The following is a 115,343-nucleotide window of genomic DNA, read 5'->3' as shown; positions in this document are numbered from 1 at the left end:
CGCCGGCGACGCCAGGTACTGTGCAGTGGGGTAGTGATGCGGCGCAAAATTTTGCTACGGACGAAACGGGAGATAGTCTCACGTTACGTGTGGGAGGCATTACGGAAACCTTAACCATCGGTAGCAACGTAACGAACAATGCAGACCTGGTAACTGAACTAACAACCGGTTCAAACGCAGCTCTGTTAGCGAACCTTGGCATTGCTGTGGACAACTCCGTTGTTCCACCACAATTTTCGGTGGCAAGTGGGTTAAATATTGAAGTCGATCCTGTGGGTGGTAGTAGCCCTAATATATTGGCGGCGTTGGGTATTAACTCGGGAAGTGTCTCAACCAACGGCGTTCCTGGTACGCCGGGTGATACTGCGTTTATTGAATCGTCGAATACGCAAGGTTTGTTGACCACAATTGCTCGTTTCAGTGATGCATTAAAGCAAGTTAATGATGACGACAACGCAAGCAAAGACTTAGTGGCTGATGTCGTATCCGCAACCTTGGAAAGTCTCGACCTTTCAGAAATTAATATTAATTCTATTCAGAGTGAGATTGGTGCCCGCCTCAATACATTGGAGAGTACGAGAGATTTGCAGCTAGATTCTGAGCTTCTTAATCGTGAAGTGTTAGCAGACCTAGAAGACTTGGATTACGCCGAAGCGGCAACCAGGCTCTCACTGCAGTCATTCATTTTGCAGGCGACCCAACAAAGTTTTGTGAGGGTTAGTGGTTTGAGTTTATTTAGTATTTTATAGCGATAGGAAACACATTCGTTGAATGAATATACTTGATGATTTAATCAAGATGACGCTAGCTATTCGCGAGCATCTCGAGAAAGATGAGATTGATTTAGCCGCCCAGGCGGTTGCAAATCGCGATCATTTTGCGAAGCGTTACCTGGTGGATGAGTTTGTTGAGTCTATGTCGGCGTCAGATGTAGAAAAATACCAATATTTATTAGGGTTAGACACTGATAATTTGGAATTTTCTGTGTTAAAGAGAGATGAAAAAGAAAACAATTTGTCAAAATATAATAAAAATAAAAAGATGGAAAAAATTTACAAAAATATTTGAAAAAAGGTGAAATAAAATTAAAGGGAAACGATGTGTTGTCGATAAAAGAAACAGAAGTCCAGTTGGGTCGAACATAATGTTTGAAATGTATTCGGACGGAAAGACGTTCATCGAATTGAACAACGTTTATCAAGGAGAGTCTCATGGCTTTAGTAATTAACACCAACATCTCTGCGTTGAACTCGCAGCGTCAGTTGTTGAAATCGGGTAACGATCTTAATCAAGCGACTGAACGTTTAGCTTCCGGACGACGCATTAATTCAGCAAAAGATGACGCAGCAGGTTTGGCCATTTCAAACCGCCAGACGTCACAGATTCGCGGTCTAAATCAAGCGGTACGAAATGCTAACGATGGCATTTCGTTAATTCAAACGGCTGAGGGTGCATTGGAAGAAACAACAAATATTCTTCAGCGTATGCGCGAACTCGCCATTCAGTCAGCTAACGGAATTTATACTGATACTGATCGCGCGACCTTGGATGCGGAAGTTCAACAATTAGTTGATGAGCTAGATCGGATTGCGGTAACTACGACCTTTAACGGTCAAACATTGCTAGATGGCAGTTTGAACCGTGTGGATTTGCAAGTCGGCTCACAAGCGAATCAAACTATCACTCTATCTGTTCAAGCGATGGACACGAAGACACTTGGCATGGGATCAACCAGTGTTGATCTGTTAGGTGCTGAGGCTAACTTTCAAGCAACCGCATTCGCAGCGTCATTGGGAACTGATATTAAGGAAGGTGATGTCTTAATCAATGGACAGTCCATCGGTACATTTGATTCAGGCGCATCCGGTGATGCGAACACGGTAGGCGATTTAGTTGAATCCATTAATGAAAACGTAAATGGAGTAACCGCTTCAGCGATTACTGAACTCGAAGCATCGCAAGTCGGTAGCGGCGTTGTTGATAGCGACGCAGGCGAAGGGTTGAATATCACCGTATCGGAACTTAATGGAGCGACTCAAACTTATCAAGTCCGCCAAAATACCACGAGCCTCGATGAATTAGTGGACGCGGTGAACCAGGTGACTGGTGGAGAGGTTAGTGCAACGGTTACCGACGACGGTGAGTTAGTTCTGAGTAACAATAGTGGTGCAACCATTACCGTAGCGGCAGCTGGTGGTTTAGATTTACAGTCTAGTCTTGGTATGGCCGCGACAGTTGGCGATGGTTTGAGTCAGCGTGGTCAGATTGTTCTCAATTCTGACAATGGTGATCCCATCACCGTTGAGCGAGGTGCAACAGGTACGTTAAATGATCTAAACGATCTCGGCTTCCGAGAAAGCGCGGATCAGGGCGTAATTCAAGGTGCGGGTATTTCTACGGCCTTCGCTGATGTCGCATGGGGTGTCGGTGATGTTACCTTAAATGGTGTGCAAATCGACAACAAAAACACCGATAGTTTGGCTGGGAAAGTTGCTGCAATCAATGCCTCTACCAACGAGACCGGCGTTACAGCGAATGCGTTTTCTTCTGTGCGTATTGACCTCAGTGGTGTTTCCATCGCCACCTCATTTGCAGGAACGGCATCGTCCATCTTGGTAAATGGTGTCACCATCGACTTTGGAACCGCTACGACGATTCAAGATGTCGCCGATGTGTTTAATGGTGCTACCAATATCACCGGTGTTAGTGCGGGCGTGCTAGGGAATAGTGTTGTCCTAGAGTCAGATCAAGGCGCCATCGTCTTCGGTGATGCGACGGTTGATACAGCGATAACAACCGGTGCGGGTACTGAAGGGTTTGCCGGTGCGACATTTGTTGAGTTTATGGCCAGCGGATCTGAAGTCAGCACCGCTGGATCGTTAGCCACGATCAATATTGAAGCGGGTATTAAACTGACCAGTACTAATGGGGCACCCATTGGTGTAGGGCTTGGGCCTAACGCGACGGCTGATGAGATTGGGTTCTTGGAAGCGAATAACACCGCAAGCGGTTCATTTGGCTCTGCGATCACGAGTATCAGTGTTGATACTGCGCGCAATGCCCAGAAAGCGATTGGTGTCATTGATAATGCATTAGAGACGATCAACGCAACTCGCGCAGATCTTGGTGCGGTTAACAACCGGCTGGACTTTGCAATATCTAACCTTTCAAACGTGTCAGAGAAAACATCGGCTGCGAGATCACGGATTGTAGATGCTGACTTCGCGATGGAAACATCGCAGTTGAGTCGAGCGCAAGTATTGCAGCAAGCCTCAACGGCCATGCTGGCTCAATCGAATCAGCGACCACAAGAAGTATTACAGCTATTACAGTAATCGAAGTCGCGATTTATTAAGGCTCTCGCCCCTAAAACGTTAGTTAGGGGCGAGAATTAATTTTCATAAGAGACTTAATTTACAGATAACAATAGTATGGAGCAGATTGATTGATAGAGTTCAACGTTAGATTCTAAGTGATATTTATAACCAGACTATTGCTTTTAGACTAAAAATACTGCATTTCATTCTCTTAACAATAAAGAGTTATGAAACGCGGTTTATATGTTACTAAAGCATTCTCTTTTTACGTCGATAAACAATTTAGACGTCCAATGAGGCCTTAATGGCTGTAAAGGGACCGACAGACGTTCATCTAAATGAACCAGTTTATTTCGTAGGAGAGTCCTCATGGCTTTAGTTATTAATACCAACGTATCATCCTTGAATTCACAACGTCAGTTGTTGAAATCAGGTAATGATCTCAACCAGGCCACCGAGCGCTTAGCATCGGGTCGTCGAATCAACTCGGCGAAAGACGATGCGGCAGGTTTGGCTATTTCTAACCGACAAACTTCGCAAATTCGCGGCTTGGATCAAGCTGTACGGAATGCGAACGACGGTATTTCATTAATTCAAACGGCTGAAGGTGCGTTAGAAGAAACCACTAACATCTTACAGCGTATGCGTGAGCTAGCAATTCAGTCTTCGAACGGTATCTACACCGATACTGACCGCGCGACTCTAGATGCTGAGGTTCAACAGCTGGTAGAAGAGCTTGACCGTATTGCTGAACAAACCACCTTTAACGGACAAAACCTACTCGATGGTTCACTCAATAACATCGACCTACAAGTAGGCTCGCAAGCGAATCAAACCATTTCTCTTTCTGTTCAAGCGATGGATGCTAAGACCCTGGGTATGGGTTCCACTAGCGTTGACTTGCTGGGTGCAGAAGCAAATTTCCAAGCATCAGCATTTGCCGCTTCACTGGACGCTGATATTCGCGATGGTGATGTGCTAATCAACGGTCAATCTATTGGTACTTTTGATTCAGGCGCCTCTGGTGACGCCAATACTATCAACGACCTCGTTACTTCAATTAACGAAAACGTTAATGGCGTTACTGCATCGGCAATTACTGAGCTTGAGGCTTCTCAAGTTGGTAGCGGTGTGATCGACAATGATGCGGGTGAAGGACTCAACGTTACCGTCTCTGGCATGAACGGCGCGACGCAAACTTATCAAATTCGTGAGAACACCACGAGCATCGAAGAGCTAGCCGACGCCATTAATGCGACAACTGGCGGCGAAGTCAATGCATCGGTTGGTGATGATGGCGCTTTGGTATTGAGCAACAACAACGGGTCGACAATTACTGTTGCAGCCAGTGGTGGTTTAGATCTACAAGCTAGCCTTGGTATGGCGGCAACTGTAGGCGATGGCTTAAGCCAGCGTGGTCAGATTGTACTTAACTCTGATAACGGCGACCCCATCACGATCGAGCGTGGCGCGACCGGTACTCTAAACGATTTGAACAACTTAGGTTTCCGCGAAAGTGGTGCTCAAGGTGTTATTGAAGGTGCTGGTATTTCAACAGCGAATGCCGACGCATCCTGGGGTGTTGGTGACGTCACCATCAACGGTGTACAAATCGACAACCAAGATACCGATAGCTTAACGGGTAAAATCGACGCGATTAACGCATCGACTTCTGAGTCTGGTGTTACCGCCAATGCGTTCTCATCAGTTCGTGTAGACCTAAGCGGCATTTCTGTAGCGACTGCGTTTGCAGGCACTGCGAGTGAAGTGAAAGTCAACGGTACTGATATCGATTTCGCCACAGCGACCACCATCCAAGACGTTGCGGATATCTTCAACAGCAACACGAACACTACCGGTGTTAAAGCGAGCGTACTCGGTAACAACGTTGTACTTGAGTCTGATCAAGGTGCCATCGTCTTCGGCGATACCACAGGCGATACCGCAATCACCACAGGTGATGGTGCAGAAGGCTTTGCGGGTGCTTCATTTGTTGAGTTCATGGCCAGCGGTGCGGAAGTGAGCACAGCGGGTTCCTTGGCAACCATCAATGTTGAAGCTGGTATCAAGCTAACTAGCGCTAACGGTAATCCAATCAGTGTTGAGCTGGGCGTAAATGCGACAGCAGCCGAAGTGGGCTTACTTGAAGCCAATAATACGGCTAGCGGTTCCTTCGGTGCGGCGATTACCAGTGTGAGTGTTGACACTGCAGCGAACGCTCAGAAAGCCATTGGCGTCATCGATAACGCGCTTGAAACCATCAACTCCACCCGTGCAGATTTGGGTGCGGTGAACAACCGGTTGGACTTCGCAATTTCGAACTTGTCTAACGTGTCTGAGAAGACATCGGCAGCACGTTCGCGAATTGTCGACGCCGACTTCGCGATGGAAACGTCACAGTTGAGTCGAGCTCAAGTATTGCAACAAGCATCTACCGCGATGTTGGCGCAGTCTAACTCTCGACCACAACAGGTCCTCTCCTTACTCCAGTAAGGGGCTAGACCTTAGCCAAGCGAGTCGGGTATCACCCGACTCGTGAGGTAACGGGAAGAGGTAAGGATATGAACGAAGTTACTAATCAAAGTCTGCAATCGGTGTCGGTGCGGACTTCTTCTGTTTCTTCCAAGCCGAAAGCGGATAGTGTGTCTGAAAGTGGCAAGAAATTGCCACCGGATGAGCAAAAAATCTCCGCAACCCAAGTAAAAACAACGGACGTTAACGTTGACGAACAAGCTTTACCTCATCAACAAGTTCATGAGGATATGAAGGAAGTGGTTGCTCAAATGAATGAGTACACGCAGTCAATGCAGCGTAACATTCAGTTTGATGTGGATGATGCGTCTGGGCGAACGGTCGTCACTGTGAAAGATCGGACTACCCAAGAAGTGATTCGTCAGATACCGGATGAAACCTTTCTGAAAATGGCACAAAGTTTGAAAGAAAGTGTAGAAGCAGGTACTGAAGAGCCACTCCATCTCATTACCGCCAAAGCTTAATGTGGATAAACTTTATCGCGCTAAGTCTCGATAGTGTGTGATAGAAGGAAACCTACAAAGGGGTGCTTTAAGCACCCCTTTTTGTTATTACATATTTTCTCGACTAAAGGCTATAGTTTCTAGCACGACAGCCGATGAAATGAGTAAGCCAGGGAATGCTGTAAGGATAGGATCTAAGGGAAAGGGAATGGACCTGGGTGTTTTATGGATGAACCCCACCGAAGGATCGGGGCATAGCATCTGAAGCTGTCACTTTAGGTGTTGCCTATAGATGCCAGGAGTGTGAGTGTTATGTATTGTTGTCGCCACAAGGATGTGGCAGATGACACTTCGTCTATTGAGAAAAATTTAAGAGCAGTCCAACTGTTGGAGCGTAAGTATGATTCAAAATATCGTCAACACCCTAGGTGGCGGTTCTGGAGTCGACACGTTCGAACTAGTTGATCAGCTCGTTGAGATTCAATCGGCGCCGCAAACCGAGCGGCTCGATACAAAAGAAGAGCTGTTAAATACACAGCTCTCTGACTACGGAATTTTGCGAAGTGCTTTGGGTGAATTAGAGACCTCGCTTATCAAACTATCAAGCACTGATTCCTTCAATGCAAAAGCCGTTGATTTCCCTGATACTAATTTGCTGATACCTACCAAAATTGAATCGGATGCTGTTGCTGGTAATTATCAGATCTCTGTGGGTAACCTAGCCAAATCCCAATCGTTGAGCTCTGGTGTCTTTACAGAAACATCGGATGCCGTGGGTACCGGTACCCTAACGTTTCGCTTTGGCAACTGGAGTGATGGTTTAGGTGATGAGTCAGCCACTTCGGTGTTTGATGTTAATGCAGATAAGACTGGCGGTACCATCACCATTGATGAAACCAATAACTCGTTAAGTGGTTTACGCGATGCCATCAATAACGCGGATATTGGTGTACAAGCATCGATCATTAATGACGGTACAGGTTACCGCCTCTTAATTACCGGGCCTGAAGGTGCAAACAACGAACTCGAAATAGTCGTCGAAGAGGATGGGGCGGCGACAAACAATGATGCGAGTGATCTCTCGCGGTTTGCTTTTAATACAGGTGGTTCGCAGCTTAGTCAGGAGCAGGGCGGTGAAAATGCTGAGCTAACCATCAACGGCTTGGCGGTAACACGTGAGTCTAATGTCATTGACGACGTGATCGAAGGGCTAGATTTTACCATACAAAATGAGTCTGCCACTGAAGTCGTTAGTATGACTATCACGGAAGATAAGGCGCTCGCTAAGCAAACCGTGACTGAATTTGTCGAAGCTTACAATTCATTTTTGGATACGGTTGGCAAGTTGACAGGCTACGATGATGAAATTGAGGACTACGGCAGTTTGCGCACGGATCCGCTGGCGAAAAACCTAATTTCGCGTCTACGCGGATTAATTGGTTCCGGCATTCCAGGCGTAGAAGATGGATTTACGGCTTTAACCAATGTAGGTATCCGGACTAATCGTGACGGAACGATTGAACTGAATACGCAAGATTTCAATAAAGCCTTCGACGAAAACTTTGATTTAGTAAAAACGTTATTTACGCCTCGGTACACCTCAGACTCGGCGCTTATCCAAGCGGTCAACTACAACAAGAACTCAACGCCGGGATCTTACGATGTTGTTATCACTGCCGACGCGGGCAAAGGCTATTTGACCGGCAGCGCTCTCGCTGGTCCACCCGCATCATTTGATTCCACCGGGAAAGATTATTCGTTTGAAATATCAGTGGATGGCACGGCCTCGGGCACTATAACGTTGACTGCCGATACCGTGTTTACACCGGAAGAAATGGCCGCTGAATTACAGTCACAGATAAACAATGATAGTGCGCTGATTGCCGCTGACGAAACAGTATCGGTGGAGTGGGATACCGATCACTTTGTTATGACATCGGATAGCTTTGGTGATAGTTCTACCGTATCGATTAATGTTGAAGGCGCTGATCTGGCTGAGTTGGGTATTGGTACCGCATCGACTACAACCACTGGTAATAATGTGGCTGGGACCATCGATGGAGTTCAAGGTTTTGGTAGTGGCAATGTGTTGCTGCCGGATCTGGACTCAGATGCCACTGGCCTCAGCATGATTGTGGCGGCTGGCGCCACTACCGGTACGCTCTCTTTCTCGCGCGGTTTTGGCGACGAAATGAATCGAGTGATTGATGATTTTCTCAAGGGCAGTGGCTTGATTCGGCAGCGCGAAACGTCGATACGAGAACGCATTAGTGAGGTGGAAGATGATCGCGACATACTTGAGTTGCGCACAGAAGCCTATCGCGCGCGCTTGCAGTCTCAATTCATCGCTATGGATCAGATTGTTCAGAGCCTTCAAAATACCGGGTCATTTTTAGATGGTATCAATGATCGCCTTCCGTTTACGGCTAAAAAATAGCTAATGTTTGATTAATCGCTGGCTCACTAACGCCTATCACGAGTCATTGTAGATTGGCCTGCTCCTTGCAATTTTACTTCTGCAGCGCGCTAGAACAGCTTGTTTAGCGCAAATTTCGCTAAAACTCACGAATATTTGGCGCTTTTAGGGCGCTTAGATATCTATAGTGACGGACAGTTGACGCAGTGTATAAACCAGGCTCAGACACCATAGACGCTTTCCACCGCTTTATTGCGCTTATTCCCGCTCGCGGTGGGTCTAAGGGAATAGCGAACAAAAACCTCTCTGATCTGAACGGCCAACCTTTAATCGCGTATTCCATCCAGGCCGCTACAAATAGCAACGCTTTTACGCATGTCATTGTCAGTTCCGATAGCCAGCAGATCCTTAAAGTTGCCAAACGGTTTGGTGCCGAACGTTTAGAGCGAAACCCAAGTTTCGCTACGGATGAAGCGCCAATGGATCCAGTTATTGCAGAGGCTATCGAAGCTGCAAGATTAAGAAATGATGATGTGATCTGTTTACTGCAACCGACGTCACCCATCCGGACTGCTGACCATATTGTCGACGCGCTAGCGCTGTTTAATCAAAGTGATTGTGATGCCGTCATTAGCGTTCATGCTATCGATAACAAAGTGTTGAAAGCGTATGTGATTGACCCTCAGTCAAATAGCGTCCTGCCGATACACTCGGCTGAAACGTCCTATCAACGACGCCAAGATCTGCCAGAAGTCGTCATGCCAAACGGCGCTATGTATATTTTTTCTGTTGCTGCATTCAAGCGTCAGAATGGCATTCCCCGCAGCAACATCACACCGTTTTTAATGACAGCGGAAGAAAGCGCTGATGTCGATAGTCCTGAAGATATGCAGTATTGCGCTTCGTTGTTAAATCAAGCGGCAGGAGGTCATCAACATGCCAGCTTTTAATATTGCATCACGTCGTATAGGTCCCGATGAGCCCCCTTTGGTTATCGCCGAGATTGGTATCAATCATGGTGGTTCACTCAGCGTTGCAAAACAAATGGTCGATGCCGCCGTCGCAGCAGGATGCGAAATAGTTAAACATCAAACCCATATCATCGAAGATGAAATGGCAGCGGCGGCAAAGCAGATTCAACCGGATAACGCCGACCAATCGATTTATTCACTAATGGACGAATGCGCCCTGAATGAGCAAGATGAGGCCGAATTAAAACGCTACACCGAATCCAAAGGGGCCATATTTATTAGCACCCCTTTTTCGCGTGCCGCTGTGGAAAGGTTAGAGCGTTTAGATGTGCCTGCGTACAAAATCGGTTCTGGAGAGTGTAATAACTACCCGCTAGTTGAACATATCGCGCGTAAAGGTAAGCCGGTTATCTTAAGTACCGGTATGAATGATATTGAGAGTATTCAGAAGTCGGTCAATATACTTCGCCAGTACGAAGTCCCGTACGCACTATTGCACTGCACAAATATCTATCCCACACCGCCAGAATTGGTACGTCTAGGCGCGATACCAGAGCTGGCAGAGGCGTTCCCAGATGCGACTGTAGGGCTGTCGGATCATACAATTAGCAACAGTACCTGCATCGCTGCGGTTGCATTGGGGGCCGATATACTAGAACGGCATTTTACTGACTCCATGGACAGAGTGGGTCCCGATATTATTTGCTCAATGGACCCGAAAGCATTAAAGGAACTCATCATTGAGGCCGATATAGTTCGTAAGGCTCGTGGTGGTCGCAAGGATTTACTCACGGAAGAGCAGGGGACCAGAGACTTCGCCTTCGCATCGGTAGTCAGCACAAAAGCTATTGACGAAGGCGAAGTCTTCACGGAAGACAATCTCTGGGTAAAACGTCCGGGTACCGGAGAAATCAAAGCGGAAGACTATCACGCCTTAATAGGATGTCGAGCCTCTCGGAAAATCGAGGCCGATGAATTATTAAGACGTAGCGACGTCAGTCCGCAAGGTTAATCCCATGTCTAAAAAAGTCGTATTTATCACAGGTACTCGCGCAGACTTCGGTAAGTTGCGATCACTGTTAGACCGTATGGTTGGTCTCAGTCAATTTGACGTCCATATATTTGTGACCGGCATGCACATGTTGAGTAAGTACGGCTCTACGTGTATGGAAGTTGAAAAACGTAATTATCCCAATATCTACAAATACATTAATCAAAACTACAACGACACCATGGACACCGTCCTGGGAAAAACCATCCAGGGTCTGTCCGATTACGTAAAAGAAATTCAACCAGATATGATTGTTGTGCACGGTGATCGAGTTGAAGCACTCGCCGGTGCGACGGTGGGTAGTTTGAACAACATTCTGGTTGCCCATATTGAAGGTGGCGAGGTGTCGGGGACTGTGGATGAATTAATTCGCCATGCAGTCAGCAAAATGTCTCATCTTCACTTCGTATCCAATGAGCGAGCTAAGCAGCGTTTATTGCAGCTTGGTGAAAATGACATCAACGTCTATGTCATAGGCTCTCCGGATGTAGATGTGTTGTTTTCGAATGATCTGCCCAGTCTCGACAAAGTGAAGCAATGGTACGACATTCCCTTCGATGAATACGGCATCCTACTGTTTCACCCAGTAACGACCGAAGCACACGATATAGAAAGGCAATCGAAAGTACTTGTGGATGCTGTCGTAGAAACGGGTAAAAATTTCGTTGTTATATACCCCAATAATGATTTGGGTAGCGATTACATATTGCAACAATATCGTCGGTTAGAAAAACTGGACAGACGATTTCGCGTTATACCCTCAATGCGTTTTGACTATTTTCTAACGTTATTAAAAAATACTGAACTGATGGTGGGTAATTCAAGTTGCGCGGTAATGGAGGCCCCTTACTATGGGGTTCCTGCCGTCGATATCGGATCGCGACAGAACAACCGAGCTGCGCTGCAAAGCATTATTAGTGTCCCGTGTCAGGCGGGTGCAATAAAAAACGCCATCCGCAAGGCTAGTGGTTTACAACCGGAACCAACGCAAGAGTTTGGTGTTGGCGACAGTGCCAAGCAGTTTGTGAAAATATTGTCTAATCCGGCGGTATGGAGCACTGCGGGCCAAAAGCAGTTTAATGACCGAGCTGTATCCCAATAAAAGCGTTGAATAGAGACCACTAGTATGAGAGTCATAGCGCGTCTAGATATCAAAAACGAGTTCGTCATTAAAGGAATTCATTTAGAAGGCTTACGTAAGGTGGGAGACCCTTGTGATCTTGCCAAGCAATACTATGAAAACGGTATCGATGAATTGTTGCTCATGGATGCTGTGGCTAGCTTATATGACCGCAATAATCTATTTCATATTATTGAATCTGCCTGTAGAGAGGTATTTATCCCCATCACCGTTGGAGGGGGTATTCGTCAGTTAAGTGATATTGACGCGGCGTTAAAATCAGGTGCAGACAAAGTTGCAATTAATACTGGTGCAGTTAACAACCCAGATTTAATTCGAGAGGCTAGTATGCGCTACGGTAGTCAGGCAATCGTCGCTAGCATTGAGGCAAAGCGCGCTGGGGATTCATGGACAGCCTATGTGGATAATGGACGTGAGCCAACAGGCAAGTCCGTGATTGAATGGTCAGAAGAGCTCGCAGAGCTTGGCGCGGGAGAAATAATTGTCACGTCTATCGATCAAGAAGGGACCAAGAAAGGTTTCGATATTGATCTGATCGAGCAGGTTAATCGAGCAGTAACTATTCCAGTCATAGCCTGTGGCGGGCTTGGCACCACAACTCATATTGAGCAACTAGTTGACCGTGTTCAACCCAGCGCTATCGCTTGTGCCAGTGTTTTTCATTACAAGGTGCTAGGTATCACTGATATTAAACAAACCCTAATCGGGTGTGGTCGCAAAGTGCGGGAGGCAGCGTAATGAACAGCAGTAGTCGTGTTGCCGTACTGGATTACGGCGCGGGTAATGTACGTAGCATTATGAATGCGTTAGCCGTAATGAATTGCGATGCTGTATTGACTGACAAACCAGAAGATATCGAAGCATCAGATAAACTCATTATTCCAGGCGTCGGAGCATTCGCTTATTGTATGAGCCAGCTTTCCGAAAGCGGTCTAGATGTTGCGATTAAACGGTTTGCTCATAGTGGTAAGCCTATCTTGGGTATATGCGTGGGCATGCAAATGTTATTTGATGCCAGTGAAGAATACGGGGAGCACCCAGGATTAGGGCTATTGCCAGGGCGAGTAAAACGTTTACCTATCGAGACTAATGATGCTATCAGATTGCCCCATATCGGCTGGAATAACGTCGAGTTTGCGGAAAAAGATGTATCCATGTGTGCTGAGTTCTATTTTGTTCACAGTTTTGCTTGTTTCCCTGACAAACCCGGCGATGTGTATGGTGCTAGTGAGTACGCCGGAGTGACATTTACCTCGGCGGTGAAGCGTAACAACATTTGCGGTGTGCAGTTTCATCCAGAGCGGAGTGGTGCAGCGGGTATAGGTTTTTTAACTGACTTCGTTGAAGCCGGTAAATAATAACGAGCTAAATATAAAGCAGAGGGAGTTGTTGTGGTTAATTATCAATCTAACATATCGGTAGAGTCACACTCGCTAGACGAGCAGTATACTAAAAACCCTAGCATGCCCCTGCAGGCCTTTAATGGATTACCAGCGGATGTGGCTTTTTGTAAGCAGTGTGTTATATCGAACCAGCGTCCCAACTCAACCATCGAATTTAAACATACCGCCAATGAAAAAAAACAGGTGATTAATTTTGATAATGAGGGTGTGTGTAGCGCTTGCCGCTTTCACGACGAAAAAGAGCAGGGCATCGACTGGCAACAAAAGGAAGAGCAACTAAAAGAGTTGTTGTCGCGGTTTCGTCGAACCAATGGTGGCTATGATGTGATTGTACCCGGGAGCGGCGGAAAAGACAGTGCTTATACAGCCCACGTTTTAAAATACAAATACGGCATGAACCCTTTGACTGTTACTTGGGCGCCGCATCTATATACTGATATTGGCTGGAAAAACATGCAAAACTGGATGCATGTTGGTGGTTTGGACAATATTTTGTTTACACCAAATGGAAAGTTACATCGTCTACTGACGCGTCTCGCGTTTGTAAACCTTTTACATCCGTTTCAACCGTTTATTGTCGGTCAACGAATCATTGGCCCAGCAATGGCCGCAAAGTTTGACGTGCCTTTGGTGATGTACGGTGAGAATCAAGCGGAGTATGGAAACGCGATTGATGAGAACGAAAAGCCTAAAATGGACGAAAAGTTTTTTTCTGTCCAAGACCCAGGTGATATCGTCCTGGGTGGCAAAACAATTACTCAAATCATGGATGAGTATGGCTACTCCATTAACGACTTTACGCCCTATATTGCGCCTAAAAAAGAACTGTTGGAGCAACATAATGTTGAAGTTCACTATTTAGGCTATTACCTTAAATGGGACCCTCAAGAGTGCTACTACTATGCCGTCGAGCATACGGGTTTCCAAGCGAATACCGAGCGTACAGAAGGCTCATATTCGAAGTACTCAAGCATTGACGATAAAATTGATGTGTTTCACTATTTTACAACGTTGATCAAATTTGGGATTGGCCGTGCTACCTACGATGCCTCACAAGAAATACGCAATGGAAAGATCACTCGAGAAGAGGGCGTGCATTTGGTCCGGAAATTTGATGAAGAATTTCCGAAAAAGTATTTTCCCGAATTTCTTGAATATATTGGTCTAACGGAGCAGGAGTTTTGGGACGTTGTTGATCAATATCGTTCACCTCACCTCTGGTACAAAGATGAAGATGGTCACTGGCAGTTGCGCCATCGTATCTGGGAAGGCTAGTACTCAATGGCTGCTAAGCCCAATCTAGATGTACTGCACATTGCCAGTTTTACTGGCAACATCGGTGATAACGCTAATCACTTAGGATCCCGATCGGAGTTTGCCAAAAACCTCCCTTTTGATTTGACATTCACCGAAATGGAAATGCGTGAGTTTTTCTGGGGGCAGCGGCAATGGGATGATAATCTGATTGAGACGATCAACAGCTACGATCTGTGCATCTTTGGTGGTGGGAATTATTTTGAGCTATGGGTAGAGCATTCCAGAACTGGTTGCTCAATCGATTTACCCCCCGAGATGCTCGAGAATATTACGACGCCTCTATTATTTTACGGTTTGGGTGTCGATGCAGGGCAGGGGGTACCCGATATCTGCCGTGAGCGCTTCACTAAATTCCTATCATATTTACTTGATTCACCGCGATGTTGTGTGACTGTGCGAAATGATGGCGCAAGAAGCAACTTGGAGGCATATTTTACCTCTTTGCCATTAGAGAGAATCATTGATGTGCCCGATGGTGGATTTTTCTTTCAAACCGAAATCGCAAACCATGTTGAACTTCAGCAGAATGCTAAAAATATCGTCGTAAATCTTGCTGGCGATATGCTAGAGCAGCGCTATCCCGGGGGTGGCTCGCTGTTACCAGTAGAGTTTTCAGAAGAGTTTGCTCAGTTCATAGAACGCATGTTGGTTGAAGATCCGACTGCGAGAATAATTTTCGTTCCCCATATATTTAGAGACCTAGATAGTATTCATCAAGTACTGGATCGTATGACCGACCCCTCAAGGAGGCAGCGTGTAGTGGTTGCTCCGTATATGACAGGTGAGGCAGCGTGTCACAAGCTTTTTGGCCTTTACGCCGGTGCGGATTTAGTGCTGGCAATGCGTTTTCATGCGAGTGTTGTTGCGATGGCCTTAGGTACCCCCGTAATTGGTTTGCACTGTTATCCTCAGATTCAACTTCTCTACCGCTCCTTAGGGCTTGAAGAGTATTTGGTGTCGGTTCAGAAACCAAGCTTTTCATCAAAGCTACTCGACACTATTAATATTCGCTTGACTGAATCGATCAATAATAATGTAAGTTCGAGTATGAAACGTGTTGCTGACTCGATCCGCGAAGGTCATGCTGCTATTTCGGCTTGGCTAAAAGAGTGCACCTAGTAGTTAACCAAAAATGAAGCGTGAAATTTTAGAACTTAATCCGGAGAAATGTTAGGTTTTGCTAAATAGCGATGTGTTTCAATACATCCAAAACTTATTCGATTAGGTTGAGCGCTATTACATTATGTGAAAACAAAAATATGTGAACTACTTATTAATTCTAATATATTCTTTTTGGCTTGATTTATCTCTCTTTAGACAATTTATTCGCTGTTGAGTTTGTCGCAATTTTCCCTAGCATAGTATTTCGGTTATTCGTGAAAGAAAATTGGTAGAGGAGACGCCAGTGAATTTGGTAAGAGTAAGTTGTCTGTGGATTTTCGCTTTGGCTTGTATAAATTGTAAAGCAGAATGCGATTATTACGATGAGGAAGCGCTTTGTTTTGAAATTTCCAATTCAGCTGAATTCTCTATTTTAGGAAAAACAGCGGAGATAGCAGATTTGGATTCGGATGGATTGTTGGACATTGTTGCTATTGAAGAAGATGTCAGCGGCAATGAGGCACTTTTCATTTATCGGGGAAAGGAGTGTATCTCGCCTTCGGATAGTTTTTGTTTTCAATCCCCTAAAGAGACCAGTATCTATGATGTGTCAGGTTTTTCCTTAGTAGACTTGAACGGCGACGGAAATCTAGATATTCAAGCCAAGACGGCAACTTCAAATCTTGAGAATTATTTACGAGTTATTAAGGTTCCGGATGTGCCGCCCAACCGGCCTTCAGAACTTGTATCGCTGTTATATACCCATGGTTTGGTACCCGAAAGCTATTCAGCTAGTACAACTTACTCGGATGGACACGGTACTGGATACGAAGCTGCAGGCGCCTTTGATGGTTACTTGCATAACCAGTCTACGCCATTTCTGGTCGAGGCTGGGGGGCAACGTTACGGTATTGGTACATGGACTTCCCGGCAAGGTTCACACAATACCGATCAGTGGCTTCAGATTGAGTTCACAATGGATACGATGGTGGAAAGTGTGCAACTTTTCCAACGATCTGGTTTTCCGTTGAGAATGCCGAGAGACGTTACGATACAGTATTCAGCTAACGGTATTCATTTTATCGATCACGAGTCGCTAAGCTTTGCCGGCCATGATGGAGAGCTAATGACTCTGGAAACGCACACACCCTATGTACGATTTTTAAGGTTATATATGCATGGTACTCAAGGGGATACCGACTATCTCCAATTTTCTGAACTACTCTTGAAAGGCTGGACCGATGATTCCTAGATTAATGGATTAGGGTCAACTTTTCTTTTTGTTAGCAAGGTCTCTGGATCGAGTATCTTCAGCAAGTAGCTCGGTCTCGATTTTTCTGAGCGCATGATCGAGAAAATCGATGTAATATTGCTTGCCTTCATTAAACAGCGATAAGCATTCCTCTTCGTTGGTAGAGGCATACAGCGTTTTGGTGAGAACCAAACTGAAAGCGTTGAAACTACCTTTGAATAGGCTGTAAATATACTGTGTTGACTGATTTTCAGCTAGTTTCTTCGCGATGACATGCTGGCGATTCAAGAGGGAGTGTGCGTCATTTCGAGATCGCGGCTCAATAGCGAATAGTGCTTTGAGTTGTTCAACCACTTCGCGAGACTGGGAAAATTGGGCAAATACCTCTTTCTTGGAGTGTATTTTCTTAAGCCCCTTGTTGTAAAAATTCTTTTTAAATATGTCTTTCGCTAATTCGTGTTTATCACCTTTAAACGCTTTTAACTCGATGTCTTCATAGCGAATAGGTTTTGCGCCCGCAATAGCAAGCCCTCGACTCGTGTTAAAGCAATCAATGTGTGGGTTCATTCTTAATAAAGATTCCACTGATTGGCGTGCGTGGTTATAGATAACCGTGGCTTTAACCTTGCCGCCAAAATTACCAGGCAGCTCGATGTTGCCTTGTGCGTCCGCCTTATACAGGTGTAGATCTTCTTCGTGTTCTTCTTTGATGTCGTAGTGCGCTGAGAGAGACGAGTGATGTTGGGTGCCTTCCGAAAACCCGAAATCCGTTCCCACCATATAAATGGTTTTAAAACCGAGAGCAGAGGCGAAGGCCATGCCTGTGTTGGCAACGGTTGGATTTGATAACGACATGTTCACAATATATTCGTCAGCGCCGATATATTGGCATAGGAAGTGGGTACCAAGGTCATTACTTTTCATACCTATACCGGCGGTATCAAAACGATCAAACACCTCGGGATGCACGGTATTGAGTGCCAGTAGGGTAATATCTTTTCGGTACTCAGGGTCTGTCCCCATATCCAGCCATTCTATGACTGGTCGAGTGCGTTCCATTTCAACGTGAAAATCGGGTTTGATACCAAGCTTTTTCAAGGAGCCAATTGCTGTGCCACAAGAAATGATGATCATCTTGTCCTGGTTCTCGAAGAGAAAATCTTTCGCGTCGTCCAGTGATGGGCCATTGCCTATGACAACAGCGGGTAAGATCTGATGTTTCTTATTGATGAGAGCGTGCTCTCGCAATATTGGAAGGCCACTTCGATAATTTGCAACGCTATGTGAAAGGCTGATCTGTTCGTCATCAAAGTATCCCAGTGTCGCGATCATTGACGGAAGGTGATCAAAAAACAATTTTGTAGTGTCTTTCATCTCAGGGCTGGAAAGATGGTCGTAAACGAACGGCTTAGTGCAATTGTGTATACCGATTGCATGTAAGTACTTTCGCACCTCATCGAAGGTGTCACCCGGTGAGCGACCCACGATAAATGTCATAGTATGGTCGTTCTGTGCGAAATAATCGTATAGCGCTTCCCATTCAATCGTGTGTAGCGATGCGTAAAAGATGTCTTCATGTGGTTCAATAATGACGAGGTGATGAATGTCGGTATTTTCCAATAGATACTCGAGCTGAAAACCCAGCCCGAGACCAAGCATAATCATGAAATTGGTATGGGTTTGGATCTTTTGGCCCAATATAAGCTGCTCCTTTCCATTAACGAAACGGATAAGGGCATTCATTTTACTTACGTGCGCGTCGTTTTCTTCATCAATTACCTCGGTTGTCTTGGCACTTATGCGATAGAAAGTAGGTTCTTTGATGTATTGGTTAACATAGTTTCGGCAGAAGTCCTGAGGGTTATCGCTATACACCGGACGGTTGTTGAGATTGTAATTAACTAGGTTTATGTAACCCTCTTCGCTATACAGTAAACGTAGTTTTTGAGGGTCGTAATCATTAAAGCGCTCATAAATCTCAGGTGCGCGATGCTTAAAGAAGTCCATGTTCTTTCTAAATTGCGCATTCAGCACCATGTTAGCTTGCTGAATTTCAGCGCGTCTAACGAGCTCATTGAGGTGGCTGCCTGAGTGTGTTTCGTTGTTCATAGATAGTCCTATATTCCGCGCTTAGTGCTTCGTGCAATCCTTGGGATGCCCCATTAATAAAATTTCGTCACCTTGGCCCAGTAGATAGCGGTAGCTAAAGTTCATAGGGTATTGGCTCATGATGTGACGAAGCTGATCAAATGAAAGAGCATCCGGAAATACGCCCTCGTTGATTTTGTGCTGAATCAAATTTTTTGGGCGTATCGAGAAATAGAACGGCTTTTCTCTTTGACATATATGGTGTAGAAGTTCCGCTTGTTTGCTTAGGTAGTTGGCCACACCTAGGCAGATAACGAGTGTTTCGCCACAATCATCGGGGTACTCGCCTTGATCGAAATCGCATATCACGGTTCTCTCATCTCTTTTCTCTATATCGCAGGGAATATATATTGAACCATCAGGCAGGTGGCGCTCGATTAGCATATTGCCGCAACCCAAATCGAGTAATTTCACCTTGTTTGGAATAAGGCGAGCAATGTACTTCGCTCTCATTTCCCAAAAGGGATTTGTCCACGCAGTGTCTGTCCCTTTTTTTCGATATTCGCCAGAGAATCCGTCCTTTCTACTCGAACCTAGTCTTTTGTCTTGGTCTTTTTGCTGCTGTATACGAAAATTGTTTGCTTCTACAAGATAGCCCAGTATTGATTGCGCTTCCTTAGCAAAACCCATATTCGCAACAACGGTTGCTAGCACTTCAATAGACTCTAAGTTCTCCAAATAGAACTGCATGGAGCTGCTGGCTAGGTGCAAAGCCTCGGTGTTTTTCCCGGATTGTAACAAGTGCCTAATATCCGTATTCGAGTTGAGCTTTTCAGCTGTATTCATCGGAGTTCCTTATAGAAGAGCGTTGCGGGTTCCTAAAACACTTGGCAAGAGCGGCAACTTTTGGTCACTTTCAGATTTTTTCTGAGAGTTCAATATTATGAAGCAAACACCATTCCAGTATTCTGGATCCTATTGAATATAGCCAATGTTCTAGTCCCCGTCGTTCTTATGAAAAAAATATGTCTTAAGATTTTTCCGCTAGCGCCGTTAATATGGGTGTAGTCACCTGTATTTAGCCGCTGTATGCAAAGGACCTCTTTATGAAAAACCCCGCTCAAGCTTACTCATCGATGCATGTTGAATCGCGTGTTGAGGATGCTTCTCCACATAGGTTAATCCAGATGTTGTTTGAAGGAGCATTAGAGCGTATAGCACAAGCAAAGGGAGCGATGCAGCAGAATCAAACTGAGCGCAAAGGTATTTTGATTAATAAAGCTGTTGGTATTATCGGGGGGCTACAAGGTTCGCTAGAGGATGCAGGTGATGGGTCCTTAACGGCGAACCTCGATGCGCTATATGACTACATGATTCGTCGCTTGACCGAAGCAAACCTTAAAAATGATAGCGCTATGCTTGATGAGGTCTCGGGTTTGGTGGGTGAGATAAAGTCAGCTTGGGATGAGATTACCCCGGTCGAATAACGTCTAAAAGCACTTTTGCAATAGATAGATCAATGGTGACAGACAAAAAGGGATGCAAAATGAAATACGGAAGTGTTGTAACGCTGGTCACACCCGAGCAAGAAGATGCGAGCTTGGCTAGCTTGAAACAAATTCGCCATCAAATGGAGGAGGCCGTTAATCAGTTGGATTGGCAGTTGGTCCTTAGAATGGATCGCCTATGCGCCCAGCTGACAGCAGCGCTTGACGGAAAAGAACTATCCAATATGCGTGAGTTTGTCGCTGAGTTGCTTCGTATCAAAAAATTGTACGCACAAGCTATTCGGTATCTAAACAAAGAAATCTTGAGCGTTCCTAATCAAGCGTTTTAGTCAGAGTTCGTCTTATCTCATTTTGTACTAGAGGCGGCTATTTATTAGCCGCTTTTTTGATCTGTTTAAAATGTTGTTTCTGTCAACTATTTAGAGTTGTTTTTTCCTTAGGTTTATTTTTCGCTAGCTTCGTTCAAAAGTTCACTATCCCCCTAGCTGTCGAGTATCTGTCACGATATTCGAGAGCCGAAAATTTATATTAATTTTCTGACGTCATAAATTTGACCTCCTTCTCAAGCTTGTCTATTACTAAGAGCATCACAGTCAAAATGTCGATTAGGTCATTGGCTTTGTCCACCATCGAACAGTTTGATTCTTCACCTCCGGCCGGTAGTGAGTGATTTATTGAGGACAATATGAATTGTCGTCGTCTCTATCCAACTCGTAGTGATAAGGTCTTGGGCAATGTGGCAAGAAAATAAAGTGCTAGTGATTGATGATGATATCGATCGGCGCCGCGATTTAAAGGTGGTATTTGAATTTTTGGGTGAACCCGCAGTTGCTGCGGCGTGTAATGCTTGGGAGGATTCTGCTAGAGAGTCAGCATCCAGCAGTCAGGAGTTTGTCGCGATTGCATTGGGGCAATGTGATCAAGCAACACCACTGAAGGACCGACTTCTAGCGATCAGAGACTGGGACAAGCACTGCCCGGTTATCCTCATTGGGGACCATGAAGAGGTGGCTGAAGATTGGGATCCCTACCTGAAGCACATGATTATCGAATCTATTCCTCAACCGGTGACCTACGCCAATCTGCTCGATACGTTATATAAAGCTGAGCGCTATCGACAAGCTTTTGCCGCACAGCAACAAGGCCAAGATCGCCCGACGCATCTATTTAGGAGCCTTGTAGGTTCCAGTAGTAACATCCAAGAAGTTCGAGAGATGATGTCACGTGTCGCTGATCGCGATGTCACGGTTTTAATTACCGGAGAATCCGGTACCGGCAAGGAAGTGGTGGCTCGCAATCTTCATTACAACTCTCCGCGCCGCAAAGGCCCGTTTGTACCCGTCAATTGCGGGGCTATTCCAGCTGAATTGCTTGAAAGCGAATTGTTCGGGCACGAGAAAGGTGCTTTTACTGGTGCAATTTCGGCCAGGGCCGGTCGCTTTGAATTAGCCGAAGGGGGTACGCTGTTTCTAGACGAAATTGGTGATATGCCACTTCCGATGCAGGTGAAGATTCTGCGTGTTCTCCAAGAAAAATCCTATGAGCGTGTTGGTGGAACAAAAAGCTTCACCACCAATGTCAGAATCATTGCCGCTACTCACCGGAATTTAGAGGACATGATTGAGGCTGGTACATTTCGTGAGGATTTGTATTACCGCCTCAATGTATTCCCAATTGAAATGCCATCCCTGCGCGAACGAGCAGAAGATATACCGCTCTTGTTGAATGAACTGGTTGCTCGACTCGAAAGTGAAAAACGAGGCTCAATCCGGTTTAACTCGAGTTCTGTGATGTCATTGTGCCGGCATGAATGGTCTGGAAACGTCCGCGAGATGGCCAACCTCGTTGAACGAATGGCCATAATGCACCCCTATGGTGTTGTTGGAGTGAATGACTTACCGCCTAAATATCGTCATATTGATGCTTCTGAAGAGGAAGTATTTGAGTTGCCGGAAGAAGATGTCAGTGCTCGTAAAGAACCTATGGTAGTTAGCCTAAATGACCGTGCGTTGCTTCCCGAAACAGGTATCGACCTAAAAGAATATCTCAATGGCTTAGAGAGAAACCTCATCCAGCAGGCGTTAGCGGATACCGGTGGTGTTGTTGCGAGAGCAGCTGAACACCTCGCAATTCGCCGCACCACACTGGTCGAGAAAATGCGTAAATATGGTCTAAGCCGCTAGATTTACCATTACCTTACCGCTACACAGCCATATAGAGCGTTGCGCGGTTGCTTAACTCGATCCGTTACCTCCTTGAAGAACCCTCGCTGAGACCCAGCGGGGGTTTTATTTTTGGGGGTATAGCGGCAGGGTTTTTCCTGCGGCAAAGTTTGGCACTGGCTTTGCAATAACTCTGATAATCACATTTGGCGGCGGCTCTTTGACGCTGGCTAAACTGTTTTAACAGAGAGGTAAGGCATGACACGCAGTGTCGCATTTGCAAAAGCAACTGAGTCCGCACCGGACCACATCAATGCTTCGCTCTTAAACGCTGAATCAGACAGCGAGCTAGAGGTGGCCTTCGAACAATTCACGTCGCTGTCCGCGAAGTTAACCGAATCCTATCAACAATTGGAACAGCGAGTCTCTCATCTTACGGACGAGTTGAATCGCAGCTCAGACAAACATCAACAAGCGTTGCAGGACAAAAATGATATAGCCGATAGATTTGAAAACCTATTAGATTTTTTGCCAGGAGGGGTGGTTGTATTAGATGCGCGAGGGAATGTCAGTCAGGTTAATCCCGTTGCAGAAGAACTGCTCGGCAAATGCTTAATGGGGGTTTCCTGGCGATCGATTATCGCCAGTAGCTTTGCTCCTCGTTCAGACGACGGTCATGAAGTGTCTACATTGTCGGGCCGAAAAATTTCGATTTCAACACGCTCACTGCAGAATCATGGCCAAATCATTCTCTTAACCGACCTTACCGAAACCCGTCAGTTGCAGGCCAAAATTAGCCGAGAAGAGCGATTAAGTTCGATGGGAAAAATGGTCTCGGCGCTGGCGCATCAAATTCGTACACCCTTATCAGCCGCGCTGTTATACGCAGGGCATTTAGACAGCCAGATGCTTGACGATGAGCAAAGACGTTCTTTTGCCAAAAAGTTGTTATCGCGTCTACACCATATGGAACAGCAGGTCAGGGATATGCTGTTGTTCGTTAAAGGCGACTTAAACCTCAATGATCAAGTAAATCTAGGTGGACTATTACAGCTTCTTCATGAAGCGGCCGAACCGATATTACAACAGCACTTTGCGACGGCCGATTGGGGGCTTGTCGGCGCCAAAAAATGGGTTAAGTGCAATCGTGATGTATTGGTCAGTGCGCTCATGAATTTAATCAATAATGCCATTCAAGCCGGAGGCCATCGCATCCATCTCGACATCACGATAGCGGCCTCGGCTGGCGATTGCGTTATTTCTGTCATTGATAACGGGCCGGGTGTTAGCCAGGAAGTGTTAGAGAAAGATTGCGAAACCTTTGTGACCACAAAACCCCAAGGTATTGGGCTTGGCTTAACGGTCGTTAAAGCTGTTGCTCAGGCGCATGGTGGCACTTTTAGTTTGAACAACGGTGATAAGGGTGGCGCTGTGGCAACAGTGACGGTACCGCTTTTAAATCCGTCTAAGTAATTGAAGTGAGAGATTATTCATGGGATTAGCTATCGAAAAAATGGAAGCAGCGCAGCCAACCTCGGGCTTCGCGTCGGCGAACAACGAGGGCAAGCGGGCACCACTCACGATTATGATTGTTGAAGATGATGATAACTTGCGTGAAGCCCTGTCAGACACACTCGAGCTTGCAAAATTCAACGTGGTGGCGGCTTCGAGCGCCGAGAATGCGTTGGAGAAATTATCGAAGTCCACCCATCCAGCGATGATAATTTCTGATGTGAATATGGGGGAAATGACAGGTCACGATCTATTGGCTGTCGTGAAACGCGATTTCCCCCACATACCTATGATGCTCATTACCGCTTACGCCAGCGTGGGCGAGTCTGTTGATGCGATGCGTCACGGTGCGGTTGATTATTTGGTAAAGCCGTTTGAGCCCCAGCTACTTATCGACGCGGTGAATCGTTTCGTTGGCGACGCTGTGGAGTTCAAGCAAGATGCTCCGGTAGCCCAATCCGCATCCAGCAAGAGGCTGCTGGAATTGGCATCAAGAGTAGCGCAAAGTGATTCCACGGTTCTCATTGTTGGGGAGTCTGGTTCAGGTAAAGAAGTACTGGCGCGCTACGTTCACCAGCAGTCACCGCGTCACGATAAACCCTTCGTGGCAATCAACTGTGCTGCGATTCCAGAAAGTATGTTGGAAGCCATTTTGTTTGGGCATGAAAAAGGTGCTTATACCGGTGCGCATAATAGCGCCCCTGGAAAATTTGAGCAGGCGAATGGCGGCACTTTGCTTCTAGATGAAATTTCCGAAATGGACCTGGGGTTACAAGCCAAGCTGCTACGTGTACTTCAGGAGCGTGAGGTTGAGCGTTTGGGTGGGCGTAAAACCATTCCCTTGGACGTTCGCGTAATAGCCACTTCAAATCGCAATCTTCAGCAAGCTGTCATCGACGGATCATTTAGGGAAGACTTGTACTACCGTCTCAGTGTTTTGCCTATGCAATGGTTGCCCTTAAGAGATCGGCCAGAAGATATTGTGCCTCTCGCGGAAAGACTTTTACAGCAGCATGCACGTAAGCAATGCCGCCGCGATGTAACATTAACGGCTTCGGCAGCGCAAACTCTCCTGTCTTATTCTTGGCCTGGAAATGTCAGAGAATTAGACAATGTCATGCAGCGAGCTCTCATTTTACAGCCCGGGAATACTATCCATAGTAATGACCTGGGTCTCGAAGGTATTGTCGGGACTGCACCATCGACACTTGGGGATATTAGGCCGCCTATTCACTCAAATAGCATTCAAGCCAGTTCAGGGCTTGACGCTGCGGTGGTGGAAAAAAATGAAGACTCTATGGCCACTGAAAGTCACTCTTATAGTGGCGTCGGGAGTCATTCAATTGCCCTCAACCATGACCTCAAGCGAAAGGAATTTGAACTCATTGTCGATGCGATTCGGAATGCCGGTGGTAGCCGAAAACTAACCGCCGAGCGTCTAGGGATTAGCCCGCGCACCCTTCGTTATAAGATTGCACGACTAAAAGACCAAGGTCTTGACGTTAATAAATCTGTCAAAAATCTCACTTAATATCCTCTCGAGCCACGCCGTTCCTAGGGGGGATTAGATGCTCCTTTTTAGGGCCGGCTGCCTCCGATTCCTCTATGCGTTTAAACGGTTTGTTTAAACGATGAATGCCATAAAAATTTGTTAAAAATCTACTTGACCAAAGTAAAAGTCGAGGTTATTTTTCGCAAAATTAGAGCGCTCCATTCGAGCCAGTAGTTTTAACGTTCATTTTAATTATCGTTGTGATTATCGTTTTAGAGGAATACCGATATGAGCAGTGAATCAAGCAGTGAGTTTGACAACATGGACTTAGATGATTGGACAGAGATGGAAGACGATGAGCAAGAACTGACATCGTTGAAAGATATTGATAGCCGTCGTATGGTTGAGAATAAGCTTGAAGAGTTACGGCTTCAGCGAGAGCTTAACGATTACGACTTTGGATTATAAGTCACTTATTTTAAAGTCATTCTGACTTTCCTTTGACGCAAACTCGGGTTGCCGAGTTTGCTCGTTCCTATATTTGCCTTACGGTTTCGCGCTCTTATCATATTCAAAATTTCTAGCCCTTACTGGACTTCAGCTTAATAGGCTGGGGCTTTCGCTAAGTTCTTATAGGCCTTTGCTTCAACTAACTTGTTACTCTTCGATCTTCCAAGACTTGCCGCCTTAGCGGCAAGTCTTGGCCCACTTTGTGCAGATTACCGTTTGCTGATGCTTTTTTGTCGAATAAGCCAAATTTTTGGCGAGTTTCAAGAAGCACGCGTGTTTCGATTGAGTTAACACCGTAACTAAAGGCAAGCCCATGACAGATCGTATTGATATCAATCGCTTCCTCACCGAAATGAGATCAATTAAATCTCAAACCCAGGCTCTTGGGCGCCAAGATGGCATGGCCTCCAAGGATGTAACGGCAGCCAACAATGCTTACCAATCCTTGGTTGGAAAACCAGAGCCAGTCAACAAAACAGGCTTTGGTGAAATTATGTCAAATGCGATAGACAAGGTTAACGATACACAGCAAGCCTCAGCCAGTTTGGCGAAAGCCTATGAGCAAGGTGATCCGACTGTAGACATTACGGAAGTGATGATCGCAGCACAAAAATCCAGTGTATCTTTTCAGGCAATGGTCCAGGTGCGTAACAAGCTGGTTGAAGCGTACCGTGATGTGATGAACATGCCAATTTAAATAGCCAAAAATATCAAGGTCTAAGACCGGTATACACAGTAACACTGAGACATCAATACTATGGCAGAAGCAGTAGACGATCTAGATGGCGGCGGCTCCATTGGCGGTTCAACACGTTCCAGCAATGATCTGATCGAAGGGTTTAATAATCTCAACTTGCTAAGACAAGCCGGGCTCATGGTTGGCCTTGCTGTCAGTGTGGCGATTGGGTTCGCCGTTGTCATGTGGACCCAGGAGGAAGAGTTTCGCCCGCTGTATGGCAGCTTAGAGAGATTGGATTCCGCCGAAGTCGTACAAATATTTGATACGAATGATATCCGTTACAAGGTCGACCCTAATACAGGCACATTGCTCGTTGACGCAAAAGACATTAACAAAGCGCGGCTCAAGTTGGCTGAAGCGGGAATCACTGGTGACAAATCGGTGGGATTTGAATTACTCGATAAAGAGCAACCGCTGGGTAGCAGTCAGTTTATGGAAAATGCGCGGTATCGTCGTAGCTTGGAAGGCGAATTAGCGCGAACGATTACCAGTATTCGGAGTGTTAGGCAGGCTCGCGTCCATTTGGCAATTCCAAAAACCTCTGTTTTTGTTCGTGATACCCGCGAACCACGTGCTTCCGTATTTATAGAGCTGTTTCCAGGTAGAAGCTTAAGCTCTCAACAAGTTCAAGGTATTGCGAATTTGGTTGCGTCGAGTATCAACGAACTAAAATTGGAGAACGTCACTGTCGTTGATCAAAAGGGGCAACTATTTACAGCGGAGACGGAAGACCCTGAATTTAGCATGGCGCAAAAGCAACGAGACTATACGCGTAAACTTGAGAAAGATTACACCACGCGGGTGAACAGTATTTTGTCGCCAGTTGTCGGTGGCGATAAATACCGAGCGGAAGTCAGCGCAGAGGTCGATTTCACAGAAGTTGAACAAGCGGCAGAAACCTATAACCCCGATTTGCCGGCGATGCGATCTGAACAAACGCTAGAAGAATCTCGTGCAAGCGGCGGCGCGGCTGCAGGGATACCGGGAGCGTTGACGAATCAACCACCTGGCGCCGCACAAGCCCCAGAACAGGCCGGAGGTCAAGCCACTGAAAATACTGGTGCGGTTAGCGGCAACACCCGAAGTCAGGCGACGAGAAATTACGAACTGGATCGGACAGTTAGTTATACCAAACACCAAGTTGGCAGACTAAAGCGTCTTTCAGTCGCCGTAGTGATAGATGATAAGGTAAGCGTAAACCCAGAAACTCAGGAAGAAGTTCGCGAACCATGGAGTCAAGCTGAACTGGAACGCCTTGAAGTGCTGGTTCGCGATGCTGTTGGTTTTTCTGCAGCCCGAGGCGACAGTGTGAATATTATTAATACACCTTTTTTGGCCGATAGGTCCTTTGAGTTTGGTGAGGTCGAACCGCTAGAAATTTGGGAGCAGCCTTGGTTCAAAACTACGCTAAAACAAGCAGCCGGAGTCTTAATTATTATCGCGCTGCTATTTGGTTTACTTAGACCAGTACTGAAGAGTTTGGCAGCCTCTGGATTGCATGCAAAAGAAATGGATGAAGCATCAGAAATGGCGGCTTTGGAAGCGGCCGGTTTGGATTCTTTTGATACTTTGTCGGATGAAACAGTAACGCTCTCTGGCGGTGGCTCTTTGAGCTTGCCAAATCCCGATCAAGGGTACGAGCAGCGTCTTAACATGGTCAAAGGATTAATTGCAGAGGACCCAGGTCGAGTGGCGCAGGTAGTGAAGCGCTGGGCTGCGGTTGACGAGTAGGTAGCAGAGTATGGCAAAAGTAAAGGCCAACCGGGATGGACCGGGAATAAAAGCCAACGAAGAGCAAAAATCTGATCAGCCAGTGGTGAAGTTATCAAAACTTGATCAGGCTGCTGTATTGCTTATGACCCTAGGGGAAATGGATGCTGCTGAAATCTTAAAGCACATGGGGCCAAAAGAAGTTCAGCGCCTCGGTTTGGCGATGTCACATCTGAACAATGTGCAACAACACGAGGTTGAACACGTACTCAATAATTTTCTGGACGAAGTTCGGGAACTCACCGGTTTGGGTATGGGTGCCGATAGTTACATCCGTAATATGTTGGTTACCGCGCTTGGCGAGGATAAAGCCAATGGACTCATCGACAGGATTCTCTTGGGCGGGAATACCACTGGCTTAGACACCCTGAAGTGGATGGAACCACGGTCAGTTGCGGATATTATTCGCAATGAGCACCCGCAGATTCAAGCTATTGTCATTGCCTACCTCGATCCAGACCAGTCTGCTGAAGTACTTAATTTTTTCAACGAGAAAACTCGCCTCGATATTATGATGCGGGTGGCTGCGTTAGATACGGTACAGCCGAATGCACTTCAAGAACTCAATCATATTCTAGAGAAACAGTTCTCCGGCGGATCAGGCTCGCAAACCAAAGATATTGGCGGATACAAAGTTGCCGCAGATATCATGAACTTCTTAGATAGTACGGTTGAAGCTGAATTGATGGATGCGATTAAAGACATTGATGAAGATATGGGTGTGCAGATCCAAGACCTGATGTTTGTGTTTGATAATCTTCGAGAGGTTGATGATCGAGCTATCCAAGCGCTGCTGCGCGAGGTCTCTTCAGAGGTTCTTATTCTTGCGCTTAAAGGTGCGGACGATGAGTTGCAAGAAAAAATATTCAAGAACATGTCTAAACGTGCCGGTGAACTACTTAAAGACGACCTTGAAGCTAAAGGGCCTGTTCGTCTATCTGAAGTGGAAGGCGCACAAAAAGAAATCCTTACCATTGCTCGACGCATGGCTGACTCCGGTGAAATTATGCTGGGTGGCAGTAGCGAGCAAATGGTGTAGCAACAAGGTTGAGATAAACGCATCATGGCAGCTCCACCTGGTAATAGAATCTCATCCGATGAGCTAGAAGAGTATAGTTCGTGGCAAATCCCCGAAATTGAAAACCCAGAGCGGGTGTTACAAAGCGCCGAACGTGAAGATCGCCTCCGTCGAGACGCCGCGAAACGGGCAAAGCACGAGGTGGTGGGCGAGGAAGTCGAAGATGTAGCGCCGTTAACGGCAGAACAGATTAAAGAAATTTCTGAGAATGCCTACCAGGAAGGGTTTAAAGAAGGCAACAAGGCCGGCTTCGATAAAGGTCACAACGAAGGTTATGAGTCCGGGAAGCGTCAAGCACTGGAAGAATACCGAGAGATCCTTGATAGTCAAAGCCAGCAACTAGAGGGTTTGCTAGCCGCATTGCTCGAACCTTGTGAGTCTCACACGCAACAACTCCAACGCATCATCCTAGACAGTGTTTGTCAGCTAACGAAAGCGGTCGTTCAACGAGAGTTACATTCAGATACTACGCACGTGTTGGCGCTAGTTAAAGAGGCTATTAGTTACCTTCCGACCGGTGCTGACAATGTAAAACTGTTTCTCAACCCCGATGATGTTGCTTTGGTAGAAGATTATATCGAAGAGCGAGGCGCAGGCTGGAAAGTCGTGCCGGATTCGGAATTACTCGCTAGTGGTGTTCGCATTGAGACGAAGCAAAGCGTGATCGACTTTTCCGTTGAATCGCGGCTGCAAACACTATGTGATCAATTTATCCATGGCGAACTCGTCAGCGATGTTGATGATGATAGCGACCAAAACAGCTCAGTAGATGGGGAGGAAAACAATCACGCTGAACCTGGTGTTTCTCGTTCAGCCGAGGCTTCTGTAGACACAGCCTCAGATAGGCTTCAGAGTGACTTTGTCGAGTCACCAAACGGGGCGACGCCCAGTACTTCCGATGAGTCATCAGGCAAGCAACCAAGTAACTCTTTACAGGATCCACAGGAAAATAATGACTGAGACTTTTGAGCCTTTAGCTTCTCGATTAAACCCTTACCGACTTCGACGGACGCCGACGATTCAACCTCAAGCCGAAGGTTTCCTTACTCGTTCAATCGGTATGACGTTAGAAGCTGTCGGGCTGCGAGCGTCCGTCGGCGATCAATGTGAAGTACTAACCAATAATCAGCGTATTGAGGCTGAGGTAGTCGGCTTTGCTGACGATAAAATCTATCTCATGCCGATTGACAATATCAGTGGTGTAGAACCTGGCGCGCGTGTTGTACCCGTTCCCTCTCATGGCGGTGTGAATATTGGTCCAGAAGCGCTGGGTAGGGTTGTTAATGGTTTATGTAAGCCGCTTGATGGAAAGACCAGCTTTTTGGGTAACGATTTTTTACCAATGTCGGGAGAAACCATTAACCCGCTCAAACGGCATCCAATTGAGCAACCGTTAGATGTTGGTATCCAAGCCATTAATGCCTTACTTACAGTAGGTCGTGGCCAGCGGCTTGGATTGTTCGCCGGGAGTGGAGTCGGCAAGAGTGTGCTATTAGGCATGATGACTAAATACACGACGGCGGATATTGTAGTGGTTGGCTTAATCGGTGAGCGAGGCAGAGAGGTTAAAGAGTTTATTGATCACGTACTCGGCCCGGATGGATTACGACGTGCCGTTGTTGTTGCTTCGCCCGCTGATGATGTTCCGCTTATGCGGCTTCGAGCGTCTTACTTGGCAACACGTATTGCAGAATATTATCGCGATCAAGGGTTGAATGTTTTATTGCTCATGGATTCGCTAACGCGTTTCGCACAAGCACAGAGGGAAATTTCATTGGCCGTTGGTGAGCCGCCAGCGACCAAGGGCTATCCTCCTAGTGTTTTCGCGAAAATACCGCAATTAGTTGAGCGAGCGGGCAATGCGGAGAAGGGGGGTGGCTCAATAACGGCATTTTATACCGTTTTGACAGAAGGTGATGATTTACAAGACCCTATTGCTGATTCAGCACGTGCAATTCTTGATGGCCATATCGTTCTGTCTAGGCGTCTCGCAGACGAAGGTATCTATCCCGCTATTGATGTGGAGCGCTCAGTTAGCCGAGTCATGCCTAATGTTGTGTCGAGTGATCAATTATCTCAAATGCAACGATTCAAACAGCTCTTATCCTTATACCAACAAAACAAAGATCTTTTAGCCGTTGGCGCTTATGCAAAAGGCGCTGATTTAGAAGTCGATGCAGCCGTTGAGCGTATGCCTCACTTACGAAATTTTATTCGTCAAGGTCTCAGTGAATCGGTGTCTTTTGCGGAAAGTATACAGTCGTTAGAGCGTGTTATTACCCCATCATTACAGCACCGTGACTTGGCTGAGGTGGCTGTAGCTACAACGTCATTAAATCAAGGTGCGCGAGCGGACAACCCCAGCAGTCTGACCTAAACTCAACAAGTGATATATAGCAAATTTAGTAGTCTGCGATCGTTGGGCTAATAGAGAAGTGACAGGATAATCCTCAGGGCGCAAAACGGAGCGATGTTATGGCCGAGCGTAAATCCCAAAAATTAGATGTGGTCAAAAAGCTCGCAGAACAAAAAGAGTCGAAAGCCGCTAGTCTATTACAAGAACAGCAAGAAAAATTAGCGTCTGAAAATGAGTTTTTAAGTCAACTGAGTGAATATTACGATAGCTATTTGAGTGATATTGATCAACAGCTTCAAGTCAGCCCTGAAGAACTGCTGCGCTACCGAGGTTTTTCTCAGCAATTAGCGAAATCAGTTAAACAAATTGAGCAGAAAATATCCCACACTGAACAGGCTGTACAATTTGCACGCGAGGAATGGGCACAGCTTCGTCATAAACGTTCTGCTATTGAAGATCTCATCGAATCTGCAATACAGGAAGAAAGGGCGGAAGATGATCGAATCGAGCAAAAATATCTTGATGAATTAGTTGGCCAGCGATTTTATACGACCCACCAAGCCAAAAAACACTAACTAATCAACGGCAACATTTCCTATTTTCTCTGTTTCAAAATGACTAGTCCCCCTGAACGTTATTCCTTCTAAGTCTAAATTAAAGACCTAAAAGAACCGATAACCACAGTTTTCCATATCATCTGCCTCCACTTCTTTTTTTCATCAGACTTTTCAATTATTTCACTAGCAAGGTGTTTAAGACTGTCTAGACTTACAAAAGAGTAGGGTTGTAACACCCTTCTTATTTAGACCTATTTAGCGCTAGCCATAAGGAGATTGGCATGTCCAACCCTGTCACTATTGATTTGCCCAGTAACTTAACAATTTCTGGCGTCGAGCATCTGCACGAAATGCTGGAGCGTTATGCCACAGGCACTGATGATGTTGTTATCAATGGGGCTAATGTTGAGAAAGCGGATACGGCTGGCTTACAAACCCTTCTAGCGTTCCGCATTGCACTTGATGGACAACATGTCGCTATGCAGTGGCAAACACCCAATGATGTTATTAAGGACGCTGCAAAACAACTAGGGTTAACCGAGCACTTGATGTTGCAATAAACTGATTTCTAAACACTTAGCTATTTTGAAACACACCTAGCGAAATACGGAGAGAAACAATGGCAAAGATCCTCGCTGTTGATGATTCAGCCTCGATGAGACAGATGGTTAGCTTTACCTTGAAAGGGGCCGGGCATGATGTAGTTGAAGCGTCAGATGGATTGGAGGCTCTCAATTTCGCTCAATCCGGCGCTGTTGACCTTGTGATATCCGATGTAAATATGCCCAACATGGATGGTATTTCTCTCATTGCTGAATTGAGAAAACTGGCTAGCTACAAGTTTACACCGATACTCATGTTGACGACTGAGTCGAGTGGCGACAAGAAAACCGAAGGTAAAGCCGCAGGTGCTACTGGATGGATTGTGAAACCATTTAATCCAGACCAATTAATCGCGACAATCAATAAAGTACTCTAAATCATGAGCGTGGATTTAAGCCAGTTTCATCAAGTCTTTTTTGAAGAAAGTTTCGAGGGTCTCGATAGCATGGAATCGGCGTTGATGGAGCTAGATCCAGACGCTATCGATGCTGAAACCATCAACTGCATTTTCAGAGCGGCCCATTCCATTAAAGGTGGATCGGCGACGTTTGGATTTAATGTCGTCTCTGAATTTACTCATGTACTTGAAACATTATTGGATGAAGTTAGATCGGGCACGCGGAGTATTTCTGCGGACGACGTCGATCTACTTTTGCAATCGGTTGACTGTCTTCGTGATTTACTTGGCTCCATACAGTCAGAATCGGATATCGATACATCCCGTAGCGACGAGCTCAAACAAGAATTTGAAAAAATACTGGCGGGCGATAGTGCTGGAGTTAGTGCTGCAGATGGCAGCAGTGCAGGCGATAGCAGCGCGCCAGCAAAAGTAGCAACGACTCAAGAGAATACTCCGGACGTAGCGCCGGTTAGCCACAACGGCTGGCGTATTGAATTCAAACCATCAGCAGATATTCTTGCCACGGGGAATGAGCCTCTCAGGATGTTCCGTGAACTCGCCACGTTAGGCGAAGTGTCTGTTAGCTGCAGTATTAACACATTACCGGCATTAACTAACATGGACCCGGAGTCCTGTAGTCTTTCTTGGGTATTGGACGTTATTACCAATGAAGAGAAAGCGCAACTCGAAGAAGTGTTTGAGTGGGTGTCCGATGAATCGGACATCATCATATCTCCTTTTAAAGTCGATGAAGCTGTAGAAAAAGTCACGGCGTCAGATATCTCTGGTTGGTTTATCCATTTTCAACCGAATAAAGACATGCTAAGAACGGGTAATGAGCCTTCACGCCTATTTAGGGAATTAGCCGAGCTTGGCGATATGGCCGTATCTGTCAATACATCGAAGCTCGTCAGCTTTGCAGCCTTGGAGCCGGAGTGTTGTTACCTAAGTTGGGATGTCAGTTTAGTTGGCGAAATTGAAAAGTCTTCTGTCGAGCATATCTTTGAATGGGTAATGGATGAGGCTGTGGTTGACATTGCACCATTATCACAGCAACAAACGATCGAAAAGACGCAGTCCACTGCGCCGATAGCCAATATATCTGTCGCTAAAGAAGAGCAGTCGCAATCGGTCGATCAACCAAATCCACCTGCGACAGTCGCTAGCAATGATCAGGCACCGGTAGCGGCAAAAACGAATGCGCCAGCAAAAGCGCGGGCACCTAGCAAAGCAGGAGAGTCTAGTTCAATTCGTGTCGCCATTGATAAGGTGGATAACTTGATCAATATGGTGGGCGAGTTAGTTATTACTCAATCCATGTTGGGGCAGATTGGTAATAATTTTTCTGAGGATCAACTGTCGCGCTTGCGTGAAGGATTAAGTCAGCTCGAGCATAACACGCGAGAGTTACAAGAAAGCGTTATGCGCATCCGCATGTTGCCCATTAGTTTTGCGTTCAGTCGTTTCCCACGTATGGTTCGAGATCTTAGCCGTCGACTGGGTAAACAAATAGAACTTGAATTACTAGGTGAACAAACTGAACTTGATAAGACAGTAATGGAGAGAATTGGCGATCCGTTAGTGCACCTGGTTAGAAATGCGGTTGATCATGGCATTGAAACGCCCGAGGAAAGAGTCGCTGCGGGTAAAAAGGCGGGTGGAAAAATAACCCTAAATGCATACCATCAAAGCGGAAATGTTGTCATTGAAATTATTGACGATGGTCGCGGGTTATCTAGACAAAAATTGATAGAAAAAGCGCTACGGCAACAGCTTATTTCTCAAGCTGAAGCAACCAGCATGTCCGATATTCAGGTATATGACCTCATCTTCCACCCTGGATTTTCAACCGCGCAAGCAGTAAGTGATGTTTCTGGGCGTGGTGTGGGAATGGATGTTGTTAAGCGAAATATTCAAGAGCTTAATGGCAGTGTCGATATCAAATCAGAGGAAAATGTTGGCACTACTATCACCATTCGTCTGCCTTTAACTCTTGCTATTTTGGATGGTCAACTCGTCCGTGTCGGCAACAACACGTATATATTCCCTCTAGTATCAATCGTCGAGTCTATGCAGATTGATGATGCATCAGTGAACTTGGTAGCGGGCGGTTGCGAAGTTTTTCAACTGCGTGATGAATATGTGCCAATCGTCAAATTGTACGAAGTTTTCAATATAAATCCTGATAGTACGCATTTGCGCGACTCCTTATTGGTGGTTGTCGAGTCGGATGGCAATAAGGTCGGTTTGGTAGTGGATGAACTCGAAGCTCAGCAGCAGGTAGTGATTAAGAGTCTTGAACAAAACTATCACCGTATTGAGGGGGTTTCGGGAGCGACGATTCTTGGCGACGGGACAGTGTCACTTATCTTAGATATCCCCGGGATAGTAAAAATTGCTGGCGTTAAACACCGTATGAATAACTCTATGTACGGCAGCCACCAGCAATCTGAACACGCTATAAATATTCATTGATCTGATCGAATTCGAGGTGACTATGCAAACCACGGCAATAAATGACTCAGCTGAACTTAATGGCACAGAGGTGGGCCAGGCAGCGGGTGATAGTGATCAGTTTCTTACGTTTATCATGAACAATGAGGAATACGGTGTAAACATCCTATGCGTTCAAGAAATTCGTGGTTGGGAGTCAGCGACGCCATTGCCTAACGCGCCATCCCATGTGAAAGGCGTCATCAATTTACGCGGTACGATAGTACCTATCATCGATCTACGACAGTGCTTCGGCCTAGATGCCATTGAATATACGCCGGTGACAGTCGTCATTGTACTAAAAGTAGAAACAGCAAATGGCAGCCGTATTATGGGTATCGTTGTTGATGCAGTATCCGAGGTATACACCATTGGCGGGCAAGAAATGAAAGCCGCACCGGATCTTGGCGATGCAGTTGATACTGACTACATACGAGGGCTGGTCGATGTTGATGACAAAATGGTTATCCTGTTAGAAATTGATAAGTTATTAAGTATGGATGAATTGCCGGACCTATCTGAGGTGTCAAAAACACTGAACGCTTCGAACCACTAAATCTAGAAATGATTAAGCTTTGAACCAAAAAAGTCTTGAAGAAGATAGGCCTTCAAGCTACTAGGCACAAGATAAAACACTTTATATATAACTGTGAGCTTTGCACGCTAGCGAGGAAACCATGGACAAACGATCAGAAAATATGCATACCAAGCTTTATTATGGTATTGGCAGTATTTTACTCGGCGCAATATTATCAATAGGCTACCTAGCAACGGTAGAACAACCCACTATGGTAGTCGCTGCCATTATTCTGGTGGTGCTTGGTGTGATTGGCGTAGTGCTGTGCAAACAATACATGGACTCGTTAACGGAGACGTTAGAAGACGCTATTGATGTTGTTGACTCAGCAGCAAAAGGTAGTAACGCGGGGCGATTTCGGAGTCAAGCTAGCGGTGTATTAGGTCACCTCACGTACACTCTAACTAATTTACAGAGTTCAATGAGTGAAAAACCTGCTACGGAAGATTCAGTTGAGACTGAGGAACTAGTAGAGGCTCGTTCAAAATTAGACGCTTTATCTCGATCGCAAGCTGTTATCGAATTTACACCAGATGGAACAATCCTCACCGCAAATGAAAATTTTCTGAGTGTTATGGGGTATACGCTAGATGAGATAAAAGGCAATCACCACCGAATGTTTGTCGAACAAGACTATGCGAGTAGTAGTGAATACGTAGAATTCTGGAATAGTTTAAAAGCGGGCACCTTCGCATCTCGAGAGTTTAAGCGGATAGCAAAAGGTGGTAAGGAAGTTTGGATTCAAGCGTCTTATAACCCAATAATCAAATCGGATGGAACGGTAAGCAAAGTCGTCAAATTTGCCTCAGACATAACCGCGCAAAAGTTAGAATCCTTACAAAGCAAGAAAAATGCGGACATTTCTAACGCGCTCATGCTTTGCCAAGCAAACGTGATGCTTGCAGACAATGATATGAACATCGTATATCTCAACAAACAGGTTGAGGCGATGCTTCGCGGCCGTGAAGCGGAAATTAAAACTGTATTACCTTCGTTTGGTGTTGATAAATTGATAGGTCATTCTGTAGACCAATTTCATAAGAATGCATCACATCAACGAGGCTTGATAAATAACTTATCTGATCCGTACAGCACAAGTATCAAAGTCTCAGGGTTGACATTTAAATTAGTAGCGAGTCCTTGGCTCGATATGGATGGCAACCGCGTAGGCACCGTTGTCGAGTGGGAAGATTTGACCGATCAGTTGGCAAGAGAAACTGAGGAAAAACGTGTTGCTTCAGAAAATGCCCGTGTCAAACAAGCCCTTGATAACGTCATGACTAATGTCATGATCGCAGACCCAGACTTCAATATCATCTATATGAACGAAGCTGTGTCTAACATGATGAAAAATGCAGAGCGAGATATACGCACAGACATGCCGGGGTTCGATGCGAGCAGACTATTGGGCGCTAATGCAGACATATTCCATAAGAACCCAAGTCATCAAAGAAAAATGGTCGCTGCGCTAAGCTCAACTTATAAAACAGAAATTAACGTTGGTGGTCGAACATTCTCGCTTGTTGCTAACCCCATTGTCGTAGAAGGGGAACGCATAGGCAGCGTAGTTGAGTGGACGGATAGAACCGAAGAAGTCGGTATCGAAAATGAGGTCGATCAGATAGTTGAAGCGGCTTCTGCAGGTGATTTTACCAAGCAGATATCACTGGAAGGAAAAGAAGGATTCTTCAGGAACTTGGGTGAGGGCTTGAATCGTTTCTCAAGTACTGTAGAAGTTGCACTCAATGATGTTATCCGCATGTTGGGCGCTATGGCGAAAGGGGATTTGTCAGAACGCATCACTCGTGACTACCAAGGTGCTTTCGGCATAATGAAAGACGATGCGAATGCAACCGCCGATAGGCTAACCGAGGTGATCAGTAACATTCGATCATCTTCCAGTGCGATTAGCTCAGCAGCGAACGAAATTGCGCAAGGTAATGCCGATCTTAGCCAGAGAACCGAAGAGCAAGCGTCGAGCCTCGAGGAAACTGCGTCGAGTATGGAGGAAATGACCTCCACCGTTAAACAAAGCGCGGAAAATGCGTCAGAAGCTAATGAGTTGTCCAGTCAAGCGCAAGCTAAGGCACGTGAGGGCGGGGCGGTTGTTGAACGCGCCGTCACTGCAATGGGCGAAATTAATGAATCGAGCAAAAAAATTGCGGACATCATTAGTGTAATTGATGAGATTGCATTCCAAACCAACTTGCTTGCACTCAATGCTGCGGTAGAAGCTGCGCGTGCTGGTGAACAAGGGCGTGGATTTGCGGTTGTCGCTGGCGAAGTGCGAAACCTTGCGCAACGCTCTGCAGCTGCAGCGAAAGAAATTAAAGACCTAATTCGTGACAGCGTTAGTAAGGTCGAAGACGGAGCGAAATTAGTCAACGAGTCTGGCTCGACGCTAAGAGATATTGTTGAAGCGGTTGAAAGTGTTAGCAACATGATGCGCGATATATCTGAGGCTGCACAAGAGCAAACATCCGGTATTGAACAGGTAAATACTGCCGTTACTCAGATGGATGAAATGACCCAGCAAAACGCTGCGCTCGTCGAAGAAGCAAGTGCCGCAGGGGAAGCCATGGCAGAGCAAGCTCGTAGTATGAACGATATGGTAGCCTTCTTTTCTGTGGGAGGGCATACCACAACCAGCACTACAGCGGCACAGCAACCGCAGATGACTGCCACACCTATCTCAACAAGTACGAAAAAAGCCACACCGTTACCTCCTAGCAGCAGCGATAGTTTTGACGCGGATGAGGACTGGGAAGAGTTTTAGTTGAGTTGAAGTATAAAAATCTCGAGGAGACGTGTAGTAATAAGTTGGTAGACACCAATACGGGACGCTAGCTAGAGGTAGTTGCAGAAGTGAGAGCAGAATCAGAACGAGAGTTTGCGTTCTCAGATAAGAATTTTCAGTGTATTCAGAGGATTGCGTATGATAGCACTGGGATCAAGCTAAGTGATCATAAAAGGAATATGGTTTATGGTCGCCTAGCTAGACGTTTGAGACGATTAAACCTAAACGGCTTTGATGAATATTGCGATATTCTTGAATCGCGTGCAGAGCCGGAGTTCCGAGAGTTTGTAAATTCTATTACTACTAACCTCACGTCATTTTTTCGTGAGAGTTACCATTTTGACTTTCTTCGTGATACAGCTATTCCAGAAATTCTCGAGCTTAATAAAACCACTAGACGATTACGTTGCTGGTCCGCAGGTTGCTCGACGGGCGAGGAACCCTATTCAATCGCCATCACACTTGCAGAAAAAGTACCCCTAAAATCTTGGGACTGTAAGCTACTCGCGACTGATTTAGATACCAATGTGGTTGCCAAGGCAAAATCAGGTATTTATTCGTTCGATAGAGTTGAGCGAATTCCAGAAGAAAAGATGAAACGGTTTTTTCGGCGTAGCCGAGATATGTCATCTGTGAGTGTCAAGGAAGATGTCCGTAATATTATTACATTCAACCCGCTCAATCTCCTTCACGAGTGGCCAATGAAAGGGCCATTCGACTTTATATTTTGCCGCAATGTCGTAATTTACTTTGATAAAGATACTCAGCGAGTTTTGTTTGATCGCATGGCTAATATGCTATCGCCAAATGGGTATCTCTTTATTGGACATTCCGAAAACTTGCATCGTGTATCCAATCGATTTAAATCGTTGGGGCGAACAATTTATCAACGGATTAATTAGCGTGCAAGCATCGCGAAAAGTGGATAATCGGTTGCCAAAACCTACACAAGGTTTTGAACATATTAATCGCTATTGGGATAAGCAGTTAAATGTCCCAGCAGCGAAAATACTACCTGGTGAAATCTATGTAAGTAAAACCGGCGAAATAGTTACTACAGTGCTTGGGTCGTGCATATCGGCGTGTATTCGCGACAAGGTCACTGGCGTAGGTGGAATGAACCATTTTATGTTGCCAGCATCAGCGAATGGTCAAGATGGTTGGCAAGGTAGTCAGGTGAGTGCTCCGATGCGCTATGGTGAGTGGGCAATGGAGTTCTTGCTGAATGAGATATATAAACATGGTGGGAAAAAACGCAATCTTGAAGTTAAAGTATTTGGCGGCGGAAAAATACTAAAAAATATGACTGATATTGGTCAGCGAAATATTTTATTTGTGCTCGAGTTTCTAGCAAGAGAAGAGCTAGAAGTTGTTGCTCAGGACCTGGGTGATGATTGCCCGCGTAAGGTAATTTACTTTAGTGATAGCGGTAGGGTAAAGCTTAAGCGACTACGCAGTTTACATAATAATACGATCAAAGAGCGCGAAATGCAGTACATCGAAACAATTAGTAAGAAAGAGCCTAGCAGTGGCGATATCGAGCTATTTTGACGATTTGAAGGGATGTAATCAATGCCTATAGGGCGAGATTTAACCAAGGTAGTTATTGTTGACGACTCAGGATTAGTCAGAGCGTTATTGAGCGAGGTTCTCAACTCAGATGCTCGGCTGCGTGTGGTCGGTGTCGCTGCTGATCCTTTCGAAGCGCGGGAAGTCATTAAACGCACTAACCCAGATGTCATTACCCTTGATATTGAAATGCCAAAGATGAACGGCATTGCGTTCTTAAAAAACCTAATGAGGCTTCGACCTATACCCGTAGTGATGATTTCAACGCTGACCCAAGCGGGTGCGCCAGCCACGCTTGAAGCGTTAGAACATGGCGCAGTTGACTACTTGGCCAAGCCAATGTCCACTGGTGATGTTGGGTTGGTGCAGTATCGCGAGCAAATCATTGAAAAAGTCCTCGCCGCAGCGCACGCAAATGTCTCTCCCTTGGAGAATCAGGGTGCGAGAGCATCAAACGATAAAGTTGGTGTGAACGTTCAGAAAAATAAATCGCTACGAAGAAATTTTATATGCTTTATAGGCGCTTCCACAGGTGGAACGGAAGCCATCAAGGAAGTTTTGACAGCACTACCCCCTGAATCTCCACCGATACTAGTAACCCAACATATTCCCGCTACGTTTAGTAGTTCTTTCGCGCAACGACTCGATAACAACAGCAAGCTTACTGTTGTAGAAGCTGAAAACAATATGCCCATTAAACCAGGCCACGCGTATCTGGCGCCTGGTGACGATCATTTGCGTGTGCGTAAGTCTGCCTATGGCTATGTCTGTCAAATTGAGAAAAGTGACCCCGTTAATCGCCATCGACCATCAGTAGAAGTACTGTTCAAGTCGGCCATCGAAACTCTCGCAAACAATTGCATGGGGGTTTTACTCACTGGAATGGGAGCGGATGGGTCGCAAACCCTGTTAGAGATGCGAGAAGCGGGATGCCTCACCATTGCCCAAGATGAAGCAACAAGCGTTGTTTGGGGAATGCCTGGCGTGGCCGTTAAGCTCGGCGGGGCGACTAAAGTACTGCCACTTAAGCAGATCGCGTCTAATATTATCGCGGAAAGCTACCGATAATCCTTACTTTTACTATCTATATCGAAATATTGTCACAAACGCTTCAACAGAGCTTTACCAACGCCTAGCGACTACATAGAATCTGGCCCCATCGAAGACAGTGATTTACAGACCGTTTTTCGCTGGTATTTGATCTTGAAACCCGCGTTTATTACTTATTTTGGGGTGGCTGGAAAAGATCAGGCTCATTTAAACGAATGCTCACATTAATATATTTGATGATTTTGAATAATCTTACAAAATGTGGGTCGGGCTCAGGGATTTCTCGCTTGCTCAGGAAAAATTAGTCTATTCTTAGGTAAAAGGCTGTGTATAAGCCGTGCTAAGGGACTATTTCATATCGTAAGAGGTCGATTATGGCAATTAACTCATCCATTTCACCGGATGGCTCGGAACTCACCATTTCGATTCAGGGACGCTTCGACTTTAGCGCTCACCAGGATTTTCGAAGAAGTTATGAAAATCTTGAAACCGCGCCCAGCGTGTATTTCGTCGACATGCGTGAGACTACCTACCTAGATAGTTCAGCATTGGGCATGTTACTTCTGTTGAGAGATCATGCAGGAGGCGATTCGTCTACCGTAAAAATTGTCAATTGTAGTCCCGACGTGAAAAAGATTTTGACGATTTCAAATTTCGAACAGCTGTTCACAATTCAGTAAGCCGTCGAGCACACTTATTCCGCTTGCGTACAGGGACTTCTCTTAAAGTTTACAGCTGAGAAGATACGTACTTACACGGTGAGCCTGCAATGACAGAGCAAAGTAACCTCAAAATTTTAATTGCCGACGATACGGATACCGATCGTCTCATTCTGCAAACAATCGTAAGTAAAGAAGGTCACCAGGTCATCTGTGCTAGGGATGGCGTGGAAGCGGTTGAGCAGTTTGAGAAAGAGCGGCCGGACATCGTATTACTCGATGCGTTAATGCCAAATCTTGATGGCTTTGGTGCTGCGCGGCAAATCAAGGAGTTGGCGGGTGAAGAGCTAATCCCCATCATATTCCTGACCTCCCTAACCGAAACCGAATCACTGGTTAAATGTCTTGATGCGGGCGGTGATGACTTCCTGCAAAAGCCCTACAACAGGGTTATCTTACAAGCCAAAATCAAGTCATTTAACCGCATGCGCGAAATGCATCGCACGATGCTGGAACAGCGCGATCAAATTCAAATTCACAATAATCATCTTATTCAAGAGCAAACAGTAGCCAAGCAAGTTTTTGACAATGTAGCACACAGTGGTTGCTTAGATGCAGCGAACGTGCGTCACTACTTATCGCCAATGGCGGTATTCACTGGTGATGTCCTGGTAGCGGCCCTGCGTCCCTCTGGCAGTATGATGGTCTTGTTAGGCGACTTTACTGGTCACGGTCTGCCTGCAGCGATCGGTGCGATGCCGCTTGCTTCAACCTTTTATGGCATGGTGCAAAAAGGTTTCGCACTGTCCGATATTCTTCGTGAGATCAATCAGAAATTAAAGTCGATCTTGCCTGTTGGCGTATTTTGCTGTGCAACATTTTTAGAAGTCGACTTTCATGAACGCACCGTTACTGCTTGGAATGGGGGGCTACCAGACTGTTTAATTTATAGGCCTAAAACTGGTACTGTCGATCATATTAAGTCTAAACATCTACCCCTGGGTGTATTATCAAACATTCAAATGAAAGTAGATTGCCTCCATTTTGAGTTAGATCCTGGCGACAAAGTCTATATGTGGTCCGACGGTATTCACGAAGCCCGTGACGGTGCTGGTGAAATGTTTGGTGAAGAAAGACTGTTAAATACGTTTCACAACAGCAACAACAAACCCTCACTCTTTGACGACGTAATGGCTGCTGTGCAGGGTTTTATTGGCGATAATGAGGCAGATGATGACTTGTCGCTGGTCGAGATCGAAATGGTTGCCCCAGAGGAGGTGTCCTCTAAGTCAATGCCTTCTTATTCTACAGAAGGTCCAGGTTTAATGGAGTGGCGGCTCCAGTTTGAAATTTTGCCGTCGACAATTCGTTATTTTGATCCCCTACCGTTACTGTTGAACATCGTCACTGAAGTTCCAGGGCTCAGGTCGCACAGCGGAAGCTTATACACCATTTTAGCGGAGCTGTATTCCAATGCATTAGAACACGGGGTGTTGGGATTAAGCTCGGAATTGAAAGCATCGCCTGAAGGTTTTGCCGAGTATTACGCTCAACGGGAAGAGCGATTAGCAAACTTGCAGAACGCTTCAATCAATTTTGCCATTTCCCACGATACCCGAGAAAATGGCGGTAATTTAACGATAAAAGTTAAAGATAGTGGTAAAGGGTTTGAGTATGACAACAAGCTACTCGATCTTTCTTCTAAAAAGGGATACTGCGGTAGAGGAATTCCACTCATAAGAACGATGTGTGAATCGCTAAAATATTTGGGCAACGGCAATGAGATTGAGGTCGTTTATTCTTGGCGATCTGATCGATAGGAGGAGGGCAGAATGAGTGACCATACCGCACTAGATCAAGATACTCTCGAGATGCTCAAGGACGTTATGGAAGACGGCTTTAACGACCTAATCATGACGTATTTAACGGACTCTGAAGTACGAGTCGCTGCGCTCGCTGAAGCAATAAAATCACAAGACTCAGAGGCCGTTCGGCGAGAAGCCCATAGCCTGAAAGGCAGTAGCGGAAACATAGGCGCTACTGGGCTCGCTGGCTTATGTTTAGTGGTTGAACACAAAGGCAGGGATGGTGACCTATGCGGTCTCGAGGAAAATCTATCGGATATACGAGCGGCGTTCGCGATAATATCTGATAGCCTTAAAGCATTACTCAATTGATTACTGTATTTCTTTATCGCCAACCAATACAAACGCCTGCGCTGCGCTTTAAAAGTACTTCTTGCTTGTTGACCCATTTGACCATGCAACGCTAAACCCCGTCGTTTTCTTTCAGTACTATTTGAATTGCCGTGTTTTTGGGTTGTAAAGGCCAATTTACGTCTACGTTTTTGTCGCAAACATTTCCAGCGATATCATAGCTAATGTTCTATGCTGCTCCGTCTCGTGGCGCGCAAATCTACATTGCGGTATTCCCCATTGATTCCCTTGTGCTTTGTCGGTTTAATGTTTGTTCTTGAGTGCCTATTAGTCGACCGGGTGGCTCACACAGATTGCCGTCATTGGCTCATGCCTTTTAATCATCAACAAGGATAAACATGGATAATATCTACTCTACGCCAAAGTCCCAAGTTATCGAGACAGACAAGTCTACAGTTCCGTTTGAGCGGTTTAGTACTTGGTATGTGGTTGGCCTTTCTATTATTACACTGTCCCTTTATGTACCGTATTGGTTGTATACGCGCACAAAGCAGCTGAATGGCGTCGTTGAAAATACAATATCCGAAGCGTTTGTGAATTCAGTATTAGGCTTCTATATACTGTCTTTCGCTATGGTCATTCCTGTATCAATGTATGAGGGTAATACTGAAATTGAGCTACTGTCATCGATCGTAGATCTAGTGGCGAATATTCTTATTTTGGTGTGGGTGTATAAATTTAGAAATCGACTTGTCGATGAAATATTTAAAAACAGATATTCACTGGGTAATATTATTACCTTCTTTTTTCAGATTTATTATCTGCAATATAAAATCAATGAGTACATCGACGAGTCTGAAGATCACTTAACGAGTACCGTCGAAGGTCAGAGCTAATTATTTCGACTATTGGTTGTTGGGATGACATTACTCGCTAGGGACCACGCTATTGTGTTGAACTCGGCATCAGACGCGTTAGCTGTAATTGGCAGCGGTTTAACGGGGTGTATTTTTACAGAGTCTGATCTGCATAAAGAGTTTTTTGATTTAAGCAATGGTGTTGCAGGCGAGGTATTTCAGAAGTTTGTGAACTATGGGTTTAAAGCCGCTTTCATCGTGCCGCAAGAGCACGATTACGGGGCCCGCATCACTGAGCTAATGCGCGATCATCAGCGGCACTCGACGATAAGGTTCTTCGACTCCGTTGCAGCCGCTGAAAGCTGGCTTGAGTTATGATTTACAGCGTCGTAATGGTTAAATATAGATGGCATTGTTAAATTAAATATGGCTTTTGATTATTGTAAAAAATATAAAAAAGGCGTTTGAGAAAACTCAAACGCCTTTTTTAACACACTATGAATGACTTATAACATAAAACTACTTGCCTGTTTTCTCTCGTTCTTCTTTCCGAGCACCACGTAATATGCCTGGAAGCGCATAGTTCCCCTCGTGGCAAGCATACTCAAAGATTTGCTCGTCATCTTTAGTTAATGTCATTTCACCTTTCCAAGGCTTACTGTAAAAAATAGGATCGTCGACGGTGAATTCATAGAGCATTTCTTTTTCGCCAACACGAGTGAAACGTTCAATCACTGTTCCTTTTTCTGATAACGGAAATGCCCCACGAGTTTCTTGAATAGGGTGTACGTTTTGAGTTTCGACAACTAATGTATCACCTTCCCATTGTCCCACTGAGCTACCAAACCATTCTTTGACTGCCGCTGGATTGTGCTGCCCATTCAGATCAATGATGCGAGCATCATGATTCATTTCTACCATAATCATCACGTGATTGGGGGTTTGTACAAATTGGTAATGATTGTTGTACATCACATTGTTAAGCGGCGGACCACCTGAGCTACCGAAACTTATGAGACAGCGGTCTCCGACCGGACGAACTTCTGGGCCGTCAAACATTCCTACCCGGCCATTTTTTCCATTACCGGTGGGTCTGAAAGCAGCCATTCTGGCCATCCGGCCTTCTTTGGAGTAGGGAATTTGCCCATCTTCTGGCTCAATAATCCAAGAAGAACGGTATTCACCTTTCACTATGCCGTAAGTAGAACCCGGATCAATCCAAAAGTTGTTATAGCCTTTGTTTGTGTCGCCGTCGTTTGGCGGTGGTGCATTCGGGTCGGTTCGCTTATTGTCTTCGCGTAAACGGCGGTTGTAGTAGGAGTTGTAAGTGATTTCTTCAATTTTCGACTTTGGTATCACAAGGTCTTCGAACTCTGCCGGGCGAGTCATACGCGTCAGCGATGCGTTGGTCCATACGCCTTGCAAGTCGGGTTTTCCATCTGCCATACGAGGTATTGTGTAGTTTTCAGCGACGCTAGTAGTAGTCATTAGTGCGCTAATGACTACACTAGGCAAAAGCCTAACTAAGTAGCGTATCGTCTCGCGTGACGCTTTCATTTTTCTAACTCCTGAATTCATCGTTCGTCTAAATTGCGGGAAAACCGCACAATTGCTTTTGTTTTTCAAATTATTGTTTTTGGCTTTTCAATCGGTAAGGTGACCATGACCTAGTTTAATCGTGACCTAGTTTATTTAAGCCACGTTCATTAGGTTAACTCATCGGTTTTTGATCTGGCACTGCCTTTGCACTTCTTCTCATAGAATTTAAATACCCGCTATTAGATATAGTGGTAGCAGCATCTTGTGTATAGCGTTGTAAGGAGTCTACTGAAATGGGCGCAACACCAAACTCGACTGATTTTATATTGTCACTGAATGCTAACCCTGTGGTGAAAGTAAACCCAGAAAACAAGACTCGTGTCGTGGATAAAGCGCCTTCTGAGTCCGGTAAACGCTTTCACGAGGTGCTCCGTGATCGATCCGAACAACCCAATAAAACAACAGGTAGTGCGTCGCAAGTTGCTGAAAAATCAGAAAAAAAAGGCGTTCAAGAGAAAGATAATCCATCTTCACCGAATCATTCTAGCGAAGTAAAGTCATCAGCAAATGAAGCGCGCAAAAGCGACGACCTTAGTGAAAATGCGAATAGTGAACGACAAAATAAGTCGGCGGACCACGATGTAAAAGCCGCAACGGAAAATAAATCTTATGATGCCACTGAAGAACAAGGTGGCGCGCACAGCGCGCCGCACCAAGCGAATACGGATGACGATACGCCGCGGGGTATTTTTCAGCCTGAAGGCAATAGTTTGCCGCAACAGCGACAAGATTTACCTGCCTCACTAAGTATCCCCGCTATGCATGACAGCCTGTCGGAATTAAACCTCAACGGGCTAAATGCCATTCAGGAGTTGACACCACAGCAATTGGAGGCATTAGAGGACCTAGTTGAAGGTGGGGTCCCCTTAGCAGAAGCTATCGCTCAAATACTTCAACCGATAGGTGAAAACACTAACCTTAGTACAACAAGCACTGTTGCCAATGAGCCGCAGACTCACATACCGATAGAAGCCGTTGATAGCGTATTTGAAAATGGTAACTCTCAGACGCAAGCCAAAGATCTTGCCAGTGAACGAGCGGTTAACGATCTTGTTCACGCCGAAGTAGGCCCCAAGAAGCCAGGTGTGGAAACCTTCGGAAATACCAACGCCATGCCAAACTCAGGCCGCTCTCATCTAATGTCTACGGGGCAAGGGGCTAGCGACCTTATCAGTACCACCGCGCAGTCGCCTGAAAGCAGTCGAGTGGCAGAGGTGGTACCCACTGCCGCTACCTTGTCAGAAGCCCTCAGAAACAACATGAAACAGGATCTCAGGTCTGTCGATCTATTAGGTAAGTCGCAAGCGGTGGATGGCAAGTCAGCTCTTGCTGACAATGGTTCTACTATGGCGATGACAATCAAGCCTCTCGCCGCCGATGGGAAGTGGGGACAGACCTTACAAACCCTCCACCAAGTAGGTGGAGGGGAGGACGGCGTTGGGCCCTCAGTTAAATTGCCGGTACTGGCCAGTAATCGAGAATGGGGGCAGGCCATGGCTGACAAGATGTTTTGGCTAGCCAGTCAGAAAGTGCAGTCTGCAGAGGTTCGGCTGGATCCGCCAGAACTTGGGCCGTTGCAGGTTAAGATTGCTGTAAATCAAGATACCGCCAGTATTAGTTTCGTCAGTCATAACGCCAGCGTTCGTGACATGCTAGATCAAAATGCTTTTCGATTAAGAGAAATGTTCGAACAGGGAGGCTTAAATCTAGTCGATGTTGATGTGTCAGGCCGCGATTCTGGGCACGAGGCGCAGGACGATAACACCGATGGTGGAATTACTTCTGGGATGCCAGGTGAGGGCGATTCAGTGAATAGCAGCGATGAACCCGCTACATTAGAACTACTCAACCTCGTGGACTATTACGTTTAGCGTACAGCCATCGCAAAACGTGGAACGCTAAATTCTAGGCGGTAAGATTTTTCAAATCTGCCGCTCATCCTCCCTCCCTCTCAAACTTACCCCATTTAGAAACCCAATTGTCTCCCGCTGGCATTTTTTTTGCTCTTACTGTGAATAACGGATGTTATTCAATAAAACGACAGGAAATTGACATGGCAGATGAGGACGATACAGAAGACACCGGTGAAGGCGAAGAAGGGTCCGGTGGCGGCAAGAAAAAGCTCAGTATTCTTGCGGCGATCATTCTTGTGCTCATCATTATCTCTGTGGTTGGCACATTATTCGCGCTAGATATGTTCACGGGTGCTGAAGATGAAATGGTTGAAGCTGAAATGATTGAAGAAGTTCCCGAGGAAGATCAAGGACCAAAACCTGCGATCTACTTTCCACTCAAGCCGCCTATCATCGTCAATTTTCAAGCGCGCGGTAGACAACGCTTTCTTCAGGCCGAGTTAACGCTGATGACCCGAGATGAGACAGTTATTAGCGCGATAGAAACTCACATGCCAGCAATACGAAATGCACTGGTACTACTGTTTGGTGGCCAGGTTTACGAAGATCTCCAAACACACGAAGGCAAAGAAAAGTTACAAGAAGCGGCGCGGGAAGAAATTCAAGCGCTTTTAGAAAAGGAAATTGGGGACGCTGGCATAGAACAAGTACTTTTTACCAGCTTCGTGATGCAGTAATCGAGAGCTAACATGCAAGATCTACTATCACAAGACGAAATCGATGCGCTCCTTCATGGTGTTGATGATGGCGAGATTGAAACTGAAAATGATGTTGAGCAGGGCGGCGTTAAATCCTACGACTTAACAAGCCAAGACCGCATTGTCCGCGGTCGTATGCCGACACTGGAAATGATCAACGAGCGCTTTGCACGTTATACCCGTATTAGCATGTTTAATTTATTGCGCCGTACAGCCGATGTGTCGGTCGGTGGTATTCAGATTCAAAAATTCGGTGAATACGTGCACACCCTTTATGTTCCTACCAGTTTAAATATGGTGAAATTTCGGCCTCTAAGGGGTACATCGCTCATCATTTTTGACGCCAAGTTAGTCTTTAAATTGGTTGATAATTTTTTTGGTGGCGATGGCCGTCATGCGAAAATTGAAGGTAGGGAATTTACGCCAACCGAACTTCGCGTAGTTCAAATTGTGTTGCAGCAGGCATTCATTGATTTGGCTGAAGCTTGGAAAGCGGTAATGGATATCGACTTCGAATATGTGAATTCTGAAGTGAACCCTTCAATGGCCAATATCGTTAGTCCTAGTGAAGTCGTGGTCGTTAGCACTTTCCATGTAGAGCTAGATGGTGGTGGTGGTGAGCTACATATTACGATTCCGTACTCCACCATTGAACCCATTAGGGAAATGCTCGACGCTGGTTTGCAAACGGATTCTGACGAGTCTGACGATCGATGGGTGAATGCATTGCGTAACGATATTATGGATGCGCGAGTGGATCTAGAAACAGATGTCGTTAAGCGGGAAATTCCGCTTAGAGAAATAATGGAGTTAAAAACCGGTGATGTGATACCCGTAGAAATGCCGGATTTTCATGTTGTTACCGCTAATGGAATTCCCATGTTTAAAAGTCGCATAGGGCAATGTAATGGCAATTTGTCGCTCAAAATAGACGAAGTGATTAAACGAGTGCACATTCCTGGCGTTACCGAAAAAGCAGCGCTGCAGAAGAAAAAGCAGGAACAGAAGGAAAAGAGCAATGAGTGATGAAGACGATTTAGTTCCGGAGGAAGGCTCATCCGAAGAAGATATGGCGGACGAGTGGGCTGCAGCGCTGGAGGAGCAAGAAGACACTGAAGGCGAAGTCGCCGAGCTTGACGACTTTAGTGGTGACCCAGGTCTAGAGCTGAAACAAGCTTCAGGGAACCCTGATCTCGATGTGATTCTGGATATTCCTGTAACCATGTCAATGGAAGTTGGTAGTACCTCAATCACGATTCGCAATTTACTGCAGCTAAATCAAGGTTCTGTGATAGAGCTAGATCGTTTAGCTGGCGAACCACTTGATGTGCTGGTTAACGGAACGCTGATCGCCCATGGCGAGGTGGTGGTTGTGAACGAAAAATTTGGTATTCGAATGACTGACGTCATCAGTCCTGCTGAGAGAATAAAACGCTTAGGTTAGCTCTAACTCATTCGACAACCTGTAAATTTGCAAAGAGATACAAGGAGTATCGAAAGGTGATATTGGCATTTGCAAGCTATTACCGAAAACGCGCCGCTTTAAGCGTGATATTTTTAAGCACAATGATCAGCTCTTATGAATCTTATGCTGATGGTATGACTGGAGTTTCTGGATCTAACGCCAGCTATATCATGCAGGTCTTTATGGGTTTATTAGCGGTGCTTGCTTTAATCTTTGCGCTAGCATGGTTGGCGCGCAGGATAAGTGGCGGTACGTTTTTACAGAATCAACACATGCAAATCGTCAGTAGTCTGTCGCTCGGAGCGAGAGAAAAACTGCTACTCGTTGAATTGGGTGAGAAACAACTGCTGCTTGGCATCACCGCTCAGAATATTAATACGCTACATGTTATTGATGAGCCTATAGTAGACACAAAGACCCAGCGCGAAGTCTCGGATTTTTCAAGGAAAATTAAAGACATCATGAAAAAGGGGCAGGTGTAAATAATGCGAGGCACGCGCCCAATAAAGTTGTTTTTGTTTATCGCGAGCCTGGTCGTGTTTGGCTTGATCGTGCCTTCTTTAGGTTTTGCGCAGGAGGAAAGTGCTGATACGATACCTCCTAGCGCCAGCCAACCGTTTGACTGGGTGCCAGACGGTGGTATTCCAGGATTGCCAGCGTTAACGGTAGAGACCAACGAAGATGGTTCCGAAGATTATTCAGTAACAATTCAAATTTTAGCGCTAATGACGGCGCTAACGTTTATCCCCGCTTTACTAATGATGATGACATCGTTTACTCGCATCATTATAGTATTTGCAATATTGCGGCAAGCCATTGGTTTACAGCAATCGCCATCGAACCAAATATTAATTGGTCTAGCATTGTTCCTAAGCTTATTTATCATGACCCCGGTATTTAGCGTGGTTAATGAGCAAGCGTTGCAGCCCTATTTAAGCGAACAAATTTCAGGGAAAGAAGCGCTCAATCGAACGGCAACGCCATTCCATGATTTTATGTTGTCACAAACTCGAGAATCCGATCTTGAGTTGTTTATGAAAATTTCAGATACCACTAATATTGCAACAGCAGAAGACACACCTTTTACCATTCTCATTCCAGCCTTTGTGACGAGTGAGCTTAAAACCGCATTTCAGATTGGTTTTATTTTATTTATTCCTTTTTTGGTAATAGATATTGTTGTTGCAAGTGTGTTGATGGCAATGGGCATGATGATGTTGTCGCCGCTTATCATATCCTTGCCATTCAAAATAATGTTGTTCGTACTGGTTGACGGTTGGGCGTTAATAATTGGCACTCTTGCAGCGAGCTTTGGCACATGACACCTGAAGTTGTAATGGACCTATTCGCTGATGCCTTTTATCTAACGGTGATTATGGTGGCTGTCATTGTTGGACCCAGTTTAGGGGTAGGGCTTATTGTCAGCATGTTTCAGGCTGCCACCCAAATAAATGAGCAAACACTGAGCTTTTTGCCTCGACTATTGGTGACGTTAGCGACCATTATGATGACGGGGCCTTGGTTGGTCACGCAACTCATGGACTTGTTTAACCGTCTTATTACCAATATTCCCTATATTATCGGTTGAATGATGTTCTCTGTAACCGATATTCAATTGTTAGAGTTAATTGGTCTCTACTTCTTTCCTTTTTGTCGTATAGGCGCTTTTTTCCTTGCCGCGCCAGTATTTGGTTCTCAACTGGTCAATACCAGAACACGCTTGATATTTGCATTGGTAGTCACTGCTATCTCGGCGCCCCTACTGCCTGAGGTGGATATTAAGGTGGGGATCAATCTTGCGACGCTGTTAGCAGTGGTTCAGCAAATGCTCATTGGCTTTGCCATGGGCTTTATTCTTCAAATAGTATTTCATGTATTTGTACTCGCTGGGCAATTAATCGCGATGAAAATGGGCTTGGGCTTCGCATCGATGAATGACCCGAGTAATGGAATTACGGTGACAGTCGTTTCACAGTTTTATCTTATGTTATCGACATTGCTATTTCTTAGCTTAAATGGTCACCTTATCGCCTTAGAAGTACTCATTGACAGTTTTAATGTTATGCCAGTGGCTATGTTTGGTATTACTCGTGAAGCCTTGTGGCATGTTCTCAGTATTGGCTCATGGATGTTTCAAGGTGCTTTGTTGCTTGCCTTGCCAGTATTGACTTCCATTCTTATCGTGAATATCGCTTTTGGTGTGATGAACCGATCAGCGCCCCAAATGAACGTGTTTACCGTTGGATTTCCAATCACGCTCATTTTTGGTTTGCTATTGATTTGGTTTAGCTTGGTGAGTTTTTTACCCAACTATCAAATTATCGTGAATGAAGGATTTCAGTTTGTTGATGGTCTACTGGAGGCTAAGTAAATGGCCGAAGAGCAAGACAGTAGCCAAGAAAAAACGGAAGAACCCACCCCGAAACGCTTACAAAAATCCCGAGAGGAAGGCCAGACTGCCCGATCTCGGGAGTTAACGACGTTTGCGATATTAGTGGGTGGAACCGTCGGTTTGTTAGTGTTTGGGCCCGCAATGGCGCAGTCCCTTATGCGAGTTATGTCAATCAGCTTTTCTTTTGAGCGAGAGGATATATACGACCCTGCGGCAATGACTAGTAAATTGGTGGTGGCTTTTGCAGATGCCTTATGGGGGTTAGCTCCATTGTTTTTGGTGCTCACGGTTGTCTCAATACTTGGTCCTATAGCGCTCGGTGGTTGGCTTGTCAGTACTAAAGCGATGGCACCTAAGTTTAATCGAATGAACCCAGGTGCGGGGCTGAAACGGATGTTTTCGATGAAGTCCCTGATGGAGCTTTTCAAGGCGTTGGCTAAAGTGGTTCTGGTCCTATCAGTGGCCATTCTTATTTTGATGAACCGCCAAGCCGAAATGATTGGGCTGGCCGATGAGTCTCTCCGTCCGGCTATTATTCATTCACTTGAAATTAGCGTTTGGGCTGCAATCATCTTGGCTTCTGTCACATTGGCCGTCGCCGCAATTGATGTGCCGTTTCAAATTTGGGATCACTCGCAAAAATTAAAGATGTCTCGTCAAGATATTAAAGACGAAATGAAAGATTCCGAAGGCAAGCCCGAAGTTAAAAGCAGAATTAGGCAATTGCAACGGGAGATGTCTAATAGGCGTATGATGTCATCCGTACCTGAAGCGGATGTGGTGATTACCAACCCGACTCATTATTCGGTCGCAATAAAGTATGATCCCGATTCTATGGATACCCCGATTTTACTTGCAAAAGGGGTCGATGTAATCGCCATGAAAATTCGCGAGATTGCGAATGTTAACGATATTGAAATCATTGAATCTCCTCAGTTAGCTCGATCGATTTACCATACGACGGAATTGGAAGCAGAAATCCCTGCGGGACTATACGTGGCTGTTGCACAGGTTTTGGCCTACGTATTCCAGTTGCGAAACTTCCGACGCGGTCAGGGACAGAAGCCGATGTACCCACGCAATATTACTGTGCCGCCTGACCTTCGCTACGACTAACGATGGGGAAACTTTACTTGAGATAAATTCATTACGCGTATCGGTTTGGGTACGCTTCTTGCGATATCTATATGACTTATTGAATAACCGTCAAGATATCGGCTTTCTATGGCAGCACCTTCTTTTTCACCCTCTGTACCATCTGGAAACACCCGTGGCGGTGCCGGAATTTTGTCTACCCTCCAAACGGCGGGACGGGGAAATTTAGGTATCCCATTCATGGTCATCATGCTGTTAGGCATGATGACTTTACCGCTACCCGCATTCTTATTGGACGCGTTCTTCTCGTTCAATATTGCGCTTTCCATCATCGTACTTTTAGTTGCCGTCTATTCTTTACGTCCACTGGACTTTGCGGTATTCCCTACCATTTTATTGGTAGCAACGTTGCTGCGGTTAGCACTAAACGTTGCTTCAACACGTGTGGTATTGCTAGAAGGGCACGAAGGAGGCGATGCGGCCGGCAAGGTCATTGAAGCGTTTGGTGAAGTAGTTATCGGTGGTAATTACGCTGTTGGTTTGGTGGTGTTTATTATTCTTATCATCATCAACTTTGTGGTAGTCACAAAAGGTGCCGGGCGCATTTCCGAGGTCAGTGCCCGATTTACCTTGGACGCGATGCCAGGCAAACAGATGGCGATTGACGCCGATTTAAATGCGGGGTTGATCGACCAAGAAGAGGCGAGAACACGTCGTGCCGAGGTGGCTCAAGAAGCCGATTTTTATGGTGCTATGGATGGTGCGAGTAAGTTTGTTCGAGGAGACGCAATCGCAGGTATCCTCATCCTCGTGATCAACGTTATCGGCGGTTTGGGTGTCGGTATGGCTCAACACGACCTGTCGTTTAATCAGGCGTTAGAAAACTACATATTGTTAACCATTGGTGATGGTCTAGTTGCCCAGATTCCATCTTTATTGCTTTCAACGTCTGCTGCTATTTTGGTTACCCGAGTGAATAGCTCGGTCGAGTTGCGTAACCAAGTGTTGACGCAAATGTTTGATTCGCCAAAAGCATTGATTGTCGCGGCGATCATTCTTTTTATTATGGGCATTATTCCTGGCATGCCGCATGTGGCGTTTTTAGGATTGGCCGCCATTATTGGGGGTTTAGCTTATTTGATTATTAAAGCTAAATCACAACCAGAAGTGGTTGATGAAGAACCTGGTTCGTTATTTGGCTCTTCATCTTCTCAGCCTAAACCAGGACCGGCACCGGCTGCGGGTGGCATGAGCATGGGGGCAGCGCCGGCAATAGAGAGCGAACGTCCGCAAGCATCAAGTGAAGAAATTAAAGACGTCGGGTGGGATGACGTACAGCCTGTAGACATTATTGGTTTAGAGGTCGGTTATCGATTAATCCCCTTGGTTGATCGAAATCAGGGTGGGGAACTCTTGGGACGCATTAAAGGCGTCCGCAAGAAGCTTTCTCAGCAGTTGGGTTTTCTCGTTCCTTCCGTCCATATTCGGGACAATTTAGATTTAAACCCCAACGTTTATCGCATCACGTTGATGGGTGTGACGATTGGTGAATCTGAAGTGCACCCAGATCGAGAAATGGCCATTAACCCTGGCCAGGTGTTTGGGACCTTGGATGGTGTCAAAACGGAGGACCCTGCCTTTGGCCTTGAAGCGATATGGATTGAACAATCTCACAAAGATAAAGCCCAAACTTTAGGTTACACCGTTGTTGATGCAAGTACCGTAGTCGCAACCCATCTAAACCAAATTCTACAAAAACACGCTCATGAATTGCTTGGCCATGAAGATGTACAGCACTTGCTTGAGCAGTTGGCGAAGGGCTCGCCCAAGTTGGTCGAAGAACTCGTACCGAACACTATTACGCTCAATGTATTGCTTAAAGTACTGCAGAATTTGCTGCGTGAGAATGTATCGATTCGTGATACTCGCACCATTGCAGAAGCACTCGCCGCGAATGCTCATAAAGCGAAAGATCCAGATGGCCTAACAGCATCCGCGCGCGTTGCGCTTTCACGTCAGATTGTCCAAACCATTATTGGTAGCGATGAAGAGCTGCCAGTGATAACGCTGAAGCCAGAGCTGGAACAGTTATTGCTCCAGTCTGTTCAGCAGGCACAAAATAATGGCGCGGATGAGAGTGCCTTTATTGAGCCAGGATTAGCGGAGCGACTTCGAAAAACGATCATACAGGCCGCACAAAAGCAAGAGGCTGCTGGGAAACCCGTGGTATTGCTGGTCGCTTCACCATTGCGCAATGTGATTTCTAAGTTTGTTCGTTATGCAGTAAGTGATGGTTGGGTACTAGCTTATACCGAAGTGCCTGATAACAAACGTCTAAACATTGACGCCAATATAGGTGCCGATTAGTGATTTCAAATTTTTAACAGTAGCGACAATGTCAATGACTCAAGGTAATACATTACGCAACACACTCGACGGAGTAGGAGAGGAGTAACGCTATGTCAGTTAAACGATTCGTAGCAGCTGATATGCGCCGAGCGCTGGAGCTAGTTCGACAAGAAATGGGTGCTGAGGCAATCATCCTTTCAAGCAAACGCGTCAAGGGCGGAGTCGAGATTTTGACAAGCAACGACCCCTATTATCAATCTGTTGCAGAAAAACCTACGGCGCCACGTGCGACTCCATCACCCAGATCCGCAATGATGTCGTCATCAATGGATGATGACCCGATGATGGATACTCCCATGTCTAGCGACATTGCATGGGGGCAAGAGTCAATTATGGGTCGGTTAATGTCCAAGCAAGAACAGGCCGAAGCAGCCCCGGAATCTATGCAGGTACGACAACAAGCGCGGAGTGAAGCGCAACCGCCGCAAAACAGCTTTGCCAATACTTTCAGTGAACAATTTGCCGTCACGCAAACGCAAGCACACTCATCAGAAACGGCGACGAACAGTCATGACAGGGTAGAGCTATCGATAGATGGGCAAGCCAAAGCGCAACAGATCGCACGCGCCCAGCGGCAAAAGTCACGCAATAGACAGAATCAAACGAGGTTACAAGAATCGCAACGTACTATAAGTGGCGAACAAATCGAACCTGTTCATCACAAGGAAAAGTATGTACCTCAACGGATAGACCAACAGCCTAGTTATCGCCCTCAAGTGTTGCATGAAAGCCAGCCAATATACGGAGAAGAGGCCCATACAGACACAGAAAAGGTAGCCGAGCCATTGGAGGTTACTTACAACAAACCGTGTGTAATTACGCCCGCAATGGCCTCTCAGCCCGATGCCCCTATGGAGCAGGGAAAGCCAGGGCCTCAATTCTTTGATAAAAACGGTGTAGATGAATTTCTATCTTACCCTGAAGCATCTTTTCGCTGGAAAAAAGATATGGGGTTGCCTCTTTTGTCAGAGAAGAAACGGGTTACGACGCAAGATGAGTATTTTTCAATGCCGTCCGAAGTGCCCGGTGTTGATGCCATGCGACATAGAGAAGAGCAATGCTCTATCGGGGGGACAGACAATGACAGCGTCAATCAATTATTCGGTGCTGCCGAACCAACGTCTGTAGACGATGGTTCAAGCCATATAGAAATACCTGTTTCGCCTGCAATCGATGAGGTTGAGGTAGTTCCCGAGGAACCGATTGAGCAACCCCAGCCCGTGAACCAGCTTCAGCTAGGTTCCTATAGCTACCAGCAAAGCGAAGCCGATATTGTGTTTCATCTCGACCCAAATACCTACGTCACGCCAGCGGCAAATGATACGTCCGATATCGTAGATGATGACGGTGTGTTTATCGATGAAATATTCGATGAACAGTTTAGTCAGCTAAAAAATGAAATTGGTGATATGCGGGAGTTCTTACGCGATCAGTTGGCGGTCATGTCCGAACAAACGGCAGCACAAGCGCGTGAAGCGGAACGAAAAGTGGAAGAGCAAGCCCGCCAATTCGCAGAAGAAAAAGCTCAGCTTGTCGCTGAGCGGCGAGCAAAAATTGTCGGCAATACCATGAGAACGACGATCAAGCGTAGACTGCAACAATTAGGGATGAGCGACGTTAGTATTAGTAAATGTTTAGCGGAGGTCTCAAGTGATCTATCGCTAAACAGCAACTGGGCAAAATCATTAGCCACCATCTCGCATGACATTCCGGTTGTTGGAAAAGATGTCATTGGTAATGGCGGATTCTTCGCTTTTGTGGGGCCTTCTGGTGCCGGTAAAACCGCCGCAGTGTCTAAATTAGCATCGCGCTATGTGTTAGAGCACGGCAGCTCTGGTGTGGCGATTGTGACTATGGCATCGCCGGACTCGGGAGGCAATCACCGCTTACGGAGATTGGGCTCTATCCTTAACGTTTCGGTCTACGAAGTGAATGAAAAAAATAAACTGGAATATGTGTTGCAAGATTTAGCCGATCATAAACTGGTATTGATTGATACAGAAGGTGCAAATTGCCAGGGAAAAAATCTTAAATACCAACTTCGTGAATTACGTCAGTTGCCCCAAGTTGAAAATATCCTTGTCTTGTCTGCCAATACGCAGGTGCAGTTATTGAAGGCCGCTACGCATAATTTTAAACGGGCTAACCTCCGTGGGTGTGTCATCACTAAGTTGGATGAAACGGCGAGTTTGGGTGAAGTGCTTGGTGTCCTGATTAATGCTGATATTCCCATCGCCTATACCACTCAAGGTGCAAGTATGCCTCAAGATGTCACTATGGCTCGAGCGCATCAATTGATTACTAAGGCGGTGTCCCTTTTGAAGGAAAGCGGTCAGCGTTACGTCAAGTCGAAAAAAATACTTTCCCACAAGTCTACGTTGAATACAGAAAAATCTGCTGTGAATGCTGGACATAAGGTAGCGTCGCAGATGGCGAAAAGTCTACAAAATGTTCCGGTACAGAGAGCTGTCGCACCCTAATGGTGTGAATTCTAGGAAACTGGTGGGAAGCATCTATACTGGTCAAAGGCGCTAATTTTAGCTGAGGAGTTGTTTGTGAGTTACTCGAGCCCCATTCAAGTGATAGCCGTTACAGGCGGTAAGGGCGGTGTAGGTAAAACCAATTTAGCGGTCAATTTAAGTATCGCGTTAGCGGAAATGCAGCGCCGAGTTTTGCTATTGGATGCAGACCTTGGGCTAGCCAATGTCGATGTACTGTTGGGTTTAAAACCCAAGAAAAATCTGTCAGATGTCATCAAGGGCGATGCGTCAATGCAGGAAGTCATTGTCAATGGTCCTGGGGGCGTAAGGATTGTCCCTGCCTCATCCGGTGTGCGTCATATGGCTAGTTTAAGCACGCAAGAACATGCGGCACTCATTAATGGTTTTGCAGAGCTAGGGGACCAGCTTGATGTCTTAATTGTTGATACCGCAGCAGGAATATCGGATAACGTCATCAGCTTTGTGCGCGCCAGTCAGGAAGTCATCGTTGTCGTGTGTGACGAGCCCTCATCGATTACTGATGCCTATGCGTTGATAAAACTTTTGAACAAAGAACACGACATGTTTCGGTTTAAAGTCGTCGCTAATATGACGCGTACAACCCAAGAAGGTAAGTCGCTCTTTAATAAACTGAATGCGGCGTGTGAACGTTTTCTCGATGTGGCACTACAGTATGTTGGCCATATTCCGTTCGATGAAAATGTTCGTTCAGCCGTGCAAAAACAACAACCTTTGTTGACCTTCGCACCACGTTGCAAAGCATCGCAAGCCATTCGTTCTTTAGCCCATAAAGTTGATGAATGGCCTCGTGCAAGCTCGGCAACAGGGCACCTCGAATTTTTTGTTGAGCACATGGTTAGTCCGAGTGTAGCGAATGTGAGTTACTAGGTTCCCAAACAATGGTAGGAAACTACGGTTTGTCGACGTATGACAAAGCCCCAACTAATCAAGTAAGTGTCAACGTGGAGGACTATGCGCCCCTAGTGAAGCGGATAGCCCACCATATGATGATGCGTATGCCTCCTTGTGTTCAGGTCGAAGACCTTATCCAGGCGGGCATGATTGGCTTGCTTGAAGCATCGAAAAAATACGATGCCAGTAAAGGTGCGAGTTTTGAAACCTATGCGGGCATTCGTATTCGCGGTGCAATCGTCGATGAGATGCGTCGAGGTGACTGGGTCCCGCGGAGTGTGCACCGTAATAGTCGTAAGATTAGCGATGCTATTAATGCCGTAGAAGCACGTACGGGGCGCGACGCGACGGATCAGGAAGTGGCGGAAGAGTTGGGGATGGAACTGGAGGAATATCATTCTATCCTGCACGACTCGGTATCAAGTCGTCTATACAGCTTTGATGAAGCATATAACGAAGACGGCGTCTCTCTCGAAGAGAATACGCCGAGCCAGCCGTTAGTAAACCCAGACGAAGGCATTCAGCAGGAGGCACTTAAACGGTCGCTCGCGGAAGCGATCGGTCAGTTACCCGAAAGAGAGCGCCTGGTGTTAGCGCTTTACTATGATGAAGAGCTAAACCTCAAAGAAATTGGACAGATCATTGGGGTCAGTGAATCGAGGGTAAGCCAAATTCACAGCCAAGCCGCGCTACGGCTCCGTTCCCGCCTAACAGACTGGCAGTCAGCCAACTGATTTAAATCTACCTCGACTGGTGAATTTGGATAAAGAATCTCCAAATTTACATCATTACGAATATTTATAACCAAGCCGAGAACAATTCCTTGTTAAAAACTGGATACCCGTAAATCAGCTACTAGACTATTAATTAGATGGGACCCCTTCGTGGGGAATTGATGGAGGTTGCTTTGGACAAGGGCATGAAAATCCTAATTGTTGATGACTTTTCAACAATGCGGCGGATTATTAAAAATTTATTGAGAGACCTAGGTTTTACCAATACACATGAGGCTGATGATGGCAGTACAGCACTGCCTATGCTGAAGTCAGGTGATTTTGACTTTCTCGTGACGGATTGGAATATGCCGGGTATGACAGGTATAGAGCTCTTAAAAGAAATTAGAGCTGATGAAAGCCTGGCGTCGTTGCCGACCTTAATGGTTACTGCAGAGGCAAAACGCGACCAAATTATTGAAGCTGCACAGGCGGGCGTCAATGGTTATGTGGTCAAGCCATTCACCGCACAAGTTCTCAAAGAAAAAATAGACAAAATCTTTGAGCGAGTTGATAGCTAGTCGCTAATTTGGGAATTCTTCGGGCATGGATAATCATTACGAATTAAAGAACAATCCTACCTTTATATCGGAGCTTCAGGACTGCGCAAAGCTATTAATCGATAAGCTAGAAAACGATAGTTTCCAGGATGCCTCTACTTTGATATGCAATATGATCGAGGCAAGGGACAAGCACATATTCAGTTCCGTCGGTAAGCTTACACGAGGCTTACATGACGCCATTGTCAATTTCCATGTTGACGGCGATCTAAGCTCTGAACCTCCCAATATTGAAAGCTCCGAAATACACGATGCAACTGATCGTCTCAATTACGTCATTAACCTAACTCAGCAAGCAGCCGACAAGACCATGGATATGGTCGAAGCTTCTGCACCTATTGCTATGAATTTAGGGCAAGAGGCAAATAGTCTGCGTGATGATTGGCTGCGTTTACGTCGGCGAGAAATGAGCAAAGAAGAATTTGCCGGGTTGTACCAACGTATGGATGAGTTCTTACAACAGATGTGTGATGGCACTACTCAATTGAATGAAAATATGCAGTCGATAGTGTTAGAGCAAGGGTTTCAGGACCTTACCGGGCAAGTATTAAAACGTGTCATTACACTGGTTCATGATGTCGAAAATGAGCTGGTCAAACTAGTCCGTGTTGCCAGTCAGGTAGAACAAGTTACCGGGCTGGTGACCAATGAAGTTAAGGGCGATGAAGTCAGAGCGATTGATAGCAAAGGTGAAGGCCCGCAAATACATGCTGAAAAGCGGGACGATGTTGTTAAAGGCCAAGATGAAGTGGACGATCTATTGTCCAGCTTGGGTTTCTAAGGAGCGGTAAATGGGTTTCGGAGATGACGAAGATATCCTTCAGGACTTCCTAGTAGAAGCCGGAGAGATTCTTGAACAGTTGTCGGAACAGTTGGTTGAGTTAGAGCAGAGCCCTGACGATAGAGACTTACTGAATGCCATTTTTCGCGGCTTTCATACTGTCAAAGGCGGAGCAGGCTTCTTGCAGCTAGATCCCATGGTCGAATGCTGCCATGTGACAGAAAACCTTTTCGATATTCTACGTAATGGTAAGCGCAGCGTAACGCCAGAATTAATGGATGTGGTGCTTAGTGCACTGGATGCCATTAATGCCCAATTTCAACAAATACAGCAATTTGAAAAGCCAGAAGCAGCGTCGCCGGACCTCATTGCGTCACTAGAACGTTTGGTTAATTGTGAAGATATAGGCGAGTCTGTTGAGGCCGCAGAAACAAGTGACAGTGAACCAGAATCTACGCCAGTCGCTGGAGCGGCGTCAGCTACATCAGAGCCTAGCGGTGTAGCTGACGATGAAATCACTGATGAAGAATTTGAAGATCTTCTCGATGCAATCGACCCCAAAAACACTGACCTAGACAAGCCCACAGAGACATCCGCCGTCGAGACGCCCGCTGAGTCTATGGCGACGAGTTCGTCAAGCGATGAAATTACGGAAGACGAATTTGATGCATTGCTAGATCAATTGCACGGTAAAGGCAAAGGCCCTGGTGTTGAAGATACAGCAGCAAACTCGAGCACCCCCGCAGAAGAAGCCGCTTCTCCGGCTGCACCCACCGCTGGCAGTTCAACCGGCAGCGATGAAATTACGGAAGACGAATTCGAAGCTTTATTAGATCAGCTTCATGGTAAAGGAAATGCGCCAAAACCTGATGCCTCGTCGACACCTGCGCCTGCTACTGAAAGCAAAGCTGAGTCTCCGGCTCCGTCGACTACTGCGGGTTCAGGTGGCAGCGATGAATTAATCACTGAAGACGAATTTGAAGCGCTTCTCGACCAGTTGCACGGCAAAGGACAACAGCCAAGTGCAAGCGGCAAGACGGAAACTGGTGCAAGCAAGCCCTCGTCTGAAAAGGCGACATCAGCGCCTTCCGGCAAAGCGCAAGAGCCTCCGGCGTCTGCCCCGAAATCCGAATCACCCGCAGCTAAAAAGCCAGAACCCAAGAAACCCGAGGCTAAACCTAGTGCTGCAAGCGCCGCAAAACCTGCTCCAAGTGCAGCCGCTAAGCCCGCTGCGGCATTAAAGCCAAAAGATTCACCCCAAGCAAACATTGCCGCAACTGAAACGACGGTACGCGTCGATACCCAGCGCTTAGACGACATCATGAATATGGTAGGCGAGCTAGTGCTGGTTCGAAACCGTTTGGTTCGATTAGGGGTCGATAGTACCGATGAAGCATTATCGAAAGCGGTAGCCAACCTAGATGTGGTGACAGCAGATTTGCAATCATCAGTTATGAAAACGCGGATGCAACCGATCAAGAAAGTCTTCGGCCGTTTTCCTCGCGTGGTTCGAGATTTGGCTCGTAACCTGAAAAAAGAGATTAATCTTGAGCTGCAAGGCGAGGATACTGACTTAGATAAAAACTTGGTTGAGGCGCTTGCGGATCCGTTGGTTCACTTAGTGCGTAATGCGGTCGATCACGGTATTGAAGCACCTGCGATAAGAGAAGAATCTGGAAAAAGTCGCGTAGGAAAAGTTGTCCTTGCAGCGGAACAAGAGGGTGACCATATCCTCTTGTCGATAACGGATGACGGGGCCGGTATGGACCCCGATGCGTTACGCCAGAAAGCGGTTGAAAAAGGTATTTATGATGAAGATACCGTTGCTCGCTTGAGTGATTCGGAAGCTTTTGACCTGATTTTCGCTCCTGGATTTTCAACTAAAACAGAAATTTCTGATGTTTCGGGACGTGGCGTCGGGATGGATGTGGTGAAAACAAAGATCACACAGTTGAATGGTTCCATTGAAATCACCTCGAAAAAAGGTGAAGGAAGCCGGATCATTATCAAGGTGCCACTCACGCTGGCAATTATGCCAACCTTAATGATTATGCTGTCTGAACAAACGTTTGCGCTTCCGCTGGTGAGTGTGAATGAGATATTCCATATGGATTTAACCAAAGCAAATATTGTTGATGGACAAGAGTGCGTCACAATTCGCGATCGTGCGATTCCGATTTTTCATCTCAAACGCTGGCTAGTGCATAAACACAGTACACAGCCGGATCCCAAATCAGCGCATGTTGTTATTGTCTCAGTTGGAACCCAACGAGTAGGTTTTGTCGTTGACCAATTGATAGGCCAAGAAGAGGTCGTTATCAAACCACTTGGCAAAATGCTTCATGGCACTCCGGGTATGGCGGGAGCGACAATCACAGGAGATGGCACAATTGCACTTATTTTGGATGTGCCAAGTATGTTAAAACGTTACGCACAATCTGGTTTATAGAAGCCGGCCACATTGGGAAGGTAATGTCACCATATCGCATTGTTAATGTATCTTGGACGAAGCGTAGGGCATGCGACGTGCTGGTTGAAATAGATCTAACTACCATAAAAACAATACGCGGCATGTTCTTCGATTTGATGGAGAGTCAACATGCCTTATAAAGTCCTTGTTGTTGACGATTCGAACTTTTTTCAAAATCGCTTAAAAGAAATTATCAATGAGCACCCAGAATTGGAGGTGGTGGGTATAGCCGCCAATGGGCGTGAGGCAATTGATAAAGCCGATAGTTTGAAGCCAGATTTAATTACGATGGACTACGAAATGCCGGTATTGAACGGCGTCGTTGCAGTCAAAGAAATCATGGCCAAGCGACCTGTACCTATTTTGATGTTTTCTTCAATGACTTTCGAAGGCGCTCGCATCACCCTTGATGCGTTAGCAGCAGGTGCTGTTGATTTTATTACTAAGGATTTTGGTGAAGTTTCAAGAAACTCCGCTGCGCTAAAAAAGCGTTTACATCAGCGTTTGCTTGATATTGTTAAGAATCAGCGAGTTAGTCGATCGATACCAGCGCCGAAAAATGATTCCTCGTCTAGTGAAGTGAAATCACCACCACGAGCGGCTGTAGCGTCAAATCTTAGGAATAAAGTCGATATCGTTGTCATCGGTGCATCAACCGGTGGGCCCGTCGCGGTAACCGATGTATTGACGAAACTGCCAAGTAATTTCCCCGTGCCGATTATCGTGGTTCAGCACATGCCTGAGAATTTTACCAAAGCGTTTGCTGAACGCTTGGACAAGCAATGTCAGGTTAGTGTTAAGGAAGCGGAAGATGGTGATCGTTTATCACCTGGTGCTGTTTTATTGGCTCCAGGTGGTAAGCAACTAATGATCGATGCGCAACAGCGCGGCAGTGTAAAGGTATTGCCGGGTGATGAGCGAGTGAATTATCGACCCAGCGTCGATATAACCTTCGGTTCTGCGGCGAATAGCAGCGGTGCAAAAACGCTTGCGATTATCTTAACTGGAATGGGTGCCGATGGTTGTGAAGGTGCGAGACTGCTCAAAGGAAAAGGCGCCATCGTTTGGTCTCAGGACGAAGCGAGCTGCATTATCTACGGTATGCCGATGGCTGTTGCCAAGGCTAATTTAACTGATTCTGTGATCAGCCTATCGGAGATTGGTCCGAAGCTCGCCCAGGCGTTTCGTTAACGCTCTATTAATTTCTTCCCGTCTATTTTTTGACGTTCCTCTCATCTACCTTCCTTTTGTTGCTTGGGCGACGATTATTTAGTTGTAGGCTCGCAGCGGCAATCGGTGTCTTAGCATAAGCAAAATCGCTTCAAACCCAAGCAATCCTCCAATAAATACCAGTTTTTACTGCATTTGAGCATTTTGAGATGTGTTTTACGCGCTGAAATATTTCAAATGGGCCATGCGGGTCTGCAATTTGCATTAACCGCACTAAGGAAAATACGTGCAAGGAAAATTGTCACTATGGATATCTTGAGCCTAATTGGTGTGCTCATTGGATTTGGGGCGCTCTTGGGAGGTAATTTTCTCGAGGGTGGCTCATGGCAATCGCTTATCAATGGCCCGGCGGCGATTATCGTATTCGGTGGGACATTGGGCGCAGCCATGCTGCAGACCCCTCAACAATCATTGCAGCGAGCTGTACAGATGCTTCCTTGGGTGGCTGTGCCCCCTAAACAGATGTTTGCTGACGGCATTAAGCGAGTCGTCAAGTGGTCGAACTCGGCACGCAAAGAAGGTCTGCTGGGTTTGGAGCAGATGGCTGAAACCGAACGGGACAGCTTCGCTCGGAAAGGCCTTCAACTGTTAGTGGATGGCAGTGAACCAGATGCTATTCGGCGTGTGCTCGAAACAGATTTGTTTGTGAGTGAACAGCGCGACCAGGATGCCATCAAGTTTTACGAAAGTATGGGAGGTTATTCCCCGACAATAGGGATTATCGGCGCGGTTATAGGTCTTATCCATGTAATGCGTAACCTCGCAGATCCGAATGAGCTCGGACCAGGGATAGCCATTGCTTTCGTCGCTACTATTTACGGTGTTGGTTTCGCTAACCTATTGTTGATCCCAATAGCTAACAAGCTGAAGCAGTGTATCCACCAGCAATCGCAATTTCGCGAGCTGATGATTGAGGGGATTATTTCTATCGCGGAAGGTGAAAATCCAAAAGCAATTGAGGTCAAGCTTGACGGCTATCTTCACCCTTGATTTAGCATAAGTCCAATAGAATCCATTCAAAAGAGCATGCATCCGTTGGAGTACCAACGTTTTGTGAAACGAAACTAATATGCGAAGACGTCCGACAGTAGATTTAGATGTAAACCATGATCGGTGGCTGGTTTCCTATTCAGATTTCGTCACTTTGTTGTTTGCGTTTTTCGTTGTGATGTACTCCATATCACACGTGAATGAAGGCAAATACAGAGTGCTTTCCAGTGAATTGATTAAAGCGTTTGATGTGCCGGCATCGGCTATCAACCCGATACAAGTCGGTGATCCTACGTTATCAAACGATCCTTCTGTCATAGAGCGAAATGGTAAAGGAGCTGAAGATCAAACCAATACTGGGGATGTAGACCCCAATGAAGTGCCGACACAGTCCGCAGAGCAATCTAAAACAGCGGATTTGGTTCAGCTATCCAATAATTTTAATGAGCGGTTTTTGGATTTAATCGATGATAATTTATTGTCAGTGACGGGCAACGAGATGTGGCTAGAGATCGAATTAAAATCGAGTATTCTATTTCCCTCTGCTAGCGCCGATCCCAGTTTGCAAGCTAAGGGGATCTTTGAAGAAATAGCTACCCTGTTGTCTGACACTAACAACCCCGTTCAAGTAGAAGGTTTTACCGATAACGTCCCTATAAGTAATCGTCGTTTTAAGAATAACTGGGAGCTGTCGTCAGCTAGGGCGGCATCTGTGGTTAAGCTGTTGGCGAACAATGGTGTCTCTCCTGATCGATTAAGTGCTGTTGGTTACGGTGAGCACAGACCCATTGCCGACAATGAATCAGAGCAGGGTAGAGCCAAAAATCGTCGCGTTATCGTGATGGTCTCTCGTCAAACGAATGAGCGGCCGTCGATTTCCGGTCAGCAACTGCAAGATTTTTCTGGAGGTGCTGTGAATCAATTAGACACTGTATCAACAGATGGACTGTCAACCATTGATGCAGAGATATCAAACCAGGCGGACACCATAGATAGTCAAGGGACTAATGCAACTGATCGCGATAGTGCCGATGTGGCACCTCTGATAAAACCTATACCGTTGGAGAATGGCGGTCTATTGTTTAGTAGTGACCCTGAGTTGCAAAGAGTTAATCCTCCAGCTGAGCCAGTCACTAATGAAAGTACAGTGGAACAAGATCGCTAAGTAAGACAACGGTATTGGTTTAATTTCACGTTGATGTTTCTTCATAAGTATTTCAAGGCCTGAGATGATCACATGGTCCGTTCTTAATCAAAAAGGTGGTGTTGGAAAAACTACCACCGCCTTGAGTCTGGCTTGTTTAGCGGCAAACGCTGGCAAGCGCGTTTTACTGGTTGACCTAGATCCCCACTGCTCATTGACGAGCTTTTTCCGTATAGAGACTGACGGCTTAACGGAGAGTAGCTTTGGGCTATTTAACAGCGACATTAGCCACTGGGAGTTACGTTCTGCTTGCTTTAACACAGCTCAAAAGAAATTGCTTTTTTTACCGTCGTCCCCGAGCTTGGCAACAATTGATCGGCAGCCGGAGGGGGCGGATGGTATGGGTTTAATGGTCGCTGAAAATCTTCAATGTTTAACGAGTAGTGTGGATATTGCGGTGATCGACGGGCCGCCTATGTTAGGGATGTTGATGATCAATGCGATCAATGCAGCAACCGATATTGTTATTCCAGTCCAAACTGAATTTTTAGCACTACAGGGAACGCAACGAATGATGAAAACGTTGTCGCTATTCACGGATGTCAAACGTCAAGACACGCGATGTACTATCGTTCCCACGCTATTTGATCGTCGTACACATGCGTCAACCGCTAGTTTAATGTCCTTACGCGAATCATTTGGCGATCTTGTATGGAATGGCCAAATCAATATGGACACCAAATTCCGCGATGCGATGGAGACAGGTGAATTGCCGCATAACCTAAATGACGAGTGCTTTGCCATGAACGGCTACAGGCAATTGCTGGAGCATTTAAGCAGCGATGGGAAAAGTACGGAAATGCAATCCTATGCAAGCTAATACACGTATGTTGGCCAAGTGCACTATGGGTTTAATGAAGGCTTAAAATGTCACTACGTAATGAACAGCAATCGTCCCAAAAACTGATGTTGGCCTATTTGAACGATTTGTTAAATCGCGAACATACTAGTACCACACCAAGCGAACAGCCTGTTGTGAAGAATAACGATGTTAGCGCTAGTGCCGAATTACTAGAGCCGGTTCGGCGCTCTCCCGTTATGCTAAGCCCCTCCATTTTAGAGGTTGTTCCTGTCGCAGAGGGAGACGCGGTTACACAGCGAACAATTGCTGAAGCAGAACCGAATGTTGTAGCTCCTGAGCATTCCGAACAAGACCTAAAGACAGATCTGAATTCGCCATTAACCGACGATAATTTTCAGGCGGTTGAGTTTGAAGCGAGCCATTGGCACGAAAACGGCCGTCCATCTTGGGCGCAAGATGCTTTTGATATTTTACTGTTTAAGGTGAATGGCATGACACTCGCGGTGCCTTTAATCTCCTTGGGACAGATATATGAGATCACCGATGCATTGAGCCCTTTGTTCGGTCAGGCGCCATGGTTCGTCGGCATACAGCCCACTCCTATGGGGAAAATTAACGTCATTAATACCGCACAATATGTGATGCCGGAGCGCTACCACGAAGAAACCGCTCAAAAACCCGATTACATTATGACCATTGATAGATTGCATTGGGGGTTAACGGTAAATAGCGTTGATCAACCGATTCGTATTCAAGTTGACGATGTCAAGTGGCGGCGAGACCGTAGTCAGCAGCCATGGCTTGCCGGTATTGTAAAAAATCATATGTGCGTTTTGGTCGACGTACCGACATTGGGGCGCGCCCTTTTGGATAGCGATGTTTCGTGATGTCGCGGAGATGACACAAAGTTTAGCGAACACGCTTTTTTTTACCTGGCATAAAAGCTGCTCTTAACTATGATTAAGGGAGTGATGTGTTTGATTTTTGACGCAGGATGTAGAGGATAAACAACCATGGCTACTAGCTCCGTTTCGAGTAACGCTACCGAAGATCCCGTATTGCAGTGGGTCACCTTTCGGCTTGCAGGTGAGACCTACGGGATTAACGTAATGCAGGTGCAAGAGGTATTACGTTACTCGGAAATTGCCCCGGTGCCGGGTGCACCGCCCTATGTGCTGGGTATAATCAATTTGCGTGGGAATGTTGTCACTGTTATCGACACACGCCACCGTTTTGGTTTGCTCGCTGGTGAAGTTAATGACAATACGCGTATTGTTATTATCGAAGCTGATAAGCATGTTGTAGGGATTTTGGTAGATAGTGTGGCCGAAGTGGTTTACCTCCGTCAGTCAGAAATCGAAACTGCTCCCAATGTCGGAAATGATGACACAGCGAAGTTTATTCAAGGTGTGTGCCATAAAAATGACGAACTCTTGATACTCATTGAGCTGGACAAGTTGTTGACCGATGAAGAGTGGGCAGATATCGACAGCGTTTGATAGCGGAAAGCAAAGCATAGGTTTTGTATTTATTCCGTCAAATTAGTTCATTGAGCAAGGACGCATAGTCGGCACTGCCTGTCAGTATCAGTGACATCACAACAGTGAGACAATTATGTTAGATGGATTCTTGGCAGGATTAATCAACTCCAGCAATTTGGGTGCTTGGCAAGACGTATTTCTCGGCGGCACGTTGGCTATTAGTTGGATTGCGCTAGCGTTGGTCTTGAGAATGCTTTGGGTCACCAAGCTTAAGGTGGCAAATATCGACCACCGGTATCGAGAATTAAGCCACGATTTGCAAATTGCCGGTAATGCGGCTGTCGGAATGGGGCAGCGCATTATTCAACTCGAAAAGAGGTTGGCCCAGCCCTCATCATTAAGTGATTTTCAAAAAGATTTAGCAGCACAGAAGACTCAGACTTTTTCAGGATCTAATCATCCTGTGGTGCCAGAACCAGCGTCGATGAGCGTTGCCAATCCCCAAATTGTCAGTTCTAAAGCTACTAGTCCTCAACCTCCTAGTCCTCAAGGTACTACTGGTTCCGATCGTGACATTGCCTCTTCAACGAACACCGTGTCTGGCAACAAAACAGCCCAGCGAACCTCAGATCAGCATGCATCGCAGATAAGTTCTACTGCAACAGAAAAACTCAAAGTATTACAAGATGGCTTGGCAAAAACGACTGATGCGTTTTACCAAAGTGCCAGCACGAATTCGTCTAAACGGCCTGTTGCTGCACCAAGTAACTTAGCGAGAGAGAAGGGCGCTTTTAATCGCAATAATATGCAGCTCGAAACGCGCAACACATCAACTGGGAGTAGTCCAGGTAAAGCATATGCAGAGCCTAACAAAATTGAATCGGTGGTGTCTCCATTTGACCAAGCTAAACGTTTACTCGCTCAAGGATTGTCCGAAAGCGATGTGGCGAAACGCTGTGGTTTATCAAAAGCGGAAGCAGCTTTACTTGCAATGGTGCAGCGCCAAGCGGGTAAACCTAATGCTATCGCAGTGAGTTAAACTGTGCTGAACCAAAATAACGTCACGCGGTTGATACTTTTACTGTGGGTACTATTGCTCAGTAGTTGTACATTTGTAGATATTCGTCGAGAAGTCCGGGTTGAATACGAAGGACACCCATTAACAGATGAACTTCTTGGAAAGATAAAGCCCGGTGTTACCACCGAAGAGTGGGTGCTAGAACATATCGGCTACCCTAGTCGTCAGAGACAGCTCGAAGATACTAGGCACCAGTTGACCTATGAAGTGAAGGAAACGCACAGTCACTACACCAAAGTTTTTTTGATTTTTCGCAGCCAGAATCAAACTATTCAGGCTCGCCAGTTAGTCATTACACTTGATCATGGTGTGGTAGTTAACGTTAAGACTTGGCACGGTCAGCCAGAGAAGAGTAAGTCTAACCAAAATGTTGAAAAACATGATCAACCAGAAATGACAACGCCTACTAATACTTCTGCTTCATCTGTTTCTATTGAATCTAGCGCCGAAAGCGCTGACCCAGAAATGCCGGCATCAGAATCTCCGACATCGGAATCGCCTAAGTCATCAACGACTGACCAGGGAACATTGAATTCCAGTGATGAACAGAACCTGTCAGCTCAGGAAAGTTAGCACCAAAAGTTACAGAGCAATTCTAAGCATTTAATAGATTCTTTAGAAAAAAACACACTAACTCAATTATCTGGTAGGCCTATACTGAAGTGAGGTCGAGTGATGAGTAGATCATGTTGTTGGTGGTTCAGCAGTACACTAGATCGAAAATCAATTTTGCCTTGCAACTCAAGGTAAAAGCAGGATGGCCCAAGGTTAGTGGTAACACCCTTAGTCTAAATAATGTGTCTCGCTGTTGCTTATTTAGATTTAAAAATACCACACCAAATTCAGATGGCAATCGTAATTCTCACACTGACTTTTAGCCCGGCAACTAGCCGGGCTTTTTTTTTGATTTTTCAATTGGAAAGGTGTCATTTAACGGATGGAAGGTTGGCCATCTTTGGGTTGCGATTGAATTTGTTTGCCACTTATTTCCACACTGTCGTCACCTAATAAAAATAAGTAGCTGCTCATGATGTCTTCTGGGGTTTTGAGTGTGTTTGGGTTTTCACCAGGGTAGGCGAGCGCGCGCATTTTAGTGCGGGTCGCACCAGGGTTTATACTGTTAACTCGAATATTGGTGGTGTCGGATAGCTCTGATGACAAGGTTTGCATCATGTTTTCTATTGCCGCTTTCGAGGCCGCATAAGCTCCCCAAAATGCACGCCCTTCGTACCCTACAGACGACCCAGTGAAAATGATTGAAGCGTGTGGTGCTTTCTCGAGTAAGGGGGATAAAGCCTTGGTCATTAAAAACGGTGCAGTAGCGTTTACCTGCATGACACTTTGCCATGATTCGGCATTGAAATGGGTGAGCGGGGTACGAGGCCCAAGAATTGCTGCGTTGTGTAGCAGTCCATCAAGTTTGCCAAATTCTTTATCCAGGGCGACCGCCATATCGTCATAATCTTTTTCTACAGCGCCTTCGAAATTTATCGGGTAAATTGCCGCTTGAGGGCATCCCAACGACTCAATTTCGTCATACACTTTTTCTAATTTTTGGATAGTTCGCCCTAGTAAAATAACGGTTGCTCCATGGTTTGCGCAAGTCAATGCAGCAACTCGCCCAATACCGTCTCCAGCGCCAGTCACGGCAATGATTTTGCCGGCTAACAGATCGGTAGGTGGTTGGTAGTCTTGAAGGTTGGGCGAAGTCATTGGCGTTTCCTATTACGTTTGCAGCTGATTGAGTCTGTCTTTTTTGCTGATATTGATGTCGTTCTGAACGTTTATTCGATATTTGAAAAACAGCCTTAAAGCTGGCTTTCAATAATTGTCACTAGCTCTGCTGCAGCGTGAATCGTATGGTCCGCTTGCCATGATTGAGGATCATCGCCTTCGTCTATGTAGCCATAGGCGGCTGCAACGGTGGCACTTCCTGCACGTTTACCGCACTCGATGTCACGCAGGTGATCCCCTACATACAAAACATCTTGCGGGTGGCAGCCTAAGTGTTGGCAGGCGAGAATGAGCGGCTCAGGGTCAGGCTTAGATCGAGATACATGATCTGGGCAGACAACACTGCCGGGCTGAGGATTAAATGCTAATTGTTCAACAATTGGGTTGGTATACTGAGATGGCTTATTGGTTACTATGCCCCAGGCGAGATTGTTTTGATCTATGCATTTCAGTACCTGGTCGATACCGGGAAATGGTGTTGTGTCCACGCAGAGCCGTTCACTATAGATGGTAAGCAAACGTTGCAACAAACGGTCGAAGTCTGGGTGTTCAAGGTCAATATCAAACGCTCTTCTCACCAGTGCACGGGCGCCGTTGGAAACGACTCGGCGAATAGCTTCTTCACTGAGCAAAGGTGCGTCTTCTTCGGCGAGTAGTGTGTTCACGGTTGTGACAAAGTCGGGGGCGGTGTCGATTAAAGTACCGTCTAGATCAAAAACAACTGCTTTTAAATTCATGGTAGAGGGTAAACCTTACAACGGCTTTTGTACGTGAACCATGTAATTAACCGAGACATCTTTCTCGACTAATTTATATTTGCTAGTAATTGGATTAAAGGTAAGGCCGGTCATGTGTTTTAACTGTAAACCTGCTTCGCGCATCCAAATACCCAATTCGGATGGTTTAATAAATTTCGCGTAATCATGCGTGCCTTTAGGTAATAGCTTTAGCACATATTCAGCACCGAGAATCGCGAAGGCATAGGCCTTGGGATTGCGATTTATTGTCGAAAAATATATATGACCGCCTGGCTTAACTAAATCGGCACAGGCTTTAACTACAGCACTGGGGTCGGGCACGTGCTCTAGCATCTCTAAACACGTGACGACATCAAATTGCTCCGGCATTTTTTCTGCCATGTCCTCGGCCGTGATTTGTTGGTAATCGATACTGATGCCAGTTTCCAATGCGTGTAATTTAGCAACCTGCAACGGTGCTTCACCCATGTCGATACCGGTAACCACCGCCCCGCGATGGGTTAGGCCTTCGCTAATAAGGCCGCCGCCACAACCGACGTCGAGCACCTTTTTCTCTGCCACCGGCGAATATTGATCAATATAATTGCAGCGCAGCGGGTTGATCGCATGAAGTGGCTTAAATTCACTTTCAGGATCCCACCAACGGCTGGCGAGCGCTTCAAATTTTGCAATTTCTGCGGAGTCTACATTCGCTGACATAGCTGTAATCCGGTTTAATAATCTTGGTTTTTTAGTTGATAAAAGTGCGTCACTTGGCCGACATTTTCTGCTGCCATTGTTGTATACGATTTGTAATGTCTCGTTGGTTCAACGTGAGGAGTTCACGCTGACGCATGACCGGCTGCCCATTGACCCAAACATCACTGACTTGGTGACTAACATGGCTATAAACAAGTTGTGATACTGGGTTGAACATGGGGAGGTTTTCAATTTGATCAAGCTTGATTGCGGCTATATCGGCAAACTTACCTACCTCTAAACTGCCGATTTCACGCTCTTTACCCATCGCTCTAGCACCGTTTATGGTTGCCATCCGCAGAGCTTGATGAGCATTCACCACCGCTGCGTCGCCACTGACCGCTTTGGCAAGTAGTGCCGCCGTCCGCATTTCACCTAAAAGATCGAGATCGTTGTTGCTGGCACATCCGTCAGTACCCAATGCGACATTCACCCCGGCTTTGAGTAGCTTGGCAACGGGTGCCATGCCACTAGCGAGTTTTAGGTTGGATTCTGGGCAGTGAATAACATGTGCTCCACAGCGCTGGATAATCTCAATATCCTCGTCGGTTAACGTTGTCATGTGAACACACTGCACGGCAGGTGAGAAAAACCCTAGATCGTTCAGCCGCTCGACAGGGCGTTTACCGGTATTGGACAGCGCGTCGCTTACCTCTTGAGCAGTTTCATGAAGGTGGACTTGGATTGGCGCTTGAAGTTCTTCCGCGTAGGTGGCGACTTTCTGGAAGGGCGCGTCCGATACTGTGTAAGGCGCGTGAGGGCCAAACCCTACTGTGATAAGGCTGCTGGTGCGAAACTGGTCATGCACTTCAATCGCTTTACTGATGTACTCATCAGCGTTGTCCGCCCATGCAGTAGGAAAATCCAATACTGGCGCAGTGATTTGTGCTCGCATGTTGGCTTGCTGCGCTGCCTCGGCCACCTGATCAGGAAAAAAATACATGTCGCTAAAGCAGGTGGTTCCGCCGCGAATCATTTCCGCCATGGCTAACTGTGCGCCGTCTTTAACAAACTCGGGGCTTACCCAACGGCCCTCGGCGGGCCAAATATGCTGCTCGAGCCAGGTGTATAGGGGCAAATCGTCGGCATAGCCTCGCATTAAGCTCATGGCTAAGTGACCATGTGCATTGATGAGTCCAGGGATCAGAGCGTGCTCGTTTAGATCGATAATCTCGGTGGCGTTAAACCGCTTGAGCGCTTCGGACTGAGGGTAGATGCCTACGATTTTGTTGGCAGCAATCACAATGCTGCAATCGCTGAAAACCTGGTCTTCAGGAATGACCGGTATGATCCACTTGGCGTTGATTAAAATATCGACGTCTTGGTCGGCGGACATACTACATTTCCTGTGCGATGAGTGGCTTGATAGCGTAGGTTGTGGCTAGGTATTGAACGAAATATGGACAGGTTTTCGTTCCAAACCGTAAAGGCCCGCAAGTATAACCAGTTTGTTCCCAGGGTACAGTCCAGACAGTGCTTATCTGTAGGGAATTATGCTATTATCGCGCGCTAAATTTTGTTTGGTGCATACCGGTTGGGGCTCAAGTCAACCTACCGACTCAATACAGCCGTTGAGGGACTCTCGTTTTGATAAGAGGGTCGGCTAAGTCGGGTTCTGGTATGTGGTCATTATTACAATAATGTATCCGCAGTAAAGGAAAGCCGCACTCCTATGGGCGACGATATAGCAAAAGAAATCCTGTCCCGAAACATCGAAGATGAACTCAAACAGTCTTACCTAGATTACGCTATGAGCGTTATTGTAGGGCGAGCGCTGCCGGACGTGCGTGATGGCTTAAAGCCTGTGCATCGCCGGGTGCTGTTTGCAATGAACGAATTAGGTAACGACTGGAATAAGTCGTACAAAAAGTCAGCCCGTGTGGTTGGCGACGTCATCGGTAAGTATCATCCACATGGTGATTCTGCTGTTTATGACACCATCGTTCGTATGGCTCAGCCGTTCTCAATGCGTTATATGCTGGTTGATGGTCAAGGGAATTTCGGTTCCATCGATGGCGACCGAGCAGCCGCTATGCGTTATACCGAAATACGCATGGCCAAAATCTCCCATGAGCTTTTGGCTGACCTCGACAAAGACACTGTTAATTTCGTTGATAACTACGACGGACAAGAACAAATACCTGAGGTGTTACCCACACGAGTCCCCAACCTGTTGGTGAACGGCTCTTCCGGTATCGCGGTGGGTATGGCAACCAATATTCCTCCGCATAATCTTCGCGAAGTCGTAAATGGCTGTTTAGCGTTTATCGACAACGAAGACATTACTATTGATGAACTCATGCAGCACGTCCCTGGTCCTGACTTTCCAACAGGTGCGATCATTAATGGTCGTGCTGGGATTGTGCAGGCGTATCGCACTGGACGCGGTCGAATCTACGTTCGCGCGCGTGCTGAAGTTATTACCGATGAGAAGACTAATCGCGACGTTATTATTGTTCACGAGATCCCATACCAGTTGAATAAGGCGCGGCTTATTGAGCGCATCGCCGAATTAGTCAAAGAGAAGAAGATTGAGGGTATATCGGAGCTGCGCGACGAGTCTGATAAAGAAGGGCTGCGTATTGTTATCGAATTGAAGCGCGGTGAGTCCGGTGAGGTCGTTCTCAACAACCTTTACCAACAAACTGCCCTTCAAAGTGTCTTCGGTATTAACATGGTTGCGTTGGTGGACAATCAACCGCGCACGCTAAACCTGAAGGAGCTTATTGAATACTTCGTGCGTCATCGTCGCGAAGTTGTTACTCGTCGTACTGTTTACTTGCTCAAGAAAGCACGTGATCGCGGCCATATTCTCGAAGGCTTGGCTATTGCGATCGCTAATATTGATCCAGTGATTGAGCTGATTAAGTCCTCCGCTACACCCGCTGATGCGAAAGAAGCGCTATTGGCGAAAGGCTGGAACCTTGCAGATGTCGGTGAGTTTTTAGAGCGTGCGAAAAGTGATGGAGGCGATAGTGTCTGTCGCCCTGATGACTTAGAAGACCAATACGGCATTCGCGATGGTCAATATTTCCTATCTCCAGCACAAGCGCAGTCCATTTTGGATTTGCGGCTTCATCGTCTGACTGGAATGGAGCATGACAAGCTCATCGCAGAATATGATGAAAAGCTAAAAGACATCGCTGAATACCTTAACATCTTGTCCAATCCTTCGCGTTTGATGGAAGTGATTCGAGAAGAGCTCGAAGCCGTGAATAAAGAATATGGCGATGAGCGACGTACAGAAATTCAAGAGTCTCAAGCAGACCTCACAACAGAAGACCTCATTAACGAAGAAGATCGTGTCGTCACCATCTCCCACGGAGGTTATGCAAAAACTCAACCTCTTGACGCCTACCAAGCACAACGGCGCGGTGGTATGGGTAAAGCAGCGACGTCTCTCAAAGACGAAGACTTTATTGAACACTTGTTGATCGCGAATACTCACACAACCATTTTGTGTTTTAGTAACAGCGGTAAAGTCTATTGGTTGAAGGTCTATCAGATCCCAGTGGCTGGGCGTCAATCTCGAGGACGTCCCATTGTTAACTTGCTGCCATTAGAAGAAGGCGAACGTATAACTTCTATATTGCCAGTGCAAGAGTACGATGATGATCACTTTATCTTCATGGCGACGGCTAACGGTACCGTGAAGAAAACAGCCTTAACGCAATTCGCGCGTCCCCGCAGTACAGGTTTGCGTGCAGTTGAATTAGAAGAAGGTGATCGTTTGGTAAGTACCGCGATCACCGACGGTCATCAAGAAGTCATCTTATTGTCGTCTAGCGGTAAAGCAGCAAGGTTTAAAGAAAGCGAAGTCCGCCCAATGGGACGAACCTCTCGTGGTGTACGCGGCATTCGTTTGAAAGAAGGTCAATCAGTTATCTCAATGGTTATCCCTCAAGAGGGCGGTTATGTCCTTACCGTGAGCCAAAATGGCTATGGGAAGCGCACAGAGGTGGATGAGTTTGTGACCAAAGGCCGTGGTTCGCAAGGTGTGATCGGCATGCAAACGACCGATCGGAACGGTGACCTAGTTGGTGCAGTGCAGGTCTTTGAAGGTGAGGAAATTATGTTGATTTCCGACCAAGGTACTTTAGTGCGTACTCGGGTAGACGAAGTATCTGTGCTGGGTCGAAACACACAAGGTGTACGCTTGATTAAAGTTAAACCGGGTGAACATATTTCGGGTGTTGAGCGCATCGAAGAAACCGATGAACTCGATGGTGAGGATGGTGCAGAAGAAAGCGCCGATGAATAGCCCTCGATGATTAAGAGATTGGATTTACATCATGACTGAAGACGTAAACAACAGTGGCCCAAGCGGAGCATCGGAAGAGCAGTTAGGCGAACTGCGCACAAAAATCGACGCGATAGATTCTCAGCTAAGTGAACTGATTAATTCACGTGCGAGATGTGCGCAGGAAGTAGCTGAAGTCAAAAAGGCCGCCGGTGTTGATGCCGCGAATTACTACCGACCCGAGCGAGAAGCGCAAGTGTTGCGGCGAGTAATGGAAATGAATACAGGCCCGCTAGCCAATGAAGAGTTGGCGCGTCTGTTCCGTGAAATTATGTCTTCTTGCTTAGCGCTTGAGCATCCAGTACGTGTTGCATTTTTAGGACCTGAAGGTACCTTCACCCAAGAAGCGGCATTAAAGCATTTTGGGCATTCCGCTCAGAGCTTTCCTATGGCAGCGATAGATGATGTGTTTCGTGAAGTCGAAGCTGGCGCTGTTGAATTTGGCGTAGTGCCCGTTGAAAACTCTTCGGAAGGTGTGGTTAACCATACGTTAGATACATTTATTGATTCTAATCTTAAAATTTGTGGAGAAGTGGCTTTACGAATCCATCAAAATCTATTGGTGTCGGATGTAACTAAAGTCGATAGCATTACGCGCATTTATTCTCACTCTCAATCTCTAGCGCAGTGTCGCAAGTGGTTGGATTCACGATACCCGCAAGCAGAGCGTATTGCAGTAAGTAGTAATTCTGAAGCAGCGAAACGCATCAAGGGTGAGTGGAATGCTGCGGCAATTGCCGGTGAAATGGCTGCTGACCTTTACGGTTTGAAAGTCGTTTCCGAAAAAATTGAAGACAATCCAGATAATGCAACGCGTTTCTTAATTGTTGGCAATCAATCAGTGCCGCCTAGTGGTAAGGATAAAACCTCAATTATCGTATCAATGCATAATGAGCCTGGTGCGCTTTATAATTTGTTGGAGCCGTTTCGCGACAATGGGGTTGATCTTACTAGCGTCGAAACCCGTCCTTCAAAAATGGGGAAATGGAATTACGTTTTCTTCATCGATTTTGCGGGTCATATCGAAGATGCCAATGTCAAAACGGCGTTGGACGAAATCCGCGAGCGAGCCTCAGAGGTTAAGGTGCTAGGCTCATACCCTAAAGCCGTCTTGTAGGTTAGATCTTTTTGGTGTGTAAGCTTTAGTTATTGGTGGCTTTTCGCAGTAACAGGTAATTACCCTCTGCGCTGAACATTTGGGGCGCAACTAAGAGTTAATTCTTTGAATCAACTCCGAATTCATTCTGCTATTTTTCGTCGATCATACTCAAGGTTTCTGTGAGCATTAATAAACTCGTTATTGTTGGTTTTGGTTTGATAGGCGCTAGCTTAGCAGCTGGCTTGCGACGAGCGCATTATTGCCGTGAAATCATCGCTATTGCTCGATCAGAAAATACTTTAGAAAAGGCGTTAGAGTTAGGTTTAGCAGATCGCGCTTTTCATGCACTCAGTGATATTGCTCAAGAGCTCGATGATGGCGATGTGATATGTATTTCTGTGCCAACGCTCAGCACTAAAGCAGTGTTGGAAGATGTTGCAAGTCAGGTATCTGACAAAGTTGTTGTGACGGATTGCGCCAGTGTCAAAGGGAGTGTTAGGGACGCGGCTCGTGATGTTTTCGGCGAGATTCCTAAACAGCTTGTGTTAGGGCACCCCATTGCGGGTTCGGAGCAAAGCGGTGTGACAGCAGCCAATCCTGATTTATATCAGCAGCACCGTGTCATTCTTACGCCAGTTGAATCCACCGCAGCTGAAAGCGTGGAGTGTATTAAATGTATGTGGCAAGCGGTGGGCGCCGAAGTGCTAACGATGAGCGTCGAGGAGCACGATGAAGTGCTCGCGGCCACTAGCCATTTACCACACGTCATTGCCTATTCGTTGGTGGATACACTGGCACATGACTCTGAAAATGAAAATATTTTTCGCTACGCCGCAGGCGGGTTTAAGGATTTCACTAGGATTGCCTCCAGCGACCCGACCATGTGGCATGACATTATGTTGTCGAATAAGGACAGTGTTTTAAGTGCATTGTCTCTATTTGAAAACAACTTAAAACAACTTCGAATTGCTATCGAAAATGAAGATAGTGATTACTTGTTAGGTGTTTTCACTCGCTCTAAGGCAGCGCGTGATCATTTTGTTTCTCGATTAGGTAAAAAAGCGCTTATGAAGCATCAATCAAACGATGTTACCTACGTGGTGCAGCCAGGAGGACGAGTCTCTGGTGAATTGCGTGTGCCGGGTGATAAATCCATCTCTCATCGCTCAATAATGCTTGGCTCAATTGCCGATGGTATTACTGAGGTGAGTGGTTTCTTAGAGGGAGAAGACGCGTTAGCAACGTTGCAAGCGTTCCGTGATATGGGCGTTGTAATCGAAGGTCCCAACGATGGCAACGTGAAAGTTCACGGCGTTGGGCTGCACGGATTACAAGCACCTCCAGGACCGCTGTATCTTGGAAATTCTGGAACGTCTATGCGGCTGCTAGCAGGGTTACTAGCGGGGCAGTCCTTTGATGTTGTCCTAACGGGTGATGAGTCATTGTCGAAACGACCGATGACTCGTGTCTCTAACCCACTCTCCCAAATGGGCGCGAATATCTCAACAGCTGATAAAGGCTGCCCTCCGATTACGATCACTGGTGGCGCGAAGTTAAAAGCCATTGATTACTCATTGCCGATGGCGAGCGCGCAAGTCAAATCATCCGTGTTGCTCGCTGGGCTTTATGCTGATGGCGAAACATCTGTGACGGAGCCTGCCGTCACACGTGACCATACCGAACGTATGCTGAGGGGGTTTGGTTACGACGTTATCACAGAGGGAGACACCATGCGCCTTGTTGGTGGTGGGACTCTCAAGGGCACAGCCATTGAAGTGCCTGCCGATATTTCGTCAGCTACCTTCTTTATGGTGGCGGCGGCAATTTCTCCTGGGTCTGAAGTGATTCTAAAACACGTGGGTATAAACCCTACGCGAATAGGGGTTATCAATATTCTTCGGTTGATGGGTGCGGATATTGGATTCCTCAACAAAACAGAAGTCGGCGGGGAGCCGGTAGCGGACCTACGGGTGCGATATGCCCCGTTGATCGGTATAGACATCCCGAAAGAGCTTGTGCCTCTTGCAATTGATGAATTCCCCGCTATTTTTGTCGCGGCAGCTTGTGCGCAAGGCGTGACGCGACTGACGGGTGCAGAAGAGCTTCGAGTAAAAGAAAGTGATCGGATTCAAGTGATGGCTGATGGTCTGCAAGCACTCGGTGTTAAAGCCACTGCAACGCCAGACGGGATGGTCATCGAGGGGTCTGAAATCACCGGGGGAGAGGTTGATAGTCATGGTGACCACCGGATAGCCATGTCGTTTACCGTCGCGGCCCTGCGATCATCGGGACCAATTACCATTAAAGATTGCGCCAATGTTGCAACGTCTTTCCCGGATTTTAGTAGTCTTGCTACAAAAGCAGGAATAAGCATAGAAGAAATTACTTCTTAATTTAGTCACAAGTTTTTTTTACAATTCCGTCCCTTTAAGGACTAATCGACAGAGACGAAGTTATGTCAGACAAGTACCAGCTTACTCATCTCAAGCAACTCGAAGCCGAAAGTATTCATATTATTCGTGAAGTGGCTGCCGAGTTTGATAATCCAGTGATGCTCTATTCCGTCGGTAAGGACTCCGCCGTAATGATGCACCTGGCCATGAAAGCCTTTGCTCCAGGGAAGCCTCCTTTCCCATTGATGCATGTTGATACGACGTGGAAATTTCGCGAGATGATCGAGTTTCGCGATCAGCGTATCAAAGATCTCGGTTGGGATTTGCTGGTACATATCAACCAAGAAGGCGTTGATATGGGGGTTGGCCCCTTTACGCACGGTAGTGCAAAACATACCGATATCATGAAAACCCAATCACTCAAGCAGGCACTAGACAAGTATGGTTTTGACGCTGCTTTTGGTGGTGCCCGTCGCGACGAGGAAAAATCTCGTGCGAAAGAGCGCGTGTATTCATTCCGAGACCGTAACCACCGTTGGGATCCAAAGAACCAGCGCCCGGAACTATGGAACATCTACAACAGTAAAGTGGACAAGGGCGAAAGCATCCGCGTATTCCCGCTTTCGAATTGGACAGAGTTGGATATTTGGCAGTACATTCATTTGGAAGATATTCCTATCGTTCCTCTCTACTTTGCAGCCAAGCGCCCAGTCGTAGAGCGTGATGGTGTTCTTATCATGGTGGATGACGATCGTATGCCGCTTGAAGAAGGCGAAGTGCCCGAGCAAAAAATGGTTCGTTTTAGAACCTTGGGTTGTTATCCGCTGACCGGAGCGGTGGAGTCTGAAGCCGCAACGCTCCCCGAAATCATTCAAGAAATGTTGTTAACAAAAACCTCTGAGCGCCAAGGTCGAGTCATTGATCATGATAGCTCAGGCTCGATGGAGAAGAAAAAGCAGGAAGGTTATTTCTAAACGGATTTAGCCAATATTTTTCCAAACTTCAAATTGTTAACACAGCCGGCGAATAACGCTGGCGATACTCGAAGAGAAACACTTATGTCGCATCAATCAGATCTCATCGCAACGGATATCGATGCTTATCTAAAAGAGCACGAACAAAAAGAACTATTGCGCTTCCTTACATGTGGTAGCGTTGATGACGGAAAAAGTACACTTATTGGCCGTTTGCTACATGACTCCAAAATGATCTATGAAGATCAACTCGAGTCAGTGAAATCGGATACCACTAAACACGGAACCACTGGCGGTAAAATTGACCTAGCGTTATTGGTTGATGGCCTCCAAGCTGAACGAGAGCAGGGCATCACCATCGATGTTGCTTATCGTTACTTCTCAACATCGAAGCGTAAGTTCATTATTGCGGATACCCCAGGGCACGAACAGTACACGCGTAACATGGCGACGGGTGCATCTACTTGTGATTTGGCCATTATTCTTATCGACGCGCGCCATGGTGTGATGACACAAACTCGTCGCCATAGCTATATTGCTAGCCTGTTGGGTATTAAGCATGTGGTTGTCGCTATTAATAAAATGGATCTAGTGGATTTCTCGCAAGAGACCTACGAGTCGATTAAAGCGGACTATTTAAAGTTTGCCGAAAGCCTGACAATTGACGATATTCAGTTCGTTCCATTATCCGCTTTAGATGGCGATAACGTTGTCAGCCGCAGCGAAAAGTCTCCTTGGTATGATGGTCAAACACTAATGGAGATTTTGGAAACGGTACAAATTGCTGGGGACAAAAATATTGATGAGTTCCGTTTCCCCGTGCAGTTTGTTAACCGCCCCAACCTCGATTTTCGCGGTTTTTGCGGCACTATAGCCTCGGGTGTGGTGAATGTGGGCGACGCGATCAAAGTATTGCCGTCAAACAAAACAAGTCGCGTTAAAGCAATTGTGACTTACGATGGCAATCTGGAATCAGCATTCGTTGACCAGGCTGTGACGATTACGCTAGAAGACGAAATTGATATCAGTCGTGGCGACATGATTGTTAAAGCTGACGCCGATGTGGCAGTGACAAACCACTTTAGCGCGCACATCGTATGGATGTCTGAACAAGCGCTAAAGCCAGGTAAGCAATACAGTTTTAAATTTGCGAGTATGGTTACTAGCGGTGCAGTAAATAATATTCAACATCAAATTGATGTGAATACGCAGGCTTTAAGTGAAGTTGATCAGCTTGAGCTGAATGACATCGGTTTAGTGACAGTCGGTCTTGAGCAGGGCGTGCCGATGGATCCGTATTCGTCTAACCGTACAACGGGCGCATTTATCGTGATTGATCGCCTTACCAACATCACTGTTGGCGCAGGCATGGTTACCGATACACTAGAAAGTGCCTCTGTTGGTGGTCTAGCGAATGTGTCGGAGTTCGAAGTTGAGTTGAATGCACTGATTCGCAAGCATTTCCCGCATTGGGGTGCAGCAGACATCTCAGAGCTGTTGGGCAAGAAATAACTCAAAACTTTACGCCGCTTCCTATTAAAGGCTGCCATTTGGCAGCCTTTTCATTTTATGGATTCCCGTGTAAGCAATATCCTACACATGTTTCAGATATTTGCCTCTATCCCTTATTGAGATGACAGACTACAGTGCGCGTGTGGTTTTGATTTGAGCCGCTAATAACATCAACCGCAGGGATATCGCGGTTACACATTCAAATGCAATGATTTAATAATCAAATGGAGTTGAACATGAAAAATCTCGTTTCCTTACTGTTGGTTTCTGTGTTGGTGCTTTCCGGTGGGTTAGCCTTTGCGGCGGATAAGTCGGATGCTAAACATACTAAATCTTCTTTAGTTGTCGAACGCGTAAACATCAACAAGGCAGATGCAGCAACGCTTGCAGCAAATCTGATTCGTGTTGGCGATAGTCGTGCTAAGGCGATTGTCGAGTATCGTAAACAACACGGTAAATTTACCTCGAAAGAACAACTTCTCGAGGTGAAAGGTATTGGAGAGTCGACGTTAAAGCAAAACCTTGATCGAATAGTACTGTAATTCGGTAAGCTTAAATCTCTAGTAAAAGCCCCTTTTAGGGGCTTTTATGTTTTTACAGGTTGCGCGGCAACACTAAAATTGAATTTTGAACCCAACACTCGGAAACCACCCGAGTCCCTCCACGCGGACTAAAGGTACATTGTCTCCAAACCCATCCGGCACCGAATCTATGGTATCGACATTGTTTGGTGCGAAACGATAACCTTGAATGTTTTTAGCATTGTAGGCATTTAACACGTCGAGAAAAATATTCCAGTATCCGTAGCGAGTAGGGCGGTTGTATTCCATGCGAAAATCTAGGCGGTGGTAGGGCGATAGTCGTTCGCTGTTTAACTCTCCATACACCGGTTCAAGCACTGTTGGGTTGGACGGGTTGGGGCGAACGTCTACTATAGGGGTAATTAAACTACCACTTTGAATTGACCATTTAATGCCGAACAGCCAGTTTTCGCTGAGTTTGTAATTCCCAACCAAATTAAAAATAATCGGTTTGTCGTACGCGAATTTACCAGTCTCGGCCGTTCGTAAATTCGTACGTTCTGTTTCTGACACGCTAAGCGCTAACCAGCCATAAAATTTATCCGTCAATTTTTTCTCAATGAGTAACTCGATGCCGCTTGCTTCACCTTCTGCATCATTGCTGTAGCGATCCAGAAAATCGAGGTCCGACAAAGGACTCAAGCTCAATGGTAAGTTTTCCATTTTTTTATGGTACAGCTCTATCTGCCACGACCATTCGTGAGGTAGTGATTGTTTTAAACCAACAACACTGTGAGTTGACTCAATGTAGTCGAGCTTGGGATTTCCTGTGGCAGGTGAAATCTCTTCAGGGTTTGGCACTTGAGCGTATTCGCCAAATGCTATGTGCGTGTGCCAGTTGTCGCCAAGTTGAATATCCAAGCGTGCTCTAGCGTCAAGCGCTCGATCCTCAAGGAAGTTGTCATTCATTTCATGAAGGCCAACGCGAAGAGCGCTCGACTCTGAGAATTGCCAAACGTCCTCAAGATATAAAAAGGACGTATCCATATCGAAAACGTCATCGTATTCAATAAGCGGCGCATCGATTGTCGGGCAGTCAGGATCGAAATCGCTACAGCTGGGAATTTTTGCCCGCATATCGATGGAGAACTCAGTATTTTCTTGGCGTGCACCTACAATAACTGTGTGTTGAGTGCCTACTTTTTGTTTTGCTTCTAAACCTAACAATATGCGATCAGTTTCAATATTGAGAAACTGTCCAACACCGTAACTGATATCGTCTTGATCGGTGATATGCGTCAGTACGGTAGTCAACGATGTATTTTCCGATGTCGAGTTCCAATCCCAAGTGATCCCTTGAGAATCAAATCGGGTTTCGACGTCGGCAGGTCCGGCGAGGTCTGGATCACGCAGCGCTAGGTTGGAGTCATTTTGGAAAGTGGCACCTACTTCATCGCTAGCCCCCATCGCCAAAAAGCTAAAGCGATGTAGATTCCCCGCATCCCATAAATATTTAAATTGATAATCATCGGAAATCGGAACTTGCTCGACTTCTACACCCGAGTCGGGGTCTTCGATATCTTCTTCATCAGTGATAAATATATCCAGCAAGCTTCGTCGGTACGAAAAATAGACCGCTTGGTTGTCACTAACTCCACTTTCTAGCAAAACCCCCGTCCCCAAAAAGCTGGCATCAACAGTCGTGCTATAAGGTTGGTTACGTGGCTCGCGCAGTTGAACATCGATAATGGCACCAGTGGCATTGGAGTATTGGCTTGAGAAAGCTGCAGGGTAGAGGTCGAATGAGTGAATAAGATTGTGATTAAAAATACTGTGCCCGAAAATATGGAACACGTAGCGAGCAGGCACGCCATCAACGTAGTAGCCATTATCATCAGGGGCTGAGCCGCGTACAGCAGGCTCACTACTGTAATCGCTTGCAAAAGTAACACCCGGAAGGCTGAGTAACGCGGCTAACGGGTCAAAACCGGCACCAGCAACGTTGAGCAATAGCTCTGTTTCGGGGTCAATTTCCGTTTTCGGTGTGACATCTTCTCCGGTAATAATGACCTCTTCGATAGCGCTATTTTCAGCACGCTGAGCGTGAGTTAACGCAGGCTGGAGCGCCATTGGTAGAGAAACTGCGGCGAGAAATGCACTGAGTTTACGGCGTCCATTTTCAAGTGCTGGCATTTCGATTAAACCCTTATAAGCAAGTTGGTTATGGGGCGGAAAGGGTCTCACAGTCGTTCATTGCTGTCATCCTTTGCGTAACACTGAGCTAGTCACAAAACATTACTGAATTCATCCTACGAAATCACTACAATAGCTGGCAGTTGAAGCAGTGTTTTTTGAGATAGGGGGATAGTTTGAATATTGATAAACCCATTGTAGTTGCCTTAGATTTTTCAACGGAAGAGGCCTGTATTGCACTCGTGAATAAACTCGATCCGAGTAAAGTCCGCCTTAAAGTGGGGAAAGAGTTGTTTGCTGTAGCGGGGCCTGAGTTGGTTAAAAAATTGGTAGCAAAAGGGTTTGATGTATTCCTTGATCTTAAATACCACGACATTCCTAACACCGTCGCCAAAGCTGTTGCCGCTGCTGCAAGGCTGGGTATTTGGATGGTAAATGTTCATGCCAGCGGCGGGTCACGGATGATGAAAGCAGCTCGTGAAGCACTCAACGAATTCGACAGGCCGCCGTTACTTATCGGTGTCACGGTCCTCACCAGTATGGACGAATCAGATTTGGGAGAACTGGGAATAACGCTGTCCCCAAAACAGCAGGTACAAAAACTAGCGCAATTAGCTAAAGATAGCGGGCTCGATGGTGTGGTTTGTTCGGCGCAAGAGGCGCATCAGCTAAAAGAACAATGTGGTAGCGAGTTCAAGTTAGTGACACCCGGTATTCGTCCAGCAGGAAGCACTGCTGATGACCAGCGTCGTACGTTGACTCCCAAAGAGGCGTTGTCTGCCGGGAGCGACTTTCTGGTAATCGGTCGGCCCATTACTGCCGCCTCAGACCCAGCAGCGGCGTGCCAAGCGATCATCGGTAGTCTGGCCGATTAAATGTTGGCGTTTGAATAATCTAGCCGCTCTCACATTCAAGCCCATATTCACTACTATTTAGGTTCAAAAACACTGCATGTCTAACACTTCCAACTCAGCTTCTATTCCTGTTATCACCATCGACGGTCCCAGTGGTTCTGGTAAAGGCACTATTTCGCAATTGGTCGCCAAGCACTTCGGCTTTCATTTGTTGGATAGTGGAGCGTTGTATCGTCTAACCGCATTGGCGGCCCTAAACCGCCAGGTGGACTGGAAAGATGAACCCAAGGTCGCCGACATAGCCCGCACACTAGATGTTCAGTTCATTACCGACGGTAAGTCGACCCAGGTAATGCTCGATGGTGAAGATGTATCCCTGGCGATTCGCAAAGAGCAAATGAGCTTAGGTTCTTCAACAGTAGCGGTGTTGCCAGATGTTCGAAGCGCATTACTAGACCTGCAAAAGAGCTTTCAAAAAGCACCAGGCCTCGTGGCGGATGGCCGTGATATGGGCACCACCATCTTTCCCGAGGCTCAGGCCAAGATCTTCCTTACCGCCAGCGCTGAGGAGCGGGCCCAGCGCCGCTATAAGCAGTTGATAGAAAAGGGAGAATCTGTTAGTCTCCGCGCCCTGCTTAGTGACATCCAAGCCCGGGATGAGAGAGACAGCCAGCGTGCTGCGTCCCCCTTGAAACCCGCCGATGATGCGCTGCTGTTGGATAGTACCCAGTTAAGTATCGAACAGGTCTTAGCTGCGGTGATTGATCATGCGTCGAAAAGCGGTATTCAACCCGCCTCCGTTTGACTTCTACAGCTCTTGAGCGAAGCTATTTAATAGAGGTTGTACCAACAATCTCTTTTAAACCCCATTGTGGGTGCCGCCAGTCTAAGGTGCGCACAGTGGATTTGTGTCATTAGCCCGTACGTCTGGCCGTACGAAGAACAGTTCTACTCCGTTTGCGAGAGGCATCTAAAGAAGATGGCCCCGCGGCAGAATGGATCTGGCTGAAAAAAGGTACCCTCCCCATGAGCGAAAGCTTTGCAGAACTCTTCGAAGAAAGTTTAAAAACCACCGAAATGATTCCCGGTTCTATTGTTACCGGTGTTGTGATCGATATCGATAAAGACTGGGTGACTGTTCACGCAGGTCTGAAATCTGAAGGTGTTATCCCAGCCAACCAATTTTTCAACGAAAAAGGCGAATTGAGCTTAAACGTCGGTGACGAGGTTCAAGTTGCTTTGGAAACTGTTGAAGATGGTTTCGGTGAAACTCGTCTATCACGTGAAAAAGCGAAACGTGCTGAAGCGTGGAAAGTGCTTGAGAAAGCCAACACCGCAGACGAAGTTATCAAAGGTATTATCTCTGGCAAGGTTAAAGGTGGTTTCACTGTTGACGTTGCTGGTATCCGTGCATTCTTGCCTGGTTCATTGGTTGACGTTCGCCCTGTGCGCGAAACGGCTCACCTTGAAGGCAAAGAGCTCGACTTTAAAGTTATCAAGCTAGACCAAAAGCGCAACAACGTGGTTGTTTCACGTCGTGCGGTGCTTGAGCAAGCTAACTCTGAAGAGCGTGATGAGTTGTTGGCTAACCTTCAAGAAGGTATGGCTGTTAAAGGTATCGTTAAGAACCTTACCGATTACGGTGCCTTCGTTGACTTGGGCGGCGTAGACGGTCTTCTCCATATCACTGATATGGCATGGAAGCGTATCAAGCATCCAAGCGAAATCGTCAATGTTGGCGATGAGATCGACGTTAAAGTATTGAAGTTCGATCGTGAGCGTAACCGTGTATCTCTTGGCCTCAAGCAATTGGGTGAAGATCCATGGGTACAAATCACTGCACGTTACCCAGAAGGGACTCGTGTTACCGCTAAAGTTACCAATCTTACTGACTACGGCTGCTTTGCTGAGTTGGAAGAGGGCGTTGAAGGTTTGGTTCACGTTTCAGAAATGGATTGGACTAACAAAAACATTCACCCATCTAAAGTGGTTAACGTGGGTGACGATATCGAAGTCATGGTATTGGATATCGACGAAGAACGCCGTCGTATCTCTCTTGGTGTTAAGCAATGCCAAGAAAACCCATGGGATGCATTCGGTAAAGAATACGCCAAAGGCGCGAAAATCTCTGGCAAGATCAAGTCGATCACCGATTTCGGTATCTTCATTGGTTTGGACGGTGGTATCGATGGCCTGGTTCACTTGTCTGACATTTCTTGGAACGAAGCAGGCGAAGAAGCCGTTCGTGCATATAAGAAAGGCGATGAGATCGAAACAGTTATCTTGGCTATCGACCCAGAGCGTGAGCGTATCTCTCTAGGTATCAAGCAACTAGACGAAGATCCATTCTCATCTTACGTTGCTGAGAACGATAAAGGCGCAATTGTTACTGGTACAGTGAAAGAAGTTGATGCGAAAGGTGCAGTAATCACCTTGGCTGAAGACATCGAAGGTACCTTGAAAGCGTCTGAAATCAGCCGTGATCGCGTTGAAGATGCACGCAATGCGCTGAATGTTGGTGACGAAGTTGAAGCGAAAATCACCAATGTTGATCGCAAAAACCGTGGCATCATCTTGTCAATCAAAGCGAAAGATTCTGATGACGAGAAAGCCGCTGTTAAAGAGCACGCTTCTAAGCAAGAAGAGTCTTCTCAACCAGCGACTATCGGTGATTTGATTAAAGCGCAAATGGAAAGCCAAGGTAACTAAGCTTTGTTATCCATTTGAGTTGTTTGAAAGGCGGCTTCGGCCGCCTTTTTTGTGTCTGTTTGTTAATTACATATTCTTGCCGTCTAGGGAGCCCGTCATCAGTGGCTCTAACGTAACTTCTAGCACTTTCTTCCTATACTCTTGTAACTGTTTGATATTGTTAAGGTTTGCACCTTTGGTCGCGATTAATTTGCACTTGGTCAAAAAATGGATGGCAATTGATCGAAACAGCGAGAAAATCAGTTATCGGAAGGCTAAAATTTTAAACAAATCAGTAACATAGCTTGGCTTTCTAGAATTTTTGCAGTAGGCTAGCTGTAAATATCGGTTTCTCGCTTGGTATGAGGCCGTGCTTCAGCGTACAGTCTTCGGGAAAAAGACTATGACCAAATCAGAGTTGATTGAGCGAATCGCAGAGCGGCAGGATCAGCTTCCAGCTAAGGATGTTGAACTGGCGGTCAAGTTGATCCTCGACTATATGTCACAGATTCTTGCGTCTGGCGAGCGTATCGAAATCCGAGGATTTGGCAGTTTCTCTCTTCATTATCGTGCGCCTCGAGTAGGCCGCAATCCTAAGACGGGTGACTCGGTCGAATTGACCGGCAAATATGTCCCACATTTTAAACCCGGCAAAGAAATGCGCGATCGAGTCAATGAGAGTCTCCAGGCGGAACAGCATCCCGCTGGCTAAATGACGATCTATTTGGCTGCGCTGGCGCTGTGCAAAGCGATTGACTTCCACTAAGATCCATCGACATTCGTTTATTCAGTGACTAAGCGATAGTTTGCTTTTGTGTGTGATACGGATACATGACTAAACTCAAATTATTATTCTCAATCTGCGTGGCACTGTTCGTCATGTCGATAGGATGGTGGGTTTCTTCGGAAAATGACCAGCTTGTGACGCCACAATTCGCCGGGTTCAGTTTTGGTGGTTTAAATCTCGGAACTTGGCTGTTCATGATGCTACTAACAGGCGTGGTTATTGGCTATTTGATTAGCTCGCTAGGTTATTGGCGTCAGCGAATGAAGGCGAGTGGTTTGCAGAGAAAATTAGCCAACAAAGAACAAGAGTTAGCAAAATTAAAGTTATCTGCTGGAAAGTCAGTTATCTCAAGAGATTAAATGATCAGTTGTTAAAATGTTTCGGCAATATCATTCTGTCGAAAGGAGTCTAGGGCGCGATGCCAGATCTGCTAATGCTTATCCTATTTGTCGTAGCAATCGCTATTGGTTTTGCGTTAGGCTATAGAAGCGCCTCAAAGAAGCAGGTAGAGCGTTCGGCGCAAGCGCTCGATAAAAGCTACTTCAAAGGTCTGAACTTGTTGCTGAATGAGCAGCCAGACGCAGCCATCGACACCTTTATCGAAGCCTTTGAAGTTAACAGTGATACACTGGAAACCCACTTGGCGCTGGGTAATATGCTTCGTCGCCAAGGCGAAGTTGATCGAGCGATTAGAATTCATCAAAATCTGTTGGCTCGCCCTGGGTTAACCCTTGATCAGCAACACCTTTCTCAGCTGGAGCTAGCCAGAGACTACGTTAAAGCGGGCCTTTTAGATCGTGCTGAGCGTCTCTTTCAAGAGTTAGTCGAACTGTCGCCTGAACACCGCGACACCAGCCTTGAACAACTCATTGAAATCTACCGTGATGAAAAAGAATGGCAAAACGCGATTCATGCAGTAGAACTGTTGGTGGGCAAACGTTTCAGTAAAATACCGCCCAAATGGCGTTGCGCACAAGCGCATTTTTGCTGCGAGTTGGCCGAACAGGCGCTGGATAAAAACGATTACCTGAGTGCTCGTCGGCACCTTAAAACGGCCCTTAACTATGATAAATCGTTGGTGCGTGCCAGCCTCTTGTGGGGGCAGTTGGAGTATCAACTAGGTAATAGCCGAGAGGCGCTAAAGATTCTCAAAAAAATCCCCCAACAAGACGCCGATTATCTTGGGGAGGCCTTAGATTTGTTTGTGAAGTGTTACGAACAACTCGGTGATTTTGTGGGGCTGCAAAAGTTCTTACAACACCTCCAAGATGAGTATCCTCACAACTCCATCGTGCTGGAGCTGACAGAAAGGGTGCGTTTATCGAAGGGGGATCTAGCGGCAGCAGACTTTATCGGGTCGCAACTAAAAGATCGCCCCTCTGTTAAGGGGGTCAGTAAGTTGCTGGATTTCTATCTCGATCACAGTAAAGAGAAAGCCAAAGATAACCTTTCATTGCTGAAGCAGTTGGTTGACCAGCTTGTAGACACTAAGCCCACCTATCGATGTACCCATTGTGGTTTTACCGGCAATCACCTCCATTGGTTGTGCCCGAGCTGCAAGACATGGAACAGTATCAAAGCGATCAGAGGTGTCGAAGGAGAGTGAGACTGCTGGTCTGACAACTGAACCGTATGTTCTTTGGTAGATAATCGAACTGGCTAGGTTCATTTAACGCCACATCGTTTTCTCATATACTCCATAGATTGGCGACATGTTTGCGCTCATCAAAGCGTCACACAGTTATGGCATTCTCGCCGGTTTAAATAGTGGTTTAAATAGGAAAAGCAAAGCAGGATATTGATGAATATTACGGTATTTGGAGCAGGGTACGTTGGGTTGGTTCAGGCGACGGCGCTAGCCGAGGTGGGGCATCACGTTAAATGTGTGGATGTTGATCAGGCGAAGGTCGACAAGTTAACCCAAGGAGAAATTCCAATCTATGAGCCAGGCTTATCGCCAATGGTTAAGGAAAACGTTAGTGCTGGTCGTCTCAGTTTTACCACTGATGCAGTTGACGCCATCCAACATGGCAAGGTTATATTCATTGCTGTGGGGACTCCGTCTGGTGACGATGGTTCAGCCGATCTCAAATATGTCATTAAGGTCGCTGAGACTATTGGTGAAAACCTGACTGAGCAAAAGTTTGTGGTTAACAAATCCACAGTGCCCGTGGGCACAGCTGATCTAGTCAAAGAGACCATTAAAGGGGTATTGAATAAAAAAGGCACACAGGGCGTGGAAGTTACCGTCCTATCCAATCCCGAATTTTTAAAAGAGGGGTCAGCGCTATCTGATTTTATGAAGCCTGATCGCATCATTATCGGCACGGATTCGGAAGCAGCTGAAGACGCGATGCGCGAACTGTACGCACCCTTCTCGCGTAATCACGAAAAAATCATGGTCATGGATGTACGCAGTGCTGAGTTAACCAAATATGCCGCCAATTGCATGCTCGCGACCAAAATTAGCTTCATGAACGAAATTGCAAACCTGGCAGAACGCATGGGCGCCGATATTGAAAAAGTGCGTCAAGGCTTAGGTAGCGATCCGCGTATTGGTTACCACTTTATCTATCCTGGCGCGGGTTACGGCGGCTCTTGCTTTCCTAAAGATGTGCGAGCACTCATCCATGCATCCAAATCTGTCGATTTTGATCCCAAAATCCTACAATCAGTTGAAGATCGCAACAACGACCAAAAATCCACACTTTTTAAGAAAGTCGAAAAACACTTTGGGGGTGACCTCAAAGGTAAAACGTTTGCTCTTTGGGGGTTGGCGTTTAAACCCAATACAGACGACATGCGCGAAGCACCATCTCGTGTTGTGATGGAGTCTCTTTGGGCTGCAGGTGCCAAAGTGCAGGCATTTGACCCAGAAGCGATGAATGAGTGCCAACACATTTACGGTGTACGCGAAGACCTTTCGCTCGTAGGAACAAAAGAAGCTGCACTGCAAGGAGCAGATGCGTTAATTATCGTCACCGAATGGCAAGAGTTTAGAGCGCCAGATTATGATGCCTTCAAAAAACATCTAAAAACCCCTACGGTCTTTGACGGCAGAAACCTATACGAGCCAGAAAGAATGCAAGCAAATGGTATTCAGTATTACTCGGTGGGGCGTAAATAAAACGATTCAACATGGCAGTCTGCGTGCCTCCTCGGCCTTGGTGGCACGCAAATCATCATTAAGTTGAAGTGAAATCCTCCTGTTTGTATTAATTTGTTAACTGCTATTAAATTCCTCGATCGTTTTGCTCTGGATCACCTAATTGATTGGTCTTAAGTTCTTAAGATCGATATAATTCTGCGCGGCTTGGGAAGCCAGGCCGAGATCAATCGCGGGATATGGGGATACAATGACGGTTTTAGTCACCGGTGGTGCCGGGTTTATTGGCAGTAATTTTATCGTTGACTGGTTCAAGCATTCCCGCGAAAGTATCGTTAACCTCGATAAGTTAACCTATGCGGGCAACCCCGCAAACCTCGAGGAAGTCTCCTCCAGCCCACATTATCATTTTGCAAAAGGTTCAATTGGCGATTACGACCTTGTAAAAAGCCTGCTGTCTGAACATGGTGTGCGAGCGGTCATTAATTTCGCGGCAGAATCCCATGTAGACCGCTCTATTCATGGGCCAGCTGAGTTTGTTGACACGAACGTAGTTGGTACCCTCAAGTTGCTCGAGGCGACAAGAGATTATTGGCTAAACCTTCCAAGTGCTGACAAAGACGCATTTCGGTTCTTGCATGTGTCAACCGATGAGGTGTATGGCTCATTATCACCAAGTGATCCACCTTTTAACGAAAGCAATCAATACCAGCCCAACAGCCCCTATAGTGCGAGTAAAGCATCATCAGATCATCTGGTTAGGTCGTTTCATCACACATTTGGTTTGCCTGTGTTAACCACCAATTGTTCCAATAATTATGGGCCATACCAGTTTCCTGAAAAGTTAATTCCATTGGTGATAAACAACGCGCTGCAAGGAAAGTCATTACCTATTTATGGTGATGGCCAGCAAATTAGAGATTGGCTCTTTGTGAGTGATCATTGTTGTGCCATTCGGAGAGTGTTAGCAAGTGGGCGAACAGGAGAGGTTTACAATGTCGGCGGTTTAAATGAAGTGGCCAATATCGATATTGTAAATACGATCTGCGATTTGTTAGATAAGTTTGTTCCCCCGCATGAGAATTACCATTTGCCTGACAATATTTCATCTTATAAGCAACTCATCGAACATGTAAAAGACCGGCCAGGCCATGATCGGCGTTATGCAATTGATGCTTCAAAAGTCGAGTCTGAGCTAGGCTGGCAACCTGCGGAAACTTTTTCTACGGGAATAAAGAAAACCGTGGAATGGTATCTCGCCAACGAAAAGTGGGTGAATGACGTCACATCGGGTGCTTATAAGAATTGGATAAATAAACACTACAATGAGAATGAGAAGTGATACGTAATGAAAATTCTCATATTAGGCGCAAATGGACAAGTAGGTTGGGAGTTGCAGCGAGCATGCGCCGTGTTGGGTGAATGCGTTGCGTGGAATCGACACCACTGTGATTTAGAGCATATTGAAACGCTAGAGCAGAAGGTTTTGCGTGAGGCTCCGGATGTGCTCATAAATGCGGCGGCTTACACGGCGGTTGACAAAGCCGAGAGCGACAAAGAAGCGGCTTTCATTCTTAATCGCGATGTCCCAGGAATATTAGCACGCTGTATGCGTCAAGTAGGCGGTTGGTTAATTCATTACTCAACTGACTATGTGTTTGATGGTAAGAAAAAAACGCCATACCTTGAATCTGATACCCCAAATCCATTAAGTGTTTATGGCGAAACTAAGTTGGCAGGGGAGCTAGCCATTGCATCGTCTAGCTGTCAGTACATTATTCTAAGAACAAGCTGGGTTTACGGGTTACACGGAAGCAATTTCCCCAAAACTATGCTTGGCTTAGCTCAATCGCGTGATCAACTCAGCGTCGTCAATGATCAATTTGGCGCGCCAACAAGTGCCGAACTTATTGCGGATGTTACCGCCCATGTCGTGCGTACAATAATGGATGAAAAAAGCGGCGAAGAAACTTACAGCGGTGTTTATCACTTGGTTGCCGGGGGTAAAACTAGTTGGCACGAGTTGGCCAGCAATATCATCGAACGAGCTAGAAATCGTGGTTTGCCGATCAAAGTGGCAGCTGGAAATGTTAACGCTATTCCAGGTTCTGATTACCCCGTTGCAGCAGAGCGACCAATAAACTCATGTTTGTCTAATGAAAAGCTGCAAAGCATGTTTTCATTATCACTGCCGCATTGGAAGGACCATGTAGAACGTTTCGTTAGAGAGTACGTAGAGCGGGGTATGCAATGAACCGTAAGGGAATAATACTTGCCGGAGGGTCGGGGACCCGTTTATATCCAGTAACCCAAGTTACCTCAAAACAACTGCTCCCGGTTTTTGATAAGCCAATGATTTATTACCCTCTATCGACGTTAATGGACGCCGGTATTCGAGACATCTTAATCATTTCAACACCGGCTGATACACCAAGATTTCAAGAATTATTAGCGGATGGTTCTCAGTGGGGTTTGTCCATTGAGTATGCAGTGCAGCCATCACCTGATGGTTTAGCGCAAGCATTTATTATTGGCGAACGCTTCTTAAATGGAGCTCCCTCAGCGCTTATACTGGGAGATAATATTTTTTACGGCCAAGACCTCCAGCAACAGCTCGAATCTGCGAGTCAGCAACAACAGGGTGCGACGGTGTTCGCCTACCATGTTAGTGACCCGGAGCGATACGGCGTAGTAGAGTTTGATGATACTGGGCGAGCGATCAGCATTGAAGAAAAGCCGAGTTCCCCAAAGTCTAGCTTCGCGGTAACAGGTCTATATTTCTACGATGAAAATGTGTGTGACATTGCTAAAGAAATAACACCTTCGGCAAGAGGTGAATTAGAAATTACCGATGTAAATTCTAATTATTTACGCCGAGGAAAACTACAAGTTGAGAAAATGGGTCGCGGTTATGCGTGGCTCGATACCGGTACTCACGAAAGCATGCTAGAAGCTACGCAGTTTGTCCAGATCGTAGAGAGGCGTCAGGGGTTGAAAATCGCTTGCCCTGAAGAAATCGCCTACTCAAAAAAGTGGATTTCCCCAGAATTGTTGGAAAAACACGCTGCGAAATACGCAAAGTCTGGCTACGGCGAATATCTATTCAGAATACTTGACGAGTCAAAAGTTTGATATGAAGGTCATTGACACAGAAATTGACGATGTAAAAATTATCGAACCGAAAGTCTTTGAAGATGAAAGAGGCTTTTTTTTAGAAACATTCCAAGCTGAACGTTACAAGGAAGCCCTGGGTATTGATCTTGAATTTGTTCAAGATAACCACTCACGCTCTACAAAAGGAGTATTGAGAGGATTGCATTTTCAAAAAAATAAACCTCAAGGAAAGCTGGTCAGAGTGGTACGCGGATCAGTATTTGATGTTGCTGTAGACGTAAGACCTGAATCTAAAACGTTTGGTAAATGGGTGGGTGTCGAGTTGTCGGGTGAAAATCATAGGCAGCTATGGGTTCCCCCTGGTTTTGCTCATGGATTTCAAGTCTTGAGTGATGTAGTGGATTTCGAATATAAGTGCACCGATTACTACGACTCCCGCGATGAGATGTGTATAAAGTGGGATGATCCAGAGTTGCGTATAGCATGGAAAATTAAAAATCCCCTTGTTTCTGAAAAAGACATGAACGGAGCTTTTCTTCAAGATGTAGTGGCTTAGGCGGATGATTTTTTAGGTGTCGATGTAAGAACGTTAACTCAAGTTTAGAAAGTTATGGTTCGTAAAAAATATAGTGCGTATATTGCTGTTTATTGGTTCAGTCAAAGTTACTAAATATCTATAGCGTGATGATAAATAAAGTTGGTATTTAAATGGAAGTATTGAGGTTTTTAAGATGATCGTTCCAGTGATTTTGGCGGGTGGCTCAGGTACACGTTTGTGGCCATTATCTCGCCAACAGGCTCCTAAACAATTTCTAAAAATGTTTGGGGATCAAACAATGTTGCAACAAACCATCCGGCGATTGGAGGGCTTACCTGATCTTGCTGAACCTATTGTTGTATGCAACGAAGATCATCGCTTTACTGTTGCTGAGCAATTGCGGGGAATTGGTATAAAAGGCCAAATTATATTAGAGCCGGCAGCTCGAAATACCGCGCCTGCTATAGCTTTGGCTGCATTGCAAGCTAAACAAATGAATAAAGACGAAGATCCAACGTTATTAGTGTTGCCTGCTGACCATCTAATCGACGAAATAGCGGAGTTTCACCGGTCAATTTTTTTAGCAATAGAGAAAGCGGCTGAACGTGCCTTGGTGACTTTTGGGGTTGTGCCGACACGTCCTGAAACAGGTTATGGTTATATTGAAGTTCAAGGTAAAGTGGAAGCTGGAAGGCCTTCTAAGGCACTTCGTTTTGTTGAAAAACCTGATACGGAGACCGCAGAAGAGTACCTCTCGCAAGGGAGTTTTCTATGGAATAGTGGTATGTTTGTGTTTACCGCAGATGCTTATCTCGAAAGTTTAGAAAAATATTCGAGCGAGTGTTACACCTTCGCAAAGTCGTCTATTGGCACAGCAAAAAGCGATCTTGACTTTATTAGAGTCGATAAGGATGAGTTTGGGCAATCCCCGAATATATCAATCGACTACGCTGTGATGGAAAAGTCTGACCAGGTATACAGTGTCCCATTAGATGCGGGTTGGAGTGATGTAGGCTGCTGGCGTTCCTATTGGGATGCTCAAAAAAAGGATGCAGATGGCAATTCTATTCATGGAGATGCTATTGCTATCTCAACGACGAATACGCTAGTTCACTCAGCTGACAAGCTCGTTGCAACAATAGGCGTTGATAACCTAGTTGTTGTAACTACTTCAGATGCCGTTTTAGTAATAAATAAAAATCGTGCACAAGATGTCAAAAGTGCAATATCGTTGTTGTCAGACAGAGATCGAACCGAACATTTATCACATCGCAAAGTTTATCGCCCATGGGGAGCTTATGACTCTATTGATTGTGGTGATCGTTTTCAGGTAAAGAAAATTACGGTTAACCCGGGGGCGAGCTTGTCGCTGCAGATGCATCATCATCGTGCAGAACATTGGATTGTCGTGAAGGGAACTGCTTTGGTCCAGAAAGGTGAAGATACGATAATGTTGTCAGAAAATCAGTCGACATTTATTCCGCTCGGAGTAACTCATCGGCTCTCCAACCCTGGGAAGATGCCTTTGGAGCTTATTGAGGTTCAGTCCGGCAGTTATCTTGGTGAAGACGATATTGTCCGATATGAGGATACTTATGGTAGAAAATAAGATCATCCGTGGGCATAGTTTCTGTCCATTGAGGAGAAATATGGTGAAGCTGTAAGTTAATTTCTCCTAATGAAATAATTTCTAGGTAAATATTTATATTTGGGTGTTTAGTATGTCGAAAAAGGTTGCGTTAATAACAGGTATTACTGGGCAAGATGGGTCCTATCTTGCAGAGTTTTTGTTGGAAAAAGGGTACGAGGTGCATGGAATAAAGAGGCGTTCATCCAGTTTTAATACGCAGCGTGTCGACCATATTTATCAGGATCCTCATGTGGAGAATAAAAATTTTATCCTTCATTATGGGGATCTCACAGACTCATCGAATTTGATTCGAATTTTACAAGAGGTGCGGCCAAACGAAGTTTATAACTTAGGCGCTCAATCTCATGTGGCGGTTAGCTTCGAGTCGCCAGAATACACAGCCGATGTAGATGCAATGGGGACTCTCCGCCTTTTAGAAGCTATACGTTTCTTGGGTTTAAAAAATACCCGTTTTTACCAAGCATCTACTTCTGAACTGTATGGGTTGGTGCAAGAAACGCCACAAAAAGAAACCACTCCATTTTATCCTCGTTCTCCTTATGCTGTTGCGAAGCTGTATGCATATTGGATCGTTGTCAACTATCGTGAGGCGTATGGTCTCTATGCGTGTAATGGTATTTTATTTAATCATGAATCCCCTCGTCGGGGTGAAACCTTTGTGACACGTAAAATAACAAGAGGGCTGGCGAATATAGCGATGGGGTTAGAGTCTTGTCTATATATGGGTAATTTAGACGCTTTGAGAGATTGGGGCCATGCCAAAGACTACGTCAGAATGCAGTGGATGATGCTGCAGCAAGATTGTGCGGAGGATTTCGTGATAGCAACGGGGACTCAGTATTCTGTCAGGCAGTTTATAGTTTGGAGTGCTTTAGAGTTGGGTATTGAACTGGAGTTTGAGGGAAGTGGCGTAGAAGAAAGGGCTATTGTGAAATCTATTGAGGGCGACAAAGCACCTGCACTGAAGGTAGGAGATGTAATTGTTAATGTCGACCCGAGTTATTTTAGGCCGGCAGAGGTTGAAACGTTACTTGGGGATCCAACTAAAGCGAAAGAAAATTTAGGGTGGATTCCTGAAATAACTACACAACAGATGTGTGCGGAGATGGTTAAGGAAGATTTGAAGGTTGCCCAGCGACATGCGCTTTTAAAAGAGCATGGATTAGAGGTGCCGGTATCTTTGGAGAGTGCAAGAAATGAATGATAGTGGCCAAATATATGTTGCAGGCCATAAGGGAATGGTTGGGTCCGCTATCGTGCGTCGCCTCCAGTCGCAGGGGTATGGAAATATCATTACATGTGATAAGTCAGAATTAAACTTGAAAGACCAGGTTGCAGTCCAACATTTTTTCGAGCAGCGTGAAATAACACAGGTATTTCTTGCTGCAGCAAAAGTTGGCGGTATCCACGCAAATAATATTTATCCTGCGGACTTTATTTACGATAATTTAATAATAGAGTGCAATATTATCAATGCTGCTCATAGTGCAAATGTTAATAAAATTCTTTTTTTGGGTTCTTCCTGTATATACCCCAAACTATCTGAGCAGCCAATAACAGAAGAAGCATTGCTTACGGGAGCTCTTGAGCCGACGAATGAACCCTACGCAATCGCAAAGATAGCAGGGATAAAGCTGTGTGAAAGTTACAACCGTCAATTCGGGCGTGATTACAGAAGTATTATGCCGACCAACCTCTATGGTCCGGGAGATAATTACCATAAAGACGAAAGTCATGTTATACCAGGCCTGATAAGACGGTTTCATGAAGCAAAAGAGTGTGATGCGGGAAGTGTCGCAGTGTGGGGGAGCGGTAAAGTCTATAGGGAATTTTTATTCTCTGAGGATCTAGCTGATGCTTGCTGTTATTTGATGTCAATTCCCAAAGAAAAGTATATGGAAAAAATTGTTTCACCTATGTGTAGTCATTTGAATGTGGGTTATGGTGAGGATATCACCATCAAAGATCTAGCGTTAGAGATTGCGCGGGTGGTTGGTTATGAGGGTGAAATTGTATTTGATAAGTCGAAGCCTGATGGTACACCAAAAAAATTGTTGGATAGTTCGCGGTTGAAAGAGTTAGGGTGGAGTCCGTCGACTTCGTTAGCCGAGGGGCTTGTGGTAGCTTATCAGGATTTTCTAAATAACTACGATAAGTTATCGTAATTGCCCGGTCTTGGATCATCTTGCGTAAGTTCGTTTGTCTTCGGTTAGATAGTGAGATTAAAACCCTACAATATTTGTATAGCTCGAATTTGCTATGTTGGTAGGAAAAACTAAAAAATGTAGGTGATATTGCCTAGGTAGACTTTGTGGCTTATAAGAAAATTATTTCCTATTGTCAGTTCTTTTTAAAGAAGGACTATGGTGGTGAACTAGTTAGCTATTTATCGTATGGATTGTTGGCGAAATTACTTCCTATCTTGGGATTGTTCTTTTTTACATCGCTTTTAACACCAGAAGAATTTGGTGGGGTGGCCATTTTTACTACTATAACTATGCTGAGTGCGTCGTTTTTAAATTTTGGCGTGAGCCAAATGATTGTGCGTGAAAAGCAAATGCTTGATAAAAAAGACTTTTCTTCGTTGATATGGTCAGGTCGAGCAGTGAGTATAGTAATAGCGTTGCTGTTATTTGTGGTTTTTTATTTGGTTGATAAGACCAATGTAGTGTGGCCGATTTCGTTTTCACTGATGACGCTTTCGATTGTTTTTTCACCGGTTTTGTCGATTATTGATGTCTCTATGAAAACATTTGTTGTTAGTAGAGACGCCAAGCTGTTCGGTAGGGTAGAGGTTTTCAAAACCCTAGCCACAGTAGGTATTCCCATCTTGCTAATTATTGCTTTTAGCGAAAATGCTTTTGAGATGCGAATAGCAGGGTATTGCGTGGGTTTGTTGGTTGCAGCACTAGTCGCTTTCTATCTGCAACGAAAATACGTAGATACACTGCCAATAATGATGAATCATGCTAAAGAAGTCGTGGTATACGGGGTGAAAGTATTTCCACAAGTAGCGGCTAACTGGTTGAAAATGGGCGCTGACAAAATATTACTTGTGCCTTTGCTCAGTTTAGACGCTTTGGGTGCTTATAGTTTTACCGCTACGTTATGTTCTATGGTTATGATTTTGGGTAATGCAGTAAATAATACTTATACGCCAAGAAGCATATCCTATTATAAGAATGGGAATCTAGTTCAGTTGCGGAAATATCGGTTTGCTTTAGTTTCAGTCTTAGTTTTTTGTTATGTGTTGGCAGCTCTAGGAATAGTATTGAGTTCAAAAATATATTGGCCGAAAGGCTATGAGTTGTCTGTGCTCGGTATTTTTATGTTTATGTTTGCAAATCTAGCGCAAGGAGTATATTTGCTTTACGCGAAATACTTCCTATTTCAACTGAAGATGCCTCTTCTAGCTGCTATGAATTTGGGTGCTTCTCTAGTTTATGTGTGTACGTTATATCTGATGTCGGGAAGTATGTCTCTGTTATCAGCAGCGTGTGTTCTTGCTCTATACAATGGTTTGTTGCTCTGCACCGTCGTAATTTATGTGCGATTTAGCGAGGGTAGAAATAGGGTTGTTGAATAATGTTATATGTTGTGGGAGATAGCCATTGCCGCTCGTTTTCTTATCATCCGGAATGCCTACCCCTGTTCGTAGCGCCAGGCAAAAGGCTTCTTCTCAATAGCGGTGATCAACTTAATGAAACCATAGAGCTGTTGAATAAAACCGTTTGTGGTATACCGGAGAGTAGCAAGCTGATGTTGCTTGTAGGAGAACCCAGTTTAAGGAGTTTTTTGGAATCTGGAGGTGGCTCAAATTCGTTGTATGCCAAAAAATTTATTGAATCAATATTTAAGCTTCAGGAGAATTTGTCTAAATACAAATTGGAATTACATATCGTTCCTCCGGTTCCAAGAGAAGATGAGAAGTATGCTGCTCTGTGGGTTTTAGTGAGAGATGAAATGGTGAGGCAGAAGCTCCCCTGTGCAACGGTATTCGATGAAGCGGTTTCAGGAGACGGAATTATAAAGCAGGAATACATTGGCGATTTTATTCATGCAAATCAACTATTGGCAGATTTAACATTGAGTAAGTTGTTAGATTCGAATATGGCATCATCAAATAGATTTGCGTGGAGTTATGAATATAGCTTGCCGAGCAAGGCGAAAATTTGGGGTGGAGTTCCAATGGAAAGTCTCGTTTATGATGGTGTTAAGTCTCGAAATTGGAGCGAAATGAGGTTAAAGACTACGTCAATGGAGTTGTTCTGCCAGTTTTTAAATCGAGTATCGGTTTTGTTTAGTAAATTCGGAAATGAGGCTCCGCTTTTTAACATTTGTACAGATGATGAAGGTTATATTCAGTTGGGTTCCTGTATTCACTCAGTGTCGATAGGTGAAGACTGGACGAGTCGCGATTTATTGAAAACTAGATATGCTTGTTTAAGCGCTATGCTTGCTAAATTTAATGGCGATGCTGTTATCACCTCTAATCCTCTGTTGTCGAGTGAAGTTGAATTAAAATGTTTAGTAGTTTCTCGGAGTTTTATTCCGAATTTAGCGTGTGCTATTGAATCGACAAATTCTAGTATTGTCTTTGTTATAGATCATTGCGCAACTAAAGAAATTGAGCGTAGTATTAATGCTGTGGGTTTTTCTGTTGATTTGCGTTTTCAGTTCGCTAGCTTGGGCGTGGTTTGTCTTTATTCAAAGGACTGGTCTAATCTAACTCGTGTAAAGTGCTTCTCAATAATTCAGAGCGCTTTCTCTACTGTTTTTATGCTTCGTATATTGGCTCAAATAAAGCAAGCCAGTAAAAATGTGAAGCTTAAGCTAATCGATTTTTTCAGTAGTTTACCCAACAAGGATGTAGCTTAAATTTGTGCTGGTTCCCAGTTGTGAGCTGAGTGCGATGGCCTTGTAAAATATGTGTAGAAACTATTTTTGAACAGTTTGAGATTAAAATATAAGGTGGTATATCAAAGATGATCACGCAAAAAAATGGTGTAGAGATTTTCACAGATAATGTTTTAGATGCTGATTTGTCGAAAGTGTCTGATTGTTTCGAGGCTGGGTATGAAAAATATAAAAATTTAGACTATCCAAATGTCGCTTCGTTAAGTTTGGATCAGGTTAAATTAGAGGACGAGTTTTTTAAGATATACAATACAATCCAAGAAAAATTTGAACTTAAAAATAGCGAGCTGGAGCTGGAAAAGCTTTGGTTGGTGAAGTCTACGAGCGAGACTAGCGACCCAGATAAACTCCCATATATCCCCCATATAGACTACAATCGATTTTTTAAGGTAATGGTGTACGTTGACGAGGTATCACAAAAAGATGGGCCATTTCATGCTGCGCCCTCAAGACCTGATGACTTTGAAACTTTTAGGCTAAAGTTGCCCAAAAATTATAAGGATTATCAAGGGAATAAGGTTGAATCAATAGCCATTGAAAAGTACAAGGCTTTTTTCGGTCCTGCTGGAAGTGTACTCCTGTTTGATACCAATTGCCCGCATTTTGCTGGAAATTTAATCGACGGTGGAGAAAGGAGGGTTTTGAGGTTCGATTTTCAAAAATCTGATTGGACTAGGAAAAAAGGGATCTCAGGATTTATATCAAAGGTATTTTCTTAGGATGTGTAGCCTTTTGGTTGGGTTTGTTGTTCTATTTCGGTTGTCTTAATTTGGTTGGATAAACAAGGTTTAACCAAGGAAGAGAGGCCAAGAATTATGATGGTGTGTTGATATGTTAAGTGTAGAAGTTATCGCAGAGATCGGTATTAATCACGACGGTAGTGTCGAAAAAGCGCGTGAGTTGATTAGAGAGTCAGCACAAGCTGGTGTTACTGCGATTAAATTTCAGTATAGAAATCTTAGCAATGCATATGCTGATACTGATAGAGAAATTGGCGATGAATTGCTTTTAAAGGAGATAAATCGCACACACCTAGAACCAAGGGTTATCGTTCAGCTTTGTAATTATGCTCGTGAATTAGGTGTAAAACCAGGTATTAGTTTTTTCGAAAAAAGCGATTTAGATGATTTCCATAATAATATGGACTCATTTGATTTCTTTAAGCTTCCATCTGCGGAACTTTCAAATATAGAGCTGATTAAAGCGTTGTTAGAGCTTGGTAAGCATGTTTATATATCTACTGGGTGTCATGAAGAGAAAGAACTCGAAAAAGTCTTCAAAGAATTGCCGAATACTGGATGGACGCCGTTGCACTGTGTATCAAATTACCCAGTTTCGATTAAAAACGCGCGACTAGGCTATATAAAATATTTACAAGACAAGTGGAATAGGGATATTGGCTATTCAAGCCACGATGATAATTGGGAGGTATGTCTGTTAGCTCTATCGATGGGGGCGACCGTAATAGAACGTCATATTACTCTTGATAAAAATGCACAAGGTCTAGATCATTCGTCGAGCTCGACACCACAAGAATTTAAAACATTGTGTTTGTTTGCGAATAATATGCACGCGCTGACCGCAGGTAATATACCAAGGGTTCCCAACCAAGGTGAACTGCTAAATAGACAAAACCTTGGACGATCGTTTTATACAGGTAAAGCTTTGTCGGCAGGTGATACAGTGACAATGGATAATTTGATCTATCGTTCACCAAATACAGGTATTGATCGAAGTGCAATCGATGAATTTATTGGCAAAAAGGTTCATAAAGACGTCCCGCAGGGAGCTGTCTTAACGAAATCATTATTCGAAAAAAGTGAAAACATATCCGAAGAGGTTCTAGAGTTTGCGCAAAAGAATAAGCTTTCCCTACCTGTAAGGCTTCATGATCTTGACAAATTTCAAGCCTTGTTTCCCATAGGTTCATTTGAATTCCATCTCTCTCATAAAGAGATACTTCAGGAGATAGACGTCAAGCAGTTTAATTCTAATAATCGATATAGTGTTCATCTGCCTGATTATGTGAATTCCACCGTATTAATGGACCCATTTTCGCCCGATGAAGAACAGTATAAAGCAAGCCATGAAATTTTAGAACGAACAGCGCTATTTGCTAGTCGGCTACAGGAGCTGACTGGCTTTAAAGTACCGGTTGTTGGTAGTTTTTCTGTGGTCCACAGTGATAGAGAGTTGTTCTTTGAGCAACACGCAAGTATTGTGCGCGAATGGCAGTCTAAAGGTGTAGATATAATGATGCAGTGGCTTCCCCCGATAGCTTGGTATTTCGGTGGCGCTGTAGACTTACACGTAATGAATCAAATAGAAGATGTAAGTTACCTTAAAAAGTATAAACTTCCTATATGCCTCGATGTTTGTCACCTTCTATTGGGTAAAAATTATTATGGTTTCTCGGCTGATGAATTAGTCAAAGAGCTCTTAGTGAATACTGGGCATATCCACATAGCCGACGCGGCAGGTTTTGATGGAGAAGGATTGCCTATCGGTGAAGGTGAAAGTGATAATTTAGATATTATTAAATCGCTATTGAATAATGATTGCCTCAAAGTTATAGAAGTGTGGCAAGGTCATTTAGACAACGGTGCAGGTTTCAAGCGCGCTTTGGAAACTTTGGCCAGCCTAAAATGATAAAAAATAAAAAGACTGCGCTCATTACTGGCGTGACCGGTCAAGATGGTGCTCATCTATCAAAAGAACTGCTTTCACGTGGCTGGGAAGTATATGGCGGCTATCGGAGAGGTTCGTCTAGCACCACCTGGAGATTGGATTACTTAGGTATTAAAAACCAAGTCAAGCTTATAGAGTGTCAGCTGAATGAAGCCCAGAATATAATCAGTGTTTTACAAGAAACAAGACCTGATGTTATTTTTCATTTAGCAAGTGAAAGTTTCGTCGCTGATTCGTTCAAGTACCCTGGTGTTACGCTAGACGTGAATGCTCATGGCACTTTAAATATGCTGGAAGGCGTGCGACTCGTCGTTCCTGAATCTAAAATATTTTGTGCTTCCAGCTCAGAAATATTTGGTACGGCGCTCGGCGACGAAAAGTTGAGTGAAACGTCAAGATTTTATCCTACCAATCCCTATGGCATCTCTAAGCTAGCAGCGGCAAATTTCGCACGTCTATATAGAGAGCGCTATGGGGTTTATTCTTGTTCAGGCATTCTTTTTAATCACGAAGGGCCTCTTCGGGGTAGATCTTTTGTAACTCGAAAAATAACATACAATATTGCAAGGCTTTGTGTAGAAGGTGGCGAACCCTTTGAGTTGGGGGACTTAAACTCCGCTAGAGATTGGGGTGCAGCCGAAGACTATGTTATTGCAATGTGCGATATGATGGATCTTACTTCGCCCGAAGACCTGATCATTGCATCTGGCAGGCTAACTAGCATACGTGAGTTCTTAAAAAAGGCAGCCGAGTCAGCAGGAATGAGCCCTGTATTTGAGGGTACAAAGGAAAAAGAGGTTTGTATCGATAAAAATTCTGGGCGCGTAATAGCCAAGGTATCCGAGCGGTATTTTAGACCCCAAGATACACCTCCTCTGGTGGGAAACACAGATAGGATCATGTCTCTCACTGACTGGGAAGGCTCTCGTAGTATAGATAAATTGATTGGCGAGATGGTAGAAGCTGATTTAGATCGTTGGAAAAGAGGAATCACAAATGTTTGATGAATTGAAAGATCGTTTAGAAGGGTGTTTTTATACAATCTTTACGCCTTTTTCAGAAGATGAAAGTATTGATTATGAAAACTTGGAAAAGTACCTGACACTCCTGTATAAGCAAGGTGCACGGAAGTTCTATGCCATGGCTTATAACTCTCGTTATTCTCAGTTAACCCATGATGAAATTATGGAGTTGAATGAGTTTTGTATAAAGCATGTCAAATCACTTGATAGTAAAAATATTGTGATTGTCGGGGATCCAATTCACTGTTCAACAAAAGAAACGATTAGATTTACGGCTCACGCAAAAGAGGCGGGCGCGGATCTTGTATCATTGCTTGTTAGAGAAAAATACTTTACCGATGAGCAAATTATCGATCATTATGCAGAGGTTGGCCGAGAAACCAACATGCCTATACTCGTGCACGAGATGCCTTTCTTGTCTGGCTATAATGGCACTCAAATGCATTGGCCGAGTACTTTAATGAATGCACTTCCTAAAGTGAATCAAATTGTTGCACTTAAAGAAGATGCCAAGAATTTTGATATCACTCGTGAAGCGCTAATGTTAGAACCTAATATCCGTGTAATTATTGCGGGTGTTAAATCTGCATTTATGCAGTATAAACCATATGGTGCAAAAGCATATCTCAATGGTATCTCTATTATAGATGCTGAAATAGGTGAAACTTTCTGGGGTGCGTATGAACGCGATGACCAGGAAACCATAGACTTCATCATTAATAAGCTGGAAAAACCGTTTTTTGACCAGTGCGCAGGGAAATATGGTTGGCACCGTACTAATAAGGCTTTGCTTGAAGCCGCCGGCTATATGAGCCGAAGGGATAGAATGCCTTTGAAGCACTTATCGGATGAGGAATACCTCGAGGTGGTCGAAGTTTGTAAGCAGGTTCAAACAGCATGGAACGAAAAGAAAGGGCAGGGTAAAGCATGAGTTGTGTAGCATATGTTCCGGCACGCTCTGGTTCGAAGCGACTACCAAATAAAAATATAAAGTTACTCGCAGGAAAGCCACTGGTGGTCTGGACACTCGAGGCTTGTGTTAACTCGACGAAAGTCGATAAGGTGATTTTTTCGACAGACTCTAAAGAATACTGGGAAACTGTTCAGGCGTATATTTCGTCTCCCAAGTTGAGCCTACATCTTCGCTCATCTGATGAGGCTGGTGATAAAGTGAAAATATTTGATTACCTCAAGGCAAACTACACCTCAATTTTCGATGACGCTGATACAAAGTTTCTTCTTGCATTGCCCACTATGCCTTTTAGAAATGAAAAACATGTGACCGAAGCAATTCATTTATCTGAAAATACCGATAAGCCAGTATTTTCCGCTGTTGAGTATGATTTTGCAGTGTCTTTTGCATTCTATGAAGTTGAGACTGGCTGGGAGCCAGTCTTTAACGATAGTCCTATGCTTACAGGTAATACCCGTAGTCAAGATCAACGCGTTGCCTACCACCCAAATGGTGCAATCTATGTGCGTAATATTGAAGATTTCAAAAATCCTAAACTCGTGTCATTTTATCAAGATGCGCTACCCATTATTATGAATAGGACTGAATCTGTTGATATTGATAATGAAGAAGATTTTATTCTTGCTGATGCTTTAATGGCGGCAGGTTAGAGTTACTTCGGAGGCAGACAAAACATCGTGTATCGTAAATAATTTGCTATTTTTAAATGGGATAGTGATATCTGTGGGTTCTTCAAAGGTGCGCTCATAATGTTCAGTCATCGGTGAATTTTGCTTAAATTATTTTGACTTCGTTGTAACAATTCAAGTAAATCAACTTTTTAGCTAAGTGTAAAAAGTCTGTTGAAATTTGATGTTGTGTGCTTCTATCAATATTTATACTCTGGATTTCATTCACTTTTAGATTGGCATAGCAAGTACGGGCTTCTGCTGTGACCGAAATTATGAGCAAAGCTTTTATGTATAATTTACTTAGCGTGAATAATAAATTTTGAGATATTTGATTGATGAGCAGTCTAAAGAAAATAGAGCGCTATCAAAGTTATTTGTATAAAAGTTTGAATAAAAGCTTGCTTCCGTCTAAAGGGGTGGGCGCGCTTTTGTTTATTTTGAATAATTTTCTTGCTCCTATATTAAAAAAAATATTCCCTCGGCTGTCAATCAAAGAGAGCCCTTGTACAGTTTTATTGGTGTTGCCTGACGACGGCAAGATTGCAAGGTTTTCTCCAATGGTGGACTTTTTGAATATCAATGGTGTTTCTTCGAAAGTGCACGTTAAGTCTCGAAAGGAAAAGTTCTATAAACTAATTTTTTTTGGTATGGATAACGGTATTCCATTTTCTTTATATCTTCACTCTTTGTATGTCAACTGCCTGCTAGTAAAATATACACCTAAGATAATTATGATCGTTGAAAATGCAGGAGTATTTCCATCCGTTCTTAGGTATTTTTCAAACAAAAAAGATGTCGTTGTTGCTAATATCGCTCATGGAGTAGGGTGTTGGGGGATAGCGCACTCGAACTCCGATGTTGATTATACTTTGGTTTTTGGTCAATCGACTATAGATGGACTCAGTGAAAATAAACCAAGGATAGGTTCAACAAAAGCAATAATTGCAGGATCACCATTTATAAACCCTGGAGTAAAGGAGCATTTTCCGCGTTCATTGGCTAGTCGTACCGGCTCGATACTAATTGCAGGTCAATATTCACCTAGTTGGGATGGCATTTCTTTGGCGTTGGAAAGGTCTATTCAAATTATCTCTGATTTCATTGTTGATCACCCCGAGTTGGAGTTTGTAGTTCGTAAGCATCCCTTGGATAGGACTAATTTTTGGGACTCTAAAGAACAAGAGTTGCCAAATCTTGTTGTTAGTAGATGCAATTCTCTTTTTGAGGATTTTGTTGGTAAATCTTTGGTCTTACACATGTCCTCAAATGTTTCGATTGAGGCTGGCTTGCATGGAATACCTTCAATTGCCGTAGATCCCGGTGGATACTCGACCCATTTACACCACGATAGATTTTTAAAAGTTGCTAAAACTTTGGAGGAGCTAACGATAGCATTCATCGAGGTTTTTGACTTCTATGGAGAATATATGAATAGAGCTCTAAATCACGCTGATTATCTACTTGGAGTCAAAAGTGGATTTTACTTCAAGGTGCTCGCGTTTGCTATTTCGATTATTGAATCGAAAGAGGAAGATTTGGAGTGTCAAATAATTGAGGAAAAACTTTGACAATTGCCCATTTGTGTTCAAATATATTTTTCTTCGTTGCTTTTTTTCCTTTTCTTTCGCCTATTCCAATTAATAGCGATGTTCAACCAACGGCAGTTTTAGTGGGGCTGCTTTGTTTGCTTTGCATGCCAAAAAGGTTTATGAAATTCGATCAAGCGGACTTGGCTTTCATAGCCTTTCTTCTTGGTTGTATTGTCTTGGTGATTTTTAATTCTACAGATTTAAATACGAGTATTTCTTACATTTTTACTGTATTTTATGCATTTTTTCTATACTATTTTACGAAGCGTTACTTTGTTTTTTTAAAGCCTGCAACGATTAATTGTGTTCTTTATATATACGTATGTGGTGCTCTGATACAGCTCCTTTCTCCAGATATTTTTTCGAGCATGTTTCAGCATTTTATGCGCGTAATCAAATATCAAGCCGACTCATATAGAGGTGTTACATCATTTTGCCCTGAGTCGAGTTTTTTAGTATTCATATCTTTAATATTATACGCCTATCAATACTATTTTTTCAGGCTTAGATTAATCACTAGAGTTAGATTTTGGTTTAACAGTATTCTCATCGTCATAACTATAATACTAGCAAAGTCAGGAACTGCTATATTGCTCCTCCCAATTCTGTTCTCAATTTACGGATTTAAACGACTATGGCCTGCGTTGCTAGTATCTTCGATTTTGCTGGTTGTTGTTGGTGGTGCTCAGGATAAATCTCGGTTCGTAAACTTAATTGCTAAGCTCTCGACAGACCCCTCCCTCCTTATGGAAGATGCCTCGATTCTATCTAGGGGGACCCAGATATGGCTAGGTGTTTGTTCCGTAGTCGAGGCCCCTTTAGGCGCTGTTGGGTCAGACTTTGGAAGTCTGTCAGCTAAGTATTATGATATTTGTGGTGTGAGTGGTCTGGCTGAAAGTTCTTCTGTTAATGATAGAGTTGTGAAAGAACTTTCTAGACCTAATTCGGGTTTCACTGTGATGGTCTACCAATACGGTATTGTTTATCTAGTTTTTATATTGGTGGTGTTAATTTCTACCTTTTCTAAAAGATATATATCCCTTGCTGCCTTACCTGTGTTTGCGTTATTTACATCATTTAGTATAGCTTCGCCACTTGTATGGTTATCATATCGTATCGTGAGAGAATTTAAATACAGAGGTGTTTAATTGACATTTTTTGATTTTAAGGTTTCCTTAGTAGGTGTAATTGAAAATCTAGATGATTCATATGGTGGGCCCGCTGTTTCTCTACCAACGCTGATGCTATCGCTCGAAAAAGTTGGCGTAGAGGTATGTGTTGTTTCATCTGGTAATGCTCGAACTGATGTAAATACTGTTGTCTCGGAGTGTAACCTGAGGTGGTTAGTTCATAATACAATTGGTCCTATTAAGTTACGCTTTGCGCCTAAAATCAAAAGGACACTTGAAAAAATAGTTAAGGAAAACCCGGACAGCGTTATTTATTCGAATAACCTTTGGAACTATTGCGCTCTTTTTCCAATGTTGGTTTCTCGTAGGCGTAGAATTCCTCATATTATTGCTGTTAGGGGTGAGCTGTTTCCTTGGTGCTTAAAGCAGGGCCGATTGAGAAAGTTAATTAGCTGGTGGTTGTTTCAAAAAATGGCATTGAATAGTGCTGCTCTAATACACGTGACATCTAAAGATGAGTTACAAGCAGTAAGAGATTTAGGTATAACTTCCCCTGTAGCTTTAATACCACACGGAGTGACGCCGATTGGATTGGATGTTGCTCAGAAGTGGCAGGAACTTAAGCAGCGCAAACAAGAGAAACGAAAAATTCTTTTTATGTCCAGGCTTCATGAAAAAAAAGGTATTGATAATTTATTGTCTGCCTGGCAAAACATAGAAAGTAAGTTACCAGATTGGGAACTAGATCTTGCCGGACCCGATTACGGTGGTTATGAAAAAAAAATAAATCAGCTTAAGTCTTCCGGATTGCTAAAAAATGTGGAATATTTAGGAATGCTTAAAAATAAAGAAAAATTTCAAGCATTTTATGACGCTTCGATTTTTATTTTGCCGTCTTACACTGAGAATTTTGGGGTGGTGATTGGTGAGGCACTTTCAGCTGGAGTTCCTGTTATAACTACCGAAAACACTCCGTGGGAGGATATTTCTGTTCATGAGCTTGGTGTCGTGATGAGGGGGAATAGCGTAGAAGAAATTCAAAAGTCGCTTTTAGATATGACTAGACTTGACCCAACGGAACTCTCTAAAAAAGGAGAGAAAGCCTCAAGATTTATTGCTGATAATTTTACTTGGAATGTTAGTGCGAATAAAATGGCTGAAGT

101 protein-coding genes (2 of these 101 cut by a window edge) are annotated in these 115,343 nt (G+C 45.3%); 93 read left to right on the top strand and 8 right to left on the bottom strand.

The window, feature by feature from the left end; all coding sequences use genetic code 11:
- The 14 genes from flgL to ACZ5NB_RS11365 form a co-directional block, all read left to right on the top strand.
- A protein-coding gene (gene flgL / locus ACZ5NB_RS11430) for a flagellar hook-associated protein FlgL (protein ID WP_460233745.1) crosses the window boundary here: on the top strand, positions 1-749 show its end. Its footprint begins 856 nt before the window's first position; 749 of the gene's 1,605 nt are visible here — the last part of the coding sequence; its start codon lies off the left edge, out of view; it ends in the stop codon at positions 747-749.
- A gap of 22 nt (positions 750-771) precedes the next feature.
- The gene (locus ACZ5NB_RS11425) at positions 772-1,068 is read left to right on the top strand and encodes a hypothetical protein (RefSeq protein WP_460233744.1); all 297 of its coding nucleotides are present in this window, start codon (positions 772-774) and stop codon (positions 1,066-1,068) included.
- 143 nt (positions 1,069-1,211) lie between these two features.
- Positions 1,212-3,335, top strand: coding sequence for a flagellin N-terminal helical domain-containing protein (locus tag ACZ5NB_RS11420; RefSeq protein ID WP_460233743.1), 2,124 nt, complete (start codon positions 1,212-1,214; stop codon positions 3,333-3,335).
- 351 nt (positions 3,336-3,686) lie between these two features.
- Positions 3,687-5,810 carry a flagellin N-terminal helical domain-containing protein gene (locus ACZ5NB_RS11415; RefSeq protein ID WP_460233742.1) on the top strand — a complete coding sequence of 708 codons (2,124 nt, stop codon included), beginning with the start codon at positions 3,687-3,689 and terminating at the stop codon, positions 5,808-5,810.
- 68 nt (positions 5,811-5,878) lie between these two features.
- Positions 5,879-6,313: a flagellar protein FlaG gene (locus ACZ5NB_RS11410; protein WP_460233741.1), complete on the top strand. Its 435-nt coding sequence runs from the start codon at positions 5,879-5,881 to the stop codon at positions 6,311-6,313.
- Positions 6,314-6,692: 379 nt separating this feature from the next.
- Positions 6,693-8,729 carry a flagellar filament capping protein FliD gene (gene fliD, locus ACZ5NB_RS11405; protein WP_460233740.1) on the top strand — a complete coding sequence of 679 codons (2,037 nt, stop codon included), beginning with the start codon at positions 6,693-6,695 and terminating at the stop codon, positions 8,727-8,729.
- 185 nt (positions 8,730-8,914) lie between these two features.
- Positions 8,915-9,658, top strand: a complete 744-nt coding sequence (locus ACZ5NB_RS11400; RefSeq protein ID WP_460233739.1) for an acylneuraminate cytidylyltransferase family protein — start codon at positions 8,915-8,917, stop codon at positions 9,656-9,658.
- Entirely contained in the window at positions 9,645-10,691 is a 1,047-nt protein-coding gene (locus ACZ5NB_RS11395) for an N-acetylneuraminate synthase family protein (RefSeq protein WP_460233738.1), read from the top strand. Before ACZ5NB_RS11400 ends, ACZ5NB_RS11395 begins: the two co-directional genes overlap by 14 nt.
- A 4-nt stretch (positions 10,692-10,695) precedes the next feature.
- Entirely contained in the window at positions 10,696-11,832 is a 1,137-nt protein-coding gene (gene neuC, locus ACZ5NB_RS11390; RefSeq protein ID WP_460233737.1) for a UDP-N-acetylglucosamine 2-epimerase, read from the top strand.
- A 24-nt stretch (positions 11,833-11,856) separates the two neighbouring features.
- On the top strand, positions 11,857-12,609 hold the full coding sequence (gene hisF, locus ACZ5NB_RS11385) for an imidazole glycerol phosphate synthase subunit HisF (protein ID WP_460233736.1): 753 nt from the start codon (positions 11,857-11,859) through the stop codon (positions 12,607-12,609).
- Positions 12,609-13,229: an imidazole glycerol phosphate synthase subunit HisH gene (hisH, locus tag ACZ5NB_RS11380; RefSeq protein ID WP_460233735.1), complete on the top strand. Its 621-nt coding sequence runs from the start codon at positions 12,609-12,611 to the stop codon at positions 13,227-13,229. Before hisF ends, hisH begins: the two co-directional genes overlap by 1 nt.
- 33 nt (positions 13,230-13,262) lie before the next feature.
- Positions 13,263-14,549 carry an N-acetyl sugar amidotransferase gene (locus ACZ5NB_RS11375; protein WP_460233734.1) on the top strand — a complete coding sequence of 429 codons (1,287 nt, stop codon included), beginning with the start codon at positions 13,263-13,265 and terminating at the stop codon, positions 14,547-14,549.
- Positions 14,550-14,555: 6 nt separating this feature from the next.
- Positions 14,556-15,710, top strand: a complete 1,155-nt coding sequence (locus tag ACZ5NB_RS11370) for a polysaccharide pyruvyl transferase family protein (RefSeq protein ID WP_460233733.1) — start codon at positions 14,556-14,558, stop codon at positions 15,708-15,710.
- 325 nt (positions 15,711-16,035) lie between these two features.
- Entirely contained in the window at positions 16,036-16,944 is a 909-nt protein-coding gene (locus tag ACZ5NB_RS11365; protein WP_460233732.1) for an FG-GAP-like repeat-containing protein, read from the top strand.
- A gap of 15 nt (positions 16,945-16,959) precedes the next feature.
- Here ACZ5NB_RS11365 and ACZ5NB_RS11360 read toward each other — a convergent pair whose 3' ends face one another.
- Both ACZ5NB_RS11360 and ACZ5NB_RS11355 read right to left on the bottom strand, forming a co-directional pair.
- Positions 16,960-19,053, bottom strand: a complete 2,094-nt coding sequence (locus tag ACZ5NB_RS11360) for a motility associated factor glycosyltransferase family protein (RefSeq protein ID WP_460233731.1) — start codon at positions 19,051-19,053, stop codon at positions 16,960-16,962.
- 21 nt (positions 19,054-19,074) lie between these two features.
- The gene (locus ACZ5NB_RS11355) at positions 19,075-19,878 is read right to left on the bottom strand and encodes a class I SAM-dependent methyltransferase (protein WP_460233730.1); all 804 of its coding nucleotides are present in this window, start codon (positions 19,876-19,878) and stop codon (positions 19,075-19,077) included.
- Between the two features lie 260 nt (positions 19,879-20,138).
- On the opposite strand from ACZ5NB_RS11355, the gene fliS reads away from it, so the two are divergent.
- The 25 genes from fliS (at position 20,139) to ACZ5NB_RS11230 (ending at position 46,255) form a co-directional block, all read left to right on the top strand.
- A complete protein-coding gene (gene fliS / locus ACZ5NB_RS11350; protein ID WP_460233729.1) occupies positions 20,139-20,519 on the top strand; it encodes a flagellar export chaperone FliS in 381 nt (126 codons plus the stop codon).
- Positions 20,520-20,578: 59 nt separating this feature from the next.
- Positions 20,579-20,869, top strand: a complete 291-nt coding sequence (locus ACZ5NB_RS11345; RefSeq protein ID WP_460233728.1) for a hypothetical protein — start codon at positions 20,579-20,581, stop codon at positions 20,867-20,869.
- 405 nt (positions 20,870-21,274) lie between these two features.
- A complete protein-coding gene (locus ACZ5NB_RS11340; RefSeq protein ID WP_460233727.1) occupies positions 21,275-22,723 on the top strand; it encodes a sigma-54 dependent transcriptional regulator in 1,449 nt (482 codons plus the stop codon).
- A 237-nt stretch (positions 22,724-22,960) separates the two neighbouring features.
- Complete coding sequence (locus tag ACZ5NB_RS11335; RefSeq protein ID WP_460233726.1) at positions 22,961-24,175, top strand: sensor histidine kinase; 1,215 nt, start codon at positions 22,961-22,963, stop codon at positions 24,173-24,175.
- Between the two features lie 112 nt (positions 24,176-24,287).
- Positions 24,288-25,745 carry a sigma-54-dependent transcriptional regulator gene (locus ACZ5NB_RS11330; protein ID WP_460234007.1) on the top strand — a complete coding sequence of 486 codons (1,458 nt, stop codon included), beginning with the start codon at positions 24,288-24,290 and terminating at the stop codon, positions 25,743-25,745.
- 249 nt (positions 25,746-25,994) lie between these two features.
- Positions 25,995-26,174 carry a PA3496 family putative envelope integrity protein gene (locus tag ACZ5NB_RS11325; RefSeq protein WP_460233725.1) on the top strand — a complete coding sequence of 60 codons (180 nt, stop codon included), beginning with the start codon at positions 25,995-25,997 and terminating at the stop codon, positions 26,172-26,174.
- A gap of 355 nt (positions 26,175-26,529) precedes the next feature.
- Positions 26,530-26,913, top strand: coding sequence for a flagellar hook-basal body complex protein FliE (gene fliE, locus ACZ5NB_RS11320; RefSeq protein WP_460233724.1), 384 nt, complete (start codon positions 26,530-26,532; stop codon positions 26,911-26,913).
- A gap of 60 nt (positions 26,914-26,973) precedes the next feature.
- A complete protein-coding gene (fliF, locus tag ACZ5NB_RS11315) occupies positions 26,974-28,686 on the top strand; it encodes a flagellar basal-body MS-ring/collar protein FliF (protein ID WP_460233723.1) in 1,713 nt (570 codons plus the stop codon).
- A gap of 10 nt (positions 28,687-28,696) precedes the next feature.
- The gene (fliG, locus tag ACZ5NB_RS11310; RefSeq protein WP_460233722.1) at positions 28,697-29,764 is read left to right on the top strand and encodes a flagellar motor switch protein FliG; all 1,068 of its coding nucleotides are present in this window, start codon (positions 28,697-28,699) and stop codon (positions 29,762-29,764) included.
- Between the two features lie 24 nt (positions 29,765-29,788).
- On the top strand, positions 29,789-30,763 hold the full coding sequence (locus ACZ5NB_RS11305) for a flagellar assembly protein FliH (protein ID WP_460233721.1): 975 nt from the start codon (positions 29,789-29,791) through the stop codon (positions 30,761-30,763).
- On the top strand, positions 30,756-32,180 hold the full coding sequence (gene fliI / locus ACZ5NB_RS11300) for a flagellar protein export ATPase FliI (RefSeq protein WP_460233720.1): 1,425 nt from the start codon (positions 30,756-30,758) through the stop codon (positions 32,178-32,180). Before ACZ5NB_RS11305 ends, fliI begins: the two co-directional genes overlap by 8 nt.
- 98 nt (positions 32,181-32,278) lie before the next feature.
- Positions 32,279-32,734: a flagellar export protein FliJ gene (gene fliJ / locus ACZ5NB_RS11295; protein ID WP_460238879.1), complete on the top strand. Its 456-nt coding sequence runs from the start codon at positions 32,279-32,281 to the stop codon at positions 32,732-32,734.
- Positions 32,735-32,997: 263 nt separating this feature from the next.
- Positions 32,998-33,276: an STAS domain-containing protein gene (locus tag ACZ5NB_RS11290; protein WP_460238878.1), complete on the top strand. Its 279-nt coding sequence runs from the start codon at positions 32,998-33,000 to the stop codon at positions 33,274-33,276.
- Between the two features lie 59 nt (positions 33,277-33,335).
- Complete coding sequence (locus ACZ5NB_RS11285) at positions 33,336-33,695, top strand: response regulator (protein WP_460233717.1); 360 nt, start codon at positions 33,336-33,338, stop codon at positions 33,693-33,695.
- A gap of 3 nt (positions 33,696-33,698) precedes the next feature.
- Entirely contained in the window at positions 33,699-36,194 is a 2,496-nt protein-coding gene (locus ACZ5NB_RS11280) for a chemotaxis protein CheA (protein WP_460233716.1), read from the top strand.
- A 22-nt stretch (positions 36,195-36,216) separates the two neighbouring features.
- Complete coding sequence (locus ACZ5NB_RS11275; RefSeq protein ID WP_460233715.1) at positions 36,217-36,768, top strand: chemotaxis protein CheW; 552 nt, start codon at positions 36,217-36,219, stop codon at positions 36,766-36,768.
- A 121-nt stretch (positions 36,769-36,889) separates the two neighbouring features.
- Positions 36,890-39,565 carry a methyl-accepting chemotaxis protein gene (locus ACZ5NB_RS11270; RefSeq protein ID WP_460233714.1) on the top strand — a complete coding sequence of 892 codons (2,676 nt, stop codon included), beginning with the start codon at positions 36,890-36,892 and terminating at the stop codon, positions 39,563-39,565.
- An 89-nt stretch (positions 39,566-39,654) separates the two neighbouring features.
- Positions 39,655-40,488 (top strand): CheR family methyltransferase, encoded by an 834-nt coding sequence (locus ACZ5NB_RS11265; RefSeq protein ID WP_460233713.1) that lies wholly within the window; start codon positions 39,655-39,657, stop codon positions 40,486-40,488.
- Between the two features lie 31 nt (positions 40,489-40,519).
- Positions 40,520-41,137, top strand: coding sequence for a chemoreceptor glutamine deamidase CheD (gene cheD / locus ACZ5NB_RS11260; protein ID WP_460233712.1), 618 nt, complete (start codon positions 40,520-40,522; stop codon positions 41,135-41,137).
- A 21-nt stretch (positions 41,138-41,158) separates the two neighbouring features.
- On the top strand, positions 41,159-42,223 hold the full coding sequence (locus ACZ5NB_RS11255) for a protein-glutamate methylesterase/protein-glutamine glutaminase (RefSeq protein ID WP_460233711.1): 1,065 nt from the start codon (positions 41,159-41,161) through the stop codon (positions 42,221-42,223).
- A 356-nt stretch (positions 42,224-42,579) separates the two neighbouring features.
- The gene (locus ACZ5NB_RS11250; RefSeq protein ID WP_460238871.1) at positions 42,580-42,885 is read left to right on the top strand and encodes an STAS domain-containing protein; all 306 of its coding nucleotides are present in this window, start codon (positions 42,580-42,582) and stop codon (positions 42,883-42,885) included.
- Positions 42,886-42,974: 89 nt separating this feature from the next.
- Positions 42,975-44,684, top strand: a complete 1,710-nt coding sequence (locus ACZ5NB_RS11245) for an ATP-binding SpoIIE family protein phosphatase (protein WP_464107543.1) — start codon at positions 42,975-42,977, stop codon at positions 44,682-44,684.
- A gap of 12 nt (positions 44,685-44,696) precedes the next feature.
- Positions 44,697-45,041 carry an Hpt domain-containing protein gene (locus ACZ5NB_RS11240; protein WP_460233708.1) on the top strand — a complete coding sequence of 115 codons (345 nt, stop codon included), beginning with the start codon at positions 44,697-44,699 and terminating at the stop codon, positions 45,039-45,041.
- 377 nt (positions 45,042-45,418) lie between these two features.
- Entirely contained in the window at positions 45,419-45,916 is a 498-nt protein-coding gene (locus ACZ5NB_RS11235; RefSeq protein ID WP_460233707.1) for a DUF4234 domain-containing protein, read from the top strand.
- Between the two features lie 24 nt (positions 45,917-45,940).
- Positions 45,941-46,255, top strand: a complete 315-nt coding sequence (locus ACZ5NB_RS11230) for a DUF4180 domain-containing protein (RefSeq protein ID WP_460233706.1) — start codon at positions 45,941-45,943, stop codon at positions 46,253-46,255.
- A 141-nt stretch (positions 46,256-46,396) separates the two neighbouring features.
- On the opposite strand, the gene ACZ5NB_RS11225 is transcribed toward ACZ5NB_RS11230, so the two are convergent.
- The gene (locus tag ACZ5NB_RS11225; protein WP_460233705.1) at positions 46,397-47,434 is read right to left on the bottom strand and encodes a hypothetical protein; all 1,038 of its coding nucleotides are present in this window, start codon (positions 47,432-47,434) and stop codon (positions 46,397-46,399) included.
- Between the two features lie 275 nt (positions 47,435-47,709).
- Here ACZ5NB_RS11225 and ACZ5NB_RS11220 point away from each other — a divergent pair, with 275 nt between their 5' ends.
- The 24 genes from ACZ5NB_RS11220 (at position 47,710) to ACZ5NB_RS11105 (ending at position 72,803) form a co-directional block, all read left to right on the top strand.
- Positions 47,710-49,347, top strand: a complete 1,638-nt coding sequence (locus ACZ5NB_RS11220; protein WP_460233704.1) for a flagellar hook-length control protein FliK — start codon at positions 47,710-47,712, stop codon at positions 49,345-49,347.
- A 182-nt stretch (positions 49,348-49,529) separates the two neighbouring features.
- Entirely contained in the window at positions 49,530-50,066 is a 537-nt protein-coding gene (locus ACZ5NB_RS11215) for a flagellar basal body-associated FliL family protein (protein ID WP_460233703.1), read from the top strand.
- Between the two features lie 12 nt (positions 50,067-50,078).
- Positions 50,079-51,113 (top strand): flagellar motor switch protein FliM, encoded by a 1,035-nt coding sequence (fliM, locus tag ACZ5NB_RS11210; RefSeq protein ID WP_460233702.1) that lies wholly within the window; start codon positions 50,079-50,081, stop codon positions 51,111-51,113.
- Positions 51,106-51,531 carry a flagellar motor switch protein FliN gene (gene fliN, locus ACZ5NB_RS11205; protein ID WP_460233701.1) on the top strand — a complete coding sequence of 142 codons (426 nt, stop codon included), beginning with the start codon at positions 51,106-51,108 and terminating at the stop codon, positions 51,529-51,531. Before fliM ends, fliN begins: the two co-directional genes overlap by 8 nt.
- A 56-nt stretch (positions 51,532-51,587) precedes the next feature.
- Entirely contained in the window at positions 51,588-52,034 is a 447-nt protein-coding gene (gene fliO / locus ACZ5NB_RS11200) for a flagellar biosynthetic protein FliO (protein WP_460233700.1), read from the top strand.
- 3 nt (positions 52,035-52,037) lie between these two features.
- Complete coding sequence (gene fliP / locus ACZ5NB_RS11195) at positions 52,038-52,874, top strand: flagellar type III secretion system pore protein FliP (protein WP_460233699.1); 837 nt, start codon at positions 52,038-52,040, stop codon at positions 52,872-52,874.
- Complete coding sequence (gene fliQ / locus ACZ5NB_RS11190; protein ID WP_460233698.1) at positions 52,871-53,140, top strand: flagellar biosynthesis protein FliQ; 270 nt, start codon at positions 52,871-52,873, stop codon at positions 53,138-53,140. The genes fliP and fliQ overlap by 4 nt, the downstream gene beginning before the upstream one ends.
- On the top strand, positions 53,141-53,923 hold the full coding sequence (gene fliR / locus ACZ5NB_RS11185; RefSeq protein ID WP_460233697.1) for a flagellar biosynthetic protein FliR: 783 nt from the start codon (positions 53,141-53,143) through the stop codon (positions 53,921-53,923). It abuts the gene before it with no gap.
- Positions 53,924-55,060: a flagellar biosynthesis protein FlhB gene (flhB, locus tag ACZ5NB_RS11180; RefSeq protein WP_460233696.1), complete on the top strand. Its 1,137-nt coding sequence runs from the start codon at positions 53,924-53,926 to the stop codon at positions 55,058-55,060.
- 108 nt (positions 55,061-55,168) lie between these two features.
- On the top strand, positions 55,169-57,406 hold the full coding sequence (gene flhA, locus ACZ5NB_RS11175) for a flagellar biosynthesis protein FlhA (protein WP_460233695.1): 2,238 nt from the start codon (positions 55,169-55,171) through the stop codon (positions 57,404-57,406).
- 92 nt (positions 57,407-57,498) lie between these two features.
- Positions 57,499-59,928, top strand: a complete 2,430-nt coding sequence (locus ACZ5NB_RS11170) for a hypothetical protein (protein WP_460233694.1) — start codon at positions 57,499-57,501, stop codon at positions 59,926-59,928.
- A gap of 75 nt (positions 59,929-60,003) precedes the next feature.
- Positions 60,004-60,837 carry a MinD/ParA family protein gene (locus ACZ5NB_RS11165; protein ID WP_460233693.1) on the top strand — a complete coding sequence of 278 codons (834 nt, stop codon included), beginning with the start codon at positions 60,004-60,006 and terminating at the stop codon, positions 60,835-60,837.
- An 11-nt stretch (positions 60,838-60,848) separates the two neighbouring features.
- Positions 60,849-61,595, top strand: coding sequence for an RNA polymerase sigma factor FliA (locus ACZ5NB_RS11160; protein WP_460233692.1), 747 nt, complete (start codon positions 60,849-60,851; stop codon positions 61,593-61,595).
- Between the two features lie 173 nt (positions 61,596-61,768).
- On the top strand, positions 61,769-62,155 hold the full coding sequence (gene cheY / locus ACZ5NB_RS11155) for a chemotaxis response regulator CheY (RefSeq protein ID WP_460234006.1): 387 nt from the start codon (positions 61,769-61,771) through the stop codon (positions 62,153-62,155).
- Between the two features lie 25 nt (positions 62,156-62,180).
- Positions 62,181-62,975, top strand: coding sequence for a protein phosphatase CheZ (locus ACZ5NB_RS11150; RefSeq protein WP_460233691.1), 795 nt, complete (start codon positions 62,181-62,183; stop codon positions 62,973-62,975).
- 10 nt (positions 62,976-62,985) lie between these two features.
- Positions 62,986-65,424: a chemotaxis protein CheA gene (locus tag ACZ5NB_RS11145; RefSeq protein WP_460233690.1), complete on the top strand. Its 2,439-nt coding sequence runs from the start codon at positions 62,986-62,988 to the stop codon at positions 65,422-65,424.
- A gap of 150 nt (positions 65,425-65,574) precedes the next feature.
- A complete protein-coding gene (locus tag ACZ5NB_RS11140; protein ID WP_460233689.1) occupies positions 65,575-66,636 on the top strand; it encodes a protein-glutamate methylesterase/protein-glutamine glutaminase in 1,062 nt (353 codons plus the stop codon).
- A 285-nt stretch (positions 66,637-66,921) separates the two neighbouring features.
- The gene (locus ACZ5NB_RS11135) at positions 66,922-67,665 is read left to right on the top strand and encodes a flagellar motor protein (protein WP_460233688.1); all 744 of its coding nucleotides are present in this window, start codon (positions 66,922-66,924) and stop codon (positions 67,663-67,665) included.
- A 79-nt stretch (positions 67,666-67,744) separates the two neighbouring features.
- Positions 67,745-68,830, top strand: coding sequence for a flagellar motor protein MotD (motD, locus tag ACZ5NB_RS11130; protein WP_460233687.1), 1,086 nt, complete (start codon positions 67,745-67,747; stop codon positions 68,828-68,830).
- A 64-nt stretch (positions 68,831-68,894) separates the two neighbouring features.
- Positions 68,895-69,689 (top strand): ParA family protein, encoded by a 795-nt coding sequence (locus ACZ5NB_RS11125; RefSeq protein ID WP_460233686.1) that lies wholly within the window; start codon positions 68,895-68,897, stop codon positions 69,687-69,689.
- Between the two features lie 47 nt (positions 69,690-69,736).
- A complete protein-coding gene (locus ACZ5NB_RS11120; RefSeq protein ID WP_460233685.1) occupies positions 69,737-70,558 on the top strand; it encodes a chemotaxis protein CheW in 822 nt (273 codons plus the stop codon).
- 126 nt (positions 70,559-70,684) lie between these two features.
- Positions 70,685-71,170, top strand: coding sequence for a chemotaxis protein CheW (locus tag ACZ5NB_RS11115; RefSeq protein WP_460233684.1), 486 nt, complete (start codon positions 70,685-70,687; stop codon positions 71,168-71,170).
- A 115-nt stretch (positions 71,171-71,285) separates the two neighbouring features.
- Positions 71,286-72,191 (top strand): DUF2802 domain-containing protein, encoded by a 906-nt coding sequence (locus ACZ5NB_RS11110; RefSeq protein WP_460233683.1) that lies wholly within the window; start codon positions 71,286-71,288, stop codon positions 72,189-72,191.
- A 3-nt stretch (positions 72,192-72,194) separates the two neighbouring features.
- Positions 72,195-72,803: a hypothetical protein gene (locus ACZ5NB_RS11105; protein WP_460233682.1), complete on the top strand. Its 609-nt coding sequence runs from the start codon at positions 72,195-72,197 to the stop codon at positions 72,801-72,803.
- A 357-nt stretch (positions 72,804-73,160) separates the two neighbouring features.
- On the opposite strand, the gene ACZ5NB_RS11100 is transcribed toward ACZ5NB_RS11105, so the two are convergent.
- The 4 genes from ACZ5NB_RS11100 to ACZ5NB_RS11085 all read right to left on the bottom strand — a co-directional run bounded on the left by ACZ5NB_RS11100 (position 73,161) and on the right by ACZ5NB_RS11085 (position 76,796).
- Positions 73,161-73,943 (bottom strand): YciK family oxidoreductase, encoded by a 783-nt coding sequence (locus ACZ5NB_RS11100; RefSeq protein ID WP_460233681.1) that lies wholly within the window; start codon positions 73,941-73,943, stop codon positions 73,161-73,163.
- Between the two features lie 95 nt (positions 73,944-74,038).
- Positions 74,039-74,701, bottom strand: a complete 663-nt coding sequence (locus tag ACZ5NB_RS11095) for an HAD-IA family hydrolase (RefSeq protein WP_460233680.1) — start codon at positions 74,699-74,701, stop codon at positions 74,039-74,041.
- A gap of 15 nt (positions 74,702-74,716) precedes the next feature.
- Positions 74,717-75,421, bottom strand: a complete 705-nt coding sequence (gene ubiG / locus ACZ5NB_RS11090) for a bifunctional 2-polyprenyl-6-hydroxyphenol methylase/3-demethylubiquinol 3-O-methyltransferase UbiG (protein ID WP_460233679.1) — start codon at positions 75,419-75,421, stop codon at positions 74,717-74,719.
- A gap of 49 nt (positions 75,422-75,470) precedes the next feature.
- Complete coding sequence (locus ACZ5NB_RS11085) at positions 75,471-76,796, bottom strand: TRZ/ATZ family hydrolase (RefSeq protein ID WP_460233678.1); 1,326 nt, start codon at positions 76,794-76,796, stop codon at positions 75,471-75,473.
- A 336-nt stretch (positions 76,797-77,132) separates the two neighbouring features.
- On the opposite strand from ACZ5NB_RS11085, the gene gyrA reads away from it, so the two are divergent.
- The 6 genes from gyrA to ACZ5NB_RS11055 all read left to right on the top strand — a co-directional run bounded on the left by gyrA (position 77,133) and on the right by ACZ5NB_RS11055 (position 86,280).
- The gene (gyrA, locus tag ACZ5NB_RS11080; RefSeq protein WP_460233677.1) at positions 77,133-79,721 is read left to right on the top strand and encodes a DNA gyrase subunit A; all 2,589 of its coding nucleotides are present in this window, start codon (positions 77,133-77,135) and stop codon (positions 79,719-79,721) included.
- 31 nt (positions 79,722-79,752) lie between these two features.
- A complete protein-coding gene (gene pheA / locus ACZ5NB_RS11075; RefSeq protein WP_460233676.1) occupies positions 79,753-80,877 on the top strand; it encodes a prephenate dehydratase in 1,125 nt (374 codons plus the stop codon).
- Between the two features lie 161 nt (positions 80,878-81,038).
- On the top strand, positions 81,039-83,252 hold the full coding sequence (locus ACZ5NB_RS11070; protein WP_460233675.1) for a bifunctional prephenate dehydrogenase/3-phosphoshikimate 1-carboxyvinyltransferase: 2,214 nt from the start codon (positions 81,039-81,041) through the stop codon (positions 83,250-83,252).
- 62 nt (positions 83,253-83,314) lie between these two features.
- Positions 83,315-84,226 carry a sulfate adenylyltransferase subunit CysD gene (gene cysD, locus ACZ5NB_RS11065; RefSeq protein WP_460233674.1) on the top strand — a complete coding sequence of 304 codons (912 nt, stop codon included), beginning with the start codon at positions 83,315-83,317 and terminating at the stop codon, positions 84,224-84,226.
- 84 nt (positions 84,227-84,310) lie between these two features.
- Positions 84,311-85,738, top strand: coding sequence for a sulfate adenylyltransferase subunit CysN (gene cysN, locus ACZ5NB_RS11060; RefSeq protein WP_460233673.1), 1,428 nt, complete (start codon positions 84,311-84,313; stop codon positions 85,736-85,738).
- A 236-nt stretch (positions 85,739-85,974) separates the two neighbouring features.
- On the top strand, positions 85,975-86,280 hold the full coding sequence (locus ACZ5NB_RS11055; RefSeq protein ID WP_460233672.1) for a ComEA family DNA-binding protein: 306 nt from the start codon (positions 85,975-85,977) through the stop codon (positions 86,278-86,280).
- A gap of 72 nt (positions 86,281-86,352) precedes the next feature.
- On the opposite strand, the gene ACZ5NB_RS11050 is transcribed toward ACZ5NB_RS11055, so the two are convergent.
- Positions 86,353-88,452, bottom strand: a complete 2,100-nt coding sequence (locus ACZ5NB_RS11050; RefSeq protein WP_460233671.1) for a TonB-dependent receptor plug domain-containing protein — start codon at positions 88,450-88,452, stop codon at positions 86,353-86,355.
- A gap of 176 nt (positions 88,453-88,628) precedes the next feature.
- Between ACZ5NB_RS11050 and pyrF the strand changes: the two genes are divergently transcribed.
- The 24 genes from pyrF to ACZ5NB_RS10930 form a co-directional block, all read left to right on the top strand.
- Positions 88,629-89,327, top strand: coding sequence for an orotidine-5'-phosphate decarboxylase (gene pyrF, locus ACZ5NB_RS11045; protein WP_460233670.1), 699 nt, complete (start codon positions 88,629-88,631; stop codon positions 89,325-89,327).
- Between the two features lie 76 nt (positions 89,328-89,403).
- On the top strand, positions 89,404-90,111 hold the full coding sequence (gene cmk / locus ACZ5NB_RS11040) for a (d)CMP kinase (RefSeq protein WP_460233669.1): 708 nt from the start codon (positions 89,404-89,406) through the stop codon (positions 90,109-90,111).
- A gap of 221 nt (positions 90,112-90,332) precedes the next feature.
- Positions 90,333-92,015: a 30S ribosomal protein S1 gene (gene rpsA / locus ACZ5NB_RS11035; RefSeq protein WP_460233668.1), complete on the top strand. Its 1,683-nt coding sequence runs from the start codon at positions 90,333-90,335 to the stop codon at positions 92,013-92,015.
- A 349-nt stretch (positions 92,016-92,364) separates the two neighbouring features.
- Entirely contained in the window at positions 92,365-92,706 is a 342-nt protein-coding gene (gene ihfB / locus ACZ5NB_RS11030; protein WP_460233667.1) for an integration host factor subunit beta, read from the top strand.
- 119 nt (positions 92,707-92,825) lie between these two features.
- Positions 92,826-93,140: a lipopolysaccharide assembly protein LapA domain-containing protein gene (locus ACZ5NB_RS11025; protein WP_460233666.1), complete on the top strand. Its 315-nt coding sequence runs from the start codon at positions 92,826-92,828 to the stop codon at positions 93,138-93,140.
- A 59-nt stretch (positions 93,141-93,199) separates the two neighbouring features.
- Positions 93,200-94,387, top strand: a complete 1,188-nt coding sequence (gene lapB, locus ACZ5NB_RS11020; protein WP_460233665.1) for a lipopolysaccharide assembly protein LapB — start codon at positions 93,200-93,202, stop codon at positions 94,385-94,387.
- A gap of 195 nt (positions 94,388-94,582) precedes the next feature.
- Positions 94,583-95,908 (top strand): UDP-glucose dehydrogenase family protein, encoded by a 1,326-nt coding sequence (locus ACZ5NB_RS11015; RefSeq protein ID WP_460233664.1) that lies wholly within the window; start codon positions 94,583-94,585, stop codon positions 95,906-95,908.
- Between the two features lie 229 nt (positions 95,909-96,137).
- Complete coding sequence (gene rfbB, locus ACZ5NB_RS11010; protein WP_460233663.1) at positions 96,138-97,229, top strand: dTDP-glucose 4,6-dehydratase; 1,092 nt, start codon at positions 96,138-96,140, stop codon at positions 97,227-97,229.
- A 6-nt stretch (positions 97,230-97,235) separates the two neighbouring features.
- A complete protein-coding gene (gene rfbD, locus ACZ5NB_RS11005) occupies positions 97,236-98,141 on the top strand; it encodes a dTDP-4-dehydrorhamnose reductase (RefSeq protein ID WP_460233662.1) in 906 nt (301 codons plus the stop codon).
- Positions 98,138-99,019 (top strand): glucose-1-phosphate thymidylyltransferase RfbA, encoded by an 882-nt coding sequence (gene rfbA / locus ACZ5NB_RS11000; protein WP_460233661.1) that lies wholly within the window; start codon positions 98,138-98,140, stop codon positions 99,017-99,019. The genes rfbD and rfbA overlap by 4 nt, the downstream gene beginning before the upstream one ends.
- Before the next feature lies 1 nt (position 99,020).
- A complete protein-coding gene (gene rfbC, locus ACZ5NB_RS10995; protein ID WP_460233660.1) occupies positions 99,021-99,557 on the top strand; it encodes a dTDP-4-dehydrorhamnose 3,5-epimerase in 537 nt (178 codons plus the stop codon).
- Positions 99,558-99,732: 175 nt separating this feature from the next.
- Positions 99,733-101,148 carry a mannose-1-phosphate guanylyltransferase/mannose-6-phosphate isomerase gene (locus ACZ5NB_RS10990; protein ID WP_460233659.1) on the top strand — a complete coding sequence of 472 codons (1,416 nt, stop codon included), beginning with the start codon at positions 99,733-99,735 and terminating at the stop codon, positions 101,146-101,148.
- A 112-nt stretch (positions 101,149-101,260) separates the two neighbouring features.
- Positions 101,261-102,394, top strand: coding sequence for a GDP-mannose 4,6-dehydratase (gene gmd / locus ACZ5NB_RS10985; RefSeq protein ID WP_460233658.1), 1,134 nt, complete (start codon positions 101,261-101,263; stop codon positions 102,392-102,394).
- Positions 102,387-103,355 carry a GDP-L-fucose synthase family protein gene (locus tag ACZ5NB_RS10980; RefSeq protein ID WP_460233657.1) on the top strand — a complete coding sequence of 323 codons (969 nt, stop codon included), beginning with the start codon at positions 102,387-102,389 and terminating at the stop codon, positions 103,353-103,355. The genes gmd and ACZ5NB_RS10980 overlap by 8 nt, the downstream gene beginning before the upstream one ends.
- 146 nt (positions 103,356-103,501) lie before the next feature.
- Positions 103,502-104,776, top strand: coding sequence for a lipopolysaccharide biosynthesis protein (locus ACZ5NB_RS10975; RefSeq protein ID WP_460233656.1), 1,275 nt, complete (start codon positions 103,502-103,504; stop codon positions 104,774-104,776).
- Positions 104,776-106,068 (top strand): hypothetical protein, encoded by a 1,293-nt coding sequence (locus ACZ5NB_RS10970; RefSeq protein WP_460233655.1) that lies wholly within the window; start codon positions 104,776-104,778, stop codon positions 106,066-106,068. The genes ACZ5NB_RS10975 and ACZ5NB_RS10970 overlap by 1 nt, the downstream gene beginning before the upstream one ends.
- 107 nt (positions 106,069-106,175) lie before the next feature.
- Positions 106,176-106,826: a phytanoyl-CoA dioxygenase family protein gene (locus tag ACZ5NB_RS10965; protein ID WP_460233654.1), complete on the top strand. Its 651-nt coding sequence runs from the start codon at positions 106,176-106,178 to the stop codon at positions 106,824-106,826.
- 112 nt (positions 106,827-106,938) lie between these two features.
- Entirely contained in the window at positions 106,939-108,756 is a 1,818-nt protein-coding gene (locus ACZ5NB_RS10960; protein WP_460233653.1) for an N-acetylneuraminate synthase family protein, read from the top strand.
- Positions 108,753-109,799 carry a GDP-mannose 4,6-dehydratase gene (locus ACZ5NB_RS10955; RefSeq protein ID WP_460233652.1) on the top strand — a complete coding sequence of 349 codons (1,047 nt, stop codon included), beginning with the start codon at positions 108,753-108,755 and terminating at the stop codon, positions 109,797-109,799. The genes ACZ5NB_RS10960 and ACZ5NB_RS10955 overlap by 4 nt, the downstream gene beginning before the upstream one ends.
- Entirely contained in the window at positions 109,792-110,748 is a 957-nt protein-coding gene (locus ACZ5NB_RS10950; protein WP_460233651.1) for a dihydrodipicolinate synthase family protein, read from the top strand. The genes ACZ5NB_RS10955 and ACZ5NB_RS10950 overlap by 8 nt, the downstream gene beginning before the upstream one ends.
- A complete protein-coding gene (locus ACZ5NB_RS10945; RefSeq protein WP_460233650.1) occupies positions 110,745-111,440 on the top strand; it encodes an acylneuraminate cytidylyltransferase family protein in 696 nt (231 codons plus the stop codon). Before ACZ5NB_RS10950 ends, ACZ5NB_RS10945 begins: the two co-directional genes overlap by 4 nt.
- 356 nt (positions 111,441-111,796) lie before the next feature.
- A complete protein-coding gene (locus ACZ5NB_RS10940) occupies positions 111,797-113,029 on the top strand; it encodes a glycosyltransferase family protein (protein ID WP_460233649.1) in 1,233 nt (410 codons plus the stop codon).
- A complete protein-coding gene (locus ACZ5NB_RS10935; RefSeq protein ID WP_460233648.1) occupies positions 113,026-114,198 on the top strand; it encodes a hypothetical protein in 1,173 nt (390 codons plus the stop codon). The genes ACZ5NB_RS10940 and ACZ5NB_RS10935 overlap by 4 nt, the downstream gene beginning before the upstream one ends.
- Positions 114,199-115,343, top strand: partial view of a glycosyltransferase gene (locus ACZ5NB_RS10930; RefSeq protein WP_460233647.1) — the 5' portion only. 58 nt of this gene lie beyond the right edge of the window; the window shows 1,145 of its 1,203 coding nt (coding positions 1-1,145); the start codon lies at positions 114,199-114,201; its stop codon lies beyond the right edge, outside the window.

The sequence above is a fragment of the Aurantivibrio plasticivorans genome, from assembly GCF_055392955.1.
Note: the sequence above shows the minus strand (reverse complement) of the source record. Positions and strands in the feature narration are given on the sequence as shown.

Coding starts and splice junctions, on each gene's coding strand:
- ACZ5NB_RS11425 (WP_460233744.1), top strand. CDS start 772: ATGAATATACTTGATGATTTAATCAAGATGACGCTAGCTATTCGCGAG.
- ACZ5NB_RS11420 (WP_460233743.1), top strand. CDS start 1,212: ATGGCTTTAGTAATTAACACCAACATCTCTGCGTTGAACTCGCAGCGT.
- ACZ5NB_RS11415 (WP_460233742.1), top strand. CDS start 3,687: ATGGCTTTAGTTATTAATACCAACGTATCATCCTTGAATTCACAACGT.
- ACZ5NB_RS11410 (WP_460233741.1), top strand. CDS start 5,879: ATGAACGAAGTTACTAATCAAAGTCTGCAATCGGTGTCGGTGCGGACT.
- fliD (WP_460233740.1), top strand. CDS start 6,693: ATGATTCAAAATATCGTCAACACCCTAGGTGGCGGTTCTGGAGTCGAC.
- ACZ5NB_RS11395 (WP_460233738.1), top strand. CDS start 9,645: ATGCCAGCTTTTAATATTGCATCACGTCGTATAGGTCCCGATGAGCCC.
- neuC (WP_460233737.1), top strand. CDS start 10,696: ATGTCTAAAAAAGTCGTATTTATCACAGGTACTCGCGCAGACTTCGGT.
- hisF (WP_460233736.1), top strand. CDS start 11,857: ATGAGAGTCATAGCGCGTCTAGATATCAAAAACGAGTTCGTCATTAAA.
- hisH (WP_460233735.1), top strand. CDS start 12,609: ATGAACAGCAGTAGTCGTGTTGCCGTACTGGATTACGGCGCGGGTAAT.
- ACZ5NB_RS11370 (WP_460233733.1), top strand. CDS start 14,556: ATGGCTGCTAAGCCCAATCTAGATGTACTGCACATTGCCAGTTTTACT.
- ACZ5NB_RS11360 (WP_460233731.1), bottom strand. CDS start 19,053: ATGAACAACGAAACACACTCAGGCAGCCACCTCAATGAGCTCGTTAGA.
- ACZ5NB_RS11355 (WP_460233730.1), bottom strand. CDS start 19,878: ATGAATACAGCTGAAAAGCTCAACTCGAATACGGATATTAGGCACTTG.
- fliS (WP_460233729.1), top strand. CDS start 20,139: ATGAAAAACCCCGCTCAAGCTTACTCATCGATGCATGTTGAATCGCGT.
- ACZ5NB_RS11345 (WP_460233728.1), top strand. CDS start 20,579: ATGAAATACGGAAGTGTTGTAACGCTGGTCACACCCGAGCAAGAAGAT.
- ACZ5NB_RS11340 (WP_460233727.1), top strand. CDS start 21,275: ATGTGGCAAGAAAATAAAGTGCTAGTGATTGATGATGATATCGATCGG.
- ACZ5NB_RS11335 (WP_460233726.1), top strand. CDS start 22,961: ATGACACGCAGTGTCGCATTTGCAAAAGCAACTGAGTCCGCACCGGAC.
- ACZ5NB_RS11330 (WP_460234007.1), top strand. CDS start 24,288: ATGATTGTTGAAGATGATGATAACTTGCGTGAAGCCCTGTCAGACACA.
- ACZ5NB_RS11325 (WP_460233725.1), top strand. CDS start 25,995: ATGAGCAGTGAATCAAGCAGTGAGTTTGACAACATGGACTTAGATGAT.
- fliE (WP_460233724.1), top strand. CDS start 26,530: ATGACAGATCGTATTGATATCAATCGCTTCCTCACCGAAATGAGATCA.
- fliF (WP_460233723.1), top strand. CDS start 26,974: ATGGCAGAAGCAGTAGACGATCTAGATGGCGGCGGCTCCATTGGCGGT.
- fliG (WP_460233722.1), top strand. CDS start 28,697: ATGGCAAAAGTAAAGGCCAACCGGGATGGACCGGGAATAAAAGCCAAC.
- ACZ5NB_RS11305 (WP_460233721.1), top strand. CDS start 29,789: ATGGCAGCTCCACCTGGTAATAGAATCTCATCCGATGAGCTAGAAGAG.
- fliI (WP_460233720.1), top strand. CDS start 30,756: ATGACTGAGACTTTTGAGCCTTTAGCTTCTCGATTAAACCCTTACCGA.
- fliJ (WP_460238879.1), top strand. CDS start 32,279: ATGGCCGAGCGTAAATCCCAAAAATTAGATGTGGTCAAAAAGCTCGCA.
- ACZ5NB_RS11290 (WP_460238878.1), top strand. CDS start 32,998: ATGTCCAACCCTGTCACTATTGATTTGCCCAGTAACTTAACAATTTCT.
- ACZ5NB_RS11285 (WP_460233717.1), top strand. CDS start 33,336: ATGGCAAAGATCCTCGCTGTTGATGATTCAGCCTCGATGAGACAGATG.
- ACZ5NB_RS11280 (WP_460233716.1), top strand. CDS start 33,699: ATGAGCGTGGATTTAAGCCAGTTTCATCAAGTCTTTTTTGAAGAAAGT.
- ACZ5NB_RS11275 (WP_460233715.1), top strand. CDS start 36,217: ATGCAAACCACGGCAATAAATGACTCAGCTGAACTTAATGGCACAGAG.
- ACZ5NB_RS11270 (WP_460233714.1), top strand. CDS start 36,890: ATGGACAAACGATCAGAAAATATGCATACCAAGCTTTATTATGGTATT.
- ACZ5NB_RS11255 (WP_460233711.1), top strand. CDS start 41,159: ATGCCTATAGGGCGAGATTTAACCAAGGTAGTTATTGTTGACGACTCA.
- ACZ5NB_RS11250 (WP_460238871.1), top strand. CDS start 42,580: ATGGCAATTAACTCATCCATTTCACCGGATGGCTCGGAACTCACCATT.
- ACZ5NB_RS11245 (WP_464107543.1), top strand. CDS start 42,975: ATGACAGAGCAAAGTAACCTCAAAATTTTAATTGCCGACGATACGGAT.
- ACZ5NB_RS11240 (WP_460233708.1), top strand. CDS start 44,697: ATGAGTGACCATACCGCACTAGATCAAGATACTCTCGAGATGCTCAAG.
- ACZ5NB_RS11235 (WP_460233707.1), top strand. CDS start 45,419: ATGGATAATATCTACTCTACGCCAAAGTCCCAAGTTATCGAGACAGAC.
- ACZ5NB_RS11230 (WP_460233706.1), top strand. CDS start 45,941: ATGACATTACTCGCTAGGGACCACGCTATTGTGTTGAACTCGGCATCA.
- ACZ5NB_RS11225 (WP_460233705.1), bottom strand. CDS start 47,434: ATGAAAGCGTCACGCGAGACGATACGCTACTTAGTTAGGCTTTTGCCT.
- ACZ5NB_RS11220 (WP_460233704.1), top strand. CDS start 47,710: ATGGGCGCAACACCAAACTCGACTGATTTTATATTGTCACTGAATGCT.
- ACZ5NB_RS11215 (WP_460233703.1), top strand. CDS start 49,530: ATGGCAGATGAGGACGATACAGAAGACACCGGTGAAGGCGAAGAAGGG.
- fliM (WP_460233702.1), top strand. CDS start 50,079: ATGCAAGATCTACTATCACAAGACGAAATCGATGCGCTCCTTCATGGT.
- fliN (WP_460233701.1), top strand. CDS start 51,106: ATGAGTGATGAAGACGATTTAGTTCCGGAGGAAGGCTCATCCGAAGAA.
- fliP (WP_460233699.1), top strand. CDS start 52,038: ATGCGAGGCACGCGCCCAATAAAGTTGTTTTTGTTTATCGCGAGCCTG.
- fliQ (WP_460233698.1), top strand. CDS start 52,871: ATGACACCTGAAGTTGTAATGGACCTATTCGCTGATGCCTTTTATCTA.
- fliR (WP_460233697.1), top strand. CDS start 53,141: ATGATGTTCTCTGTAACCGATATTCAATTGTTAGAGTTAATTGGTCTC.
- flhB (WP_460233696.1), top strand. CDS start 53,924: ATGGCCGAAGAGCAAGACAGTAGCCAAGAAAAAACGGAAGAACCCACC.
- flhA (WP_460233695.1), top strand. CDS start 55,169: ATGGCAGCACCTTCTTTTTCACCCTCTGTACCATCTGGAAACACCCGT.
- ACZ5NB_RS11170 (WP_460233694.1), top strand. CDS start 57,499: ATGTCAGTTAAACGATTCGTAGCAGCTGATATGCGCCGAGCGCTGGAG.
- ACZ5NB_RS11160 (WP_460233692.1), top strand. CDS start 60,849: ATGGTAGGAAACTACGGTTTGTCGACGTATGACAAAGCCCCAACTAAT.
- ACZ5NB_RS11150 (WP_460233691.1), top strand. CDS start 62,181: ATGGATAATCATTACGAATTAAAGAACAATCCTACCTTTATATCGGAG.
- ACZ5NB_RS11145 (WP_460233690.1), top strand. CDS start 62,986: ATGGGTTTCGGAGATGACGAAGATATCCTTCAGGACTTCCTAGTAGAA.
- ACZ5NB_RS11140 (WP_460233689.1), top strand. CDS start 65,575: ATGCCTTATAAAGTCCTTGTTGTTGACGATTCGAACTTTTTTCAAAAT.
- ACZ5NB_RS11135 (WP_460233688.1), top strand. CDS start 66,922: ATGGATATCTTGAGCCTAATTGGTGTGCTCATTGGATTTGGGGCGCTC.
- motD (WP_460233687.1), top strand. CDS start 67,745: ATGCGAAGACGTCCGACAGTAGATTTAGATGTAAACCATGATCGGTGG.
- ACZ5NB_RS11125 (WP_460233686.1), top strand. CDS start 68,895: ATGATCACATGGTCCGTTCTTAATCAAAAAGGTGGTGTTGGAAAAACT.
- ACZ5NB_RS11120 (WP_460233685.1), top strand. CDS start 69,737: ATGTCACTACGTAATGAACAGCAATCGTCCCAAAAACTGATGTTGGCC.
- ACZ5NB_RS11115 (WP_460233684.1), top strand. CDS start 70,685: ATGGCTACTAGCTCCGTTTCGAGTAACGCTACCGAAGATCCCGTATTG.
- ACZ5NB_RS11110 (WP_460233683.1), top strand. CDS start 71,286: ATGTTAGATGGATTCTTGGCAGGATTAATCAACTCCAGCAATTTGGGT.
- ACZ5NB_RS11100 (WP_460233681.1), bottom strand. CDS start 73,943: ATGACTTCGCCCAACCTTCAAGACTACCAACCACCTACCGATCTGTTA.
- ACZ5NB_RS11095 (WP_460233680.1), bottom strand. CDS start 74,701: ATGAATTTAAAAGCAGTTGTTTTTGATCTAGACGGTACTTTAATCGAC.
- ubiG (WP_460233679.1), bottom strand. CDS start 75,421: ATGTCAGCGAATGTAGACTCCGCAGAAATTGCAAAATTTGAAGCGCTC.
- ACZ5NB_RS11085 (WP_460233678.1), bottom strand. CDS start 76,796: ATGTCCGCCGACCAAGACGTCGATATTTTAATCAACGCCAAGTGGATC.
- gyrA (WP_460233677.1), top strand. CDS start 77,133: ATGGGCGACGATATAGCAAAAGAAATCCTGTCCCGAAACATCGAAGAT.
- pheA (WP_460233676.1), top strand. CDS start 79,753: ATGACTGAAGACGTAAACAACAGTGGCCCAAGCGGAGCATCGGAAGAG.
- cysD (WP_460233674.1), top strand. CDS start 83,315: ATGTCAGACAAGTACCAGCTTACTCATCTCAAGCAACTCGAAGCCGAA.
- cysN (WP_460233673.1), top strand. CDS start 84,311: ATGTCGCATCAATCAGATCTCATCGCAACGGATATCGATGCTTATCTA.
- ACZ5NB_RS11055 (WP_460233672.1), top strand. CDS start 85,975: ATGAAAAATCTCGTTTCCTTACTGTTGGTTTCTGTGTTGGTGCTTTCC.
- ACZ5NB_RS11050 (WP_460233671.1), bottom strand. CDS start 88,452: ATGCCAGCACTTGAAAATGGACGCCGTAAACTCAGTGCATTTCTCGCC.
- cmk (WP_460233669.1), top strand. CDS start 89,404: ATGTCTAACACTTCCAACTCAGCTTCTATTCCTGTTATCACCATCGAC.
- rpsA (WP_460233668.1), top strand. CDS start 90,333: ATGAGCGAAAGCTTTGCAGAACTCTTCGAAGAAAGTTTAAAAACCACC.
- ACZ5NB_RS11025 (WP_460233666.1), top strand. CDS start 92,826: ATGACTAAACTCAAATTATTATTCTCAATCTGCGTGGCACTGTTCGTC.
- lapB (WP_460233665.1), top strand. CDS start 93,200: ATGCCAGATCTGCTAATGCTTATCCTATTTGTCGTAGCAATCGCTATT.
- ACZ5NB_RS11015 (WP_460233664.1), top strand. CDS start 94,583: ATGAATATTACGGTATTTGGAGCAGGGTACGTTGGGTTGGTTCAGGCG.
- rfbB (WP_460233663.1), top strand. CDS start 96,138: ATGACGGTTTTAGTCACCGGTGGTGCCGGGTTTATTGGCAGTAATTTT.
- rfbD (WP_460233662.1), top strand. CDS start 97,236: ATGAAAATTCTCATATTAGGCGCAAATGGACAAGTAGGTTGGGAGTTG.
- rfbA (WP_460233661.1), top strand. CDS start 98,138: ATGAACCGTAAGGGAATAATACTTGCCGGAGGGTCGGGGACCCGTTTA.
- rfbC (WP_460233660.1), top strand. CDS start 99,021: ATGAAGGTCATTGACACAGAAATTGACGATGTAAAAATTATCGAACCG.
- ACZ5NB_RS10990 (WP_460233659.1), top strand. CDS start 99,733: ATGATCGTTCCAGTGATTTTGGCGGGTGGCTCAGGTACACGTTTGTGG.
- gmd (WP_460233658.1), top strand. CDS start 101,261: ATGTCGAAAAAGGTTGCGTTAATAACAGGTATTACTGGGCAAGATGGG.
- ACZ5NB_RS10980 (WP_460233657.1), top strand. CDS start 102,387: ATGAATGATAGTGGCCAAATATATGTTGCAGGCCATAAGGGAATGGTT.
- ACZ5NB_RS10970 (WP_460233655.1), top strand. CDS start 104,776: ATGTTATATGTTGTGGGAGATAGCCATTGCCGCTCGTTTTCTTATCAT.
- ACZ5NB_RS10965 (WP_460233654.1), top strand. CDS start 106,176: ATGATCACGCAAAAAAATGGTGTAGAGATTTTCACAGATAATGTTTTA.
- ACZ5NB_RS10960 (WP_460233653.1), top strand. CDS start 106,939: ATGTTAAGTGTAGAAGTTATCGCAGAGATCGGTATTAATCACGACGGT.
- ACZ5NB_RS10955 (WP_460233652.1), top strand. CDS start 108,753: ATGATAAAAAATAAAAAGACTGCGCTCATTACTGGCGTGACCGGTCAA.
- ACZ5NB_RS10950 (WP_460233651.1), top strand. CDS start 109,792: ATGTTTGATGAATTGAAAGATCGTTTAGAAGGGTGTTTTTATACAATC.
- ACZ5NB_RS10945 (WP_460233650.1), top strand. CDS start 110,745: ATGAGTTGTGTAGCATATGTTCCGGCACGCTCTGGTTCGAAGCGACTA.
- ACZ5NB_RS10940 (WP_460233649.1), top strand. CDS start 111,797: ATGAGCAGTCTAAAGAAAATAGAGCGCTATCAAAGTTATTTGTATAAA.